The organism is Halomonas sp. BL6 (assembly GCF_006228115.1).
Lineage (GTDB): Bacteria > Pseudomonadota > Gammaproteobacteria > Pseudomonadales > Halomonadaceae > Vreelandella > Vreelandella piezotolerans.
Genome location: NZ_VDGL01000008.1, coordinates 57,229 through 171,848, shown reverse-complemented (window position 1 = coordinate 171,848; position 114,620 = coordinate 57,229). Strand labels below are relative to the sequence as shown.

The 114,620-nt window shown below is 60.5% G+C and carries 111 protein-coding genes (2 of these 111 only partly in view); 49 read left to right on the top strand and 62 right to left on the bottom strand.

What is annotated here, in order from left to right; translation table 11 throughout:
* Positions 1–440 carry the 5' portion of a GntR family transcriptional regulator gene (locus FHJ80_RS16275; protein WP_139528378.1) on the bottom strand. Its footprint begins 364 nt before the window's first position, so only the first 440 of its 804 coding nucleotides appear in the window; its start codon is at positions 438–440; its stop codon lies beyond the left edge, outside the window.
* A gap of 147 nt (positions 441–587) precedes the next feature.
* Here FHJ80_RS16275 and FHJ80_RS16270 point away from each other — a divergent pair, with 147 nt between their 5' ends.
* From FHJ80_RS16270 to FHJ80_RS16245, 6 genes are all read left to right on the top strand, one after another.
* On the top strand, positions 588–1,007 hold the full coding sequence (locus FHJ80_RS16270; RefSeq protein ID WP_139528377.1) for a nuclear transport factor 2 family protein: 420 nt from the start codon (positions 588–590) through the stop codon (positions 1,005–1,007).
* Entirely contained in the window at positions 1,004–1,921 is a 918-nt protein-coding gene (locus FHJ80_RS16265) for an oxaloacetate decarboxylase (RefSeq protein WP_139528376.1), read from the top strand. Before FHJ80_RS16270 ends, FHJ80_RS16265 begins: the two co-directional genes overlap by 4 nt.
* A gap of 68 nt (positions 1,922–1,989) precedes the next feature.
* Complete coding sequence (locus FHJ80_RS16260; protein ID WP_139528375.1) at positions 1,990–2,655, top strand: isochorismatase family protein; 666 nt, start codon at positions 1,990–1,992, stop codon at positions 2,653–2,655.
* Between the two features lie 15 nt (positions 2,656–2,670).
* On the top strand, positions 2,671–3,624 hold the full coding sequence (locus tag FHJ80_RS16255; protein ID WP_139528374.1) for a polysaccharide deacetylase family protein: 954 nt from the start codon (positions 2,671–2,673) through the stop codon (positions 3,622–3,624).
* 4 nt (positions 3,625–3,628) lie between these two features.
* Entirely contained in the window at positions 3,629–4,561 is a 933-nt protein-coding gene (locus FHJ80_RS16250; RefSeq protein ID WP_139528373.1) for a polysaccharide deacetylase family protein, read from the top strand.
* A complete protein-coding gene (locus FHJ80_RS16245; protein WP_139528372.1) occupies positions 4,561–5,982 on the top strand; it encodes an FAD-dependent oxidoreductase in 1,422 nt (473 codons plus the stop codon). Before FHJ80_RS16250 ends, FHJ80_RS16245 begins: the two co-directional genes overlap by 1 nt.
* Positions 5,983–6,022: 40 nt before the next feature.
* On the opposite strand, the gene FHJ80_RS16240 is transcribed toward FHJ80_RS16245, so the two are convergent.
* From FHJ80_RS16240 to FHJ80_RS16230, 3 genes are read right to left on the bottom strand one after another with little or no spacing between them, the layout of a single operon-like run.
* Positions 6,023–6,241 carry a DUF1653 domain-containing protein gene (locus tag FHJ80_RS16240; protein ID WP_139528371.1) on the bottom strand — a complete coding sequence of 73 codons (219 nt, stop codon included), beginning with the start codon at positions 6,239–6,241 and terminating at the stop codon, positions 6,023–6,025.
* Positions 6,238–7,086 (bottom strand): tRNA cyclic N6-threonylcarbamoyladenosine(37) synthase TcdA, encoded by an 849-nt coding sequence (gene tcdA / locus FHJ80_RS16235; RefSeq protein WP_139528370.1) that lies wholly within the window; start codon positions 7,084–7,086, stop codon positions 6,238–6,240. The genes FHJ80_RS16240 and tcdA overlap by 4 nt, the downstream gene beginning before the upstream one ends.
* Positions 7,087–7,094: 8 nt before the next feature.
* Complete coding sequence (locus tag FHJ80_RS16230; RefSeq protein ID WP_139528369.1) at positions 7,095–7,868, bottom strand: pseudouridine synthase; 774 nt, start codon at positions 7,866–7,868, stop codon at positions 7,095–7,097.
* 267 nt (positions 7,869–8,135) lie between these two features.
* Between FHJ80_RS16230 and sodC the strand changes: the two genes are divergently transcribed.
* From sodC to FHJ80_RS16200, 6 genes are all read left to right on the top strand, one after another.
* Positions 8,136–8,669, top strand: a complete 534-nt coding sequence (sodC, locus tag FHJ80_RS16225; RefSeq protein ID WP_139528368.1) for a superoxide dismutase family protein — start codon at positions 8,136–8,138, stop codon at positions 8,667–8,669.
* A 200-nt stretch (positions 8,670–8,869) separates the two neighbouring features.
* Entirely contained in the window at positions 8,870–10,339 is a 1,470-nt protein-coding gene (locus FHJ80_RS16220) for a carbon starvation protein A (RefSeq protein WP_139528367.1), read from the top strand.
* Positions 10,340–10,530: 191 nt separating this feature from the next.
* Positions 10,531–11,373 carry an ABC transporter ATP-binding protein gene (locus tag FHJ80_RS16215; protein WP_139528366.1) on the top strand — a complete coding sequence of 281 codons (843 nt, stop codon included), beginning with the start codon at positions 10,531–10,533 and terminating at the stop codon, positions 11,371–11,373.
* Positions 11,374–12,225: an ABC transporter ATP-binding protein gene (locus FHJ80_RS16210; RefSeq protein WP_139528365.1), complete on the top strand. Its 852-nt coding sequence runs from the start codon at positions 11,374–11,376 to the stop codon at positions 12,223–12,225.
* 94 nt (positions 12,226–12,319) lie between these two features.
* Positions 12,320–13,828, top strand: coding sequence for an ABC transporter substrate-binding protein (locus FHJ80_RS16205; protein ID WP_139528364.1), 1,509 nt, complete (start codon positions 12,320–12,322; stop codon positions 13,826–13,828).
* Positions 13,829–13,840: 12 nt separating this feature from the next.
* Positions 13,841–15,604 carry an ABC transporter permease subunit gene (locus tag FHJ80_RS16200; RefSeq protein ID WP_139528363.1) on the top strand — a complete coding sequence of 588 codons (1,764 nt, stop codon included), beginning with the start codon at positions 13,841–13,843 and terminating at the stop codon, positions 15,602–15,604.
* Positions 15,605–15,681: 77 nt separating this feature from the next.
* Here the strand turns inward: FHJ80_RS16200 and bfr are convergent, their stop codons facing one another.
* The 5 genes from bfr to lptF form a co-directional block, all read right to left on the bottom strand.
* Positions 15,682–16,167, bottom strand: coding sequence for a bacterioferritin (bfr, locus tag FHJ80_RS16195; protein ID WP_139528362.1), 486 nt, complete (start codon positions 16,165–16,167; stop codon positions 15,682–15,684).
* A gap of 183 nt (positions 16,168–16,350) precedes the next feature.
* Positions 16,351–16,557, bottom strand: a complete 207-nt coding sequence (locus FHJ80_RS16190; protein ID WP_139528361.1) for a (2Fe-2S)-binding protein — start codon at positions 16,555–16,557, stop codon at positions 16,351–16,353.
* Between the two features lie 157 nt (positions 16,558–16,714).
* Complete coding sequence (locus FHJ80_RS16185; protein WP_230834473.1) at positions 16,715–17,188, bottom strand: RDD family protein; 474 nt, start codon at positions 17,186–17,188, stop codon at positions 16,715–16,717.
* Positions 17,189–17,222: 34 nt separating this feature from the next.
* Positions 17,223–18,287: an LPS export ABC transporter permease LptG gene (gene lptG, locus FHJ80_RS16180; RefSeq protein WP_139528412.1), complete on the bottom strand. Its 1,065-nt coding sequence runs from the start codon at positions 18,285–18,287 to the stop codon at positions 17,223–17,225.
* A 5-nt stretch (positions 18,288–18,292) separates the two neighbouring features.
* The gene (lptF, locus tag FHJ80_RS16175; RefSeq protein ID WP_139528359.1) at positions 18,293–19,372 is read right to left on the bottom strand and encodes an LPS export ABC transporter permease LptF; all 1,080 of its coding nucleotides are present in this window, start codon (positions 19,370–19,372) and stop codon (positions 18,293–18,295) included.
* Between the two features lie 134 nt (positions 19,373–19,506).
* On the opposite strand from lptF, the gene FHJ80_RS16170 reads away from it, so the two are divergent.
* From FHJ80_RS16170 to FHJ80_RS16095, 16 genes are all read left to right on the top strand, one after another.
* Positions 19,507–21,027 (top strand): leucyl aminopeptidase, encoded by a 1,521-nt coding sequence (locus FHJ80_RS16170; protein WP_139528358.1) that lies wholly within the window; start codon positions 19,507–19,509, stop codon positions 21,025–21,027.
* Between the two features lie 154 nt (positions 21,028–21,181).
* Entirely contained in the window at positions 21,182–22,303 is a 1,122-nt protein-coding gene (locus FHJ80_RS16165) for a branched-chain amino acid aminotransferase (RefSeq protein WP_139528357.1), read from the top strand.
* 83 nt (positions 22,304–22,386) lie between these two features.
* Positions 22,387–22,818: a DNA polymerase III subunit chi gene (locus FHJ80_RS16160; protein WP_139528356.1), complete on the top strand. Its 432-nt coding sequence runs from the start codon at positions 22,387–22,389 to the stop codon at positions 22,816–22,818.
* Between the two features lie 55 nt (positions 22,819–22,873).
* Positions 22,874–24,052 carry an MFS transporter gene (locus FHJ80_RS16155; protein WP_139528355.1) on the top strand — a complete coding sequence of 393 codons (1,179 nt, stop codon included), beginning with the start codon at positions 22,874–22,876 and terminating at the stop codon, positions 24,050–24,052.
* A 74-nt stretch (positions 24,053–24,126) separates the two neighbouring features.
* Positions 24,127–24,906 (top strand): SapC family protein, encoded by a 780-nt coding sequence (locus FHJ80_RS16150; protein WP_139528354.1) that lies wholly within the window; start codon positions 24,127–24,129, stop codon positions 24,904–24,906.
* A gap of 34 nt (positions 24,907–24,940) precedes the next feature.
* The gene (locus FHJ80_RS16145; RefSeq protein WP_139528353.1) at positions 24,941–26,368 is read left to right on the top strand and encodes a TolC family protein; all 1,428 of its coding nucleotides are present in this window, start codon (positions 24,941–24,943) and stop codon (positions 26,366–26,368) included.
* Positions 26,355–28,493, top strand: a complete 2,139-nt coding sequence (locus tag FHJ80_RS16140) for a type I secretion system permease/ATPase (RefSeq protein WP_139528352.1) — start codon at positions 26,355–26,357, stop codon at positions 28,491–28,493. The genes FHJ80_RS16145 and FHJ80_RS16140 overlap by 14 nt, the downstream gene beginning before the upstream one ends.
* Positions 28,490–29,806 carry an HlyD family type I secretion periplasmic adaptor subunit gene (locus FHJ80_RS16135; RefSeq protein WP_139528351.1) on the top strand — a complete coding sequence of 439 codons (1,317 nt, stop codon included), beginning with the start codon at positions 28,490–28,492 and terminating at the stop codon, positions 29,804–29,806. The genes FHJ80_RS16140 and FHJ80_RS16135 overlap by 4 nt, the downstream gene beginning before the upstream one ends.
* 106 nt (positions 29,807–29,912) lie before the next feature.
* Complete coding sequence (locus FHJ80_RS16130) at positions 29,913–32,759, top strand: valine--tRNA ligase (protein ID WP_139528350.1); 2,847 nt, start codon at positions 29,913–29,915, stop codon at positions 32,757–32,759.
* A 201-nt stretch (positions 32,760–32,960) separates the two neighbouring features.
* Positions 32,961–34,010, top strand: a complete 1,050-nt coding sequence (locus FHJ80_RS16125) for an aminoglycoside phosphotransferase family protein (RefSeq protein ID WP_139528349.1) — start codon at positions 32,961–32,963, stop codon at positions 34,008–34,010.
* A 24-nt stretch (positions 34,011–34,034) separates the two neighbouring features.
* Complete coding sequence (locus FHJ80_RS16120) at positions 34,035–35,252, top strand: ABC transporter substrate-binding protein (RefSeq protein ID WP_139528348.1); 1,218 nt, start codon at positions 34,035–34,037, stop codon at positions 35,250–35,252.
* 36 nt (positions 35,253–35,288) lie between these two features.
* Entirely contained in the window at positions 35,289–36,977 is a 1,689-nt protein-coding gene (locus tag FHJ80_RS16115; RefSeq protein ID WP_139528347.1) for an ABC transporter permease, read from the top strand.
* Positions 36,978–37,001: 24 nt separating this feature from the next.
* Positions 37,002–37,637: an ATP-binding cassette domain-containing protein gene (locus FHJ80_RS16110; protein ID WP_139528346.1), complete on the top strand. Its 636-nt coding sequence runs from the start codon at positions 37,002–37,004 to the stop codon at positions 37,635–37,637.
* Positions 37,624–38,343: a TIGR04283 family arsenosugar biosynthesis glycosyltransferase gene (locus tag FHJ80_RS16105; protein ID WP_255303978.1), complete on the top strand. Its 720-nt coding sequence runs from the start codon at positions 37,624–37,626 to the stop codon at positions 38,341–38,343. The genes FHJ80_RS16110 and FHJ80_RS16105 overlap by 14 nt, the downstream gene beginning before the upstream one ends.
* Positions 38,333–38,956 carry a TIGR04282 family arsenosugar biosynthesis glycosyltransferase gene (locus FHJ80_RS16100; RefSeq protein ID WP_139528344.1) on the top strand — a complete coding sequence of 208 codons (624 nt, stop codon included), beginning with the start codon at positions 38,333–38,335 and terminating at the stop codon, positions 38,954–38,956. The genes FHJ80_RS16105 and FHJ80_RS16100 overlap by 11 nt, the downstream gene beginning before the upstream one ends.
* Positions 38,957–39,010: 54 nt before the next feature.
* The gene (locus FHJ80_RS16095; RefSeq protein WP_139528343.1) at positions 39,011–41,146 is read left to right on the top strand and encodes an FAD-dependent oxidoreductase; all 2,136 of its coding nucleotides are present in this window, start codon (positions 39,011–39,013) and stop codon (positions 41,144–41,146) included.
* A gap of 37 nt (positions 41,147–41,183) precedes the next feature.
* On the opposite strand, the gene FHJ80_RS16090 is transcribed toward FHJ80_RS16095, so the two are convergent.
* Entirely contained in the window at positions 41,184–41,585 is a 402-nt protein-coding gene (locus FHJ80_RS16090; RefSeq protein ID WP_239285333.1) for a helix-turn-helix transcriptional regulator, read from the bottom strand.
* Positions 41,586–41,745: 160 nt separating this feature from the next.
* Between FHJ80_RS16090 and FHJ80_RS16085 the strand changes: the two genes are divergently transcribed.
* Positions 41,746–43,128: a diguanylate cyclase gene (locus FHJ80_RS16085; RefSeq protein ID WP_139528341.1), complete on the top strand. Its 1,383-nt coding sequence runs from the start codon at positions 41,746–41,748 to the stop codon at positions 43,126–43,128.
* A gap of 41 nt (positions 43,129–43,169) precedes the next feature.
* Entirely contained in the window at positions 43,170–44,369 is a 1,200-nt protein-coding gene (locus FHJ80_RS16080) for an FAD-dependent oxidoreductase (protein WP_139528340.1), read from the top strand.
* 12 nt (positions 44,370–44,381) lie between these two features.
* Here the strand turns inward: FHJ80_RS16080 and FHJ80_RS16075 are convergent, their stop codons facing one another.
* Positions 44,382–44,801, bottom strand: a complete 420-nt coding sequence (locus tag FHJ80_RS16075; protein WP_255303983.1) for an META domain-containing protein — start codon at positions 44,799–44,801, stop codon at positions 44,382–44,384.
* A 67-nt stretch (positions 44,802–44,868) separates the two neighbouring features.
* Positions 44,869–45,309: a lactoylglutathione lyase gene (gloA, locus tag FHJ80_RS16070; protein WP_139528339.1), complete on the bottom strand. Its 441-nt coding sequence runs from the start codon at positions 45,307–45,309 to the stop codon at positions 44,869–44,871.
* A gap of 213 nt (positions 45,310–45,522) precedes the next feature.
* Here gloA and FHJ80_RS16065 point away from each other — a divergent pair, with 213 nt between their 5' ends.
* Positions 45,523–46,593, top strand: a complete 1,071-nt coding sequence (locus FHJ80_RS16065) for a metal-dependent hydrolase (protein WP_139528338.1) — start codon at positions 45,523–45,525, stop codon at positions 46,591–46,593.
* A gap of 23 nt (positions 46,594–46,616) precedes the next feature.
* Here FHJ80_RS16065 and FHJ80_RS16060 read toward each other — a convergent pair whose 3' ends face one another.
* From FHJ80_RS16060 to rho, 9 genes are all read right to left on the bottom strand, one after another.
* Positions 46,617–47,345 carry an MliC family protein gene (locus tag FHJ80_RS16060; RefSeq protein WP_139528337.1) on the bottom strand — a complete coding sequence of 243 codons (729 nt, stop codon included), beginning with the start codon at positions 47,343–47,345 and terminating at the stop codon, positions 46,617–46,619.
* A 48-nt stretch (positions 47,346–47,393) separates the two neighbouring features.
* Complete coding sequence (locus tag FHJ80_RS16055) at positions 47,394–47,903, bottom strand: DUF3087 family protein (RefSeq protein ID WP_139528336.1); 510 nt, start codon at positions 47,901–47,903, stop codon at positions 47,394–47,396.
* 61 nt (positions 47,904–47,964) lie between these two features.
* Entirely contained in the window at positions 47,965–49,029 is a 1,065-nt protein-coding gene (locus tag FHJ80_RS16050; protein ID WP_139528335.1) for a 3-deoxy-7-phosphoheptulonate synthase, read from the bottom strand.
* A 3-nt stretch (positions 49,030–49,032) separates the two neighbouring features.
* A complete protein-coding gene (locus tag FHJ80_RS16045; RefSeq protein ID WP_139528334.1) occupies positions 49,033–49,212 on the bottom strand; it encodes a hypothetical protein in 180 nt (59 codons plus the stop codon).
* 129 nt (positions 49,213–49,341) lie between these two features.
* Positions 49,342–49,482 (bottom strand): hypothetical protein, encoded by a 141-nt coding sequence (locus tag FHJ80_RS17340; protein WP_176558259.1) that lies wholly within the window; start codon positions 49,480–49,482, stop codon positions 49,342–49,344.
* Positions 49,483–49,584: 102 nt separating this feature from the next.
* Complete coding sequence (locus FHJ80_RS17495; RefSeq protein ID WP_255303977.1) at positions 49,585–49,713, bottom strand: hypothetical protein; 129 nt, start codon at positions 49,711–49,713, stop codon at positions 49,585–49,587.
* A gap of 65 nt (positions 49,714–49,778) precedes the next feature.
* A complete protein-coding gene (locus FHJ80_RS16040) occupies positions 49,779–50,543 on the bottom strand; it encodes an NAD(P)H-flavin reductase (protein WP_139528333.1) in 765 nt (254 codons plus the stop codon).
* Between the two features lie 42 nt (positions 50,544–50,585).
* Positions 50,586–52,079 carry a 4-hydroxy-3-polyprenylbenzoate decarboxylase gene (gene ubiD / locus FHJ80_RS16035; RefSeq protein WP_139528332.1) on the bottom strand — a complete coding sequence of 498 codons (1,494 nt, stop codon included), beginning with the start codon at positions 52,077–52,079 and terminating at the stop codon, positions 50,586–50,588.
* A gap of 50 nt (positions 52,080–52,129) precedes the next feature.
* Positions 52,130–53,389 (bottom strand): transcription termination factor Rho, encoded by a 1,260-nt coding sequence (rho, locus tag FHJ80_RS16030; RefSeq protein ID WP_139528331.1) that lies wholly within the window; start codon positions 53,387–53,389, stop codon positions 52,130–52,132.
* A 477-nt stretch (positions 53,390–53,866) separates the two neighbouring features.
* On the opposite strand from rho, the gene ppx reads away from it, so the two are divergent.
* On the top strand, positions 53,867–55,417 hold the full coding sequence (gene ppx, locus FHJ80_RS16025; RefSeq protein ID WP_139528330.1) for an exopolyphosphatase: 1,551 nt from the start codon (positions 53,867–53,869) through the stop codon (positions 55,415–55,417).
* On the opposite strand, the gene tilS is transcribed toward ppx, so the two are convergent.
* From tilS to rpsB, 18 genes are all read right to left on the bottom strand, one after another.
* Positions 55,414–56,703, bottom strand: a complete 1,290-nt coding sequence (gene tilS / locus FHJ80_RS16020; RefSeq protein WP_139528329.1) for a tRNA lysidine(34) synthetase TilS — start codon at positions 56,701–56,703, stop codon at positions 55,414–55,416. The two genes, ppx and tilS, sit on opposite strands and share 4 nt — an antisense overlap.
* Complete coding sequence (accA, locus tag FHJ80_RS16015) at positions 56,684–57,640, bottom strand: acetyl-CoA carboxylase carboxyl transferase subunit alpha (RefSeq protein ID WP_139528328.1); 957 nt, start codon at positions 57,638–57,640, stop codon at positions 56,684–56,686. The genes tilS and accA overlap by 20 nt, the downstream gene beginning before the upstream one ends.
* A gap of 146 nt (positions 57,641–57,786) precedes the next feature.
* Positions 57,787–61,290 (bottom strand): DNA polymerase III subunit alpha, encoded by a 3,504-nt coding sequence (gene dnaE / locus FHJ80_RS16010; RefSeq protein WP_139528327.1) that lies wholly within the window; start codon positions 61,288–61,290, stop codon positions 57,787–57,789.
* Between the two features lie 42 nt (positions 61,291–61,332).
* Complete coding sequence (rnhB, locus tag FHJ80_RS16005) at positions 61,333–61,950, bottom strand: ribonuclease HII (protein WP_139528326.1); 618 nt, start codon at positions 61,948–61,950, stop codon at positions 61,333–61,335.
* A complete protein-coding gene (gene lpxB, locus FHJ80_RS16000) occupies positions 61,940–63,115 on the bottom strand; it encodes a lipid-A-disaccharide synthase (protein ID WP_139528325.1) in 1,176 nt (391 codons plus the stop codon). Before lpxB ends, rnhB begins: the two co-directional genes overlap by 11 nt.
* Before the next feature lie 26 nt (positions 63,116–63,141).
* Positions 63,142–63,909 (bottom strand): acyl-ACP--UDP-N-acetylglucosamine O-acyltransferase, encoded by a 768-nt coding sequence (gene lpxA, locus FHJ80_RS15995; RefSeq protein WP_139528324.1) that lies wholly within the window; start codon positions 63,907–63,909, stop codon positions 63,142–63,144.
* Positions 63,906–64,349 (bottom strand): 3-hydroxyacyl-ACP dehydratase FabZ, encoded by a 444-nt coding sequence (gene fabZ, locus FHJ80_RS15990; protein ID WP_044629712.1) that lies wholly within the window; start codon positions 64,347–64,349, stop codon positions 63,906–63,908. Before fabZ ends, lpxA begins: the two co-directional genes overlap by 4 nt.
* 135 nt (positions 64,350–64,484) lie before the next feature.
* Complete coding sequence (gene lpxD, locus FHJ80_RS15985) at positions 64,485–65,522, bottom strand: UDP-3-O-(3-hydroxymyristoyl)glucosamine N-acyltransferase (RefSeq protein WP_139528323.1); 1,038 nt, start codon at positions 65,520–65,522, stop codon at positions 64,485–64,487.
* Positions 65,523–65,573: 51 nt separating this feature from the next.
* Positions 65,574–66,074 (bottom strand): OmpH family outer membrane protein, encoded by a 501-nt coding sequence (locus FHJ80_RS15980; protein ID WP_139528410.1) that lies wholly within the window; start codon positions 66,072–66,074, stop codon positions 65,574–65,576.
* A gap of 19 nt (positions 66,075–66,093) precedes the next feature.
* Complete coding sequence (bamA, locus tag FHJ80_RS15975; RefSeq protein WP_369692960.1) at positions 66,094–68,445, bottom strand: outer membrane protein assembly factor BamA; 2,352 nt, start codon at positions 68,443–68,445, stop codon at positions 66,094–66,096.
* Between the two features lie 100 nt (positions 68,446–68,545).
* Positions 68,546–69,904: an RIP metalloprotease RseP gene (gene rseP, locus FHJ80_RS15970; protein WP_139528322.1), complete on the bottom strand. Its 1,359-nt coding sequence runs from the start codon at positions 69,902–69,904 to the stop codon at positions 68,546–68,548.
* Positions 69,905–69,947: 43 nt separating this feature from the next.
* Positions 69,948–71,144, bottom strand: a complete 1,197-nt coding sequence (ispC, locus tag FHJ80_RS15965) for a 1-deoxy-D-xylulose-5-phosphate reductoisomerase (RefSeq protein ID WP_139528321.1) — start codon at positions 71,142–71,144, stop codon at positions 69,948–69,950.
* On the bottom strand, positions 71,141–71,962 hold the full coding sequence (locus tag FHJ80_RS15960; protein WP_139528320.1) for a phosphatidate cytidylyltransferase: 822 nt from the start codon (positions 71,960–71,962) through the stop codon (positions 71,141–71,143). The genes ispC and FHJ80_RS15960 overlap by 4 nt, the downstream gene beginning before the upstream one ends.
* Positions 71,955–72,740, bottom strand: coding sequence for a polyprenyl diphosphate synthase (uppS, locus tag FHJ80_RS15955; RefSeq protein WP_139528319.1), 786 nt, complete (start codon positions 72,738–72,740; stop codon positions 71,955–71,957). Before uppS ends, FHJ80_RS15960 begins: the two co-directional genes overlap by 8 nt.
* 87 nt (positions 72,741–72,827) lie before the next feature.
* A complete protein-coding gene (gene frr / locus FHJ80_RS15950) occupies positions 72,828–73,385 on the bottom strand; it encodes a ribosome recycling factor (RefSeq protein ID WP_139528318.1) in 558 nt (185 codons plus the stop codon).
* 4 nt (positions 73,386–73,389) lie between these two features.
* On the bottom strand, positions 73,390–74,160 hold the full coding sequence (pyrH, locus tag FHJ80_RS15945; RefSeq protein WP_139528317.1) for a UMP kinase: 771 nt from the start codon (positions 74,158–74,160) through the stop codon (positions 73,390–73,392).
* Positions 74,161–74,282: 122 nt separating this feature from the next.
* Positions 74,283–75,152 (bottom strand): translation elongation factor Ts, encoded by an 870-nt coding sequence (tsf, locus tag FHJ80_RS15940; protein WP_139528316.1) that lies wholly within the window; start codon positions 75,150–75,152, stop codon positions 74,283–74,285.
* 212 nt (positions 75,153–75,364) lie between these two features.
* The gene (rpsB, locus tag FHJ80_RS15935) at positions 75,365–76,117 is read right to left on the bottom strand and encodes a 30S ribosomal protein S2 (protein WP_139528315.1); all 753 of its coding nucleotides are present in this window, start codon (positions 76,115–76,117) and stop codon (positions 75,365–75,367) included.
* Between the two features lie 322 nt (positions 76,118–76,439).
* Here rpsB and map point away from each other — a divergent pair, with 322 nt between their 5' ends.
* The 7 genes from map (at position 76,440) to FHJ80_RS15900 (ending at position 84,216) form a co-directional block, all read left to right on the top strand.
* Positions 76,440–77,231 (top strand): type I methionyl aminopeptidase, encoded by a 792-nt coding sequence (map, locus tag FHJ80_RS15930; RefSeq protein WP_139528314.1) that lies wholly within the window; start codon positions 76,440–76,442, stop codon positions 77,229–77,231.
* The gene (locus FHJ80_RS15925; RefSeq protein WP_139528313.1) at positions 77,231–79,906 is read left to right on the top strand and encodes a [protein-PII] uridylyltransferase; all 2,676 of its coding nucleotides are present in this window, start codon (positions 77,231–77,233) and stop codon (positions 79,904–79,906) included. The genes map and FHJ80_RS15925 overlap by 1 nt, the downstream gene beginning before the upstream one ends.
* Before the next feature lie 122 nt (positions 79,907–80,028).
* A complete protein-coding gene (dapC, locus tag FHJ80_RS15920; RefSeq protein ID WP_139528312.1) occupies positions 80,029–81,225 on the top strand; it encodes a succinyldiaminopimelate transaminase in 1,197 nt (398 codons plus the stop codon).
* Positions 81,226–81,258: 33 nt separating this feature from the next.
* Positions 81,259–81,603: a Spx/MgsR family RNA polymerase-binding regulatory protein gene (locus FHJ80_RS15915; protein WP_139528311.1), complete on the top strand. Its 345-nt coding sequence runs from the start codon at positions 81,259–81,261 to the stop codon at positions 81,601–81,603.
* Between the two features lie 42 nt (positions 81,604–81,645).
* The gene (dapD, locus tag FHJ80_RS15910) at positions 81,646–82,671 is read left to right on the top strand and encodes a 2,3,4,5-tetrahydropyridine-2,6-dicarboxylate N-succinyltransferase (protein ID WP_139528310.1); all 1,026 of its coding nucleotides are present in this window, start codon (positions 81,646–81,648) and stop codon (positions 82,669–82,671) included.
* Positions 82,658–83,830, top strand: coding sequence for a succinyl-diaminopimelate desuccinylase (gene dapE / locus FHJ80_RS15905; RefSeq protein WP_139528309.1), 1,173 nt, complete (start codon positions 82,658–82,660; stop codon positions 83,828–83,830). The genes dapD and dapE overlap by 14 nt, the downstream gene beginning before the upstream one ends.
* A complete protein-coding gene (locus FHJ80_RS15900) occupies positions 83,827–84,216 on the top strand; it encodes a hypothetical protein (RefSeq protein WP_139528308.1) in 390 nt (129 codons plus the stop codon). The genes dapE and FHJ80_RS15900 overlap by 4 nt, the downstream gene beginning before the upstream one ends.
* Positions 84,217–84,277: 61 nt before the next feature.
* Here the strand turns inward: FHJ80_RS15900 and FHJ80_RS17525 are convergent, their stop codons facing one another.
* Entirely contained in the window at positions 84,278–84,808 is a 531-nt protein-coding gene (locus tag FHJ80_RS17525) for a cold-shock protein (RefSeq protein ID WP_139528307.1), read from the bottom strand.
* Between the two features lie 110 nt (positions 84,809–84,918).
* On the opposite strand from FHJ80_RS17525, the gene FHJ80_RS15890 reads away from it, so the two are divergent.
* Positions 84,919–85,167, top strand: coding sequence for a SlyX family protein (locus FHJ80_RS15890; protein ID WP_139528306.1), 249 nt, complete (start codon positions 84,919–84,921; stop codon positions 85,165–85,167).
* A gap of 22 nt (positions 85,168–85,189) precedes the next feature.
* Here the strand turns inward: FHJ80_RS15890 and ald are convergent, their stop codons facing one another.
* The 7 genes from ald to radC form a co-directional block, all read right to left on the bottom strand.
* A complete protein-coding gene (gene ald / locus FHJ80_RS15885; protein ID WP_139528305.1) occupies positions 85,190–86,308 on the bottom strand; it encodes an alanine dehydrogenase in 1,119 nt (372 codons plus the stop codon).
* A 179-nt stretch (positions 86,309–86,487) separates the two neighbouring features.
* Positions 86,488–86,925 (bottom strand): thioesterase family protein, encoded by a 438-nt coding sequence (locus FHJ80_RS15880; protein ID WP_139528304.1) that lies wholly within the window; start codon positions 86,923–86,925, stop codon positions 86,488–86,490.
* Positions 86,926–86,973: 48 nt separating this feature from the next.
* Positions 86,974–88,164, bottom strand: coding sequence for a class I SAM-dependent rRNA methyltransferase (locus FHJ80_RS15875; RefSeq protein WP_139528303.1), 1,191 nt, complete (start codon positions 88,162–88,164; stop codon positions 86,974–86,976).
* Positions 88,165–88,243: 79 nt separating this feature from the next.
* Positions 88,244–89,071, bottom strand: coding sequence for a bifunctional DNA-formamidopyrimidine glycosylase/DNA-(apurinic or apyrimidinic site) lyase (gene mutM, locus FHJ80_RS15870; protein WP_139528302.1), 828 nt, complete (start codon positions 89,069–89,071; stop codon positions 88,244–88,246).
* Between the two features lie 136 nt (positions 89,072–89,207).
* Entirely contained in the window at positions 89,208–89,363 is a 156-nt protein-coding gene (gene rpmG, locus FHJ80_RS15865) for a 50S ribosomal protein L33 (protein WP_009098622.1), read from the bottom strand.
* Positions 89,364–89,400: 37 nt separating this feature from the next.
* Positions 89,401–89,637, bottom strand: a complete 237-nt coding sequence (rpmB, locus tag FHJ80_RS15860; RefSeq protein ID WP_038481085.1) for a 50S ribosomal protein L28 — start codon at positions 89,635–89,637, stop codon at positions 89,401–89,403.
* 263 nt (positions 89,638–89,900) lie between these two features.
* Entirely contained in the window at positions 89,901–90,575 is a 675-nt protein-coding gene (gene radC, locus FHJ80_RS15855) for a DNA repair protein RadC (protein ID WP_139528301.1), read from the bottom strand.
* 218 nt (positions 90,576–90,793) lie between these two features.
* Between radC and coaBC the strand changes: the two genes are divergently transcribed.
* From coaBC to slmA, 5 genes are all read left to right on the top strand, one after another.
* Entirely contained in the window at positions 90,794–92,050 is a 1,257-nt protein-coding gene (gene coaBC, locus FHJ80_RS15850) for a bifunctional phosphopantothenoylcysteine decarboxylase/phosphopantothenate--cysteine ligase CoaBC (RefSeq protein WP_139528300.1), read from the top strand.
* Between the two features lie 2 nt (positions 92,051–92,052).
* Positions 92,053–92,514 (top strand): dUTP diphosphatase, encoded by a 462-nt coding sequence (dut, locus tag FHJ80_RS15845; protein ID WP_139528299.1) that lies wholly within the window; start codon positions 92,053–92,055, stop codon positions 92,512–92,514.
* A 41-nt stretch (positions 92,515–92,555) separates the two neighbouring features.
* Positions 92,556–93,944, top strand: coding sequence for a phosphomannomutase/phosphoglucomutase (locus FHJ80_RS15840; protein ID WP_139528298.1), 1,389 nt, complete (start codon positions 92,556–92,558; stop codon positions 93,942–93,944).
* A 97-nt stretch (positions 93,945–94,041) separates the two neighbouring features.
* Complete coding sequence (gene argB / locus FHJ80_RS15835) at positions 94,042–94,941, top strand: acetylglutamate kinase (RefSeq protein ID WP_139528297.1); 900 nt, start codon at positions 94,042–94,044, stop codon at positions 94,939–94,941.
* Between the two features lie 21 nt (positions 94,942–94,962).
* Complete coding sequence (gene slmA / locus FHJ80_RS15830; RefSeq protein ID WP_139528296.1) at positions 94,963–95,571, top strand: nucleoid occlusion factor SlmA; 609 nt, start codon at positions 94,963–94,965, stop codon at positions 95,569–95,571.
* A 93-nt stretch (positions 95,572–95,664) separates the two neighbouring features.
* Here the strand turns inward: slmA and rpoH are convergent, their stop codons facing one another.
* From rpoH to ftsY, 4 genes are all read right to left on the bottom strand, one after another.
* On the bottom strand, positions 95,665–96,534 hold the full coding sequence (rpoH, locus tag FHJ80_RS15825) for an RNA polymerase sigma factor RpoH (protein WP_139528295.1): 870 nt from the start codon (positions 96,532–96,534) through the stop codon (positions 95,665–95,667).
* Positions 96,535–96,776: 242 nt separating this feature from the next.
* Positions 96,777–97,823 (bottom strand): permease-like cell division protein FtsX, encoded by a 1,047-nt coding sequence (gene ftsX / locus FHJ80_RS15820; protein ID WP_139528294.1) that lies wholly within the window; start codon positions 97,821–97,823, stop codon positions 96,777–96,779.
* Positions 97,820–98,488, bottom strand: a complete 669-nt coding sequence (ftsE, locus tag FHJ80_RS15815) for a cell division ATP-binding protein FtsE (RefSeq protein ID WP_139528293.1) — start codon at positions 98,486–98,488, stop codon at positions 97,820–97,822. The genes ftsX and ftsE overlap by 4 nt, the downstream gene beginning before the upstream one ends.
* Positions 98,485–99,849, bottom strand: coding sequence for a signal recognition particle-docking protein FtsY (gene ftsY, locus FHJ80_RS15810; RefSeq protein ID WP_139528292.1), 1,365 nt, complete (start codon positions 99,847–99,849; stop codon positions 98,485–98,487). The genes ftsE and ftsY overlap by 4 nt, the downstream gene beginning before the upstream one ends.
* A gap of 89 nt (positions 99,850–99,938) precedes the next feature.
* Between ftsY and rsmD the strand changes: the two genes are divergently transcribed.
* Complete coding sequence (gene rsmD / locus FHJ80_RS15805; RefSeq protein WP_139528291.1) at positions 99,939–100,559, top strand: 16S rRNA (guanine(966)-N(2))-methyltransferase RsmD; 621 nt, start codon at positions 99,939–99,941, stop codon at positions 100,557–100,559.
* 115 nt (positions 100,560–100,674) lie between these two features.
* Positions 100,675–100,869: a cell division protein ZapB gene (gene zapB / locus FHJ80_RS15800; RefSeq protein WP_139528290.1), complete on the top strand. Its 195-nt coding sequence runs from the start codon at positions 100,675–100,677 to the stop codon at positions 100,867–100,869.
* Here the strand turns inward: zapB and rimI are convergent.
* The 8 genes from rimI to FHJ80_RS15760 form a co-directional block, all read right to left on the bottom strand.
* Entirely contained in the window at positions 100,866–101,312 is a 447-nt protein-coding gene (rimI, locus tag FHJ80_RS15795; protein WP_255303975.1) for a ribosomal protein S18-alanine N-acetyltransferase, read from the bottom strand. The two genes, zapB and rimI, sit on opposite strands and share 4 nt — an antisense overlap.
* The gene (locus FHJ80_RS15790) at positions 101,309–102,115 is read right to left on the bottom strand and encodes a hypothetical protein (protein ID WP_139528288.1); all 807 of its coding nucleotides are present in this window, start codon (positions 102,113–102,115) and stop codon (positions 101,309–101,311) included. Before FHJ80_RS15790 ends, rimI begins: the two co-directional genes overlap by 4 nt.
* Positions 102,112–102,420 (bottom strand): BolA family transcriptional regulator, encoded by a 309-nt coding sequence (locus tag FHJ80_RS15785; RefSeq protein ID WP_139528287.1) that lies wholly within the window; start codon positions 102,418–102,420, stop codon positions 102,112–102,114. Before FHJ80_RS15785 ends, FHJ80_RS15790 begins: the two co-directional genes overlap by 4 nt.
* A 40-nt stretch (positions 102,421–102,460) precedes the next feature.
* A complete protein-coding gene (locus FHJ80_RS15780; protein ID WP_139528286.1) occupies positions 102,461–103,864 on the bottom strand; it encodes an MFS transporter in 1,404 nt (467 codons plus the stop codon).
* An 89-nt stretch (positions 103,865–103,953) separates the two neighbouring features.
* Entirely contained in the window at positions 103,954–104,340 is a 387-nt protein-coding gene (locus tag FHJ80_RS15775; RefSeq protein WP_137093711.1) for a hypothetical protein, read from the bottom strand.
* Positions 104,341–104,429: 89 nt separating this feature from the next.
* The gene (lysS, locus tag FHJ80_RS15770; RefSeq protein WP_139528285.1) at positions 104,430–105,941 is read right to left on the bottom strand and encodes a lysine--tRNA ligase; all 1,512 of its coding nucleotides are present in this window, start codon (positions 105,939–105,941) and stop codon (positions 104,430–104,432) included.
* A 35-nt stretch (positions 105,942–105,976) separates the two neighbouring features.
* Positions 105,977–107,075, bottom strand: a protein-coding gene (gene prfB, locus FHJ80_RS15765; RefSeq protein ID WP_139528284.1) for a peptide chain release factor 2 whose coding sequence is annotated in 2 segments (ribosomal slippage) — positions 105,977–106,999 and positions 107,001–107,075 — 1,098 coding nt in all. Because the reading frame shifts where the segments join, the coding sequence is not laid out codon by codon here.
* 272 nt (positions 107,076–107,347) lie between these two features.
* A complete protein-coding gene (locus FHJ80_RS15760) occupies positions 107,348–108,700 on the bottom strand; it encodes an OmpP1/FadL family transporter (protein ID WP_139528283.1) in 1,353 nt (450 codons plus the stop codon).
* A 262-nt stretch (positions 108,701–108,962) separates the two neighbouring features.
* On the opposite strand from FHJ80_RS15760, the gene FHJ80_RS15755 reads away from it, so the two are divergent.
* Both FHJ80_RS15755 and FHJ80_RS15750 read left to right on the top strand, forming a co-directional pair.
* Positions 108,963–109,409 (top strand): MerR family transcriptional regulator, encoded by a 447-nt coding sequence (locus tag FHJ80_RS15755; protein WP_139528282.1) that lies wholly within the window; start codon positions 108,963–108,965, stop codon positions 109,407–109,409.
* Positions 109,382–111,895 (top strand): copper-translocating P-type ATPase, encoded by a 2,514-nt coding sequence (locus tag FHJ80_RS15750; RefSeq protein WP_139528281.1) that lies wholly within the window; start codon positions 109,382–109,384, stop codon positions 111,893–111,895. The genes FHJ80_RS15755 and FHJ80_RS15750 overlap by 28 nt, the downstream gene beginning before the upstream one ends.
* Before the next feature lie 88 nt (positions 111,896–111,983).
* Here FHJ80_RS15750 and FHJ80_RS15745 read toward each other — a convergent pair whose 3' ends face one another.
* From FHJ80_RS15745 to thrC, 3 genes are all read right to left on the bottom strand, one after another.
* A complete protein-coding gene (locus FHJ80_RS15745) occupies positions 111,984–112,601 on the bottom strand; it encodes a YitT family protein (RefSeq protein WP_044629615.1) in 618 nt (205 codons plus the stop codon).
* 71 nt (positions 112,602–112,672) lie between these two features.
* The gene (locus FHJ80_RS15740; RefSeq protein ID WP_139528280.1) at positions 112,673–114,469 is read right to left on the bottom strand and encodes a DHH family phosphoesterase; all 1,797 of its coding nucleotides are present in this window, start codon (positions 114,467–114,469) and stop codon (positions 112,673–112,675) included.
* A 6-nt stretch (positions 114,470–114,475) separates the two neighbouring features.
* Positions 114,476–114,620: the final stretch of a threonine synthase gene (gene thrC / locus FHJ80_RS15735; protein WP_139528279.1), read on the bottom strand. The gene runs 1,244 nt beyond the window's last position; only the last 145 of its 1,389 coding nucleotides appear in the window; the start codon falls outside the window, past its right edge — the gene reads right to left on this strand; the stop codon is at positions 114,476–114,478.

Below are 114,620 nucleotides of genomic sequence, written 5' to 3'. Positions count from 1 at the left end.
GAAAACGGTTTATCGTCGATCATCCGTACCCGCACCGAACGCTGCACCTTGCCGCTCTTGGCCATGCCCAGCCGCTCGCGAATCATCTCCGGGGGCGGAATGTAAGCAAACTCCAGCAGGCGTACCTGAGACGCTTGGCTCATTTTGACCATGTTGGGCATCAGATTGGAGACGCTGGCCGTCATCACCGTGGCATCCAGCGGCTGCTCCAGCACCACGGTTCCCACCCCTGCCTTGCGGGTGACCAACCCAGCGGACTGCAGCGCCTCCATGGCTCGCCGAACGGTCACGCGGGAAACGCCGTGCTGTTCGGCCAGCTTGTTTTCGCCCGGCAGCTTGCTGTCGACGGGCAGCCTGCCGCTGAGAATGGCATCTTTCAGCAGCAGGTAGATCCGGTGCGATTTGGTCCCACCCACCGCCGAGGACTGTGCATCACTCATTCACGCCCCTCCAGGGTATGCATCAAAAAATATTCACATCAGGCTTGACGCGAGAACAACAATAGACATAAAAATGTATTAAATATAATACATATAAAACACCGTATCAGCATACCGCATTGGCCACATCAACAAGAGTAATGCGCCGTGAAGAATACGCAATGCCTCGATGTTCATCCCCATGACGTGCAGCAGGTGCTGACGTTTCTGGACGCCATGGAAGCACGCGATCTTGCGCTTGCCCAGCGCTGTCTGGCCGAGCATGTCGTCATGCAGTTTCCGGGGGCGCCCGCCATGCATCAGCTCGACGACGTGGTGGCGTGGGCCCGACAGCGCTACCGCCGCGTCAGTAAAACCTTTCATGCCGTGAACCACTGTTTGACGCCTCGCCAAAGCATCGTCGTTTGCCACGGCGAGCTGGCCGTCGAGTGGTTGGATGGCAGCACCAGCGACAGCGTGCGCTTCATTGACCGCTTCGAATTAACCGATGGACTGATTACCCGCCAGGATGTCTGGAACGACCTGGCGCTGGCGCAACCCGCCCCCCACATGACGAGACCGCTATGACACGCCAACACAATGTTTCCCACCAGGCTTCCTCCCCCTTGGCGCACCAGCCAGCCCAACTGAAACAGCACTTGAACGACAGCAGGATCGTCGTGGCCCCCGGCGTCTTCGATGCCCTCGGCGCATCGCTTGCCGAGCAAGCAGGCTTCGACACCGTCTACCTGTCCGGTGCCAGCCTGGCCTACACCCAATTGGGCCGCCCGGACATTGGCCTGCTCAGCATTACCGAAATTTGCACCGCCATGTCGCACATTCGCGAGCGCACGCAGCTTTCGGTGGTGGTGGACTGCGACACCGGCTTCGGCAACGCCATGAACGTGATGCGCAGCGTGCGCTTGCTGGAGCGCGCAGGCGCCAATGCCATTCAGCTGGAAGACCAGACCTATCCTAAACGCTGCGGCCACCTGCGTGGCAAAACGCTAGTCTCCAAAGGTGAAATGGTCGGCAAATTGCATGCCGCATTGGACGCTCGGGAAAGCGACAGTACGCTGATCATCGGCCGTACCGATGCACTGGGTGTCGAAGGCACCGACAGCGCCATCGAGCGCGCCCAGGCCTACTATGAAGCGGGCGTCGACATGCTGTTCATCGAAGGCATTCGTAGCGACGAAGACATCGGCAAGATCATGGCACAGTTCAAAGGCAAGGTGCCCATCATGGCCAACATGGTCGAAGGCGGCGATACACCGCTGAAAAATGCCAAGGCCCTGGAAGCGCTGGGCTTTTCGCTGGTGATCTTCCCCGGCGCACTGGTGCGGGCGATTACCCATATGGCCAGCCGCTTCTTTGCCACGCTGAAAGAGGATGGCACCACCGATGCTTTCCGTGACCAGATGCTCGATTTCAAACAGCTCAACGACTACCTGGGCACCCAGGCAATGCTGGAGCTGGGCGAACAGTACGATAATCGCTAGCGCTCGTTCAGCGGCACGTGGCGACCCGTGACCCGTGCCGCCAACCAATAACGATTCAGGAGACGATGATGCAGACCACCGATAAAACGGCAAAAGAGATCTTTCACGAGGTCATGGCCAACCCCCAGCGGGTGCCCTTCGGCTTTGGCAAGAAAGCGGTACTGGTCAATGTGGACCCGCAAAAGGCCTACACCCGCACCGACCTCTTCAAGACCGCCTACGAAACCGACCCCAAACAGCTGGAGTATACGAACCAGTTGGCGCGTGGCTTTCGGGAGAAGAGCTGGCCGGTGGTCTGGACCCATGTTGCCTTCCTGGACTCCGCCGAAGATGCGGGCGTGTGGGGCACCCGTACCGACACCCCGGACTCGCTGCAAAACATCAAGTACGGCTCCGAGCGCGCCGAGTTCGACGAGCGCTGCGAGATCGACCGCAGCCGCGACGTGATCTACACCAAGCGCATGCCTTCAGCCTTTTTCGAAACGCCGCTGCAATCGCTGTTGGTATGGCACCAGGTCGATACGGTGATCATCACCGGTGGCTCCACCTCCGGCTGCATCCGCGCCACCGCCGTGGAGAGTCTGTCCCGCGGCTATCGCACCATCGTGCCCATGGAGTGCGTCGCCGACAAGCACGAGAGCTACCACTACGCCAACCTGACCGACCTGCACCTCAAGTACGCCGATGTCATGCCCGTGGCTGACGTGCTGGCGTGGCTCGAGGGCGATGCATAAGGCGAGGAGCCCACGATGAAAGAGTCTCTTGGCGTTTACGACTACTGGGCCTACGACCAGCGCCCGAAAATCACTTGGCCCGGCGGCGCGAAGGTAGCCTTCTGGGTGGCCCCCAATATCGAGTATTACGAGATCGACCCGCCGCAGAACCCGAGCCGCAAGCCGTGGCCGCACCCCCACCCGTCGGTGCCCGGCTACAGCATTCGCGATTACGGCAACCGGGTGGGCCATCAGCGTCAAATGGCCCTGCTGGAGAAGTACGGCATTCGCGGCTCGGTGTCGCTATCGACGGCCCTCTGCGAGCATCACCCGGAAATCATCCAGATGTGCAAAGAGCGCGACTGGGAGTTCTTCAGCCACGGCATTTATAACACCCGCTACACCTACGGCCTTAGCGAAGACCAAGAGCGGGCGATGATCCGCGATAGCATGGAGACCATCCATCGCCATACCGGACAGGCCTGCGCGGGCTATCTGGCCCCTGCGCTCTCCCACTCGGAACGCACGCTGGACCTGTTTGCCGAAGTGGGCGAGGAGCTATTCGGCGAGCAAGGCGGTGTTTACACCTGCGACCTGTTCCACGATGACCAACCCACGCCGGTGAGCGTGCGTTCAGGCAAGCGGTTCATCTCGATGCCCTACTCGCTGGAGATGAACGACACCATCGTCTACGCGGTGAACAAAGTGGAGCCGCGCCAGTACGCCACCATGCTCAAGCGCCACTTTGATCGTCTGTATTTAGAAGGCGCGGAGTCCGGCACGGTGATGTGTATTCCCACGCACAACTACCAGGTGAGCTGCCCCCACCGCATCAAGGCGTTCGAAGAGGCATTGGAGTACATCACCGGCCACCCGGATGTGTGGGTCGCCACCGGCCGCGAGATTGCCGATTACTACCTGGCCCACCATTACGATGCCGCCCTCGACAGTATCGCGGCCCAGGCCGCCACCGCAGGCAAACAGGGATAACGCTATGGCGCTCAATGACGACTATCTCGACTACCCTTACCGCCGCCACGGCTACGACCATGAGCGCTATGCGTGGTCGATGCTGAGTGAACGTCCACCGGTGACCTGGCCCGAGGGCAAAACGCTGGCGGTATGGATCAATGTCTCGCTGCAGTTCTACCCGCTCAACCAGCGCGGCGTACCGTTCAAGGTACCCAACGGCATGACCATGCCCTATCCGGACCTGCGCCACTTCTCGCTGCGGGATTACGGCAACCGCGTGGGTATCTATCGTGTTCTCAAAGCGCTGGCCGCGCACGATATCACACCGACCTTTGCGATCAACGCCCAGTTGGCGGAGCAGACCCCCTATCTGGTGCAGCGCTTGAAAGAGCACGGCGGCGAGTTCATTGCCCACGGCTGGAACATGGACCACCTGCACTACGGCGGCCAGCCCCTCGAAGAAGAGGCCGAGCTGGTCAAGCGCTCCGTCGATACCCTGCGACGCGTAACCGACCAACCCGTTCGCGGCTGGCTCAGCCCCGCCAAGCACCAGAGCTTCAACACCCTGGACCTGCTGGCAGAAAATGGCATTGAGTACTGCGCCGACTGGGTGAATGACGACCTGCCTTATGCGTGCGACACCAGCACCGGCAAATTGACCATGATGCCGCTGGCCACCGAGATTGAAGATCAGTTCGTGATGAGCCAGAACCTGCACTCGGAAGATTCGTGGGTGACACAGGTAAAAGACGCGTTTGATTTCCTGCTGGAAGAGTCCCGCGAACAGGGCGGGCGGCTGTTTGCGCTGAACCTACACCCCTGGCTGGTGGGCCAGCCTCACCGTATTGCCTGCCTGGAAGAGGTGCTGGCACACATCAGCGGGCATGCCGACGTATGGCAAGCCCCGGCGGGCGAGATTCTGGACGCCTTCCACCAAGCGGCGGAGCAAGCATAATGGCGATACTTCCTTATTCACCCGGTGGTTTCGATGCCCACCTGCCGCTGCTGATCATCGGTGCGGGTGCCTGCGGGCTGGTGGCCGCCCTGGCAGCACAGGAAGCGGGTATCGAGCTTGCGGTGCTGGAGCGCGATGCTCTGCCCCGTGGCAGCACAGCGATGTCGTCGGGGTTTATTCCTGCCGCCAATACGCGCTTTCAGCATGAGCTAGGCGTCACGGACTCTGCCGAGGCCATGGCAGAGGATATTCAAAAGAAGAACGGCTTCGAGGCGGACCCGGCCATCGTCGACCTGCTGGCCAACCAATCCGGCCCCACCATCGAGTGGCTGGCCGACCGGCATGATGTGCCTTTCGAGCTGGTGGAAGGCTTTCTCTACCCCGGCCACCGCCACCTGCGCATGCACGCCACGCCCCGGCGCACCGGGGAAGAGTTGATGGGCGCGCTGCTTAACGCTGCTGAGGAGGCGGGTATCGATATTCTGACCCAGGCTCAGGTCGTGGATTTGCATGTGGATAGCACCCAGCGCGTACGCGGCGTCACGCTCCAGCGCCCAGACGGCAGCCGCGAAAGCATTGGCTGCGATGCGCTGATTCTGGCTTGCAACGGCTACGGCGGTAACCCTGAGCTGGTCGAGCGCTATCTACCGACGCTGAAACACGCACTGTATTACGGCCACGAAGGAAACCAGGGCGATGCCCTACTGTGGGGTCAGGCAATGGGCGCCAGCACCAAAGATTTAGGCGCCTGCCAAGGCCATGGCTCCCTCGCCACGCCGCACCAAACGCTGATTAGCTGGGCGCTGATGATGCAAGGGGGCATTCAGGTCAACATCAAGGGCGAGCGCTTCTCCAACGAACACGGCGGCTACTCCGAGCAGGCCGCCAAGGTGCTGGCGCAGCCGGAGCAAGTGGCCTGGAACCTGTATGACGCGCGCATTCATGAGTCTGCCCAGGCGTTCGAAGATTACCGCAACGCCGAGGAGAGCGGCGCGGTACGCAGCTTCTCGACCCTGGAAGAGATGGCCACTGGCCTGAAACTTCCTCTTGGCGCACTGCAAGCCACCTTCACTCAGATGCAACAGCACGCCGAGCAGCAAACCACGGATGCATTTGGCCGACGCTTCGAGCCCGCCAACCTGCTAAAAGCCCCCTACTACGCCATCCGCGTCACCGGAGCGCTGTTCCATACCCAAGGCGGCCTGGAAGTGAACCGCAAGGCCCGCGTGCTCGATACCCAAGGCCAAGCACTGCCCAACCTGTTTGCCGCAGGCGGCGCGGCGAGAGGGGTTTCAGGCTCCAACGACAGCGGCTACCTGTCCGGCAACGGGCTATTGAGCGCCGTGGTGCTGGGCGCGGTAGCAGGCAAAAGTGCCGCCGAGCTGCTGCACTTGAAACTCAGTTCGGCCGCGCTTCCTTGACCTACACCTGCACACCACTCGCGGGCCGGGTGGTGTGTCCTTAAAACGCCTTCTCCAACGCAAAGCGCGGCAGAGTCTTCCCCTCTTTGGTCACGCTTTCGGTAAACATCTCAAGCGGGCGCACCCAGAGGCCGTAGTCGCCGTAGAGCGCGCGGTAGACCACCAGCGGCTCTTCGCTTTCGCTGTGCTGGGCGGTGCCCATCACTTCGTACAGGCTGCCTTTGTAGTGGCGGTAGATACCGGGAACGGGAGTGGTCATTCGTTTTCCTCTTGGATGGCTTGTGCGGCGGCGGGCTGATTCGCTTTTTTGGCAAGGCGCTCCAGCACTTTGGAGGCGGCCACGAAGCCAAAGGTGCCGGTGAGAAACGTCGCCGCGCCAAAGCCGGAGGCGCAGTCCAGCCGTGTGGCATCGCCGCTGCCGGGCTTTTGCAGGCACACTTCGCCGTCGGCACTGGGGTAGACCAGCTGCTCGTCGGAATAGACGCACTCCACCGAGAAGCGCCGCTTAGGGTTGCGAGAGAAGCCGTAATCCCGGCGCAGCCGCGAGCGCACTTTGGAGAGCAGCGGGTCATGCTCGGTGCGGGTCAAATCCGCCACTTGAATGCACGTGGGATCGGTCTGCCCGCCCGCCGCGCCGGTCACGGTAATCGGGATCTTACGCCGCTTGCACCAGGCGATTAGCGCCGCTTTGGCAATCACACTATCAATGGCATCCACCACATGGTCGGCATCCTCAGGAATGCGCTCGGCCAGGTTGGTGGGCGTGACGAAGGCGGTATCCGCGATGATCTCGATCTCGGGGGCAATCAGGCGGCAGCGCTCGGCTAGCACGTCTACTTTGGGGTGGCCAATCGTACCATCCAGCGCGTGGAGCTGGCGGTTGACATTGGAGACACACACGTCGTCCAGATCAATCAGCGTAAGCTTGCCGATGCCCGAGCGAGCGAGCGCCTCGACCGTCCAGCTGCCCACACCTCCGACCCCGACCACCACCACGTGGGCACGGCGAAATGCCTGCGCCGCACGCTGGCCGTAAAGGCGCCGAATACCGCCAAAACGGAAGTCATAATCGCTAGAGGAAGTCGTGGATTCATTCAATGACATGGGCTGGCTCACAGGGCTTGCAGGGCAGAAGGCGTGGCGATGGGCGGCGTTCGCACGCTATCTAGAGGTAGATGCCCCTGCCAGCCAAACTGCTCGAACAGATTTTTCATCGTCTCATCCACGGCGCAGCTGAGCTGAATACGCTTACCCAACAGCGGATGATCGAACGCTAAATAGGTGGCGGCGAGCAGCAGCCGAGGGGCAGCCAGCTGCTCGGCAAAAAAGCGATTGTGGACACTTTTACCGTGCTTGGCGTCGCCAATGATCGGGTAGCCACGGCGAGATAAGTGGCGGCGTATTTGGTGTCGCCGACCGGTCAGCGGCCGTGCTTCTACTAACGAGTAGCGCGCCACCGGGTAGCGGTCTACCTGCACCGGCAGCTCGACGCTATCCAAGCGGCGAATATCGGTCATCGCGGGCATGGCAGGCATCTCCGCCTTGGGGCGCGTGCCGTCCTCCTCCCTGAGCGGGTAGTCCAGCCGCTCCTGCTCAGGTGCTTTACCGCGTACTACCGCGAGGTAGCGCTTCTCCACCTGGCGTTCGCTAAAGCCCTCGCTGAGCAGGACGGCGGCCTCGGAGGAGAGGCCAAACACCATGACGCCGGAGGTCGGCCGATCCAGCCGATGTACTGGGTAAACCCGCTTGGCCAGCTGGTCGCGCAGGCGCTGGAGCAGAAACTCGGTTTCTCCACGCGCCAGAGCTGAGCGGTGCACTAATAGGCCGGACGGCTTATGCACCGCTACAAGATGCTCATCCTGATAGAGGATGGTGAGTGGCTGCATGGGTCTCCTCGCAACGTAGGCCGAGAACACGGCAATAGGGGTATGTCGTCGCTAGCTATTGTCGCGACTTAGGGCGCTTATGTCATCCGCTGGGGCGAACGTAACGCTGCGCTAGCGCGCCCATGCTCTCCTTGTCGTGTGGCTGAGCCCTTAGGTCACGAGCGCAACCGAGGGCTCGCATCGTTCTGGCAGGGGAGGCAGCAGGCAGCTACCTTGAAAGAGTGCCCTGGAGCAGGGCTTCCATGGACAAGGAAAGGAGCAACCAAGATGCGCTATCTACTACCCCTCACCGGTATCGCGGCGAGTATGCTATTGGCCACGGCGGCTCACGCCAACGAGTCGTTGGATGTCGAGATGCATAAGGTCAGCGCCGACGGAGTGGAGGAGTCCATCGGCACGGTGGCCATCGAGCATACCGAGCACGGCGTTCTGCTGACGCCTTCGCTGACCGATTTGGAACCGGGCGTTCATGGCTTTCACGTTCACCAAAATGCCAGCTGTGAACCCGCTGAAAACGACAGCGGCGAAATGACCGCCGCGCTATCGGCCGGTGGCCACTATGATCCTGAAGAGACGGGCACCCACCAAGGCCCCTACGGTGACGGCCACTTGGGCGACCTGCCCGTGCTGACGGTAAATGACGACGGTGAAGCCAACCTGCCGGTGCTGGCCCCGCGCTTGAGCATGGAAGACATGCCTGGGCGCAGCCTGATGATTCACGCCGGGGGCGACACCTACGCAGATGAGCCTCATCTCGGCGGCGGCGGCGCACGCATGGCTTGCGGCGTGATCTCTTCTTAACGCTCGATCAAGGCCACGTTTGGCACTGGGCAGCCTTGTGGCTGCCCATTTTGTTTTGTGTATCAGCGACTAACGTCGCAGACCACTAAAGTCGTAAAGCACTTATCGACACGTCTCTGTACATTCACCCCGGCTAAATAAGCGTGGCTTGCTGCCTAGCCGTTCGCTTGACACCCTCCCTGACCAGTTGAGTGCTTTTTATGATTACGTTCATTCTCTCGATAGTGCTATTAGTCGTGGGTTACTTTACCTACGGCAAGTTCGTCGAGCGCGTGTTTGTCGCCGATCGTAAGCGTCAAACACCGGCGTTCAGTATGCGCGACGACATCGACTATGTACCGATGAATACCACGCGCAACTCGCTCATTCAGCTGCTGAACATTGCCGGGGTAGGCCCCATTTTCGGCCCTATCCTGGGGGCGCTCTATGGCCCGGTGGCGTTTGTATGGATCGTGATTGGCTGCATTTTCGCAGGTGCGGTTCACGACTACCTGACCGGCATGATCTCCATTCGCAACCACGGTGCTCACCTTCCCCAACTGGCGGGTAAGTTCCTGGGCAAAACGATGAAGCACGTGGTCAACGGCTTTGCGATCTTGTTACTGCTGTTGGTGGGCACCGTGTTCGTCACGTCGCCTGCGGCGCTGTTGGCCAACATGACATCGCTATCGCTGACACTGATCATCCTGGCGATTTTTGCTTACTACCTGATCGCAACGCTACTGCCCATCGATAAAGTCATTGGGCGTATTTATCCCTACTTCGGAGCACTTTTGCTGTTTAGCGCCGCAGGCATCGGCATTGGCTTGGTCGTCACGGGCGCGCCGATCCCTGAGCTGTCATTCCAGAACATGCACCCGGATAGCGCACCGATCTTCCCACTGCTGTTCTTGACCATTTCCTGCGGCGCGCTGTCGGGCTTCCACGCCACCCAAACGCCGATCATTTCGCGCACCACTGAAAATGAAACCAACGGGCGTAAGATTTTTTACGGCATGATGATTGCCGAAGGCGTGATTGCCATGATTTGGGCGGCGGCCGCCATGAGTCTTTTCCAGGGCGAGCAGTCGTTGTCTGACGTGTTGGCGGCAGGCGGCCCAGCCGCTGTGGTCAGCGAAGTCTCGACCACCATGCTAGGCGCCGTGGGCGGCACGCTGGCCGTATTGGGTGTCATCGTGCTGCCCATCACGTCGGGTGATACGGCGTTTCGCAGCGCGCGCATGATCATTGCCGATTATTTGAAGGTAGAGCAGAAGCCCATCGTCAAGCGCATCGTGATTGCGCTGCCGCTGTTCGTGGCGTCCTACGCGTTGACACATATGGACTTCACGCTGCTATGGCGCTACTTCTCCTGGGCCAACCAAACCACCGCCGTGATCGCGCTCTGGACGGGCACCATGTACCTTGTGCTCTCGCGTAAGCCGTACCTGATCACGTCCATCCCGGCAGTCTTCATGACCATGGCAACCTTCACTTACCTGGCCTATGCACCGATTGGCTTTAATCTGCCGCTGCAAACCAGCTATATCGTCGCCGCCCTTGGCACGCTGGTCTGTATCGCGCTGTTTATGAAACGGGTACGCCGCCTGAGCCGCGCCACCTTTGCCGTGGATGAACCGGCTGCCCGCTTCGACACACCCGATACCTTGGCCTCCAACGCCACGAAATAATCGATGACCACCGGGCGGCCATGGCCGCCCATCACGTTAAGCGCTGATATGTCAGCGCTTTTTTTATACCTGTTTTATACCTGCGGGTCGTATCGCGCGGACAGGGGGAGACTGAACGTATTGCTGACCTAACAATAAACGTTATATCATAACGATTATTGTTTGTTTTCGTTTCGTCAGAGAGGCGGCCCATGCGCAGCGACCCGGTACTCTCCGTCCGCCATTTACGAATCACACTCGGCCAACACACTCTCGTGGATGATCTCTCCTTCGAGGTCATGCCCGGCGAACGTGTCTGCCTGCTGGGAGCATCCGGCTCGGGTAAATCGCTCACGGCCAAGGCCGTGCTGGGTCTATTGCCGCCACACACTCGAGTAACGGGCAGGATTCTTCTTCACGGTCGAGACATCATCGACCTGCCCGCCGCCCAGCGACGGAACGAGAGTCGCATTTCGATGGTGTTTCAAGACTCACTTTCGGCGCTGAATCCCCTGGTTTCCATAGGCGCCCAACTGCGTGAGCCCTTTATTCAACACCATAAGCTGTCGCGACGGGCGGCTACTCAAGCAGCCGCCGCGCTGCTAGCGTCACTCCACTTGCCTGATCCGGAAGGGCTGATGAAGCGCAGCCCGGCCGAGCTTTCCGGTGGCCAGCGACAGCGGGTAGGTATCGCGCTGGCCATGGCCTGTAAAACATCGCTCCTGGTCGCCGACGAACCCACCACCGCGCTGGACGTGGTCACCCAAGCCCAGGTACTGGACGCGCTGCACGCACAGACCGAACGGTCAGGAAGCGCGATGTTGTTTATCACTCACGATCTCCACGCGGCCACCCAACTCTGCCAGAGGGCGATCGTCATTGAACATGGCCGCGTCATCGAAAGCGGTGAACTTGGAACGCTCATGACCATGCCCCAACACCCTTTTACCCAATCGTTGGTAGCGGCCGCCCACGGCATCGAGCCCTCCGCCGTTTCGTCCCAAAGAGCCACTCCGGACCCTACGATGCCCCCTTATTTGTTGAAGAGCGCCTAGATGGCACGCTTGCCCTCTCCTCAAACAGCGTTTCTGACGGCGCAGGGACTCAACAAGCGCGTGGCGCTCTCCCGCCCCCTGCCCTGGCGCAAAGGCGTCTACAAGAAGGTCATGAACGATATCGACCTGACGCTTCATGATGGCGAACGGATCGGTTTGGTGGGCGTCTCGGGTTCTGGCAAGTCCACGCTGCTGCGCGCACTGCTGGCCATGGAAGCCCCCGACAGCGGCTCGATCACCTGCCTAGAGCGCAACGTGCGCCCAGGGTCCACGGCGCAGCTACGCTGGTATCGTCGCACCGTACAGTACATCCCCCAAGACCCAGCCTCGTCCCTGGACCCGCGCATGCGCGTTCGCGACCTGGTTAGCGAGCCGCTGATTCGGCTGCACGTGGCGTGTGACCCCAACGAGCGGGCCCGTGAAGCACTGGAGCACGTTGGCCTGGGCGCGCCGTTTTTGGATCGCAAGCCGAACGAACTCTCCGGCGGCCAAGCACAGCGCGTCGCCATTGCCCGGGCCGTGGCCACTCGTCCGCGCTTCCTATTGGCGGATGAGCCGTTGAGCGGCCTCGATTTACCAGTGCGCGCTCAAGTGATCAGCGTACTGAAAACCCTCTGCGACGAGTGTGGCACTGGCTTGCTCATGGTCTCCCACGACTTATCGGTCGTGACGCAGCTATGCGCGCGCACGTTAGTCATGAACGATGGCGAAATCGTCGAAGACCGCCCCACCTCGTCTCTGTGGCGCGCGCCCACTCACCCGGCAACGCGTGCGCTGATCGACGCACTCTCACAACGACCGTCGTGTGCGCTGCCAGGCTGCAATGCCGCCACGGTCGATGCCCCGATGTAATTGCTTTGCCATGCAATGAACACGCTGCTCATTGGCCAGCCAGTCTCGACATCCCACTTTTTTACTTACTCTACGATGACCAGGAGTCATAACGATGTTCGCTCGCCCTTTGCCCCAGACGCTGCTCGCCGCCCTCGCTGCACCGCTGCTACTGGCCGGCTGTTTTGATGCGTCACCCGAGTCTACCGAGGCCGACGACGCGCGCATCAGCGTGGCCATGTTGCAACCGCCTCGCTCGGGCTTGACGCCTCTTTCCGACGATGCCTTCAAGCTGTCTCGCTGGAGCACGGCAGAAACCCTCATTCGCCTGGATGCCAACAGCGACCCGCAGCCCTTTCTGGCCACCGAATGGACGCAGCTCGATGAGCGTACCTGGCGATTTGTGATTCGCGACGGCGTGACGTTTCATGACGGCACTCCGCTTACTGCAGAAGATGTCGCGCGCTCCCTGACCGCCGCCACCCAGGCCGCGCCGAAGCCGCGTATTCTTGATGGGGTGAACTTGAGCATCGAGGTGGAGGGCGATAATGCCATTATCGTGCGCACGGAAACGGTTGACCCGCTAATACCCAATCGCCTCTCCAGCCCACAGCTAGCGATTCTTGCCGCCAGTGCCTACGGTGACGATGGACGGGTCAACCCGATCGATGCCGGTACCGGTCCCTTCGTGTTGAAAGAGATCAATGGCACCACCAGCGCCCGGCTCGATCGTTTCGATGATTACTGGGGCACACCGGCCAGCGTGGCGGGGATCGACGCCGACTACGTGCCTGATGGCACTGCGCGGGCAGCGGCCCTTCGCACCGGTTCAGCCGACATCGTGGAAGCGATTCCAGTGTCTCAAGTAGCACTACTCGACCCCACGCTGGTTCACGAAGTGCCCATGCCACGTACCAATACGCTCTATCTGAATACCGAATCAGGCCCAATGAGCGACCCTGGCGTAAGAGCCACCGTGCGTGACGCCATCGACCGCTCGTCGATTGTGAGTACTGTCTACGAGGGGCGCGCCGATATTGCCGAGGGACTTTTGGGCCCTGCGCTGGCCTGGGCCAGCGACTACCGTGCGTCGGTCGAGAACCGCACGCCCCCCGTGGCGGTCGACGGCATTGAAATCACCCTGGCCACCTTCACCGATCGCGCCGAACTTCCCGAGGTGGCCGTTCTGCTCGAACAACAGCTGACCCAGGCAGGGTTCAACGTCACCCAAGAGGTGCGCGAGTATGCTCATATCGAAGCGGATGCCCTTGCCGGTGCGTTTGATGCCTTTATTCTGTCACGTGCCACCGTGCTCGACTCCGGCGACCCCGTCGCCTATATGTTTAGCGACTTTTCCTGCGCCGGCTCCTTCAATATCGCCCAGTTATGCGACCCGGCCGTCGACGAAGCGCTGGAGAAAGCCGCACAATTGCCCACCGGCGATGCGCGTCGCCGGGCGATCATCGACGCAGAAGACGCCATTTTGCGCACCGACGCGGCGATCCCCATGCTGCACGAGCGCGTGATCCAGGGTGAGTCGGCGAGGGTCGTCAACGCCGTGCGCGACCCCCGCGAGCGTCGCCTAATCACTGAAAAGACGTCCATTGACGCTCCCGATGCCTAGGAACGCCCGCGCATGTCCACTGCACTACCGCTGCGCCTATGGCGCAGCCTGCACATAGCTCCCTTCATTCCACTGCTGTCACGGCTAATCACCCTGGCGTGCGTCGTGGTGCTGGTCGGGCTACTGCCCTGGCTATCCGGCCGTGACCCCGCGCTGAGTATCCTGCGTGCCCGCTCAGCGGAGCAAGAAGCAACTCCCGAGGCATTGGCAGCGATTCGGGCGCAGCTGGGACTGGATCTAGGCCCGCTCGATACATTGCAGAGTTGGCTCATGGGCCTGCTGCACGGGGATGCGGGGAATTCATGGATTTCCGGCGCTCCGGTGCTGCCGGGAATGCTCGACAGCGCCCGTGTCTCGCTCATGCTCATGGGGTTTGCCATGGGCGTAGCCATCGTCACTGCCGCGCTGATCTGCCTTCCCGTAGCGCGATGCGGTTTGCGAGGCCACCCAAGACGCTCCTCGGGTGCCGTAGGCGCTGCCCTGACGGCCATGCCCGAATTCCTGCTGGCCTCGATATTGCTGGTAGTATTTGCCGCTTGGCTCAACTGGCTGCCGCCCTACGGATGGCGGGGCCTTAGCTATGCCGTGCTACCCGCGCTGGCGCTGGGCCTCCCCGCGGGCGGCTTGTTGGGGCGTCTGTTTAGCGACGGCCTGTCGGCAACGTTTACCGAGCGATGGGTGGCCACCTGGAGTGTGGCTGGCTTTTCACGCCGCCGGATCATGTTGGCCGTGCTACGGCGCACGCTACCCAGCCTAATGCCCCAGATCGGCATGGTGATGGTCGGTTTGACAGGGGGCGCCATTGCCGTTGAACAAGTGTTCTCCATTCCAGGCCTGGGGCGCGCAACCCTAGGAGCCGCCTCGTCCCAGGACATGCCTGCACTGCAAACCGGTATCCTCATCCTGCTGATCATTGCCATTGGCCTAGGCAGCCTCGCCAATATCGGCCGCGCCCTGCTGCTGGGCCGGGCATTTCGCCTCGGGGCCCTGCCGGTTGCCCACCACGAGTCCCACACCCAACGGTGGGCATGGGTAGTGCCCGCGTGCGCCCTTGTCGTGCTGGTAGCATTGGTCGTGGCAGGCATTGGCCGCGACCCGTTCAGCTCGGCGTTCATGCGTCTGCAGCCGCCCAGCATCGCCCTGCCGTTGGGCGCTGATGGCACTGGTCGCGATATTCTGGCCCGGGTCGCCCACGGTGCCCTCTCGACCATGGTCATGGCCACGCTAGTGATGTTCTTCTCGCTGGTATTAGGGCTTTTGATTGGACTCGCGCCGAGGCTCGCAACCGGTCCGATCGAAATCACCAAGGCAACGCCGCCGGCCATTGCTGGCCTCATCGTGGCGGGCGCCCTGGGACCCAGCGCAGCGGGTGCCATGCTGGCCGTTACGGCCGTCGCGTGGGCGCCTTTGGCAGCGCATACCGCCGCACTAGTGACAGAAACCAAAGCCCAGCCCCACGTGCGAATTACGCCACTGCTGGGCGTAGGGCAAGTTCGTTTGGTGACCCGCTATATCTTGCCAGCAGTCGTCGGGCCGGTCTGCCGACACGCCATGCTGCGCTTGCCCGGCATCGCTCTGGCCCTGGCCGCACTGGGATTTCTCGGACTGGGCCCCCGTCCACCTTCGCCGGAGTGGGGGCTGATTTTGGCAGAGGGGATGCCCTACATCGAGCGGGCCCCTTGGGCGGTGTTAACCCCCGCTCTGGCACTGATGCTGCTGGCGGTGTTGGCGGTATCGCTGTCCAGTCTCGTGGGCATCGGCCAGCGTCATCGCTGAGACAAACCACCAAAAACGGGCAGCCCTTGGGGCTGCCCGTTTTTATGCTGATACTGACGCGAGGCTGAATCGCTGGATTACTCTTCGTCAGTGGCCAATGCCATGTGCTTTTGCAGGTAGTTTTGGATACCGACCTGATCGATGAGTTGCAGCTGGGTTTCGATGTGATCGATGTGACCTTCTTCGTCGGCCAGCAGATCGCGAAGCAAATCGCGGGTCACGTAGTCCTTGACGCTCTCACAGTAGGTGATGGCCTCAATGTAGTCGTTGCGGCCGTCGTGCTCGATCTTCAAATCGCACTCGAGCATCTCTTTGACGTTTTCACCGATATGCAGCTTGCCGAGATCTTGAAGGTTCGGGATACCTTCCAAAAATAGAATGCGCTCGATCAGTTTATCGGCGTGCTGCATCTCTTCGATGGATTCATCGTACTCCCATTTAGCAAGTACTTTGAGGCCCCAGTCTTTGTACATTTTGGCGTGCAAAAAGTACTGGTTGATCGCCACGAGCTCGTTGCCAAGCGCGATATTGAGATGCTGAATTACTTTCGGATCGCCTTTCATGCCGTCACCTTTTTAGCGTATTGATCAATAACGTACTGTTTTGCAGCGTACTCTTACATTAATCAAGGAGTATAGGCCATAAAAAGGCTGACTCCCAACGCTGTCGAGAGTATCAGTCGTGACGACAAAAATTCAAGCAAATCAGCTACTTGCTAACGATAAGCCTAACAAGAGTGATTCGCGTCATACGGCGTAAGCGAGACTCATATCAGACTCGGCGCGTACGGCCTGAACGGCCTCGCGGGTGAGGGATTTGGCGAAGCAGGCACATTTGCCACACTGGGTGCCGCAGCCAGTGGCTTCGCGCACTTCTCGCCAGCTGCGCGCTCCATCGCTAATCTGCTGGCGAATCTGATGATCGGTTACTCCCTTGCACACACACACGTACATGGCGACACCTCATAAAAATCATGAGGTGAATGTAAATGATTCGCATACATCTTTTCAAGTAGAAAACGTTGTTCTTTAGTATCGACTCGCCTTAAGGCCATTGAGACATACGATAACCCGTTGACGGGTGAGCTATTTTCAATAAAAACGCCCAACATTATTTTTTCGGAAGCACCACGGTTTCGGTCTTTGATGCAATGTCTGGCCAGCTTCTACGCTGCCCATCGAACAGCACCCACCAATAGCCGATACCGAAGGCCGCCAAGGACAGCCAGGCCGTCGCGCAGCGAATCAGGCTCTGCTTTAACGTGATCGCATGGCCATCCAGCGTTTGCACTCGCAGTCGCCACGCCTGCATACCTAGCGTCATCCCTCCACGACGCCAGGAGTAGACGAAGAACAGCGTCACGAAAAACAGCAGCATGAGCCGCAGGCTCCAGATGTCGAAGGCCGTGGTACCGATCTCTTCTGCCGTTTGACCCAGCACGAAGCGGAAAAAGGCCAAGTGAGCCACGGTGACGGCGATCCAGATGGCCGTCACCAAAAAACCGTCGTACAGCATGGCGCCCAATCGGCGACCTATGCCGGCGGGCCAAACGTCATCCAACTGGGTAAAACGTCGCGTCGTCACTGCTCTATTCTCCTGATGTGCGTCTGCGCGGCCTTTAGCCATTTCGGCGTAAGAAATAGATCCCCACCACGGCACAGGCAAGAGTCGGCACCAGCACCGCCCAGACAGGGGAAAAGCCAAAGATGGTCGACGCCGGGGCGAGCAAATCCTGCACGTACTTGAACACCAGACCGGTCACTACGCCATAAAACACCCGCGTACCCGCTGCCACCGAGCGCAGTGGCCCAAACACGAACGAGGCGGCAATCAGCACGAGCGACCCCATGGTGAGCGGCATCAATACCTTTTGCCAGAAATAGAGCAGCGGCTGGTCTGCCTGAAGGTTCTGGCTTTGGAGGAAATTGGCGTAGGCCCATAGCTCGCTGGGCGCCTGGCTTTCGATGTCACGTAGCAGCCGCTCCAACTGGGTCGGGGTGAGCGCCGTTTCCCATGCCGCACTCGGTTGATACGCCGACTCCGTGCGGTTATCGAAAATACGTGTCATGGTCACGCCTTCCAGCTGCCATGCCCCCTCCTCCCAGTGGGCACGATTGGCATGGGTCGCTTCGATGAGACGGCGCTCGTCGAAGCGGTAGCGGGTTAAGTCCAGCACCACGTTATCCGCTCGAATGGCCCCAAAGCGGTAGACGCTATCGCCTTCGAACTGCCAGCCACTGCGGGTAGTCAGCATGGCGCCCTCGCCTTGGCGCTGCTCCAATCGCCACGCTTCGGCATACTGCTCGGTTTTGGGGCTAACGAACTCCGCTACCAGCAGCACCACGATGACCACTAGCAGCACGGGCTTCATCACGCCCCAAACGATGCGCGCCAGCGAGCGGCCAGCAGCGCGCATGACCGTCAGTTCGTTGCTGGAGGCCATGCTGCCCAAGCCAATGAGCGCGCCAATCAGCACGGCGACCGGCGCGTACTGATAAAAGCGCCATGGGAGTCGCATCCCCAAGTAGAGCAACACGTCCAGCGCGCTGTAGTCGCCCTGGGTGTCCCCTAAGTCACCGATATAGGCAATGGTGATATCCAGCCCCAGCAGCACGAACTGCACCACCACGATGGCAGCCAGGACGTTGCGGGCGATATAACGATCCATTCGATCCATGGCGATCAGCATTAGCGCATTCCCTTTCGTTGAGAGTGCCACAGCAGCAACACACCGAGCCCCAAGAACAGCGCATGCACCGGCCACACACCCAGCGCCACGGCCAGAGAACCACTCCCAATCGCATCGACAGCGGCAAGCAGTAAACTCAAATAGGCAACGTATAGAAACACAGCGGGCAACAGTTTGGCGAAGCGCCCTTGCCGTGGGTTTACCCGTGACAGCGGCTGGGCCAACAGCGCTAAGATGAAGACCATGAGCGGCAACCCTGCCCGCCACTGAAATTGTGCCTGAGCGCGGGGATCGGGATCTTGCCACAGCTCGGCGGTCGTGGCGTACTCCAACGAATCCAGCTCCTGGCGATCTCGGCTAAGTCCCAAACGCAACGTGTAGCGCTCGAAGGTCAAACGCTCGGCATCCTGGCGTCCGGGCGTTACGCCGTAGCGTTCGCCGTCTTCCAAAATGAGAAAACGGCTGCCGGTATCGACGTTCGTTTCCTGGTAGCCCGATCCCGCGCGCGTGATGTAGCTATGCGTTTTTTCTGCCCCCGCCATGGGCTGCTCGTGCACCAGCACTTCCTGCATTTGAGTGCCGTCGCTGCTGAAATCGGTAATGTAAGCCGTGCGCCCTCCGCCAAAATCCTGGAAGCGTCCTGGCGCGAGCACCGATACGTCCAAACGGCTGCGCTGCTCTTCCAGGGTCGCCTCGGTTTGCAGTGCCCCCGCAGGCGTCAACCATAGGCTGCAAAGACCGACCAGCACGGCCACTACCGTAGCGGGTAGTAGCGTCACGCGAAACAGTCGCGTCGGACTCATGCCACACGCCACCATCACGGTAATTTCGCTGTTCATATAGAGCTGCCCATAGGCCAACAGAATGCCGAGAAAAAACGACAGCGGCAGGATCAGCTCCATGAAGCCGGGCAAGTGAAACAGCATCAGGCTGCCGAGTATCGTGACCGGGAAATCCCCCTCGGCAGCATCCGAAAAATAGCGGATAAAGCGGCTACCCATGATAACCAGCAGCAGGATGCCCGCCACGGCAGACATGGTCAGTAACACTTCACGAGTTAAGTACCGGAATAGAATCAACGCGCTCTCCGACTAGTGGTGCAGGTGGCCATGCAATGCGCCCATGGCTTGGGTACACTAATCAAACTGGTAGCAAACACTAAATAACGGGGCATTATCCCGAATCACTCGTTGCTTGTCTTGTTGGAGACGTCATGGAATTTTCCGTTCAGACCGCAAACCCCGCCAAAGCCGAAACGGCTTGCCTCGTTCTCCCTGTCTATAAAGGTAGCGACTTACTGCCTGCCGTGGCCAAATTAGACGACGCCAGCGAGCGCTTGATCGGCCAACTGTTGGAGCGCGGCGACTTCGACGCCGCACTGGGCAACGTGCAGCTCGTGCCGTTTGCACCGGGGCTAGGGGCGGAGCGTATTCTGCTAGTGGGTTTGGGCGAGCGCGATAAATGCCAGGAAGCCGCTTTTATTAAAGCCCTCGACACCGCCATGGCAGCGCTGATCAAACTGCCCGTGGACGAAGCCAGCGTCACCTTTACCGACGTACTGATCGATGATCGAGACGCCGTTTGGAAAGCGCGCAAGACCCTCGAGGCCGCCGAGCGTGCTATTTACCGCTTCGATCAGTTCAAGTCGTCGCCAGCCAAAGCGCCGAGCCTTGCCAAACTGACGCTGATCGTCAGCGATGCCAATGATGCGCCGCTCGCCAAACAGGGGGCCGCACTCGGCATTGCCATTGGCCAAGGCATCAACGTCACCCGTACGCTGGGCAATCTGCCGGGCAATGTATGTACGCCGCGCTACCTCGCCGAGCAGGCCCAAGCGCTGGGACGCGATTCCCAAGGCGCGCTGGCCGTCGACATCCTAGACGAAGAGGCACTTGAAGCCCTTGGCGCCCACTCGCTGCTATCCGTTGGCCGCGGCAGCGCCGAGCCGTCGCGCCTCATCGTGATGAAGTACCAGGGCGCCGACGACCCCGATGAAGCTCCCCATGTATTGATCGGTAAAGGCATCACGTTCGATACCGGCGGTATTTCGCTGAAGCCCGGCGAGGGCATGGATGAGATGAAATTCGATATGGGCGGCGCGGCCAGCGTGTTTGGCACGGTCAACGCCATATTGGCGATCAAGCCCAAGCTCAACGCCGTGTTCATCGTCGCCGCTGCCGAAAACATGCCCGACGGCGCCGCTACCAAGCCGGGCGATATCATCAAGACCCTCAAGGGCCTGACGGTCGAAGTGCTCAATACCGATGCCGAGGGGCGTCTGGTACTGTGCGATGCCCTCACCTACGCCGAGCGATTCACCCCCGCCAGCGTGGTGGATATCGCCACCTTGACGGGCGCGGCCATCATCGCCCTGGGCCACCACGCCACGGGCCTGCTCTCCAACGACGACGATCTCGCCCTCGACCTGTTAGAGGCCGGTGAAACCGCCTGGGACCGGGCATGGCATCTGCCACTGTGGGATGAGTACCAGGAGCAGTTGGACTCCAACTTCGCCGATTTGGCCAACATCGGTGGCCGACCGGCCGGCACCATCACGGCCGCGTGTTTCCTATCGCGCTTTGCCGACCACTTCCCCTGGGCGCACCTGGATATCGCAGGTACGGCGTGGCACTCCGGCAAGCAGAAAGGCGCCACCGGCCGCCCAGTGGGCCTGCTCACCCAGTACCTTTTGGACCGTGAAGCCGACGCCCAAGTCGAAAATGGCGAGGCCTAATCCCAGAAACCGGCCAACAATGGTTGCCTTTCGTTGACGCAACCGTTAAACCTGAACGCATGAGCGTGTGCCCTGGAAAGGCTGGCACACGCTGTCCAAACGATACGCTTAATAGATGCCCTTCGGGGCTTGGCTCTAGCGGAGAGAACACGCCGTGCCCACAGCTTCAGATGCCCAATTAGAAACACGCTTTGAGATCCTGCCGTCCAACCAGCCGATGGCCGATGAGATCCGCGACAACGTTCTGCAAAATCCAGGTTTCGGTAAACATTTCACTGACCATATGGCCCACGTGCGCTGGACCGTCGATGCCGATTGGCACGGCCACCAAGTGCGCCCCTACGGCCCGCTGACCCTTGATCCCGCCGCTTCCGTGCTGCACTACGGCCAGGAAATTTTCGAGGGCATCAAGGCGTACCGCCATGCGGATGGCTCTATCTGGACCTTCCGCCCAGAGAAAAACGCCGAGCGTTTCCGCCGTAGCGCCCGCCGCTTAGCGCTGCCCGAGCTGTCCGATGACGATTTCATCGGCTCACTGAAAGCGCTGCTGGCGCAAGACCACGCCTGGGTGCCCACGCCCGCCAGCGACGCCGACGAGTGCAGCCTCTACCTACGCCCGTTCATGATCGCCTCCGAGGCTTTCCTTGGCGTACGCCCAGCTCATGAAGTCGACTACTACGTGATCGCCTCCCCGGCGGCCGCCTATTTCAAAGGCGGCATCGAGCCGGTCTCTATCTGGCTCTCCTCCCACTATAAACGTGCGGCCCCCGGCGGCACTGGTTTTGCCAAGTGTGGGGGCAACTACGCCGCCTCGCTGGCCGCCCAAAAAGAGGCCGCTGCCAACGGCTGCAGCCAGGTTGCCTTCCTCGACGCTGCAGAAAACAAGTGGATCGAAGAGCTGGGCGGCATGAACCTGTTCTTCGTTTACAAAGACGGCCGCATCGTCACGCCGCGCTTGACCGATACCATTCTGGAAGGCGTGACGCGTAATTCCGTCCTGACCCTGGCCAAAGACGCGGGACTGACACCGGAAGAGCGCGCGATCAGCATCGACGAGTGGCGCGAAGGTGCCGCCTCCGGCGAGATTACCGAAGTCTTCGCCTGTGGCACGGCAGCGGTCATCACGCCGGTGGGCGAACTGGTCACGGAGAACGAGCGCATTCGCTTGCAGGGCGATGGCAACAACGAAGTGGCCAAACGCATCCGCAAGACGTTACTCGACCTTCAATACGGCCGCAGTAATGACAAGTACGGCTGGCTGACCCGCCTGGTATAACCCCCCCTAGCGTTACAAACCTAGCCGCCACTCGCACCGTGGCGGCTAGGTTGCCAGGCGCGTTGACACCGCTGGAGCCACCGATGGCACGCATCGATTTTTATATTCTGCCCGATACCACCCTAGAAGCCCGCCTGCAGTTCGCCTGTAAGCTCGCCGAGACCATCCACCGCAAGGGCTATCGGCTGCACCTGCACTGCGAAGACAAAGCGCTGGCCGAACAGGCCGACGACGCGCTGTGGCAGTTTCGTGAGGACGCCTACCTTCCCCACGCACTGGAAGACAGCGAGTGGGCTGACAGCGTGCCCATTACCCTTGGCTGGCAAACCCTGCCCAGCCCGCAGGCAGACACCGCCCTGCTGAATCTTCATCCTGACATTCCCGATGGGGTCGAGCGTTACGCCCGCGTCGCGGAAATCATCAACCAGCACCAGCAGGTACTGGTCGCCAAGCGTGCCTGCTGGCAACGCTACAAGGCGCTGGGGCATGAGGTCGTGCCGCATAAATTGGGATAAGTGTCCAACGACTTGAAAGCCCTCCATAACAACAACTCAATGGATGAGACTGCCGATGCTTTCCCATACCTTGTTAGCCCGCACGCCGCTAGCGGTCATCGTCATTGCCCAACTGTTCGGCACCTCGCTCTGGTTTAGCGTGAACGGCGTGGGTTTAGCACTGCAGGACGCCGTGGGCCTTAGCGAGAGCGACCTGGGGCTGCTCACCATCGCCGTGCAGGCGGGGTTCATCACCGGTACCCTGCTGATTGCCACCACGGGCTTGGCCGACCGAGTGCGCGCCAGCCACCTGTTTGCGATGTCTGCCGTACTCGGCGCGCTGATCAACGCGGCGTTCATCAGCGTGGCGGATAACGTCACGTTAGCGGCAGGGGCTCGCTTTTTGGTCGGGCTGTGTCTTGCGGGCATTTATCCGCTGGGCATGAAGCTGGTGGTGAGCTGGACGCCCACCCACGCAGGCTCGGCGCTTGGCTGGTTGGTCGGCATGCTAACGCTGGGCATCGCCTCGCCGCACCTGCTGCGCGGGCTCACTCTACACTTGCCTTGGCAGTGGCCGCTGCTGTTGGCCTCTGCCCTTGCCCTGCTGGCGGCACTGATGATTTTCCAGCTAGGCGTGGGGCCTCACCTGCCAGCCAAGGCAAGCGGAGGGCGGCCCTGGGCGGGGCTCGCTGCGTTCAAGCAGAAAGATTTTCGCGCCGCCGCGCTGGGCTATTTTGGCCACTGCTGGGAGCTTTACGCCCTCTGGGCGCTGGTGCCCTTTTTAGTCACCAGGGAGATGGAGCGTTTGGGCGCGGCCCCTGGCTTGCAGCCGTGGCTAAGCTTCGCGGTCATCGCCTTGGGGCTTCCCGGCTGCGTAATGGCAGGCCGGTGGAGCCGACGCATCGGTAGCGCACGGGTCGCGTTTATCGCACTGGCGGTCTCTGGCACGCTGTGCCTTGCCTATCCGCTGCTAGGCGGCCTGTCGCCCTGGCTGCTGTTGGCCCTGCTTGCCCTCTGGGGCGTGAGCGTGATCGCCGACTCGGCGCAGTTCTCCGCCCTGGCGTCTGCCAGCGCACCGCCAGAGCGACTGGGCGCCGCGCTGGCCATGATGAATGCGATTGGCTTTGGCCTGACGATTCCCTCCATTGCGCTGGTCACGGCACTATGGGCCAACCAGGGGCCTTGGGTGATTTGGTGGCTGCTGCCTGGGCCGATCATTGGCCTCATCACGATGCGTAGACTGATCACCCGCTGACGGTAGAAGCGACGTTTGGTAAGGTGCCTTACCGTTTATTACCCCTCAACGCCCGATCACAGAAGGTTGTCGCCATGAATCACGCTGCCCAGTGGGTGCCGCTCAACCCAGAGCACCACGGCGGTTTAATGTGGCAGCGTTTTACCGCCTACCACTTTGCGCAAACCACTACCCAAGTCGCATTGGCAGACGCTGAGCTGCGCCATGCGGCGGCTAACTTTCCCATCGCGCTGGCGGACACTGGCGCAGGTTGGCAGGCTATTGCGCTGCTGGGACTGGAAGATGGCCAGAACCTTCTGGTGGATGACCAAGGCCGCTTTCGGGCCGCCTACGTGCCTGCCGCGCTGCGCAGCCACCCGTTTGGGCTGCACCCTGACTATCCCGGTAGACTGTGCATCGACCAGCACTCGCCCTATGTCGTCGAGCGCCTGGATGCCGAGCCTTTTTTCAACCAGCACGGGGAGCTTGCCCGCTTTCCTGCCCAAGTGCTGGCATTTCTACAGCAGCGTGAGCAAGGCTGTCAGCGGCTTTCCACGCGTATTACCGCGCTATCCAAGTCGGCACTGCTGACGCCCTGGCAGCCCCACGGCTATCAAGGCAGCACACCGCTGTATCAAATCGACGAGAGCGCTTGGCAGGCCCTTTCTGCCAAACAAATAGGGCTTTTCTGGCAATTGGGCGCCGTTCCTTTGGTGTACGCTCTGTTGCAATCGCAACAGCAGCTTGGCCGTTTGCAGCTCTATCGGCAACGCAAGGCGACGGCAGAACCGTCGACGCACTCCTCAGACCCCCTTGCCCAATGGCAAGAAGCGCTGAGCAGCGAAGCCGAATATAACTGGCCGAGCGCTACCTAAACGCGCTAAGTACCGATGCTCTTCAGGAACGATAATGAATGTGAACGTAACCAGGTCGCTCATACTCGGCCTACTGCTGGTCAGCCCACCACTGATGGCGCAACCCGTGCTGGAGGAGCCACTGGCCGAGACGGCCGCCTTGCCCGCTTCCTCTCTGGATGGCCCGGCGTTTTCGCCCGAGCTCCAAGAGCTCCTCGATCGCTTTCGATGGCAAGCCAGTGAGGCGACAGGCAGTTCTATGGCGCTGATCGCGTTACGTGAAAAAATTCAGCAAGCCATCGAGCAGCAGCCCGGCATTCTGGCTCAGCGCTCTCGAGAGCGGGAATCCGTGCTGCGCATTGACGAAGTGCGCGCGGTGCGCCGCCCGCAGGTGAACGCAGGCCTCGAGTACCGCAACGACCTCCAGCGTACTGAATCACTGCCCGATCGCGGCTCGCGCGTCGATGCCGTGGTCACGCTGAGCCAGCTACTGCTGGATTTCGGCGCGAGTCGCGAACGCGTTCGCGCCGCCGATCTCAGCGCAGAAGCGGCGTTTTGGCAGTCCCAGTCTAGCGTTGAAGAGGAAGTCCTCTACGCGGTGAACGCTTACCTGGATGTGGCCCGCTTGACCGCCCAGCGCCAGCTGGCCGAGCATAATCTTGAGCAGCATCAGCGTATTTTTGAAGACGTGAGCCTACGCCGTGAGGCGGGCGCAGGCTCACGCGCCGACGTTCTGCGCGCGCAGAGCCGCTTGAGCGACGCCGAATCACGCTTGGTCACACTGGAGGGCGAGCTGGCCCGAGCGATCAACGTGTATCAGGAAGCGTTTTTCTCCACGCCGGATGTATTGGCGTTGCCCCAGGGTGCCGCGCTATTGAGCGATGCCAACGCAGACCGCCTGTTGGACAGAGCGCTGGCGCAAAACGCCGCGCTGCGCAGCCAAACGCTCACCAGTGAAGCCAGCGATGCCGAGGCCCAGGCCACCCGTAATGCCCGCCTGCCCAGCCTAAGCGTGGCGGTCGAGGGCCGTCAGTTCGATGTGAACGATTTCAACGAATCCGATAACGACGTCGCGCTGCTTTTCAACGTCGACTACACCCCCTACAGCGGCGGAGCCACCTCCTCGCGGGTTGCTCAAGCGGTCGAACGCCAGCAGCAGAGCCAGTACGAGCAGCAAGCGCTGCGCCGTGAGTTAGAGCGCGAAGTCCGCTCGGCCTACACCGATACCCGCACCCGACGTGCGGAGCTGGAAGCGCAAACCGACACGCTCGCCGCCGAAGAGGAGGCCCTACTGGCCTATCGCGACCAGTTTGCCGTTGGCCGCAGCAGCATCAATGACTTGCTCGACGCCCAGCGCGACCTATTTCAAACCGCGCTGGAGCTGATCAACCGCCGGGTGCGCTGGGAGCAGGCCGCTTTCCAGCAGCTCGCGGTCACTGGTGAACTGCTGGATGTGATGGAGATTCACCTTGAACGCCGCTAACCCTTATCAGGACGATCTAGAGCAGTGCTTGACCTTCGTGGCCGCCCATCTAGCGCTGCCCGTTTCCGAAGCCGCCGTGCGTGCTCACCGAGTAGGCAACGAATCCCCACTGACACCCGATGGCTTCATTGATGCCGCCGAACGCCATGGTATGGTCGCCGCACTGGGCGAGCATCCTCTCGCCACGCTGGGTAACTCCTTGCTGCCTGCAGTGGCGCTGCTGAAAAATGGCCGCGCGGTGGTCCTCATCGAGCGTATCGATGACGATCGCTTCGCGCTGTTTGATCCGGCCCTAGGTAAACAGCCCGTCGAAACCCATGTAAGCGCCCTGGAAGAGGCGTATATCGGCCACCTGATTGCCGTACGCGCCCGCTACCGTCCGGTCAGTTTGAATAGCGAACCGGCCATTCAAGGCGGCCACTGGTTCTGGAGTGCGCTCTCCTCGAATCGCTGGGTGTATACCCAAGTGGTGATTGCCGCCGCGCTCACCAACTTTTTAGGCCTGGCCACGTCGCTGTTCATCATGGTGGTGTATGACCGCGTACTACCCAATGAAGCGGTTGAATCGCTGGTGGCGCTCACCATCGGTGTGAGTATCGCCCTGCTGTTCGATTTTGCGGTAAAAACCCTGCGCCAGCTGTTTATCGAACGGGCTGGCCAGGAGGCGGACTTGCGTATGGGTCGACGTATCTTTGATCACGTGCTCAACCTGCAAATGAGCGCCAAGCGCGGCTCCACCGGCGGCTTTGCCAATACCCTCAGAGAGTTCGAGACACTGCGCGATTTCTTCGCCTCGGCGTCGCTGGTCGCCATCGTCGATTTACCGTTCATCCTGCTATTCATTGGCGTGATTTATCTGATCGGCGGGCCGCTGGCCCTCATCCCGATGATCGCCGTTCCCCTCGTATTGCTGATCGGCATCGCCGTTCAGCCGTTTCTCAAACGTCTTTCTGGTCAAGCCTTTGAAGAGAGCCGCTCCAAGCAGGGCGTGTTGATCGAGGCCGTTGCTGGCTTGGAGACCATCAAGGCCAGCGGCGCAGCACCGATGATTCGCAAACGTTGGGAAGAGAGCGTGCACCAGCAGTCGACCGTAGGGCGTCAAGGTCGCGCGATTCAGCAGTTCGCCCTCAACGCCACCGCCTTTGCCCAGCAGGCCGCCCAAGTGAGCATCGTGGTGTACGGGGTCTTTCTGGTGGGCGCTGGCACGATCTCCATGGGGGCCATGATTGCCTGCGTCATTCTCACTGGGCGCGCGCTGGCGCCGCTGGCACAGCTGGCGCAAACCATGACCCGCATCAACCAAGCGCGTACCTCCTACCGCGCGCTCGACCAGCTGATGAACATGCCCTCCGAGCGCCCGGCAGGCCGCCACTACCTCAGCCGTCCCACGCTGGAAGGCAAGCTGCGCCTGCAGGACGTCAGCTTCCGCTACCCCGAGCAAACCACCGCTGCGCTGGCGAATATCAACCTGACCATCGAGCCCGGCGAGAAAGTCGCCCTGCTTGGCCGCGTCGGCTCCGGCAAGAGTACGCTGGCACGTCTGCTGCTGGGCATTTACCCACCGGAACAGGGTGCCGTGCTGGTCGACGATACCGACCTTCGCCAAATCGACCCTGCGGATTTACGCCACAACATTGGCAGCGTTCTACAAGAAGCCTGGCTCTTCTCCGGCACCGTGCGGCAAAACATTGCCATTGGAGCCCACCACCCCACCGATGAGCAGATTCTCAACGCCGCGAAACTTGCCGGAGCCCATGACTTCATTGCCCGCCACCCGAAAGGCTACGACATGCCGATTGGCGAGCGCGGCGAGGGACTTTCCGGCGGTCAGCGCCAGCTGATCTGTCTGGCCAGAGCCCTGCTGGGCGCGCCGCCCATTCTACTGATGGATGAGCCCACCAGCGCCATGGACATCCAAACCGAAAAAGAGGTCATTGCGCGCTTGAAAGCCGCGAGCACAGCACAAACGCTGGTGGTGGTCACCCACCGTACCAGCCTGTTGGAGCTGGTGGATCGCGTGGTCATTCTCGACCAGGGACAGATCGTGGCCGATGGCCCCAAAGCTCAGGTCATGCGCCCTGTGGAAGCCGCCCCCCACCGTTCGCGCGAAGGAACCACTCAGTGAATCGTCCTACTTCTCAACTGGATTTCGAGCACTTCGTACGTCACGGACGTGCCAAGCGCCCCATCGGCAGTAGCCTGCTACTGCTCACGATCATCGCCTTTCTGCTGATTGGTTTCATTTGGGCGTATCTCACGGAAGTCGATGAAGTCACCCGCGGCCAGGGCAAAGTCGTGCCCTCACGCAGCTTGCAAGTGGTCGAAAGTCTGGAGGGCGGCGTGGTCACGGAGATCAACGTGCGCCGGGGCGATACGGTCGCCCAAGGCGATACGCTCATGGTGCTCAGCGGTGGTACGCTCGAGGGTGACTACGAGGAAAGCCTCCAGCGCCTACGTTCGCTCCAGCTGCGTATCCAGCGCTTAGAGGCCGAAATCAACCAGACGCCGCTGGCGCTGGATGACGCTCTGAGCCAAGCCGCCCCCAGCGTGGCCGCCAGTGAAACGCGGCTTTTCCATGGCCGCCAACTAGAGCTAAACGCAGAGCTACAGGTGCTGGAGCAGCAGGGCTACCAGCGACGCCAAGAGACAGCGGAGCTGGAAGCCGCCCTTAGCACGGCACGCTCAGGCGTCCAGCTAGCCGAACAGGAGCTGGCGATCATCCAACCGCTGGCCCAGCGCGGCATCGAACCGGAAACCTCGCTACTGCGGGTACGCCAATCACTCAACGAACTGCGGGGTGAAGTGGCCCGCCAGCAGAGCGCGGTGGCGCGCGCCGAGGCGTCCATTGCGGAAATCGAAGATCGTAAAGTGGCGGCACGCAACGCCTTCGAGGCCGATGCGTTAGCCCAGCTGGCCGAAGCGACCTCCCACGTCGCCGAGCTGCAAAAAACCCTGCCGGGGCGTGCGGACCAAGTCGCCCGCACCACGATTCGCTCGCCGGTAGACGGCGTGGTCAATCAAGTCCATATCAGTACGGTGGGCGGCGTGGCAGGCTCTGGCGAGCCGCTGGTGGAAGTAGTGCCCGCCGACGATGCGCTGGTGGTAGAAGCCCATATTCGTCCGTCCGATATCGCCTTTCTCTACCCCGGCCAGCCGGTCAAAGTAAAATTGACCGCCTACGATTTTGCCCGCTACGGCGGCTTGGACGGCGAGTTGGTCACCATCGCCGCCGACGCGTTAGAAATGCCGGAAAGCGGCGAGCTGATGTACCCCGTGGAAGTGCGTACCGACGGTTATCTCTACGACGCCGATAACCAGCCGTTGGATATCATGCCCGGCATGGTGGCAGAGATCGACATTCTCAGCGGCAAGCGCAGCGTGTTGGATTACCTGATGGAGCCGGTGGTAAAAGTTCGCGACCGCGCCCTGCGAGACTGATCACCGCATCGAGCGCCCATACGAGCAAAGCGCAACGCCCCTGACGAGCGCAGGGCGTTCGCGCTATACTTGCCACCATTTTTTGCAAGCCGTGAGCCGACTCTCCATGGAAAAGACCTACCAACCCGAACAGATCGAAACCCGCTGGTACGAACGCTGGGAAGCCGATAACCGCTTCGCCCCATCTGGCCGCGGCAAGCCCTTTTCGATCATGATTCCGCCGCCCAACGTCACCGGCAGCCTACATATGGGCCACGCGTTCCAGGACACCATCATGGATACCCTGACGCGCTGGAAGCGGATGCAGGGCAACAACACCCTGTGGCAGGTAGGCACCGACCACGCCGGGATAGCCACCCAGATGCTGGTCGAGCGCAAGGTCGCCGCCGAAGAGGGCAAGACCCGTCATGACCTCGGCCGCGAGGCGTTCATCGAAAAAGTGTGGGAGTGGAAGGAAGAGTCCGGCGGCCACATTACCCGACAGCTGCGCCGCATGGGCGCCAGCGTCGACTGGAGCCGTGAGCGCTTCACCATGGACGACGGCTTCTATAAAGCGGTTCAAGAAGTCTTCGTGCGCCTGCATGAAGAGAAGCTGATCTATCGCGGCAAGCGCTTGGTGAACTGGGACCCGACCCTGCACACCGCCATTTCCGACCTGGAAGTGGAAAACAAAGAGCAGCAGGGCAGCTTCTGGCACTTCCGCTACCCGCTGGCCGACGGCGTCAAGACCGACGACGGCAAGGATTACGTGGTGGTCGCCACCACCCGCCCGGAAACCCTGCTGGGCGATACCGGCGTGGCCGTCAACCCGGAGGATGCGCGCTATGCTTCCCTGGTCGGCAAGTTCATCGAGCTGCCGCTGGTAGGCCGCCGTATCCCCATCGTGGCGGACGAGCACGCCGATATGGAGAAAGGCTCCGGCTGCGTGAAGATCACTCCGGCCCACGACTTCAACGACTACGAAGTCGGCAAGCGCCAGAACCATCTGCTGATCAACGTATTCACCAAAGATGCAACGATCCTCGAGCAGGCGGAAATCTTCGACCTGAAAGGTCAGCCGCAGCCCGATGAAGACGCCACCCTGCCGGCCAAATACGCGGGCTTGGATCGTTTCGAAGCGCGCAAGCAGATCGTCGCCGACATGGAGGCCCTCGGCCTGCTGGTACAGGTAGAGAGCGTCAACAACACCCTGCCCTACGGCGACCGCTCCGGCGATGTCATCGAGCCGCTGCTGACCGACCAGTGGTTCGTGGCCGTGGAGAGCCTCGCCAAACCCGCCATCGAAGCGGTGGAGAAAGGCGACATTCAGTTCGTGCCGAAGAACTACGAGAACATGTACTTCGCCTGGATGCGCGACCTACAGGACTGGTGTATTTCTCGCCAGCTTTGGTGGGGCCACCGCATTCCGGCTTGGTACGACGCCGACGGCAACGTGTATGTGGCTCGCAGTGAAGAGGAAGCCCGCGAGAAGCATGGCCTGGGCGCTGACGTGGCGCTGACCCAGGACGAAGACGTGCTGGACACCTGGTTCAGCTCGGGCCTATGGACGTTTGGCACCCTGGGCTGGCCGGAAAAAACCCCGGAGCTGGAAACCTTCCACCCCTCCAGCGTGCTGGTGACGGGTTTCGACATCATCTTCTTCTGGGTCGCCCGGATGATCATGATGACGCTGAAATTTACCGGTGAAGTTCCCTTCAAGACCGTCTACGTCCACGGCCTGGTGCGCGATGGCCAGGGCCAGAAGATGTCCAAATCCAAGGGCAACGTGCTGGACCCCATCGACCTGATCGATGGCATAACGCTGGATGACCTGCTGGAAAAACGCACCGGCAACATGATGCAGCCCCAAAAGGCCAAGGCGATTGCCAAAGCCACCAAAGAAGAGTTCAAAGACGGTATCGAAGCGCACGGCACCGATGCACTGCGCTTTACCTTCTTATCGCAAGCCACTACCGGTCGCGATATCAAGTTCGATATGAACCGCCTGGATGGCTATCGCAACTTCTGTAACAAGCTCTGGAACGCCTCACGCTACGTGCTAATGAACGCCGAAGGCGAGGACTGTGGCGCCTTGGGAGAGGAAGTGGAGCTCTCGCTGGCGGACCGCTGGATCATCTCCCAGCTACAGAAAACCGAAGCGCAGGTCACCAAAGCCATGGACGAGTACCGCTTCGACCACGCGTCCCAGGCGCTTTACGAGTTCGTCTGGAACGAGTACTGCGACTGGTACCTGGAGCTTTCCAAGCCGGTCCTCTGGGACGAGGCGGCCAGCGATAGAGCCAAACGCGGCACCCGCCGCACCCTGGTGCGGGTACTGGAAACCATTCTGCGCCTGGCCCACCCGATGATGCCCTACATTTCGGAAGAGATCTGGCAGCGGGTGGCTCCCCTGACGGGCACCTACATGGGCGACGGCGCCTCCATCATGCACCAGGCGTGGCCGGAAGCCGACGATAGCAAGATCGACGAGCAGGCCACCCGCGACATCGAATGGCTGAAAGGCGTGATCATCGCCGTGCGCAACATCCGCGCTGAGATGAACATCGCCCCTGGTAAGCCGCTGGACGTGCTGCTGACCAAAGGCAAGCCCGAGGACGCCGAGCGCCTGGAGCAGAACCGCCGCTTCCTGGCCAAGCTGGCGAAACTGGAAAGCGTGACGTGGCTGGCCAACCCAGAAGACGCCCCTCTTTCGGCCACCCAGCTGGTCGGCGATATGGAAGTGTTGGTACCGATGGCAGACCTGATCGATAAAGACGCGGAGCTTGCCCGCCTCGCCAAAGAGATCGAGAAGCAGGATAAGCTCATCGGCGGTATCGAGAAGAAACTGGGCAACGAAGGTTTCATTGCCAAAGCCCCCGACGCCGTGATCGAGAAAGAGCGCGGCAAACTGGCAGAGTACCAGTCCGCCAAAAAGTTGTTGGAAGAGCAGCAAGCGAAGATTGCCGCGATGTAATCCCCCGCTCATGACAGTCTCACAACGGCACCTACTGGGTGCCGTTGTCGTATCTACATCGCCTTTTTCACGCGACGACCTGCATGGCCATCGTTTTTTATGACGAACCGTGTAAGGTTAAACGTCATGCTGTCACTGACTGACAGTCGCACGCGTCGACCATTCATGACATGACCTCTCGTCAATCACACGGAACGCTTTATGCCGACACTCTCTGAGGCGCGCCTGAAGGCATTGGGCAGTACGCTGCAGCAAGCAAAGATCGACTACCTTTCGCTGACGCCCATGGCGGATACGGGCCTAGCCCACGACCACGTGTGGATCCACCGAGACGCCGATGACTGGGTGGCTCGGCTGCCCAAACAGAGCCAGATGAATCTGCCGCCAGAAGAGAACTTGGCCTATCAAGCCGCCTGCTATGAACGGGCCAGCCAAGGCGGACATACGCCTGGGTTGCAGGGCGTACTACCGCCCAGCGAGTCGCTACCACGCGGCGCGCTGCTGGTCGAGGCAATTCGCGGGCGCTTGGCCGAACTTCCCCAGGACCTGCCTGCCATTGCCGACACCCTCGCCAGCCTGCACCGCCAGCCGCTGCCTCGCCACCGCCCGCCGTTACTGGCCCCTACAGCCCCTTGGCAAGCCATGGTGGAAGAAGTGTCTCTGCAGGCAAAATGGCTCGACGACGCCCAGCTTCCCAGCAGCATTCATCTGCGTATTCAACAGGAGCTGGATTTACTGCCCAGCACGCTGGATGACGCCGCCGCTACGCTGATCAGCTTCGATACCCACCCCGGCAATTTTTTGGTCACGGACGAGGGGCGCGCCATACTCGTCGATCTCGAAAAATGCCGCTACGGACTGCCGGGCATCGATTTAGCCCATACCTCACTCTACACCTCGACCACCTGGGACCTTAACAGCCAGGCGGTGCTCAGCTTGGACGAGGTCATTGCGTTCTATCGCCGCTGGCAGACGGCCATGGCCGCCACGCCTGATATCGTGCTTCCCAGCGTGAATACGCTAATTGCCTGTCGGCGCGCGACGTGGCTATGGTCGCTGACGTGGTGTGCCAAGTGGCGCGCTCAGCACCTGCAACGCCAGGATAGCGAGCGCCGGGGAGAGGATTGGTCGGCGGAGCTCACCGATGCCGCCGTGATCGACCACGTGCGCGACCGCGTGGAACACTACCTCTCACTGCCCACTATCGACCATGTTCACAGTGAACTTCAGTGCCTACAAACCGCTCTATAACCAACTGATTTGATGAGGTGTGCGATGAAACCACGCTCTGCTCTGGCCACCGCCGTGGCGTTTGCTCTGATAAGCCTAGCCGCGCCTGCGGTTGCCACGCCCGACCCGCAAGAGTGGGAGAGCGTACTGGACGCCGCCGACGGCCAAACCGTGTACTGGAATGCCTGGGGCGGCGATGCGCGCACCAATCGCTATATTGCCTGGGTCGCAGAGCAGATGCAGGAGAGCTACGGCGTTCGCGTAGAGCACGTGAAGCTCGACGATACCAGCAGCGCCGTGGCGCGGGTGCTGGGTGAGCAGCAGGCGGGCAACGACAGCGATGGCAGCATCGACTTGATTTGGATCAACGGCGAAAACTTCGCCGCCATGCGTGAGCAAGACTTGCTGTTTGGGCCTTTTGCAGAATCGCTGCCGAACTTCGCTCTTACCTATCCTGACGAGAATCCCGAAGTCGTCACCGACTTCACTCTACCCACCGAGGGTTATGAGTCCCCCTGGGGCAAGGCGCAAATCACCTTCTACTACGACAGCGCCCAAACCGATACGCCGCCCCAAAGCATCGAGGAATTACTCACCTGGGCCAGAGCGAATCCTGGACAGTTCAGCTATCCGCGTATCCCCGACTTTACCGGCAGTACGTTCCTAAAACAGGCGCTGATCGAGCTCACCGACCAAGCTGACGCGCTCTATGCCCCTGTCGACGAGACCACGTTCGAAGAGATCACCGCGCCGCTGTGGGCCTACTTGGACGAATTGCACCCACATCTGTGGCGCAGTGGACGCAGCTTTCCCGATTCCGGCCCCAACCTTCGCACGCTGATGAGCGACGGTGAGCTTAGCCTGGCTTTCTCGTTCTACCCCACCGACGCTGCCGTAGCGGTGATGGAGTATGAACTGCCGCAAAGCGTGCGCAGCTACGTACTCGAAGGCGGCACCCTGGGCAACGTGCACTTCGTAGCCATTCCCTACAACTCGCCGCATAAAGCGGGCGCGATGGCGCTAGCCAACTTCTTACTCTCCCCGGAAGCGCAGGCCCAGAAGCAGTCGCTCAGCATGTGGGGCGACCGCAGCGTGCTGGCCATTCAGCAGCTCGAGCCAAGCGACCAGGCACTCTTCGAGCAGGGTGACCACCATCCCTCGGCGCTGCCGGTCGATGCGCTATCCAACACCCTCGCAGAACCCCATCCCAGCTGGATGAACGCCCTACAGGATGCTTGGCTCGAGCGTTACGGTGTCAACTAAGCGCACTCCTCCTCGTCGCGTGCGACTCACTGAACCATGCTACGGCTAGCGCCGATCGTGATCATTGCCCTGCTGGTGATGCCCGTCACCGCGGGGCTTGGCATGGTACTACTGCCCGCCTTTGGCTACTTGCCGGTACTGGGGAGCGATCAGGCCAACCTCTTTGCTTGGCAAATGCTGTTCGCACAGCCGGGGCTTGGCCGCTCGGTGGCGGTGAGTTTTGCCAGCGGCCTGGCCAGTACGGCGTTAGCGCTGCTCATCGTCGTGCTGTTTTTAGCTGCCAGCCAAGGCACTTGGCTGGACCGCAGCCTGCGCCGGTTAGTGTCACCTTTGCTGGCGATTCCCCACGCGGCGGTGGCGTTTGGCTTTGCTTTTCTAATTGCGCCTTCTGGGCTGATGGCACGACTGATCTCCCCGTGGCTCTCCGGCTGGGAGGCGCCCCCCGATGCGCTGATCGTCAACGATCCGTGGGGACTTGCGCTCACGCTTGGCCTCGTCTTGAAGGAAGCGCCCTTTCTGCTGCTAATGAGCCTCGCGGCACTGCCTCAGCTCCAGGCCGAGCAGCGCCTGCGGCTGGCACGATCGTTGGGCTACTCGCCCACGGTTGCCTGGCTCAAAGGGGTGCTGCCGTCGCTCTATCCACTCATCCGCCTGCCGGTGTATGCAGTGATTGCTTATGCGACTTCCGTGGTGGACATGGCGCTGATATTGGGTCCACGCTTGCCGCCCACCTTGAGCGTCTCGATTCTTGGTTGGTTTAGCGACCCCGACCTCACCCGTCGCTTCATGGCGTCGGCGGCGGCAGTACTGCAGCTGGGCGTAACGCTGGCCGCGCTGCTGAGCTGGTGGCTGTTGGAGCAGCTGGCCCGCAGGCTGGGCCAGCGCTGGTTGATCAATGGCGAGCGCACGCGGGGAGACGCCGCCGTTCGTGTGTTCGGACGCGTAGGGCTTGCTCTGGCAAGCGCCGCCGCGCTGGCCTCGCTGGCGGGGCTTGGGCTCTTCTCGGTGGCCGGGTTTTGGCGTTTTCCTGAGCTGCTGCCGCAGTCGCTTACCGTCGACCACTGGCAGCGCAGTGTCAGCATGCTGGCTGGCCCACTGACCCATACCGCACTCATTGCCCTACTTTCGACCGGCGTGGCGGCCGTGCTGGTCGTCGCCACGCTCGAAAACGAGCAGCGCCAGCAGCGTCACCCTACTCGCTCGCTCTGGCTGCTCTATTTACCGCTTTTAGTCCCGCAAATCGCATTTTTATACGGTTTGGTGGTGGCCGCCGAGCGCCTGGGCATTCGCCCCCAACTGGCGCTGGTGGTAGCGGGCCACCTGCTGTTCGTATTGCCTTATGTGTATCTTTCGCTGGCGGAAGCCTATCGCCGCTTGGATCCGCGCTGGCTCTACATGGCCCAATCATTAGGCGTTTCTCGCCGCCGGACGTTTTGGCGCGTGCGGCTACCGCTCCTGCTTGCCCCACTGCTCACCGCCGCAGCGGTGGGCTTGGCGGTGAGTATTGGTCAATATTTACCCACCCAACTATTAGGCGCAGGCAGAGTCCCAACGGTGACCACCGAAGCCGTGGCGCTGGCCTCCGGGGGAAACCGCCGCTTAATCGGCGTATGGGCGCTGGTGCAAGCGGGCCTGCCGCTCGTCGGCTTTATGGTCGCCGTCGCCTTGCCAAGGTGGCTAGGCGCTCCAAGACACACGCCTCTTAACGTTAAACGCCAAGGTTAAGACGCCCTGTGGATAAGGAACCTCATGAATAACGCTGCCAACGCCCTGACCCTCGAGCAAGTAAGCATTCACTTAGCTGAACGCCTGCTGTTGACAGTCGATGCAACGGTGGCCCCCGGCGACGTGCTCACCGTGATGGGTCCCTCGGGTTCTGGTAAATCGACGCTGCTAGCGTTTATCGCCGGTTTTTTACCCAACACGTTCACCGCCCAGGGGCGGGTTCGCCTTGGGGGTACCAACATACTACGCCTGCCCGCCGAGCAGCGCGGCGTGGGGTTACTGTTTCAAGACCCGTTGCTGTTTCCCCATTTGAGCGTCGGCGGAAACCTGCGCTTTGGCCTGCCCCGTAGAAGCCCGCAGAAAGGTGCTCAGATTGCCAAGGCGCTCGACCAGGTAGGGCTTGCAGGGTTTGAAGCCCGCGATCCGGCCACGCTTTCCGGCGGGCAGCAGGCTAGGGTGGCATTGATGCGGCTGCTGCTCTCCCAACCCCGCGCCGTATTACTGGACGAACCCTTCTCCAAGCTGGATACGACCCTACGCCAAGAGATGCGCGCGCTGGTCTTCAGTCAACTGCGGGAAGCGGGCCTACCCGCTCTACTCGTCACCCATGACGACGCCGATGCCACCGCCGCAGGAGGACCGATCATTGCCCTTGGCTGATCCGCACCCTACGCCTTTGTCACTGAGTATCATCATTCCCATGCTCAATGAAGCAGCCGGTATTCAGGCAACGCTCACGCGGCTACAGCTGCTGCGCGCCTCAGGCGTTGAACTCATCGTCGTGGATGGCGGCAGCACCGATGCCAGCGTGGCCTTGGCCGCGCCACTTGCCGATACGGTCCTGAAGAGTGAACCTGGGCGCGCACGTCAGATGAACCTGGGGGCGCAACACGCCCGCGGCCTGGCATTGCTCTTTCTGCATGCCGATACTCGACTACCGCCCGACAAAGAGCAGCGTGCGGTGACGAATCTACAGCAGGCGCTTGCCCAACACGCCTGGGGGCGGTTCGATATTCAGCTCGCGGGCAAAAGCCGCTGGCTGCCAGTGGTCGCGAGCTTGATGAACCTACGCTCGCGACTCAGTGGTATCGCCACCGGTGACCAGGGCATCTTTGTGCGCCGGGACACGTTTTTCGCACTGGGCGGCTTTCCCGATCAGCCGCTGATGGAGGACATCGAACTCAGCAAACGGCTGAAGGCCCATTCATCCCCCGCCTGCCTGCGCCAGAAGGTGATAAGCTCGGGCAGGCGCTGGGACGAGTTCGGCGCTTGGCCCACCATTCGCCTGATGTGGCGGCTACGCTACCGCTACTGGCGCGGTGTCAGCGCCACGCAATTGGCTAAGGAGTACCGCGATGCACGTTAAGCCCGCCGCGCCCCACCTGCACCTGCTGGCCAAAGCACCGCTGCCGGGGCAGGCCAAAACGCGTCTGATCCCCTGCTTGGGCGCACAGGGCGCCGCCGACGCCCACGCTGCCATGGTGCGTCACTGTGTAGCCACCGGCTGCGAAGCGCTGGGGGCGGAGAACGTCACGCTGTGGACCTCGTTAGATCACCGTCACCCGCTTTTTTTAGAGCTTCAGGCCCAACACGGTATTGCCCTGGCCGCCCAGCAGCAGGGCGACGTGGGCAGGCGCGTTCGCCATGCGCTGAACAGTACCGACGGCCCTGCGATGGTAATGGGCACCGACTGCCCCAGCATTACCCATGCCATGCTAAAGCGCTGCCGAGCCGCCTTGAGCACCTTTGCCATCGTGATTCTTCCGGCCGAGGATGGCGGTTACGGACTGATTGGCAGCCACCAGGACTATCCCGGCCTGTTTGCAGACATTCCCTGGGGCACCGAACGGGTATTGAGCGTGACCCAAGCGCGCCTAGCAACGCTGGGACTGGAAGCGGCCTATCCGGATACCATGTGGGACATCGACCGCCCCGAAGATTGGCAGCGCTGGCAGCGGCAGCGCCACGCCAACGTGTAAGGAACCCCTCCATTTGAGCACTGAGTCAGCCCCCCTTTTTCCAAGGAGCCTGCCATGAACCGTCAGCGCCTGCTGATTATTGCCCTACTGCTACTGGCCGTGATTGGCTTCTACGCTAGCGGCGCCCATTCGTTTTTCACGCTGGACACCCTGCAAACCTACCGCAGCGATTTTCAGGCAGCTTTTCAGCAATCGCCTTTGCAGGTGGCGGGTATGTTCTTTGCGGTGTATGTGGTCATGACGGCCCTGTCACTCCCCGGTGCTACCCTGCTCACCCTGCTGGGGGGCGCACTGTTTGGATTGGGCTGGGGGCTGCTCATCATCTCGTTTGCCAGCGCCATCGGCGCGACGCTCGCCTTTCTGCTTTCCCGTTTTCTGTTTCGGCAGCCCATCGAAAAACGCTTTCCCCGCCAGTTCGACACGGTGAACCGGGGCGTCGAGAAGGATGGCGCGTTTTATCTGTTCACCCTGCGTTTGGTGCCCATTTTTCCGTTTTTCATGATCAACCTCGTCATGGGGCTGACGCGGATTAAAACCACCACGTTTTACTGGGTGAGCCAGCTGGGCATGCTGCCCGGCACGGCGGTGTACGTGAATGCGGGCGGCCAGCTCGGCGAGCTGGAAAGCCTGAGCGGCATTATTTCGCCTGGGCTCATTGCCTCGTTTGCGCTGCTGGCGGTGTTCCCTTGGGTGGCCCGGCGCATTGCGGTGTTGGTGCAAAAGCGCAACGCCTATAAAGGCTTCACGCGCCCTAGCCGCTTCGATTACGACATCGTGGTGATTGGCGGCGGCTCGGCGGGGTTAGTCACTAGCTATATCGCCAGCGCCGTGAAGGCCAAGGTGGCCCTGGTCGAAAAATACAAGATGGGCGGCGACTGTCTCAATACGGGCTGCGTCCCCTCGAAAGCATTGATCCGGGCGGCTCGCGCGGCCAATGACATTCGCACGGCGCACCGCTTTGGCGTGAGCGCCAGCGAGCCCCGCGTGGATTTCTCCAAGGTGATGGGGCATGTACATCAGGCCATCCGCGATATCGAGCCCCACGATAGCGTCGAGCGCTACACCCAGCTTGGCGTGGAGGTGTATCAAGCGCACGCCACCCTGGTATCACCGTGGGAAATTCGCGTGGGTGAACAAACCCTCACCGCTCGCCATATCGTGCTGGCCACCGGGGCGCGCCCCCGCGTGCCGCCCCTACCCGGTATCGAGCACGCGCCGCTGCTCACTTCTGAAAACCTCTGGTCGCTCACCGAACTGCCCAAACGGTTGGTAGTGCTTGGCGGCGGGGCGATTGGCTGCGAACTCAGCCAAAGTTTTGCCCGTCTGGGCAGCCAGGTCACCTTGGTCGAGGGCGCGCCACAGTTACTGGGCCGAGAGGATAACGAGGTCAGCGAGCACGTGGAGCGCACCCTCACCCAAGAGGGCGTAACGGTGATGACCAGCGCGAAAGCGCTGGAGGTGAACCAAACGGACGGTGAGCATCAGTTGGTGATCGAGCACGAGGGTGAGCGCAATACTCTGGCGTTCGATTACCTTTTGGTGAGCGCAGGCCGTCAGGCCAACGTGGAGGGGTTAGGGCTGGAAGCGCTAGGAATTACCACCACGGATATCGGCACGCTGGCGCTCAACGAGCGGCTGCAGACGCGCCTGCCCAACATCTGGGCCTGTGGCGACTTGGCCGGCCCCTACCAGCTCACCCACGCCGCAGCCCACCAAGCGTGGCACGCCGCCGTGAACGCCCTGTTTGGCGAGCTGAAAAGCTTCGCAGTGGACTACCGCTTCATGCCCGCCGTGACCTACGTGCAACCGGAAGTGGCCAGGGTGGGGCTCAACGAAAAAGAGGCCACCGCCAAGGGGGTGGCCTTTGAAGTGACCCGCTACGCCATGAGTGACAGCGACCGCGCCATTGCCGAAGGGGCGCCCGAGGGCTTTATCAAAGTGCTCACCGTGCCCGGCAAAGACAAAATTTTGGGAGCAACGGTCGTGGCGGAAAACGCCGGTGAGTGGCTGGGCGAGTTCACCATCGCCATGAAGCACGGGCTGGGGCTGAATAAGCTGCTCGGCACCATTCACCCTTACCCCACCCTGGGCGAAGCGACCAAAGCCACCGCTGGGGTATGGAAAAACGCTCACAAGCCGGAGCGGGTACTGGATCTGTTGAAGCGCTATTTCGACTGGCGCCGGGGCTAAGAAGACCGAGTGCGATGAAAGCCTTTCGCCCATGCAGTCATTCGCGCTCGGCACCTGCCGGCGAATCACCATAGGCTTTGGCAAACGTTTCTACCACGTCATGGACGATTTGACGCTGAGGGGGCGGCAGCGTCTTGTACATGGCCAGCAAATGACGCTCTTCTCTCGTGAGCGGGGTTTGCCACGGCCCTGACGGCTCATTGACCGCATTCTCTTCGGTGCCGCCATAGCGCAGATAATGGGGCGTGACCGATAACCAACGCGCCAGTACCTGTAGCTTTTCCTGACTTGGAATCGAGTCTCCCCGCAACCAGCGCCTGACGGCCTGGAAGGTGATCGGTTTTCCCCAGTAGCGCAAATTGAATTCACGCTCCAGCACAGAGGGCCGCGTGTCGTACCCTGCCGTTTGCATGGAGGATTTCAGGCGCTCGGCAAACATGATTTTTTCATTCATGCCGCCAATGTGAATCGATTATTCAATAATGGTTGAATAATGATTTACCTTTTGGTTGAATCGTTAATTCAATTTCGATGTGACGTGACGCTCGGCCTTTGGCCAACATGGACGTGTTATCTCATGTATTGAGGAGTCATTCAGGATGAGCGAGCAACCTCTTTGTCATGAGCGCGACGAGCTTTACGACTCCCTGCTAACGATTAGCCAAGCACCGACGCCAACAGCGCTCTTCGAACGGATCGCTTACACGCTTCATAAAGCCACCCGTCAAACCCCCATCCTCGTTTACCATCGTACCAAGGCCCTGAAGCTACGTTTGGTCTATGGTTTTCCACCCACGTGTCCGCTAGAGGCCTATCCCCACCTAACGTCCATTTGCTCGCTCGATGCTCTGGCAGCCTCCAGGTTGCAGTATTATGAATTAAAAGGAGAAGCGGGAACATGGGGCTATGTCGCCCACCCCGCCTCGCGTCACGCGGCTTCTTCAAAATGGTGCAGTTTGATCGTCATGATGGCGGCGCAGCGGCTGCGCCTACTAAAAGTAGAGCAGCTGACTAAGCAACGGGCCAAGTTGACATGTTACCGCCAACAACTCGCCGCCGACATCAGACGCTTTGCTGGTATCGAACAAATCCTCCTGCACCATGGGGAGCGCCTACGTCAACTCTTCGATGCCCAGGGCATTGCCTTGATGAGGCACCGTCAGCTTCACTGCTTGGGCGACTGCCCTCCTGAACGGCATCTTCTCGATGCGCTCGACACACTACCCAATGAGGCCTTGAGTAGCGGCACACTCGAGCTCGGTGGCCTGTGTCAGGGTGGCTTGGTGGCCCGCTTGGACATCGCGTGCTCCGCTCCATGTTGGCTACTGCTGTTTCGTCACACATCCCCTCTCAAACAGCCCTGCTCTCTCTCCGGCCCGGTGACTGATTGGCTGCCGATAGAGGCCTCCATGGTGAGGGAGCTGGCCGACGACATCGCCGTGGCGATTACCGCCATGGAGGTTGCCTACCTCAATCAGCAGTTGACGAAGACCAATCAGCGGCTGCAAGCGCTCGCCCGCCTGGACCCCTTGACCCAGTGCTGGAACCGCCACTACACCAACATGGTCCTGAACCGCCTCATCAGCTCGGACGTTACCCTCTCTGTCGTCCTGTTCGATGTCGACGACTTCAAGAAAATCAATGACACCTATGGCCACTCGGTGGGGGACGACGTATTAGGGCGTCTCAGCCGCGTTGTGCAGGACACACTACGCGAAGGGGATCATCTTGGCCGCTGGGGAGGCGAAGAATTTTTGATCATCCTTCAAGAGACGGATATCACGACCAGCTTACCTCTTGCACAGCGGCTGTGTAGCATCGTCTCGACGACGTTTTTCAAACTACCGTTCCCCGTCACGATCAGCATAGGTCTTACAGCCAAACAGTCAGGCGATACCGTGCGTCAATTAGTGGAGCGCGCCGACCACGGCATGTACCTGGCCAAGAAAAGCGGCAAAAATCGGGTGGTCATAGGCGAATAACGCTCAGCAGCGGCGCCTCATCGCTCGTTCAAGGAGGCAACATGCAGAAATTACTGCTCATCGGTGCAGGCCACGCCCACGCCTTCGTGCTGGAGGCGTTTGCCTTACAGCCGGATAAAACGGTGTCGATCACCGTGGTGAGCGATAGCCGATTTGCCGCCTACTCGGGCAGCGTGCCTGCATGGTTAGCCGGGGAGTGCACGCTAAGGGAGACGCAGATGGATATTGCGGCACTCTGTAAGCGCGCAGGCGCTCACTTCGTCGCGTCTCCCGCCGTGGCGCTCAGTACGAGCGAGCGCCAGATAACACTGGCAGATGGGAGCGTAGTGGCGTTTGACGTGGCCTCCTTCAACGTCGGCTCGACGCTAACGTTACCGCAAGTCATTGCTCCTAAAGGTAATGAAAATCGCGAGGCGAGTGCCGAGAAAAGTATCGAGAAGAGTGTCGAGAAAAATGCGCTGCCGACGCTGCTGGCCATGCGTCCGCTCAGCTCCTTGCACCATCGCTGGCAAGCATTACGCGAAGAGGTGGCTAAGCTGCCAGCCGGAGCACGCCAAAACGTCGTGAGCGTTGGCGGTGGCGCAGCAGGTTGCGAGACGCTGATGAGTGTCCTCGCGCGGCTTCGACAACAGCGCCCGGACATTCACTGGCAAGGCACACTGATCAGCGCCGCTGAGACGCTGCTGCCGGGGGCGGGTTGGCTGCCCCGCTGGTTAACGGCGCGGGCGCTCAAAAGCGCGGGCGTGCGCGTCCTCACAGGCGTGCGGGGGCGCGCCTTGGTACCTGGCGGTGTGCAAACCGACACTGGTGAGCACATCGAGACGGATATCGTACTCTGGGCGACCGGCGCCGTGGGCCAAACGTGGCTGCAACGAACGGCGCTGCCGCTGGATGAGAAAGGCTTTATTTCTGTGGACGAGGCGCTTCAAGTGACTGGCCAGCGCGGCATTTTTGCCGCTGGCGACTGCGCTGCGCTGCGCTCTTCCCCGCTGCCTAAGGCAGGCGTTTATGCGGTGCGCATGGGGCCCGTCTTGGCAGAGAATCTGCGGGCTGCCTGCCACGGCAAACAGCTCACCCCGTGGCAACCTCCGCGTCGCGTGCTAGCACTGATTGGCACCGGCGACAGCCACGCGATTGCCAGCCGTGGGTCCATAGGCTTTTCGGGCCGCTGGGTATGGCAATGGAAACAGCGGATCGATGCGCGCTTTCTTGCCCGCTTCAACCCGCCTTTTACTGACTAAGCCGATAGCGGCTTAGTTAGCTTCTCGCCAACCGCCGAGGACACGGCTATCTGGTCCGAAGAACACCAACCGGTCATGGTCGATCAAATACCGATAGGCATTATCTAGCATATCAGTCACCCGCTTGGCGTCCTCCATGTTCGGACACGCCATTCGGGTAGAGGCCAGCTCGCTAAACGCGATGCGTTGGCTTTCACCTAAACTCACCTTACCGGTGAACTGGTTGCAGCCATCAGAGCCGTTAACCTTCCCGTCGCGTCCAATGCGAAAGAACGGTGTCTCGGGCATGGAGAGCCGCTCATCGGTCCCTACCAGCAGTAAGTTCCAGCGCTGCTCCACTACCGGCCCAGAGAGCGTGCCGCCCTGCGGTACATCCGTTCGCTCTTGCTGCGGTGTGCTGCCACAAGCGCTCAGCAGCAGCGCAAGCCCCATTCCCATGATGATATGGCGGGTTTGTCCTTTCACCTTGTTCGTACTCCTTATGCGTTTTACCAGAGACTTACCAGCTACCCGTGTTTTCCATGGAGGCCCAAGGCTCCTGGGGAGACAATGCATCGCCTTTTTGTAACAGCTCGACAGAGATGCCGTCGGGCGACTTCACGAACGCCATGTGGCCGTCGCGGGGCGGACGGTTGATGGTCACGCCGTTATCCTGAAGTTTCTGGCAAAGGCCATAAATATCGTCGACTCGGTAGGCCAAATGGCCGAAATTACGGCCACCCGTGTACTCTTCCGGGTCCCAGTTGTAGGTCAACTCGAGCTCGGGGGCAGTAAGGCGCTCGGAGCGGGCTTCGTCGTCGGGTGCGGCGAGAAACACCAGTGTAAAGCGACCTTTTTCGTTCTCTTTACGGCGCACTTCTTTGAGGCCCAGCAACTCACAATAAAAGTGAAGCGAGGCGTCCAAGTCACTGACACGTACCATGGTATGTAAAAACTGCATGTCATTTCCTCTTCATCGAAAAAGGGTAATTATATCCTGTAAAACCGTAGCGCACGTTGTCGCGCGGGTCATGTGGCACCCTCAAAACATAGACAAGAGTGCCACATTAAAATAGAAGATGGATGTGCTGTACAATAATGTCATGGTGGTGCATCTCGTGCTTCATGCCAAGTAACTATGACGATTCGCTATCGGCTCGTCGAGGAGAGGTCTGTGGATTCGATTACGCAAGCAGCGCTTGGGGCAGCCGTCGGAGGGGTGGTATTGGGTAAGCGCCTGGGCAGAAAGGCCATCGTCATAGGTGCGCTACTGGGTACTCTACCCGATTTGGACGTGGCGCTGGATTATGGCGACGCCATTGCCAACGTCACCGAGCACCGTGGCTTCAGCCATTCCCTGTTCGTATTGACGGGCCTTGCCACGCTGCTAGCCGTGCTCTGCGCTAGCTTCGCGCCACCGCAGGACATCTCGTTTGGCCGCTGGTGGAGTTTTTTTACGCTGATATTGGTGACGCACCCGCTGCTCGATTCGCTCACCACCTATGGCACACAACTGCTATGGCCGCTGGACGCGCCACCGGTCGCGTGGCCTATCGTCTTCATCATCGACCCTTTTTACACGCTGCCGCTGCTGATAGCGCTCACCATTGCCAGCGTCTCCGGCAAGGTACACAGCGCTTGCCGAGCGGGGCTAGCCATCTCCTGCGTTTATCTCATAGCAGCGGCTGGCGCCAAGTGGAGCGTGGAGCAACGTCTTGCACCGACACTGGCCGACGCAGATTTACAGACGGCTCCCGTACTGATTCAACCGACGCCGTTCAACATCGCGCTATGGCGGGCGACGGTCATCGACGATGATCGTTATTACGAGAGTTTGATCAGCGTGTTCGATCGTGAACGGGCCCCAGCCTTGGAGCCGTTGCGTCGTAACGTCGAGCTGGAGCCAAGTGCTCTGGAGGGGCCGCTAGGCCAGCGGCTTACATGGTTCACTGGGCCGTTCTTACGTTTCGAGACACGTCACATCGATGGGCAAGAGACGCTTATCGCCACTGACATTCGGCTAGGCTTTCCCGGTTTTCACCCTTTCAACTTTACCCTAGCAACCCGAGAAGGCGATCGCTGGGTACCCGTTGCGATCAGTGAAGAAGTACGCAGCCCCAGAGGACTGCACTTGGCGACACTGGCACGTCTTGCCGCCCGGGCAGGCGGCGATGTATCGGCCCTGTGCGCCAGCGACTACGTAGAGCCACAGTGGCGCGCAGAGCCGTTCCTCTATCGCTGCTAGTGGCCGTACAAGGCCATGACAGGCTACGGCGCAATGCCTTGTGCACATCCTTTATATTGTTCGCCATCCATTGTGAACGTCACGCGAGCAGGATAGGGTTCGCCACTCATGTCGTCGAAACAGGCACCTGATTCAATACGTACGCGGAAAAACTGCTCGGCGTTGGCATTCTCGATCACCACCCGGCCCGCGTCGTTATCCATCACGCTGACCATATAGGGCATGGTCGCCGTGTCGCTGCCGTAATTAGTGGTCCAGGTCATGATGGGCGCATCGTTCGCCAGTTCGATCGTCCAGCCGGGCTCGTTACCGCGGGCTAACAACATCACACCCGGGTGGCTGCCACGCGTGGCAATTTCCCGCTGAACCCCTTGATGGCATTGTAGCTGCCCTCGCGGCGTTTCGATTTGCGCCCGATCGCCGCGATTCCAGAAGCTGATATCGCCATCCTGATAACGGGCACCGCTGGCCACTACGGCTTGAGGCAATCGCCACGCACCGTGTAACGACCACAGCCGTAACTCGTTCCCATTGACGGCCGTGACCAAGTCTTGATTGGCTGGTTGGCAGTTCCAGGCCTGAAAACGCTCGGCGCTGCCGGGAAACAGCACCGAAGGCAGCAGCGGCGCGCTGCTCTGCACGGTGGTTTTCACTGGCTGCTCATCGACTGGCGCACTGGTGGCGCAGCCGCCCAGCAGTATCGCGGTCGCTACCGCGGTGGCGAGTCGTAGTGATGCCGTATTAGCCTTCATCGAACGTGCTCCCTATCGAATCCCTCATTTCATGGCTTATTACACCACTTACTTCTTAAAAGCGCTCAGGTCGTGCGGGTCGAACGTAGCTACCTCTTTGGGTAGCCCTAGTTCGTCACGCTTTACTTTGACCTGCATTTTTTCTGCGAGCCGTTCGGCATCGTCATCGGTGGTGCGGCCGTTCAGTTCTGCCAGTTGAGCCATGCCTTGGTGGTAGAAGGTCAGAATATCCAGCGCTAAACGATTATCCTGTTCCACCGCACGGCGCAGCGGCTGCAGATAGCTACTAATGCGCGACAAGTGGTGCTTGAGCTGCCAAACGTAGCGCATTTCGGCCATCCACGGGCGCTCTCTGAGCGCAGCGAACATGGCGCTGGTGGCGAGCAGGCCCAGCAGAACGCCCAGCGCGTTCAGCCAGATGCTGCTTCCAAAGGTAGCGGTGAGCAGCATGGAAAACAGCAGGCCAAAAATGATCAGTTGCCCGGCCATTGCCACGCTGATGATACGGGCTTTGCGACGGTACGTAGCAGGGTCGTGCTGTTCAAGGGTAAAGGCCATGGCCAACCTCGTGATCGAAAGGAGTCCTTATGATACGGGGCTGGCCGGGTCAGTCAACGCGCTAGGTCAGTCGTTCCGCGGCGGTTTTCAGCAAGCGCTCGGTGGTCTCCCAGCTGACGCAGGCATCAGTGACCGAGACGCCGTAGCGTAGCGCACTGGGCGTCAACGCTTGTTTGCCTTCGTACAAATGACTCTCTAGCATCAATGCCACCAAATTTGCGTCGCCCGCTTGACGCTGAGCCAATACGTCCAGCATGACTTCACTTTGGCGGCGGTGATCCTTACGGGCGTTGGCGTGGCTACAGTCCACCATCAAGCGCGGATTCTGGCCCGCCTCGCATAGCGTATTCACGGCGCGGCGCACATGGTGCGCTTGGTAATTAGGTTCACCGTGACCACCGCGTAATACCACATGGGTGTGTGGGTTGCCTGCGGTCTCCTGCATGATCGGGCGGCCCTGACTATCCATGGCAAAACGCTGATGGGAGTGGGCCGCCGCCTGCATGGCATCGATGGCCACCTGCACGTCACCGCTGGTGGCATTCTTGAAGCCTACGGCAGCGCTGAGATCGCTAGCCAATTCACGGTGTAGCTGGGACTCCGTGGTGCGCGCCCCAATCGCCACCCAGCTCAGCAGGTCATCCAGGTAGGGGGCCAGCATCGGCTGCAATAGCTCGGTGGCTACCGGCAGGCCGCGGGAGGCGACGGCGTGCATCAATTCACGAGACAGTGTTATACCGCGCGGCATATCACCGCTGCCATCCAGGTCGGGATCGTAGGCCAGCCCTTTCCAACCGACCGTAGTGCGCGGCTTCTCAACGTACACCCGCATCACCGGCAGAATCCGTTCGCTCACCTCGTCGCTGAGTGCGGCCAAACGATCCGCGTACTCCAGGGCAGCGTCCGGGTCGTGGATGGAGCAGGGTCCTACCACGACGAGCAGGCGATCATCATGCCCGTTGAGAATACGCTGCACCGCTTGGCGCTGCTGATCGATCTGGGAACGGAGCGTGCTGTTCACACTCACACGCTGACGCAGCTCAGCGGGTAGCGGCAGAGCCGTTGCAGACATGAGCGAGGAAGCCGGGGCAGTCGTGGGGCAGGCAGTATGGATAGGGGCATTCATCAGTTAACTCTCCGAATTCGTAGGGCATAGCGCGTGACATCGCATCACCAACTTGCCACCCAAATGGGCACGGTCGGAGGTGGCAGCTAGCACCGACCGCGCGACGCTAAATCGCCAGCCATAGCCATAGCCGATATAACGGATGGCGTTCAGACTAGCGATAAAGTGTGCGCGGTAAGACATGGTGCAGCTCCTGAATGAATGACGTATGAATTGTGGTTGCGTAAAACGAAAGAAGCCTCGGTGGAGTTACCCACCGAGGCTTCTTTGCATGCGGCAGGCAACCGGAGCGGTGTGCCTGCTGGCGCGACGCTAAGCGTCAGCCAGGGGCACACCGTGGCTAAACCAATACGCTGCATAGTAACCGAATTGAGTGACACCGACGCTCGCCCAAGCGCACGCCACCGTTTCCGGTTTGGCGGTGACGCTTGATGACAGCGTGCCGTGTAGCATGGGGCTTCCTCAATCGATTAATGACGAACTGTCTTTATCCTGCCTGCGCAGGCGCCAAATGGCAACCGAGAATTTGCGTGCGGGTTGCCCATGAGCAAGTGATTAGCTACCGAACGCTTGGATCCAACCAATCGTAGCGGGCAGTGCACTCATACCGACCAAGACCACGATGCCCAGTATGATCGGCAGAATGCCAGAATCGTCTTTGAAATTGTCGTCGTGATGGGCCATGACAGCCTCCTCAATAGCGGATCGAGTTGACGGCTTAAGCCGTACACTAAAAGTGATCAATCATTTTAGTGAGGCCGAGGAGCGTAGGCAAACACATCCGAAAACATTTGCGCACTGCTCACCCCAAAACGTTCCAGCACGTCCACGCAAGCGTACACCATGCCGGGCGAGCCCGAGAGGTAGACATCGCAGTCGCTTGGCTGGATGGGGGCCTTGGCAAGCTCACTCTCCAACACCAAGTCGACGCGACCTTGGTGATGGACGATGCGTTCTCCAGAAGCGAGCGGCTCGGTGAGCGGAAACTCGGTAACGGCATGGAACGCTATGTGGTCATGCTGCTGTGCCCATGCGCAGGCGAGGTCTTCGGCATACAGGTCACGGTGCTCACGGTTTGCCCACCATAGCGAAATGGGTCGTGTGGGCTGGTCACGCAGGGCAGCCTCGACGATGGCCTTCATCTGGGCGAACCCCGTCCCTGCGGCAATCAGCAGTAGCGGACGCTCACTCTGGGTATCCAACACGCACTCTCCGCTCGGCAAACGAACGGTGAGCTGATTCGCCACCTGTAGCAGCTGGCGTAGACGTTGGGAGTTATCTCGCTCGGGCCAGTGCTGAATCTGTAACTCCAGCGTGCCGTCGCCTCTGTCGCAGCTCGCAATCGAGAAGGGCACCCACGTGGCCTCGTCCAGCATTAGCTCGAGGTACTGACCGGGCGCATGCTGCATTGCCTCAGCGCGACCGGCAAGCGTCACTTGGAACACGTCGGGATTGAGGTCCTCGACGGCGGTGACTTGGCAGGTTAGCGTTTTGCACGTTAACGTAGCGCTCATGAAAGCCTCTTTGTGGAAAGTCGTTCGGCCCCACACATCCGCTTAACCATGACGCGGTGTGGGTAGCGGAATATCAATGCCCAGTTCGCCCCAGCGCTCGTCGACACGGGTTTTCACCGCTTCGTCCATGACGATGGGCGTCCCCCACTCGCGGTCGGTTTCGCCGGGCCATTTATTGGTCGCGTCCAGTCCCATTTTGGAGCCAAGCCCAGACACTGGCGACGCAAAGTCGAGGTAGTCGATGGGGGTATTTTCGACCATGACGGTGTCTCGAGCAGGGTCCATACGCGTGGTGATCGCCCACATCACGTCTTCCCAATTGCGTGCATCCACATCGTCATCCAGCACGATGACGAACTTGGTGTACATGAACTGGCGCAAGAAGCTCCATACGCCCATCATCACGCGCTTGGCGTGACCGGGGTACTGCTTCTTCATGGTGACGACCGCCATGCGGTAAGAGCACCCTTCCGGAGGCAAGTAGAAGTCGACGATCTCAGGAAACTGCTTGCATAGGATGGGCACGAACACTTCGTTGAGCGCCACACCTAAAATGGCGGGCTCATCGGGGGGGCGGCCAGTGTACGTGGAGTGATAGATGGCGTCGCGACGCATGGTCATGCGTGTCACAGTGAAAACGGGAAAGTGATCCACCTCGTTGTAGTACCCAGTGTGGTCACCAAACGGCCCTTCTGGCGCCATGTCATCCGGATAGATGAACCCTTCCAGGATAATTTCGCTGGAGGCGGGCACGTCGAGGTCCGCATGGCCACATTTCACTAACTCGGTGCGCGAGCCGCGCAGCAGGCCTGCAAAGGCATATTCGGAGAGCGTGTCCGGCACGGGCGTCACCGCACCGAGAATGGTCGCCGGGTCGGCGCCTAACGCCACCGCGACGGGGAACGGTTCGCCGGGATGGGCTTTTTGGAACTCGAGAAAATCCAGCGCGCCGCCGCGATGGGAGAGCCAGCGCATGATCAGGCGATTCTTGCCGATCTTTTGCTGGCGATAGATGCCCAGGTTTTGGCGCTTTTTATGGGGGCCTTTGGTGATCACCAGCGGCCACGTGACCAGCGGTGCCGCATCGCCCGGCCAGCAGTGCTGAATCGGCAAGCGCCCCAAGTCCACGTCATCGCCTTCGTAAACGACTTCCTGAACCGGCGCACGCTTGACGCTCTTGGGCCCCATGCTGAGCACTTGCTTGAAGATCGGCAATTTGTCCCAAGCGTCTTTTAACCCTTTGGGCGGGTCTGGCTCCTTCAAAAATGCCAAGAGCTTGCCCACTTCGCGCAGCGCCTCGACCGAATCCTGCCCCATGCCCAGCGCGACCCGTTTTGGGGTGCCGAACAGGTTTCCCAACAGCGGCATGTCGTGACCCTTCACATTTTCGAACAATAGTGCAGGACCACCGGCACGCAGCGTGCGGTCGCAGATTTCGGTGATTTCCAAGTAGGGATCTACTTCGGCCGTGATGCGCTTAAGTTCACCCTGCGCCTCCAGCGTTGCGATAAAGTCACGCAGATCGTTGTACTTCAATGCCCTCTCCTCAACCCGGCTGTCTGGCGGAACCGCCACCCTGGAGCGCCTTAACGGCGCTTCATGGCTTCGAAGAATTCGAGATTGGTCTTGGTGTCTTTCAGACGATCGATCAAGAACTCGGTGGCCGCGGTATCTTCCATCGGGTTGAGCAGTTTTCGTAGGATCCACATACGCTGCATTTCATCTTCAGAGGCCAATAGATCCTCACGGCGAGTGCCGCTGCGGCGAATGTTGATCGCCGGGAAGACACGCTTCTCCGCCAGTTTGCGGTCAAGGTGCGCTTCCATGTTACCGGTGCCCTTGAACTCTTCGAAGATGACTTCGTCCATTTTCGAGCCGGTATCGACCAGCGCAGTGGCGATGATCGTCAGGCTGCCGCCCTCTTCGATATTACGCGCCGCCCCAAAGAAGCGTTTCGGCTTCTCGAGTGCATGGGCATCCACACCACCGGTGAGCACCTTGCCAGAGCTGGGTACGACGGTGTTGTAAGCACGCGCCAAGCGAGTGATGGAGTCGAGCAGGATCACCACGTCTTTCTTGTGCTCAACCAAGCGCTTGGCTTTTTCGATGACCATTTCGGCTACCTGTACGTGGCGGGCAGGCGGCTCATCGAAGGTGGAGGCGACCACTTCACCGCGCACGGTGCGGGACATCTCGGTGACTTCCTCCGGGCGCTCGTCGATCAGTAGCACGATCAGATGACACTCGGGGTTATTGCGCGTGATCGAGGTCGCGATGTTCTGCAGCATCAGCGTCTTACCCGCTTTCGGGGGAGACACCAGCAGGCCGCGCTGACCTTTACCGATGGGCGCGGTCAGATCGATGATCCGGGCGGTCAGATCTTCGGTCGACCCGTTGCCGATCTCCATACGCAGACGGTCGTTCGGAAACAGCGGCGTCAAGTTCTCGAAGAGAATCTTGTGCTTGGCATTTTCCGGACGATCAAAGTTGATCTGGCTGACTTTGAGCAGCGCAAAATAGCGCTCGCCCTCTTTGGGCGGACGAATTTTGCCGGAAATGGAGTCGCCCTTACGCAGATTGAAACGACGAATCTGTGAAGGCGATACGTAGATATCGTCCGGTCCGGCGAGGTACGAACTGTCGGCGCTACGCAGGAAGCCGAAGCCATCCTGAAGAATTTCCAGCACACCGTCGCCATAGATATCCTCGCCGCTTTTGGCATGCTTCTTGAGGATGGCGAAAATGATGTCCTGTTTGCGCGAACGGGCCAGGTTGTCGATGCCCATTTCACGGGCGATATCGAGCAGCTCGGGAACGGTTTTTTGCTTGAGTTCAGTGAGATTCATCGGTGTGTTAGAAAATTGCTCATGAAAGCTAGGCGCTAAGCGCCAGGAATAAGACAGGAGGCTTGGCCGATATCATAGGGTCAATATCATAGGGCTAAGCGCCGAGTGATGCGTTCAGACCCCATTTAGGCACACGCTCGCGTGGTAAAAGCCGGGCAGTCGCCATAACGATACCTAATACGTAAAAGCGGCATCACTGACTGCTTAGCATGAGGGTGCAAATAAACTAGCTAATCTGATTGGCACGGAGAATGCGTTTCAGCGGGTTGTCTGACGACTTGGACATCTGGCTGATGCCATCTGGGTACGTACTGCTCGGGGTGCCCGAGTCAGTGCGCTTGTTTAGACGAACAAGCCAACTCGGATCAAGCCAGTAGCTCGATGGTAGTCAAGCCCCGCGACAAACGCAAGCCTTTGGCAATTGACAATAGTCAGAGGTCGCAGCAACCTTGGCATAGCCAATTTGAAGGATAGCTCATGCCCAAGGACATTTCGCTCCCCATCGCCGCCGCCCCTGCCGAGTTCGAGAGCGGCGAGCCGCAGCGCCTAGCCGCCATTGACCTGGGCTCCAATAGCTTTCACCTGCTGGTGGCTAATTACCAAAATGAACGATTGCAAGTCGTGGCACGCCTGGGCGAGAAGGTCCAACTGGCGGCAGGACTCGACGAAAACGGTTATCTCAGCGAAGCCGCCATGCAGCGCGCGCTCGACTGTCTGGGCCGATTTGCGCCGTTTTTGACCGATATTGAGGGGTCTCACCTGCGCATCGTGGGGACCAACGCTCTGCGAGACGCCCATAATAGCCAAACGTTCATCGAACGAGCGGAGGCGCAGCTCGGCCACGCCATCGAAATCATCGCCGGGCGTGAAGAAGCCCGTCTGATCTATCTGGGCGCCGCCCACGCGCTGGCCGAAAGCGGCCGACGCTTGATTGTCGATATTGGCGGTGGCTCTACCGAATTCATTATTGGCGAAGCCTTCGAGCCCAAAGCGCTGGAGAGTCTGCGCATGGGGTGCGTTACCTTTACCAGCCGTTTTTTCGCCGATGGCGATCTGACGGAAAAACGTATGCGTCGCGCCGAGCTGGCGGCCCTCTCGGAGCTGGCCAATATACAGCGTCCCTACCAGCGCCTGGGGTGGGACGACCCCGTTGGCTCCAGCGGCACGATCAAGGCCGCCGCTAGCGTCCTGTTCGCCTATGGCGACACGCCACAAGAAGGCGTAATCACACGCAGCGGGCTCAAGAAGCTGCGCGAGCGGCTGCTCAAATGCAAACAGCTCGACAAAGTGGAGTTGGAGGGATTGAAGCCTGATCGTGCGCGCGTTTTCCCTGCAGGCATTGCCATCTTGAGCGCTATCTTCGAGGCGTTCGACCTCGAACAGATGCGCTTTGCAGATGGCGCGCTGCGTGAAGGAGTCCTGTACGACATGGCGGGACGCAATAGCGCCGAAGACACCCGCTCCAACACGTTGGAGATGCTCAAACGGGTCTACGACGTCGATACGCGCCAGGCGGACAACGTCGCCGACACGGCCAATCGTCTGTTCGAAGCGATTAAAAAGCCGTGGGGGTTGACCGCCGAGCAGGGCCACTATCTGACGTGGGCTAGCCATGTGCATGAAATCGGTCTGGCCATCTCCCATAGCCAGTTTCATCGCCACGGCGCTTATCTATTGGAGCACTCCGACCTAGCCGGATTTTCACGCCCCGAGCAGCGGTTGCTGGCGTTTTTGGTGCGTGCCCATCGGCGTAAATTCCCCATTAAAGAGTGGCAAGCGCTGCCGGCGTCCCAGCAGGCCAGCGCAGTCAAACTGGCGCGCCTGCTGCGTCTCGCGGTCTTGATCAACCACTCGCGCCCGGAAGGCGCGCCGATCCCGCCCGAGATCACGGTGGATCATCAAGGTGAAACGATGACCATCACGCTGCCCCCCAGCGATGAACCAACGCTGCTCAGCACTGATTTAGAGCAGGAGCAGGCGTTCATGACCAACGCAGGTTTGACGCTTCATTTGAACATACCGACCTAAGGCTCGTGCTCGAACGTGACCCCCTCCGCCTGCCAAAGTACCTTGGCAGGCGGTTGGAGCACACCTAGACAGCGCTCTCCTGCCATGACGATCACCAAACGCCTGCGCTCCCAGGGTGGTAGCGCCCGCTCTTGCAGCCAGCGTTTGAGATCACGCCGACCGCGCCCAGGCAGGTCGAGCATCTCGCCGCCCTGTCGCCAGCGCAGCACAACGGGGGCGGTGCGGTCGCCATCGACGCTTAAGCGCAGCTGCAGCGGCCCCAGTGGCGTTGAAACCCCCGGCGCGCCGTTCCACGGCGTTTGCCAATTTGGCAGCGCAACCAATGGCGCCATCAGATACAGCCTGCGCCGCCATACCCGCGCCTGGGCACCGGACCACTCGACGAGCACCTGGGCATCCTGGGCAGCGCTGAGCTGGCCGAGCAGGCTGGTCAAGCGTGCCTGGGGAGGCGTCGGCAGCCCGCATTGCTGGCAGAGTGTGCGCACCAGCAGGCGCTGGCGGGGTAGTGGCAGCGCCATCAGTGCCGACGCGTCGAGACAGCCCGGCGCTAACGTGAGTCCGGCCAGCTCATCGGCAGCGTAGCTGGCGAGCAGCGTATCGGCCTCACCAGCCAAGCCTGCACTTTGGGCCAAGGAGCGCACCGCCCCTGGCCAGCGCTGGGTCAGCGTTGGCAGGATCTCATGGCGCAAGCGGTTGCGATCGAATGCTATATCGCGATTGCTGGGGTCTTCACACCAATCAAGCGACAGCGCGTGGGCCGTATCGGCCAGGGTTTGACGCGTGACGCCAAGCCACGGGCGCAGCAGCGTGATGCCCTGCCACTCCCGTCGAAATGGCATGCCTGCCAGCCCACGAATGCCGCTACCCCGCAACGCTGCCAGTAGCAGCGTTTCTGCCTGATCGTCCTGGTGCTGCGCAAGCCATAGGGTGTCACCCGCAGGCACATGCAGCGCAAAGGCCGCGTAGCGGGCACGCCGGGCAGCGGCTTCCATCCCGTCCCCCTCCTCATCGACGGTCACACGCTCGATGGTGAGTGGGACGCCCAGGCGCTGGCACAGCCGCTGACAGTGGCTTTCGAAGTCATTGGAGGCGGCTTGAAGACCGTGATTGACGTGCAGCGCGCGCAGTCTATTGCCGCTGCCGCCACACACCTCGGCAGCCAGCGCCAGCAGCAACGAGGAGTCCAAGCCGCCGGAGAGGGCAACCCAAACGCAACGCCCTGGCGGGGTCTCCGCCAGGGCGTCTTCGAGCAGGCCTAACAGCCGTTTAGGCGGCTGGGGCGCCATAGCTCATCAGCCGCGCATAGCGGCGCTCTAGCAGGGCGTCGCTATCCAGCGCCTGCAGGCGTTCGAGGCTGGCCGACAGCGCTTCTTTAACCCGCGCTGCGGTATCGATCGGGTGACGATGAGCGCCGCCCAGCGGCTCTTTGATCAACGAGTCCACGAAGCCCAGCTCCTTCAAACGCTCGGCCGTAATGCCCATGGCCTGAGCCGCGTCGGAGGCTTTCTCGGCGCTCTTCCACAAAATGGAGGCGCAGCCTTCCGGAGAAATCACCGAGTAGGTCGAGTACTGCAGCATGTGCAACTCGTCGCACACACCGATCGCCAGCGCTCCACCGGAGCCACCCTCGCCTACCACGGTGGAGACGATCGGCGTCTTCAAACGTGACATGACCGCCAAGTTATAAGCAATCGCTTCCGACTGGCCGCGCTCTTCGGCGTCGATACCCGGGTAGGCCCCTGGGGTGTCGATGAACGTCAGGATCGGCATCTTGAAACGCTCGGCCATCTCCATCAGACGGCAGGCCTTGCGATAGCCTTCCGGACGCGGCATGCCGAAATTACGGCGCACTTTCTCTTTCACGTCGCGACCTTTCTGATGCCCAATCACCATGACCGGGGCGTCGTTCAAACGGGCGACTCCGCCGACCAAAGCGGCATCGTCGGCAAAGTTACGGTCGCCGTGCAGCTCGTCGAAATCGGTGAAGATGTGCGCTAGGTAGTCCAGCGTGTAAGGACGCTGGGGGTGCCGCGAGAGCTGCGACACCTGCCACGGTGTCAGATCTTTGAAGATGGATTCCGTTAACTTGCGACTCTTCTCCTCCAGCCGTGAAATCTCATCGGAGAGATTCACTTGGCTGTCAGAACTCACCAAACGCAGCTCCTCAATTTTTGCCTGGAGTTCGGCAACGGGCTGTTCAAAATCGAGATAGTTAGGATTCATCGGCTCTGCCTGTAAGCTGCCTATAAAAAAATAAGCCTTGTCGAAACGAGCATATTGGGCGCCATTATCGCACCCTGACCCTGCCACGCAAGGCAATGCCCGCTCAATTCCGTACGAGCGCCCTGGGGCGCTCGTACGCTAGGTGATTAACGGTAGCGTAACTGGACGCCTACCTGCCCTTGCACATCACGCAGCGCAAGCAGCAGATCATCGCTCGGCGCAACCTTCCACTCCTCGGCCAGCTCCAGCCAAGCGGTCGCGTCTGGATGGCGGTACTGCAACCGCACGGGGAGTCCGGTGTCATCCCGAAAAGGGGTCAAGCTATCTCGCAGGCTCTCGACCAATCGGCCATTGATCTGTCCGGCATCCAGCGCCAGCTCGACGGCTTGGCCGTAGCGCACGCGGGCCGTGACCATCGGCGTCACGTCTTTGCCGCGCAGCCGTAGGCCACCGGAAAAGTCGTCGCTAGAGACTTCGCCCTCCACGATGATCACTTGATCCGACTCGATTTGGCCGCGTAGCTGCTCGAAAAGTTCGCCAAACAGCGACGCTTCGATACGTCCGGTGCGGTCGTCCAGGGTGATGAATGCCATGGTATCGCCACGTTTGGACTTCATGGTGCGCATGGCGACCACCAAACCCGCTACCCGCTGCGGTTCCCGAGAGGGTTTCAAATCGCTGATACGCGTCGACACGAAGCGCTTGAGTTCGCGTTCGTACTCGTCGATGGGGTGCCCGGTCAGATAGAGCCCCAGGGTGTCTTTTTCACCAGAGAGCCGCTCACGGTCCGTCCATTCGCGCACATGACGATACTCGGCGTAAACATCGCTGGCCTCTTCTTCGGCGACGAAGGCATCGCCAAACATGTCCATCATACCCAGGTTCTGGTTGGCGTGATTTTGCGCTGCCGCCTTCAGCGCGTCTTCCATCGCCGCGAACAGCACCGCCCGGTTAGGCCCCAGGTTATCCAACGCGCCAGAGCGTATCAGCGCTTCCAGGGTACGCTTGTTCATCCGTTTCGGATCGATGCGGCGGCAGAAGTCGAACAGATCCTTGAACGGTCCGTCCGCGTTTCGCGCTTCCACAATCGCGCCAATCGGGCCTTCCCCGACGCCACGTATCGCGCCCAAGCCGTACACCACCCGCCCGTCGGTATCCACGGTGAACTTGTAGCCACCGACGTTGACATCCGGTGGCGTCACCGTCAGCTTCAAGTGACGACACTCTTCGATCAGCGGCACCACTTTGTCCAGGTTGTCCATCTCGGTGGACATCACCGCCGCCATGAAGGGCCCTGGGTAGTGAGCTTTGAGCCATGCGGTTTGATAAGACACCAGCGCGTAGGCCGCCGAGTGCGACTTGTTGAAACCGTAACCGGCAAACTTCTCCACCAAGTCGAAGATATTGCCCGCCAAGTCTTTGTCGATGCCGTTGGCGGCACACCCTTCCATGAAACCTGCCCGCTGCTTGGCCATCTCTTCGGGCTTTTTCTTACCCATGGCACGGCGCAGCATGTCGGCCTGCCCAAGGGTGTACCCTGCCATGACCTGGGCGATCTGCATGACCTGCTCTTGGTAGAGAATGATGCCGTAGGTAGGCGTCAACACCGGTTTCAACAGGTCGTGCTGATAATCCGGGTGTGGATAAGAGACTTCCGCCCGGCCATGTTTCCGGTTGATGAAGTCATCCACCATGCCCGACTGCAATGGACCGGGGCGGAACAGGGCCACCAGGGCGATCATATCGTCCAGGGAGTCGGGCAGCAGGCGCTTGATTAGCTCCTTCATACCGCGGGATTCCAACTGGAAGACCGCCGTGGTTTCTGCCCGCTTGAGCATCTCGAAGGTTTTGCCGTCGTCCAGGGGAATGGCGTCGATATTGAGCGGTCCCTGGCCGTTAGCGTCACGCACCTTGTCCACCATCTCAAGCGCCCAATCGATGATGGTGAGGGTACGCAAGCCCAGGAAGTCGAATTTGACCAGGCCGGCGTCTTCGATATCGTTCTTATCGAACTGCACCACCAAGCCCGCGCCGTCTTCATCGCATAGCAGGGGCGAAAAGTCGGTGAGTTTGGTGGGAGCGATCACCACCCCCCCTGCGTGTTTACCGGTACCCCGCGTGGTGCCCTCGAGTTTCAGGGCCATTTCCCAGATCTCTTCGGCCTCTTCGTCATTCTCGATGAACTCTTTGAGCGCGGGCTCCTGCTCGATGGCCTTGGCCAGCGTCATGCCCACTTCGAACGGGATCAGCTTGGAGAGCTTGTCACCCAGCGAGTAGGGCTTGCCCTGGGCACGGGCCACGTCGCGCACCACGGCTTTGGCCGCCATGGTGCCGAAGGTGACGATCTGGGACACCGCGTTACGACCGTAGCGGTCGGCCACGTACTCGATGACCCGGTCGCGCTTCTCCATGCAGAAGTCGACGTCGAAGTCGGGCATGGACACACGCTCAGGGTTAAGAAAGCGCTCGAACAGCAGATCGTAGCCGATGGGGTCGAGGTCGGTGATCTTCTGCGCGTAGGCCACTAGTGAACCCGCACCGGAGCCACGCCCTGGCCCCACCGGTACGTTGTTGTCCTTGGCCCACTGGATAAAGTCCATCACGATCAGGAAGTAGCCGGGGAAGCCCATCTGAATGATGACGTTGAGCTCGAACTCCAGCCGGTCGCGATAGCGCTGGTCGATCTCGCGAAACGCGTCGCTGTCTCTGGGGTACTGCTCGGCGGGAAACAGAAAATCGAGCCGCTCCGTTAGGCCATCGTGGGAGACCTTGCGAAAGAACTCATCCTGGGTCATGCCTTCGGGAATGCCGAACTCGGGCAGGAAGATCTCTCCCAGACGCACATCGACGCTGCAGCGCTCGGCGATCATCACGCTGTTTTCCAGCGCCTCGGGGATATCGGCAAACAGCGCCGCCATCTCGTCGGGGCTTTTGAGGTACTGCTCTTCGGTATAGCGGCGTTCGCGGCGCGGGTCGTCCAGGGCTTTACCCTCACCAATGGCGACGCGGGTTTCGTGGGCCCAGAAATCCTCACGCTCCAGAAAGCGCACGTCGTTGGTGGCGACGACCGGCGTACCGGTCTCGATCGCCAACTGAACGCTAGCGTGTACGCAGGCCTCTTCCAGAGGGCGGCCGGTGCGGATGAGCTCCAGGTAGAAGCGGTCGGGAAACGCCTGCTGCCACTCTTCCAGCAGCTGGCGCGCTTCCCGCTCGTGCTCGGAGAGCAGATGGCGGCCAATCTCGCCTTCACGCCCGCCCGACAGGGCAATCAGACCTTCGCTCTGCGCCAATACCCACTGTTTATCGAGGATCGCCCGTCCCTGGCGCTGACCGTCGGTCCAGCCTTTGGAGATCAGTTCGGTCAGGTTACGGTAGCCCACGTCGTTCATCGCCAACAGCGTGATGCGATAGGGGTGCGCCTCATCATGGGGATTCGAGAGCCAGAGATCGCTACCGATGATCGGCTTCAGCCCGGCGCCCTGGGCGGCTTTGTAGAATTTGACCAAACCAAACAGGTTGGCTTCATCGGTGAGCGCCAGCGCCGGCATCCCGCGCTCAGCGGTCGTGCTGACCAGTGACTTGAGTTTGACCAAGCCATCGACCAGAGAGTATTCACTGTGCAAACGAAGATGAACGAACGGAACCGTCATGGGACTCTCAGCATTGAACGCTAAATGAAATGAAGTGTGCGACTACAGCAGCGCTAACTGGCGCTGTACGGGCGCGAAGCTCTTCCGGTGCTCGGCCAGTGCACCGTGGGCTTCCAGCGCCGCCAAGTGTTCCTTGGTGGGGTACCCTTTGTGGCGGGCAAACCCGTATTCAGGATAGCGCAGATCCAGCTCGGCCATTTGCGCATCCCGCGCCACCTTGGCCAGAATCGAGGCGGCGGCAATCGCGGGATGACGAGCGTCACCCTTCACCACGGCCTGCCCCGGCAGCGCATGCCCCGGCAGTCGATTGCCATCCACCAGCAGGTACTCGGCCTGGGGAAGCAGGGCATCCACCGCGCGGCGCATGGCCAGATGCGTTGCGTGGTAAATATTGAGCGTGTCGATCTCCTCTGCGCTCGCCTCTGCCACGGCAAACGCGAGGGCATGCGCACGGATGTGTCGATCCAGCGTCTCGCGCCTGCGGGCGGAGAGCTTCTTGGAGTCGGTGAGCCCGTCGATCGGCGCCTTCGGATCCAGAATCACGGCAGCGGCGACGACGCTCCCCACCAGCGGCCCACGGCCGACCTCATCGACCCCCGCCAGGAAATCCCCCGCATACTCCACCACCAGCGGTGGAAAGTCGGCTGGTTTAGTCGGCATCCGATTTAGCCTCCAGCGGCTCGCCTGCAACCAAAGCGGTAATCGCCTGCGCGGCGCGCTCGCTGGCCGTGCGTTGCAACGTGGCATGCATCGAGGCAAAGCGCGCCTCTAGTGCGTGACGCGTCTCGGCATCGCTCAGTCGCTGGTCTAACTGCTCGGCAATCGCCTCCGGCGTCGCCGCGTGCTGAATCAGCTCTGGTACCACGCTCTCCTGAGCGATCAAATTCGGCAGCGAGATCCACTGGGTTTTCACCAGTCGTTTGGCGAGCCAATGGGTCGCGGGTGCCATTTTATACGCCACCAGCATGGCGCGATGGCACAGCATGGCCTCTAGCGCCGCCGTACCGGAGGTCAGCAGTACCGCATCGCTGGCGACCATCGCCTCGCGGGCTTGGCCCTCCAGCAGTGTGATCCGCTGGGCCAACGCGGGGTAGCCTGCCAACAGCGCGCCAAGCTCGGTATAGCGCTGAGCGGTGGCCGCAGGGATCACCACCTGCAACTCCGTGTGGCGCTGGCACAGCAGCGTCACCGCCTCCAAGAAGGTGGCACCCATGAAACGAACTTCGTTTCGCCGAGAGCCGGGCAGCAGCGCTAATACCGATGCGCCCGGGTCCAAGCCCAGCGCACGGCGGGCCGCCTCGCGATCATTTTCCAGCGGCAGTTCGTCGGCCAACGGATGACCAACGAAGGCCACGGGAACGTGGTGGCGATGGTAGAAATCCGCCTCGAAGGGCAGCAGCGTGAGCATGGCATCCACCGCGTTGGCGATTTTCTTCACACGCCCCTGACGCCACGCCCATACCGAGGGGCTCACGTAATGGGCCGTCGTGATACCCGCGGCACGAAGTTGCTTCTCCAGGCCGATATTGAAGTCGGGGGCGTCGATGCCGATCATGATGTCCGGCTGCCAAGCCAGCGCCTCTTCACGCAGGGTACGGCGCACACGGATGAGTTCGGGCAGGTGCTTGAGTACCTCGACCAAGCCCATCACCGAAAGGGTTTCGAGAGGAAAGCGGCTCTTCAAGCCTTGGGCCTCCATACGAGGGCCGCCCATGCCGCGAAACTCCACCTGGGGATGGCGGGCGCGCAGCGCCTGCATCAGTCCCGCGCCGAGGATATCGCCGGAGAGTTCGCCTGCCACAAGGTATACGCGCTGCAGTGTCATAGTGACGGGAGAGCCGGTTAGATGCGTTAGCGAACGATACCGCGGGTCGAGCGCTCAATGGAGTCTGCAAACTGCGTGACTTCCGGCAGATCGAAGCGGCTGCGCATTTCGCTGACTGCTTGTTCGACGGTCAAGCCTTGACGATACACCAGCTTGTAAGCGGAGGTCAGCGCAGCGATCGCTTCACGGCTAAACCCGCGGCGCTTCAAGCCGACCAAGTTCAAGCCACGCGCCTCTGCGGGATTACCATTGATCATGACGTAGGCAGGCGTGTCTTTGGTAATGATCGAGCCGCCACCCGCCATGGCGTGCTCCCCAAAGTGGCAGAACTGATGCACGGCGGACAAGCCGCCCAAAATGGCGTGATCACCCAGCGTCACGTGACCCGCCAAGGTCACTTGGTTGGCCAAGATGCAGTCGTTACCAATGACACAGTCATGGCCGACATGTACGTATGCCATAAACAGATTGCGCGAGCCGATAGTGGTTTCGCTGCGGTCTTGCACGGTGCCGCGATGCAGCGTGACCCCCTCTCGGATCACGTTATCGTCACCCATCACGAGACGCGTTGGTTCACCCGCGTACTTCTTGTCCTGGCAATCTTCGCCTACCGAGGCGAACTGAAAGATACGCGTACGCTCCCCTAGCACCGTGGGGCCTTTCACCACCACATGGGGGCCGATGACCGAGCCTGCGCCAATCGTAACGTCTGGCCCAATCACGCTAAACGGGCCAACCTCGACGTCATCGGCAAGCCGTGCCGCTGGGTCGACCAAAGCAGTAGGATGTATCAAGCCACCTTCCTCTCGGCACAAATGATTTCCGCTTCGCAGGCCAGCTCGCCGTCGACCGTGGCACGGCAGGCAAACTTCCAAATGCCCCGTTTGCCGCGAATGACGTTGGCTTCGAGCGTTAGCTGGTCACCTGGCATGACAGGACGCTTGAAGCGTACGTTGTCGCTGCCTACGAGGTAATAGACATAGCCGTCGGCCGGCAGCTTGTTGACCGTTTTGAACCCAAGGATACCGCATACCTGTGCTAGCGCTTCAACGACCAGTACGCCGGGCATGATGGGATGGTGAGGAAAATGGCCGTTGAAGAACGGCTCATTGATGCTCACGTTTTTGTACGCAACGATGGTTTCGCCCACGGTTAACTGCGTGACTCGATCCACCAGCAAGAACGGGTAGCGGTGGGGCAAGTATTCGCGAATTTCGTTGATATCCATAACCATCGTAACGACCTCTAAAATGACGAAAGGCCTGAGCAGTGTCAGGCACGTACCAGCAATCCTACTGGTAAAAAGGCAGTGGATTATAACCTGCTGCTATGAAGCCTCAAGCCACTCCCTCAGGAAATCCTTCTTTCTTCACGATTCACGCTGGCTTTTTTCTACCCGCGCCAAACGCTTGGCGATATCGTCGAGCTGCTTGAAGCGCACTGCATTTTTGCGCCATTGGGTGTTGCTCATGGCACCGGTACCCGACGAGTACACCCCCGGTTCGTGAATCGAGTTGGTGACCAAACTCATGCCTGTGACCTGCACCCCATCGCAGATGGTCAGGTGGCCCGAGAGCCCCACGCCGCCGCCCAACATGCAGTGCTTACCCACTTTGGTAGAGCCTGCAATGCCGACGCAGCCAGCTAGCGCGCTATGGTCACCAATGGTGACGTTATGGGCAATCTGCACTTGGCTGTCGATTTTGACATCGTTGCCAATTACGGTATCGCCCAACGCGCCTCGGTCGATACTGGAACAGCTTCCGACCTCCACATCATCGCCGAGCACCACGCCGCCCAGCTGAGCAATTTTGTGCCAGCCAGCCCCATCGTGGGCAAAACCGAAGCCGTCGCCGCCAATCACGCAGCCGCTTTGTAGAATGACGCGCTTGCCCATCACGACGCCGTGACACACGGTCACATTGGCGTGCAGCCGCGTGTCATCGCCAATCACGCAGTCCGCGCCAATCACGCTACCTGCCCCAACGACCACGCGATCGCCCAGCACGACGCCAGGCTCGATCACTGCATTCGCTTGCACGCAGACACCGTCTCCCAGCATGACGCCATCGGAGACCACAGCCGTGGGGTGAATGCCCGGCACGTCACGCGCAGGCAGCGGATCGAAGAGCTGGGAGAGCTTGGCGTAACCCAAGTAGGGGTTTTCCATCTCCAAGCGCGGCACCGGGCAGTTCTTGCCATGCTCTGGGTGCAGCAGCACGGCCGCCGCCTGGGTGGTGGCCAAGTCTTTCAAGTAGGCGCGATTGGCAAGAAACGCGACCTGATCCGACGCTGCTTCCTTGAGCGTTGCCAAACCGCGGATGGGCTGATGGTCGTCGCCTTCGAAATCAACGCCGAGGTGACGTGCGATGTCCGCAAGGGTGAGAGTGTAAGAAGCGTGCGTCATGGGAGCCCAAGGAAGCAGTGGTGCGGCCAAGCCGCACCGAGGGTCATTAAATTAGTTCAGCGAATCGAAAATCTGGGTGACTTCGTTGGTCACGTTGGGTAGATCCGTCGAGGAGTGCAGCACACCTTGCGGCTCTACGAGGACGTCAATATTATGACGTTCGAGCACTTGCTCGACGGCCTGCTCCAGTTTGGCTTCGGCCCCTTGCAAGAATTGCTGCTCGGAGGCCTGTTGCGCTTGCAGCACTTCACGGCGCAGCTGCTCGAAGCGACCGCCCTTCTGCTGCAGCTCGGCAATCAGCGACTCGCGCTCCGATTGAGACATGGTCTCCCCCTCCTGCTGCAGACGCGTCTGCAACTGCTGTAACTCGCCGCCCAGCGCCTCGGCTTCACGCTGCTGGCTACCGATTTGCCCCTCGAGCTGACTCAGCGAAGATTGAGCCGACTGTGTATTCATCAGCGCCGCACGCCAGTCCAGTACCGCAACTTCAGCGGCATACGCCGGTAGGGTCATCGCCCCTAATAGACACACAGCAGCAGTCAGTTTACGCACCATGGTGTTACTCCTTCAATTAGAACGTTTGACCCAGCGAGAACTGGAAGAACTGCGTATCATCACCACTTTCGTCGTTCAGCGGCTCGGCCACGCTAAAGGTCAGCGGGCCTACCGGCGTCAGCCACGAGAGGCCAACGCCCACGCTGTAGCGCAGATCGCCAAGGTCAACGCCCGAGCTGCACTGCTGGCGTCCTGCATCCGCTTCCAGCACGTCGTAGCACGAGCTCAGGAAGGTGTTACCTGCATCCAAGAACAGCGAGGGCTGTACCGAGCGCTGGTTCTCGACGAACGGCATCGGGAAAAGCACTTCGGCGGAGCCTTCTACCAGTACGTTACCGCCCAAGGTGCGGTCACGGCCACCCTCACGGGCGGGCGTGGTGCGCTCGCCCAAGGTGTTGGAGGTAAAACCACGCACCGAGCCCAGGCCGCCTGCATAGAAGTTTTCGTAGAACGGGTAGGGATCGTTGCTGCCCAGCGTATCGGCGTAGCCCAAATTACCGCTGAACTTCAGCGCCCAGGTTTCGTCATCGTTAAACGGGAAGAGCTGCTGCGCGCGGGCCTGGAGTTTGTAGTACTCCGCATCGCTACCCGGCACGCCGGTTTCCAACGAGACGCGCTGGTAATTACCGGCGGTCGGCATGATGCCCCGATTCAGGTTGTTGCGTGTCCAGCTCGCGGTCAACTTCAGGCTTTGCGCATTTTCGCCTTCATCTTCCACATAGCGGCGGATTTCCGAGGCAGTGTCGAAGTAGGTTTTCACCGTGACGTCTTCGACGCTGGCACCGAAGTTCAGGCGAGACAGCTCGCTGATGGGGTAGCCGAAGTTGATACCGGCACCGTAGGCATCGGTCGAGAACGTCGAGATATCGGAGTCGGCGTAGTCGGTTTCGCGGTAGAACACGTTGTACCCGCGCGAGATGCCGTCCAGCGTCCAGTAAGGATCGGTGAAGGCGAAGTTGACGCTGGTGAAGGTGTCACTGCGTTGGGCGCCGACGTTGACACGGTTACCGGTGCCAAGGAAGTTGTTTTGAGCCAGGCCGACCCCGTAGATCACGCCCGCGCTCTGCGAGAAGCCGACGCTTGCAGAGACCGAACCGGAGGGCTGCTCTTCCACGTTATAAGTCACGTCCAGCAGATCGGGCTCACCCGGTACCGGCTGCGTGTCGACTTCCACTTGGCTAAAGAAGCCCAAACGCTCCAGACGCTGACGCGACTGCGTGATCGACTCCGTCGATGCCGGTGCGCCTTCGAGCTGGATCATCTCGCGGCGCAATACTTCGTCCTGGGTCGTGGTATTACCGTAGAACTCGATTCGACGCACGTAAGCGCGCTGACCTGGATTCACAGCAATCACGAGATCGACCGTTTCACCGTCATCGGCCACTTCAGGAATGCCCTGCACCTCGGCAAAGGCGAAGCCTTCAGCGCCCAGACGCTGGCGCAGCGCTTCCGTCGAGGCGTTGACATCGCCACGGGAGAAGATATCGCCGCTGTTGATTTCGAGCAGGTTGCGGGCTTCGTTTTCGCTGATCTGCAAATCACCGGCAAAGCGGATATCGCCTACGCGGTACTGGCTGCCCTCGTCGACATTGAGCGTAATGAAGATGTCGGACTTCTCGGGGCCAATCGATACCTGGGTCGAGGTCACATCGAAATTGACATAGCCACGATCCAAATAGAACGAACGCAGACGCTCGATATCGCCAGAGAGCGCTTCGCGGGAGTACTCGTCTTTGGAGAACCAGCCAAAGATACGCCCTGGGCGGTCGTTCAGCTCGAAGACGTCGCGCAGCGTCTCATCGTCGAAATCCTGGTTACCGACGATATTGATCTGGCGGATCTTGGCCACTTCGCCTTCGTTGATATCGATGTTGACCTGAACGCGGCCTTCGTCGATCTCCTCGACGTTAACGTCGATGCTAGCGCTGTAACGCCCCTGGGATTGATAGACGCCCTCGAGCTCACGCTCGATCTCTTCGAGCGTCGAGAGCTGTAGGACCTGCCCTTCCGACAAACCCGACTGGCGTAGCCCGTTGCGCAGGTCTTCATCAGAAATTTGGTCGTTACCTTCGATGTTCAAGCGCGCGATGGTAGGGCGCTCGACCACTTGGATCACCAGCACATCGCCTTCCCGGGCCAACGAGACGTCTTCGAACAAACCGGTGGCGAACAGGTCACGGGCGGCCGCGGCGAGCTGCTGCTCGTCGACACGGTCGTTGGCGCTCACCGGGAACGCATTAAAGACCGAGGCGGCGGAAACCCGCTGCAGTCCTTCCACACGAATGTCTGAAACGTCAAAGGATTGTGCTTGGGCGCCGCTGGCGCCTACCAGCAAGAGTGCCGCCATTCCAAGGGTCTTGATTTTCATGCAGTCAGTTCGCTCGCGTTGGTCTGCCCGTCGGTTAAGACAGGCACCATATACATTTGTGCAGGCAGATGACAAGGCATCCAGCGCGCTACACGCGTTATTACCACAGGCGCATCAAATCGAAATAGAGCGCCATTAGCATCAGGGTACCGACCATGGCGAGCCCGATGCGCAGCCCTATCGCTTGTGTTTGCTCAGATACCGGCCGCCCACGTAACACCTCGACGAAATAGTAAAGCAGATGACCGCCATCGAGCACGGGGATGGGCAGCAAATTCAGCACCCCTAGGCTAATCGACAGATAGGCGAGGAAGCCTACGAAGGCTTCGAGCCCCGCGCGTGCCGAGTCGCCGGAGATTTGTGCAATGGTGATCGGCCCGGAGAGGTTAGAGGGGGAGATAAGCCCCACCAGCATCTTTCGGATCGCATCTACCGTCAGTAGAACCATTTCACCGGTGCGCGACAGCGCTTGGCCGACGGCTTCGATCGGCCCATAGCGAATTTCGCGTTGCAGCGACTCAGGCCAGCTAAACGGCTCTGCACCGGCTCCAATGTACCCAACCTCGTCACCACTCTCCAGCGTATTACGTCCTGGCGTGAGCGAGAGCGTGCCCTGTTCGCCTCCACGCTGGTACGCAACGTTTAAGGTCTCACCCGCGCTGTCGCGAATCACAGCGACGAACTGCATCCAATCATCGATGGGCTCGCCATCGAGCGACACGATACGATCCCCCGGTTGAAGCCCTGCGACATCGGCCGCCTGCCCAGAAACGACCTGACCAAGCACTGCCGGTATGTCAGGGCGCCAGGGTGAAAAGCCCAGTGTTTGCAACGGTTGAGGCGGATCCTGGCGCACCATGTAGTTACTGATTGGCAGTTGATAGCGGCGTGTGGCACTCGCCCCCTCTGGCGTTGCCTCGATGGTGAGCTCGCCGCTATAGCCGATCATGGACACCAGCTTCAGATTGATCTCTTCCCAAGAGCGCGTTGGCTCGCCCTGGATAGCGGTGATTTCACTGCCCTGCGCCAAGCCCGCCTGCGCAGCCGGCGAGTTCGGAGTAACGTCGCCGACGAGCGGTGCCACCGTGGTCGTTCCCGCCACGAACAGTGCCCAGTAGGCGACGATGGCGAGCAAAAAGTTGGCGATGGGACCCGCAGCGACGATGGCAATGCGCTGCCATACGGTTTTGCGATTGAAGGCTTGGTCCAACTGGTCGTCTGGCACCGGCGCTTCGCGCTCGTCGAGCATTTTGACGTACCCGCCCAGCGGAATGGCCGCCACCGCAAACTCAGTGCCGTGACGATCCACCGTCGACCATAGCGGTTTACCAAACCCTACTGAAAAGCGCAGCACTTTGACGCCGCAGCGACGCGCGACCCAAAAATGCCCGAATTCATGAAAGGTCACGAGCAGTCCCAGCACCACAATGACGGCTAAGATATTCTGTATCAGGCCCACTTTTCGCTCCTTTGCACGACGCGCTGCTCAGCATTAGCTGAGGCTAAGCGATTGACTGACGTAGGGTAAGTGCCGCCTGTTCGCGCGCCCAGCGATCCGCCGCCAGCACGCACTCCAAAGAATCGGCCTCGCCGCGGTAGGGCAGCGCCATGACATCGGCGACGAGCTCCGGAATCGCGCCAAACGCAATGCTTCCCGCTAAAAATGCCTCGACGGCCACTTCATTGGCTGCATTCAAGATGGCCGGGGCGGCACCACCGGCCTGCATCGCCTCACGGGCGAGACGCAGACAAGGAAAGCGCGCTTCGTCGGGAGCCTCGAAATCGAGTCGCGCCACCTGGAACAGGTCAAGTGCTTCTACACCGGCGTCGATCCGCTCGGGCCAAGCCAAACCATAAGCGATGGGCGTGCGCATATCGGGATTGCCCAACTGCGCGATTACCGAACCATCGTCATAGGCCGCCATGGAGTGAATGACGCTCTGGGGATGAACGACCACTTGAATCTGCTCGGGCGAGGCATCAAAGAGCCAGCACGCCTCGATCAACTCGAGACCTTTGTTCATCAGCGTGGCGCTATCCACCGAGATTTTTCGCCCCATGGACCAGTTAGGATGGGCGCAAGCTTGCTCGGGCGTGGCACGTGCGATCTGCTCGGCCGACCAGTTACGAAAGGGCCCGCCGGAAGCCGTCAACAGTAGCTGACGCACGCCGTGCTTGGCCAATCCACCGCGATGCTCGCAGGGTAGACACTGATAGATGGCATTATGTTCAGAATCGATCGGCAGTAGCGTGGCCCCTGAACGCGACACGGCGTCCATGAACAGTGCCCCACTCATCACCAGGGCTTCTTTATTGGCGAGCAGTACGCGCTTACCCGCCTCGGCCGCCGCCAGCGCGGGCAACAGTCCCGCCGCTCCAACGATTGCCGCCATGACGATATCGACCTCAGGGGCACGGGCGACATCACACAATGCTTCCTGCCCCGCCAGCGCCAGGGTATCAGAGCCTGCTTGGCGAAGCGCCTGCTGCAGCCAATCGGCATCGGCGGCGTCATCCAGCACGGCAAAGCGGGGGCTATGGGTATGACACTGTTCCAGCAGTGTCTCTTTCGAGGTATGCGCTGTCAGTGCATGGACCCGGTAGCGATCAGGATGGCGCGCGATGACGTCCAGCGTACTTTTCCCAATGGAGCCAGTGGCACCCAGTACGGTGACCGATTGAATCGAGGCATGACTCATAGCGCGCTCACCTGAAGGGATAGCACCTGCAGATAGAACAGCGCGAAGATGGGAATGGCCGCCGTGAGGCTATCGATACGATCCAACACACCGCCGTGGCCCGGCAGTAGCTGGCTGGAGTCTTTGATATTGCGGTAGCGCTTCAACATACTTTCGAACAGATCACCCAACACGGAGGTGAGCGTGACCACCGCGGTAATCGCTACCAGTGCGACGCCACCCAGTACACCCAATGGCTGCCAGGCGGCAAATAGCAACGCCAGCAGCGTCGTAGCGGCCAACCCGCCGTAGACACCCTCCCAGGATTTACCTGGGCTCACCCGCGGTGCCAGCTTGCGTTTGCCCCAACGGCGTCCGGCAAAATAGGCACCAATATCGGCCGTCCAAACCAACAGTAACACGAACAGCAGCCACACCGCCCCGCTCTCGCGCAGTACGTTGAAGCCTACCCAGCACGGTAGCAGCACCCACACACCCATTAGCAGGCGACGCGACGTGGTATGCCACTGCTGACTACTTTGCGGGTAATGCGTCACCCAGTAAAGATTGAGCAGCCAACCGGCGGCCGCAAGCCATAGCGGCCACACCGCATACACCGCACCGCCCAGCCACAGCAGCGCCAACAGTATCGCCATCCCCGCGACCAGCGCCATCCGCGTGCGCGACGCGCCTACGCCTGCCAGGTTGGTCCACTCCCAGGTACCCAATAGCACGATCAACGCCGTAAACAGCGCAAAGGTACCTCCCTGTAAGCCAAACAGACCGATTAGCGTCACGGGCGCCAACCAGGCTGCGGTGATCATCCGCTGTTTAAGCACCTTGCGCCTCTATTTGTTCGTCAGTCATTCCAAAACGGCGACGTCGTAAGCAAAAATCGTCGAGCGCTTTGTCGAAGGCCGCCCCATCGAAATCTGGCCAAAGCAAGGGCGAAAAATGCAGTTCGGCATAGGCCAACTGCCATAGCATGAAGTTCGAGAGCCGCTGCTCGCCGCTGGTGCGAATGCACAGATCCACCGGTGGTACGGCGTCGGTGTTCATGGCCGCATCCAAGCGTGCTTCGTCGATGTCGTCGGCCGACAGCTCTCCGGCCGCCACCTGCTCGGCGAGCTCGCGGGCGGCTCGGGCGATGTCCCACTGGCCGCCGTAGTTGGCAGCGATCACTAGGTGCATGCCCGTATTACCGGCCGTCAGCGCTTCGGCACGCTGGATATGCTTTTGAATTGCATGGGAAAAACCGCGCTGCTCACCAATAATCGAGAGGCGGATATTGCGCTCGTTGAGCTTTTTGACCTCACGTTTGAGCGCCATCAAAAACAGCTCCATGAGCGCGTTCACCTCGGCGGCTGGGCGCTTCCAGTTCTCACTGGAGAAGGCGAACAAGCTCAGCGTTTGCACGCCTCGCTCGGCCGCACGCTCGATCACCGCACGTACGGCTTCGACACCCGCACGGTGGCCGCGCACTCCCGACAGCCCCCGTGCCCGCGCCCAGCGGTTGTTACCATCCATAATGATAGCAACATGGGACGGCAGTGCTTCCTCGGATCGAGAAAGCGTCGTGCCGCCCGGCTGCTCTTGGGGAAGCTGCGGAGACGTCATGGGTTCTCGCACCAAAGATCAGTCATAAGTAAGCCAAGCGATGGCCCACGGACGGCCAAGCCGCCCGTGGCAAAGTGAACGCAGGCGTTATACCTGCATGAGATCCTGTTCTTTTGCGGTCAGCGCCTTGTCGATCTCAGCGATATATTTATCGGTCAGCTTCTGGATCTCGTCTTCGCCCTGACGCTGATCGTCTTCGGTGATCTCTTTATCCTTGAGCAAGGATTTGAAGTCACCGTTGGCATCGCGGCGAACGTTGCGCACGGCCACACGGGCAGTTTCCGCTTCGCTACGTGCTTGCTTGATGTAGCCTTTACGGGTCTCTTCGGTCAGCATCGGCATCGGCACACGAATCACGTTACCGGCGCTGGACGGGTTCAGACCCAGATCAGAGGTCATGATCGCTTTTTCGATTTTCGGCACCATGCCCTGCTCCCAGGGCGCCACGGTCAAGGTACGCGCATCTTCGACGTTCACCGATGCCACCTGATTCAGCGGTACTTGGCCCCCGTAATACTCGACGGTCACGGCATCCAGGATGCTGGGGTGAGCACGGCCCGTGCGGATCTTGTTGAAGTTGCTGTGCAGCGCCTCAACGCTCTTCTTCATGCGAGACTCTGCATCTTTCTTGATGTCGTTGATCACGTTGTTACCCTCTGTCTATCAGCGTGCCTTCCTTGCCCCCAACCACGAGGTTGAGCAGGGCACCAGGCTTGTTCATATCAAATACCCGCACCGGCATATTATGGTCACGTACCAGGCAGATTGCGGTCAAATCCATTACCCCCAGCTTCTGATCCAGAGCATCGTCATAGGAGAGCTGGTCGTATTTTACGGCGTCGGGGTGCTTCACCGGATCCTTATTGTACACGCCGTCTACTTTGGTGGCCTTGATGACGACGTCTACGTCCACTTCGATGCCGCGCAAACAGGCCGCGGAGTCCGTAGTAAAGAAGGGGTTTCCGGTGCCCGCGGAGAACAGCACCACGTCACCCGAGGTCAAATAACGGATGGCCGTGCGGCGGTCGTAATGCTCCACCACACCGCTCATGGGAATCGCTGACATCACGCGGGAGCGTATATTGGAGCGCTCCAGCGCATCGCGCATCGCGAGCGCATTCATGACCGTTGCCAGCATTCCCATGTGATCACCCGTGACCCGATCCATGCCGGCTTCGTTGAGCGCCGCGCCACGGAACAGGTTACCCCCCCCAATGACGATACCGACTTGGACGCCAATCCCCACCAACTGGCCAATTTCCAGCGCCATGCGATCCAACACCTTCGGATCGATACCAAAATCGTGCTCACCCATCAGCGCTTCGCCCGACAGCTTCAGCAAAATACGCTTGTACTTCGACTTCGACTTATCGATTTTGGTAGCAGCAGTGGGGGTAGACTCTTGAACATCACGTGACATGGCATCTCTCCTGGGGCAGACCTGGGCACAGGTGGGCGAGGCAGCGCCTGTATTTCACAGGGGCCGGATACACGAAGGCGTGCGCTCGCGCGCACGCCATCTTCTGACTGGAACCTCTGACCTTAGCGACGGCCAGCCTGTTCCATGACTTCTTTCGCGAAGTCGACTTCTTCTTTTTCGATGCCTTCGCCCACTTCGAAGCGAGTGAAGCTGACCACTTCGCCACCGGCGGCTTTGACGAATTCAGCCACGGACTGGTTTGGGTCTTTGACGAACGGCTGCTCGGTCAGGCTGTTCTCAGCCAGGTACTTCTTCAGGCGGCCTTGAACCATCTTCTCAGCGATCTGCTCAGGCTTACCGGCCATGTCCGGCTGGGCCAGGATGATCGCTTTCTCTTTGTCCAGCTGCTCTTGCGGCATCTCTTCGGGATGCGCAACGGCCGGGTTGATCGCCGCGACGTGCATGGCAACGTCTTTGGCCGCTTCGCTGGTGCCGCCTTTCAGGACGGTCAAGACACCAATGCGGCCGCCGTGCACGTATTCGCCTACCAAACCACCGTCAACGGCATTGACGACCACGGCACGACGCACGCCGATGTTTTCGCCGATTTTCTGAACCAACTGCTCACGAGCGGACTCGAGATCACCCGCCATCACGGCGGCAACGTCTTCGCTCTTCGCTGCAAAGAACGCATCGGCGATCTTGTTGGCGAAGCCGATGAAGTTATCGTCACGAGCAACGAAGTCGGTTTCAGAGTTGATTTCGACCATGACGCCGTAGCTGCCATCGTCTGCTACGCGAGTCACCACCGCACCTTCTGCAGCGGTACGACCCGCTTTCTTCGCGGCTTTAAGACCAGAGCTTTTACGCAGGTTTTCGATCGCGACTTCGATGTCACCGTCGGCTTCGGTGAGTGCTTTTTTACACTCCATCATGCCAAGACCGGTACGTTCGCGCAGTTCCTTAACCTGAGAGGCGCTGATAGCTGCCATGAGATTTCACCTCGGAAATGGTTCTAACTGAGAGTTAAACGCGCTACAGAGTATAAGCACGATAGATGACCGTTGCGTATCACTGTGCAGAGCGCTTGCCGGCATTGATCCGGCATGATCGGCCCGCCTGGGCGAACCCAAAGCGGGAAAAAGGGGGCATAAGGCCCCCTCTGATACGATGCGGCTCACCTGCCCGCCGCACCACTGCAGCCTTACTCGGCAGCAGCGTTTGTGTCGGCAGAAGCGGCTTCTTCTTCAGTCACTTCGACGAACTCGTCCGGACGACCTTCTTTCGCGCGACCACACGCGTCGGCAATAGCCTTCACGTAGATCTGGATAGCGCGGATGGAGTCATCGTTGCCTGGGATCACGTAATCAACGCCATCCGGGTTGGAGTTGGTATCGACCACGCCAATGACCGGGATGCCCAGCTTGTTGGCTTCGTTGATCGCAATGCGCTCGTGATCAACGTCGATCACGAACAGCGCGTCCGGCAGGCCGCCCATGTTCTTGATACCGCCGATAGAACGCTCGAGCTTCTCTTGCTCACGCGTGGCCATCAAGACTTCTTTCTTGGTCAGCTTCTCGAAGGTACCGTCTTCGCGCATGGTTTCCAGATCACGCAGACGTTTGATGGACTGACGAATGGTCTTGAAGTTGGTCAGCATGCCGCCCAACCAGCGATGGTTGACGAACGGCTGGCCAACGCGATTCGCTTCTTCTTTGATGATCTTGCTGGCGCTGCGCTTGGTACCAACGAACAAAATCTTGTTGTTGGACGCCGCCATCTTCTCGACCACGTCGATCGCTTCGTTCAGCGCCGGCAGAGTGTGCTCGAGGTTGATGATGTGAATCTTGTTGCGCGCGCCGAAGATGAATTTACCCATCTTCGGGTTCCAGTACTTGGTCTGGTGACCGAAGTGAGCACCTGCTTTCAGCAGGTCACGCATATTGACGTGAGACATGGTAAAACTCCTGAAACTCGGGTTAGGCCTCCACGCACCCCATGGATCCGACCAGTAGCGCCGACGAACGTCGCTAGAGGCACCCGGGACCATGTGCCGGTGCATGTGTGTTTTCAAGGCTTGCTGTCGTGCAACTCAGCGGTGCTGGGTTGCGATCTCGTTACTCTTTCCACGCGCCGCCGCCCTGGAAAGAAGCGAGGGATGGCGATTGCAGGAAAGCGCGCGGCTTTATACCATAGATCATTGCCAAGATGAAGTCGCAGGCGCGTTTAGACGCTGAATTTGCCACTCATCACTCACCCAGAAGCCACATCGAGAATTCATGAACGTTCCTATCAAGACGCCTTCTGAAATCGAGAAAATGCGCGAAGCCGGTCGCCAGGCAGCCAGCGTTATCGAAATGATCACTCCCCACGTCACAGCGGGTATCAGTACCGGTGAGATCGACCGCTTGTGCCATGCGTACATCGTCAACGAACTGGGCTCGACGCCAGCACCGCTGAACTATCACGGTTTCCCTAAAGCGACCTGCACCTCGATCAATCACGTGGTATGCCACGGCATTCCCGATGATGGCAAAAAGCTCAAAAACGGCGACATCATGAACCTGGACATCACGGTGCGCACGCCAGACGGCTACCACGGCGACTCCAGTGTCATGTTCGTGATTGGCGACACCATTCAGGGTGAACGACTGTGCCGCATCACCCAGGAGTGCCTATATAAAAGCATCGAGCTAGTGAAGCCCGGCGTACGCCTTTCCGAGCTGGCCCGGGTGATCCAGCAGCATGCCGAAGCCCACGGCTACTCCGTGGTGCGCGACTTCTGCGGCCACGGCATTGGCGCGGACTTTCACGAAGATCCGCAGTTCTTGCACTACGACGGCTATGCACCGGATGCCGACATTCGCCTGGAGGCGGGCATGTGCTTCACCATCGAGCCGATGATCAACGTAGGTGGCTACAAAACCAAGGTCCTGCGGGATGGTTGGACCGCCGTCACGAAAGACCGCAGCCTGTCGGCGCAGTGGGAGCACACCCTGCTTGTCACCGACACCGGCGTTGACGTGCTGACCGCACGCAGCGACGAAGACTTTAGCTTTTTGAACGCCTGATGCTTCTTCACCACTACCGGTTCGAGCCGGACACGTCGCTTTTCGATCTCGACCTGTTTCGCACCGAGCTTGCCGGATCACGCTCGCCCATTGCGCCGTTCAAAGCGGCCTTACGGGACATTCAGGCGCGGCTGGACGAGCAGTTTCGCGCTGGGGCCGATATTCGCGATCTGGTACGCGGCCGTGCATGGTATCTCGACCAGCTGCTTGCCATCGCCTGGGCGCAGCATGCCTGGCCCGACGACGGGGTCGCGCTGATAGCGGTGGGTGGTTACGGGCGTGGAGAACTACACCCCCACTCGGACATCGACCTGCTCCTATTGCTCGAACACGACGACGACTCCCCCTACCGTGAGCCGCTGAGCGCCTTCATCACCTTTTTGTGGGATATCGGCCTCGAGATTGGCCATAGCGTGCGCTCACTCAACGACTGCGAGCGCGAAGCCGAAGCGGACGTCACGGTGATCACCAACCTGCTGGAGTCACGCCTCATCGCCGGGCCGGAAAGCTTGCGCGAAAAGATGCGCGAGCGCTTGAGCGCAACGAACCTGTGGCCTGCCGACCGATTTTTCGAGGCCAAGTGGCAGGAACAGATCGCCCGCCACTACCGCTACAACAATTCCGAGTATCACCTGGAGCCCAACCTCAAAAGCTCCCCCGGTGGCCTGCGCGATATCCAAATGATTGGCTGGGTGGCCAAGCGCCATTTCGGCACCGAGCAGTACACCGACATCGTCGCCAACGGCTTCATGAACGACGCCGAGCTGCGCATTCTCAGCCAGGGTCAAGCATTTCTCTGGCAGGTGCGCTACGCTCTGCACATGCTCACGGGCCGGGCCGAAGATCGGCTGCTGTTCGATCATCAGCGCACCATTGCCGAGATGTTCGGCTTCAAGGACACTCCCGAACGACTCGCCGTCGAGCAGTTCATGAAGCGCTACTACCGCCATGTAACGGCCCTCGCCGGACTCAACGACATGCTCTTGCAGCATTTCGACGAAGTCATTCTGCGCGGTAAAGAGTCGTTGGAAACCGTCAAGCTCAACGAGCGCTTCGAAACCAAAGGCGGCTACATCCAAGTGCGCTCGCGCAACCTCTTCCGCGAGCGACCGGCGGCCATGCTGGAACTCTTCCTGCTAATGGCCAAACACCCGGAGATCGAGGGGGTACGCGCCGATACCATTCGGCTGATTCGTGACCACCGTCATCAAATCGACGATCACTACCGGGAAGAACCGCGTCACCAGCGGCTCTTCATGGCCCTTATGCGGGCACCGGGAAACGTTCCTCGCCAACTGCGGCGAATGAACCGCTACGGCATTCTCGGCAAGTACCTGCCGGAGTTTGGCCGCGCCGTAGGGCTGATGCAGCACGATCTGTTCCATATCTACACGGTCGATGCCCACACCCTGCGCCTGCTGAAATTCCTGCACGGCTTCCGCAAGCCCGAGGCCAAAGGCGACTTCCCCGTGGCAGCGACGCTCATCCACCAGTTGCCCAAGCTCGACTTGCTGTGGATAGCAGGCTTGTTCCACGACATTGGCAAAGGCCGTGGCGGCGATCACTCCGAAATCGGTGCGCGAGACGTCGAGCAGTTTTGTCATCGCCACCATATCTCCCAGCACGACACCAACTTGGTGAGCTGGCTGGTGGAGCACCACCTACTGATGTCGATGACCGCGCAAAAGCGCGACATCAGCGACCCGGACGTCATCCGCGACTTTGCGCTGATCGTGCGCGACGAGACCCGCCTGGACTACCTTTACGTGCTCACCGTCGCCGACATTAACGCGACCAACCCAACGCTGTGGAACGGCTGGCGGGCATCGCTTTTGCGCCAACTTCACGCGGAAACCAAACGCGCCCTGCGGCGCGGCCTGAAAAATCCGCCAGATCGCGACGACTGGGTACGCGAAACGCGCACCGAAGCGCGCTCGCTACTGCAAACGGTGGGTGTCGATAGCGCTCACATCGACCGGCTTTGGGAATCGCTGGGGGAGGACTACTTCCTGCAGTACGCACCCAGCGAGATCGTCTGGCAGACCCAAGGCATTCTCAACCATCAGCCCTCACCGCTGCCGCTGGTGCTGATCAGTGCGCCCACCGCCGACATGGCCGAGGGCGGTACCAAGGTCTTCATCCACACTCGCTCGGCGGATGATCTGTTTGCCGCCACCGCTGCGGCCATGGAGCAGCTCGGCCTCTCGATTCACGATGCGCGCATCGCCACGTCGCACAATGACTGGACGCTCAACACCTTTATCGTACTGGATAGCCATGGCCAGCCGATTCGTGACGCAGAGCGTATCGAAGAGATGCGCAGCCACCTGGTTGAAGAGCTGGACGACCCGGATGACTATCCCGAGATCGTCACCCGCCACACCCCGCGACAGCTCAAGCACTTCAAAGTGCCTACCGAAGTGGTGATCGAACAGGACCCCGCCAACGAGCGCACCCTGCTGGAGCTGACCGCCCCCGACCGCCCCGGCCTTCTTGCTCGGGTAGGGCGCATCTTCATGGAGCAGGATATCGCCCTCTCGGCCGCCAAGATCGCTACGTTGGGCGAACGAGTAGAAGACGTGTTCTTCATTACCACCAAGGCAGGCGAGCCGCTCACCGACCCCGACCGCCAGCAGCAGCTTCGTGAACGTCTGATTGAAGTGCTAGGCGTCTAAACCAGAAAGATGCCATGCCCTGGTGGTTAGGTTTGAGCCTGCCCCAGGGCTTGCCTATAATGGGCGGTTCGATAAATGGTTTTGCTCACAGCTCCCGCCTTCACGCTCTCAACGGACGCGCCATGAACCCAGATCTCAACGCCCTTCATCCCTATCCGTTTGAAAAGCTGGCCGCCCTCAAAGCGACACTCACGCCCCCGGCGGGGCTGACGCACATTCCGCTGACGATCGGCGAACCCCAGCACGCGCCTTACCAGGGCGCGCTGGATGCCCTCGTGGCCCACCAGCTCGAGATGGCCCGCTACCCAGCCACCAACGGCCTGCCCGCCCTGCGCGAGACCATTGCCGCCTGGGCCACCCAGCGCTTTGCCCTCGCCGGGCTAGACGCCGAACGCCAAGTTCTGCCCGTGAACGGCACCCGCGAGGCCATCTTTGCCTTCGTGCAGGCAGCGCTGGACCGCACTCGTCCTGCCCAGGCCGCCGTGCCCAATCCGTTCTACCAGATTTACGAAGGGGCGACGCTGCTAGCAGGCGGCCAGCCGCTCTACCTGGACTGCACGGCCGAGAACGGCTTTCGTCCCGATTTTTCTGCGGTCAGTGCCGACACTTGGCGCGACGTGCAGATCGTGTTTATTTGCTCGCCGGGCAACCCGACCGGTGCGGTCACACCGCTGGCCGAGTTCAAAGAGTTGATTGCCCTGGCCGACGAGCACGACTTCATCATCGCCTCCGACGAGTGCTACTCCGAGCTTTATCTGGACGAGAGCACGCCGCCACCGGGGCTGCTGCAAGCCTGCGCCGAGCTTGGCCGCGACGACTACCGCCGCTGCGTGGTGTTTCACTCGCTCTCCAAACGCTCCAACCTGCCGGGGCTGCGCTCGGGCTTCGTGGCAGGCGATGCAGACCTGCTCGCCCCGTTCAAGCGCTACCGCACCTATCACGGCTGCGCCATGTCGCTACCGCTGCAGCACGCGTCCATCGCTGCTTGGCAGGACGAAGCCCACGTACGGGCCAACCGCGACGCCTACCGTAAGAAATTCAGTGCGGTCACGGAGGTGCTCGCCCCGGTGATGGATTTCCCCACGCCCGAGGCGAGCTTCTACCTCTGGCCTGCGGTTCCGGGCGGTGACGATATCGCCTTTAGTCAACGACTATTCAGCGAGCAGCACGTGAGCGTACTTCCCGGCAGCTTGATGGGCCGCCCAGGACAACACAGCCATAATCCCGGTGCTGGGCGGCTACGCTTAGCCTTAGTGGCGGAGCTCGAACCGACGCTGGAAGCGGCCACGCGTCTTCGCCAACTGCTCGAACGCGGCTAGCCCGCGCCGACCAAGACGACGAAAGGAGGCTGTATGCTGACGCTCTATATGATTCACAACTGCGACACCTGCCGCAAAGCACGCAAAGCGCTGGACGACAAAGCGCTGATGTATAAAACCCACGACCTGCGTAAAGATGGCCTGTCGGCGGCACTGCTCGAACACATCTTGAATCGCGCGCCGCTGGTCGAGGTGATCAACAAGCGGAGTAAGACCTGGCGCGAGCTCTCCGATGAAGAGAAGGATTTTGATGCCAACTCGGCGCGCCAGCTGTTGCTTCAGCACCCCACGCTGCTCAAGCGGCCGCTTTTGGAACTCGACGACGGTACCATCATGATCGGCTATCAAGACGGCGACTACGATTCGCTAAGTGGCTAATCCTGACCGACACCTCTCACCAACCTCTAAGGAATACGCGTTATGCTGAGCTTCGCGCTTGGAATCGGCACCCAAAACACCCAGGGCGACTGGCTGGAAATCTACTACCCGGCTCCACTACTCCACCCAGACGAGCGCCTGGTCGCAGCGGCCAAGGAAGCCCTGGACGCACCAACAGGCAATGCCCCGGTCAGTTTCCTGCCAGAAGATTGCACCCGCTTGGCCAAAGCGCTGGAAGCGGCAGGCCACTCCGACCAAGCCGCACTGGCAGAGTCACTGGCGGCGAGCCAGCGTCCGCTGGTGGCGATGTTCTTAGAGAGCGATCAGCCGCCGCAAACCGCACCTGAGGTGTACTTGAAGCTGCACCTGCTGTCCCACCGCCTGGTGAAGCCCCACGGCCTGGACCTGACCGGTATGTTCGGCTTGCTGCGTAACATCGCCTGGACCAACGAAGGCGCCATCGACATCGAAGAGCTGCCCGCCCGCCGCCTCAAGGCACGCCTGGCTGGCCGTGCGCTGTCCGTCGACTGTGTCGATAAATTCCCCAAAATGACCGATTACGTGGTGCCTAGCGGCATCCGCATCGGCGACACCGCCCGCGTGCGCCTGGGCGCTTACCTGGGCGAGGGCACCACGGTCATGCACGAAGGGTTCGTCAACTTCAACGCGGGCACCGAAGGCCCCGGCATGATCGAAGGTCGTATCTCTGCCGGCGTCATGGTCGGCAAAGGCTCCGATCTGGGCGGCGGCTGCTCCACCATGGGCACGCTCTCGGGCGGTGGCAACATCATCATCAAGGTGGGCGAGGGCTGCCTCATCGGCGCCAATGCCGGTATCGGTATTCCGCTGGGCGACCGCTGTACCGTAGAAGCGGGTCTGTACATCACCGCAGGCTCCAAAGTGACGCTGTTGGATGACCAGGGCCAAGACGTCAACACCGTCGCCGCCCGCGAGCTGGCAGGCCAAGACGACCTGCTGCTGCGTCGCAACTCACAAAATGGCCGCATCGAGTGCTTGACCAATAAAAGCGCCATCGCGCTGAACGAGGCGCTACATGCCCATAACTGAGCCTGACTCACTGTCGCCGACGCTCACGCTGGCGTTCGACCTGCTGAGCCGGGCATCGGTGACACCCGACGATGAAGGCTGCCAAGACCTGATGATCGAGCGCTTAACGGCGCTCGGTTTCCATATCGAGCAGCTCCCCTTTGGTGATGTAAAGAATTTTTGGGCCGTGCGCGGCCACCACGGGCCGGTGATCGCGTTTGCCGGACATACCGATGTGGTGCCCAGCGGCCCCCATACCAACTGGGAATTCCCCCCTTTCGAGCCGTGTATCGACGACCAGGGCATGCTCTGCGGGCGCGGCGCGGCGGACATGAAAGGCAGCCTGGCGGCGATGCTGACGGCAGTGGAGCGCTTTGTGGCGCGCTACCCCGATCACGAGGGGCGCATCGCGTTTCTGATCACCTCCGACGAGGAGGGGCCGGCCATCGACGGTACCCGCGCGGTGGTCGAACACCTTCGCGAGCGCAATGAACGCTTGGACTACTGCATCGTCGGCGAGCCCTCTTCTACCGCTCGCCTGGGCGACGTGATCAAAAACGGGCGACGTGGCTCTTTGGGCGGCGTGCTGCATGTAAAAGGCGTGCAGGGCCATGTGGCCTACCCTCACTTGGCACGCAACCCTATCCACCAAGCGATGCCCGCCCTGGATGCGCTCGTCAACGAGCATTGGGACGCGGGCAATGACTTCTTCCCTGCGACCAGTTTTCAGATCTCCAACGTGCGTGCCGGAACGGGCGCCACCAACGTGATTCCAGGTGACGTGGAAGTCGTGTTCAACTTCCGTTACTCCACCGACGTCACCCACGACGAATTACGCTCACGCACCGAAGCGATCTTGGATGCGCATGGCCTCGAGTATCATCTGGATTGGACGTTGAACGGCGAGCCCTTCCTGACCGCAGAAGGCGAGCTCGTGGATGCTACGATTCGCGGCGTAGAAGCCGTCACCGGCGAACGCCCGCAACTCTCCACCAGCGGCGGCACCTCGGATGGTCGCTTCATTGCCACCTTGGGCGCCCAAGTCGTCGAGCTTGGCCCACTCAACGATACTATCCACAAGGTGAACGAACGGGTGCGCGCCAGCGACTTGGACGAGCTGAGCCGTATTTACGAAGCGACGCTTCAGGCGCTGCTGACCACCGACGAGGTACGCGTATGATGGAGCGGTTTCCAGACATAGAAGTGTATCTGGCGCAGGCCACGCTGGATGACGTCAACGCCTGGCTGGCTGAGGTGCTCAGTGCGCCGCCGCTTAGTCCAGCGGGCAAAGGCAAATGGAAAACCCGCGGCCAACACCAAGGCGATAGCGTCCCGGTACTCCTGGTGGATAACGCCGCCGATGGCTTTGCCAGCCTCTGGTTCGACAGCAGCCAGACGCCGTGGCACACCGACCAGGAGTGCGCTCAGCATGCCGCTGAGGCACTGCAGGTAGAAGTTCGCTGCTCGCTAGGCGGCTGGCATCCCGGCGATGACCCTGACCGTTTTTGGCAAGTTTTGCCCAGCGGCCAAGAGCGTGCCATCGAATGGCCCGATTCGGGCCGCTAAACGCAAAAACCCCCGCCAATGCGGGGGTTTTCTCTACCAGCAAGGGACGCTGTGAGAACGCTTACTCGATAATACTCACATCATCGGCCTGCAGGCCACGATCGTTTTTGATCACGTGATAGCGAACGATTTGGCCTTCGGCCAGCATCCGTGGGCCGCGGCCACGGATGGCACGAAAGTGAACGAATACGTCCTCTCCGTTATCGCGGGTAATGAAGCCGTAACCTTTATTGGTATTGAACCACTTGACCTCTCCCTCTTCACGGCCATCGTTGGGATCGATGATGTCTTCTTCATCATCGTCCGCTACCGGCGACGTCGCTTGAGGCTGACGCGGTGCTGGTTTCACTCGGGCAACGTCCGCTTTGACCACCATGGGCGGCGCCAGGGCAGCGGCGGCTAACGTGCCAATGAACAACATGACAAAGCAGCCAAGGGCGACGGCGGCATACACACTAAACGCCGCGCCAGCTAGCCACTGTTCAGCCATCGGTGCATTGGTTAAATGAACAATCCCCGCCAACAAAAGCGGCGTGGGGGCGGCCAGTAAGATACTGATAAAGAAACAGCGAAAAACAACTTTTGGGTTCATAGATGATGAAAGCTCTCTTGTTGTATGGGTAACAGACGAAGGACAATACTCGAACTACCAGGCCCATTCCTAACAGTACCGAGCATACTACACAAGGTGACGATGTTATCATGACAAACGATTTATCGCCTGCCGAGCTCACTCAACGTCTTGAATCGTTGGAGAGTCGGCTGGCTTATCAAGAGCATTGGCTGGATACGCTCGACCAAGCGGTCGCCCAGCAAGAACGACGCTTGGAAAAACTCGAGCAACTCAGCGCCTTGATGCGCGAACGGCTACGTGAACAGCATCAGGCGCTCCAAGCAGGCGATAGCCAAGGCAGCTTTCGCCCTGAAGATGACGTTCCGCCCCACTATTGAGCATTAGACACGCTTAAGCCCTTTATCGCCCCACCACACTGCTGGGGTCGACGCTCGCCAAGCCAAAGGCCTCGGCGACCGCACGGTAAGTGATCTGGCCATTATGGACGTTCAGACCAGGCAAGAAGTGCGCATCGTCGGCGAGCGCCTTTTGCCACCCTTTGTCGGCGAGTGCCAGCACGAACGGCAGCGTGGCGTTGGTCAGCCCTAGCGTAGAAGTCCGCGCCACGGCACCGGGCATGTTGGCCACGCAGTAGTGGACGATGCCATCGACGATATAAGTGGGCTCGGCGTGGGTGGTGGGCTTGCTGGTTTCGAAGCAGCCGCCCTGATCGATCGCCACGTCGACCAGCACGCTCCCCGGCTTCATGTCTGCCAGCATGGCGCGCGTGATCAGCTTGGGTGCTGCAGCCCCAGGAATGAGCACGGCACCCACGATCATGTCCGACTCCCTGGCCGCGTGATCCAACGCATCGGCCGTGGAGTAAACGGTCTTGATGCGCCCTTGATAGCGATCATCCAGCACCTCCAGGCGGGCAATGGATTTGTCCAGGATCGTGACGTCCGCGCCCAGGCCGAGTGCCATGCGGGCGGCGTTTTCGCCGACGACACCGCCGCCGATCACCGTCACCTTGCCCGGCGACACACCGGGGACCCCCGGCAGCAGCACACCGGAGCCGCCCTGCGCTTTCTCCAGGCTGTGCGCCCCCGCCTGTACGGCCATTCGACCCGCCACGGTACTCATGGGGGCAAGTAGCGGCAGACCGCCTTTGGCATCGGTAATGGTTTCGTAGGCAATACAAGTGGCACCACTTTCCATTAGCCCTTGGGTGAGCGACTGTTCAGCGGCCAAGTGCAAGTAGGTAAACAGCGTATGCTCAGGGGTGAGACGCGCGACTTCCTCTGGCTGCGGCTCTTTGACTTTCAAGATCAGCTCGGCGTGTTGCCACAGCGCCTCCACGCCCTGTTCGATGGTGGCTCCCGCGCTTTGATAAGCACTATCGGGAAAGCCTGCGCCTTCGCCCGCCCCGCTTTCCACGAAGACATGATGGCCACGCCCGGTTAGCTCGCGTACCCCTGTGGGCGTGAGTGCAACACGGTACTCGTGATTTTTGATCTCTTTTGGAACGGCAATTTTCATGACTGAACTCTCCACAATCCGGATGAACGACATGTCGCTCACTGCATTACAGCACAGCCGGTGAGAACCACCACCCCTATGAATCAAAACGAAAAAAACGCCGGCTAAGGCGTTTTTTGACAGAAAGATCTAGCGCTTGAGCGCAGCGCACGAAAAAATCGACGCCACTCAGTAGCGCATCACCCTTCCTCTACTACCGCACTACCATAGAGACGCTGATACTCCTCGGGCAGGCGCTTTGGACGACCGCTGGAGAGCGCCACGCAGGCAAAGCGAGTACGGGCATTGAGCAGCGTTTTGCCATCGTCGATACGCTTGAGCTGGAAGCGACGCGTCAGACTAAAACGCCCGTCGCACGCGACGATCCAGGTCGCGAGCTGCAGCGCATCCCCTAAAAAGGCTGGCGCGAGGTAGTCCAGCTCGTGACGATGGACCACCATCGCCCTATCCAGCGTTCGGTAACGCTCGAGAGAGAGCCCCAATGCCTCGGAGTGGGCCCAGCTAATTTGCTCGACCCAACGCAAGTACTCGCTGTTGTTGACGTGCTGGTAGGCATCGATCGCCTCTGGCAGCACCTCCAGGTCAATGACAAACGGGTCTGGCAGTGCCCACTCCATGTGACTCGCTCCCTGTCTACCTACCTCATGACGACGATTTGCGGATGATTAATCGCGGAATACGCGAACACCCAGCGCCTTCAAATAGGCCGTTTCTGGAATGGCCGGGTGTACCGGATGATCCGGCCCTTGGTGGCCCTGGAAGATGACCTGTCCGTGACGATCCTGATGGCGCACCGCGCCGCGGACTACGTCGACCAACCGCTCGGACGCCAAGTGCATGGAGCACGACGCCGACAGCAGCAGGCCGTCGCGGCCCAACAGACGCATCGCTTCACGATTGAGACGCGAGTAGGCGCGCTCACCGTTAGGGATGTCCTTGCGCTTTTTGATGAACGCCGGCGGATCAAGAATCACCACGTCGAACTGCTCGCCATCGGCCTTCAGCGCCGCCAGGGCTTCGAAGGCGTCGCCTTCGCCGATGGCCACCTGCTCTTGGACACCGTTCAGCTCGGCGTTGCGCGCCACTTGCTCCAGCGCCGCGCCAGAGGCGTCCACGCAGAGCACTTCGGAGGCGCCGCTGGCGGCTGCCTGGACGCCCCAGCCACCGACGTAGCTGAAGACGTCCAGCACGCGTTTGCCAGCCACTTGGCCGTTGAGCCAGGCGCGGTTGACACGATGGTCATAGAACCAGCCGGTTTTCTGGCCATTCAGCACCGGGACGGCAAAGGTCACGCCATTCTCGACCAGCAGCACTTCATCGGGTAGCGTGCCTTTGACCACCTCCACGTGGGCTTCCAGGCCCTCCTGGCGGCGGCCACCGGTGTCGTTGCGAAACACGATCGTGCTTGGTTTGACGACTTTCTCCAGCGCATCGACGATCTCCTCCGCCAATGCCTGCATACCCGCCGTGTTGAGCTGCACCACCAGCACGTCGCCAAAGCGGTCGATGACTAGCCCCGGCAGCAGGTCGCCTTCCCCATGAATCAGACGATAGAAGGGCTGATCGAAGAGACGCTGACGCAGCGCCAGCGCCTGATTGAAGCGATGCACGAACAGCGAGCGGTCCAGGCGCATTTCCGGGTCTCGAGACATGATACGCGCACAGATCAACGAGTGCGGATTCACGTAGGCCACGCCCAACGTTTTTCCGTTGGAGGCCTCTACAAGCGCGGACTCACCCGCCGCGAAGTTCTTTAACGGCGTCTCTTTGATATCGACTTCGTTGGAGTAGATCCACAGATGGCCAGCCTTCAAGCGGCGATCGGCGTTCTTGTTCAGGCGCAGGCGTTGAGTCACAACAATCTCCAAAAAAGCAGGCGGGCAGCGCTCTAGCGCTGCTCAAATAAGCAAAATGGGTCGCCGCGCGAGGCGACGCTTAACGCTGGCAGCCGGGGCAGAACACGCTGGCCCGCTGGCCCAGAGTGATACGTCTCAGCTCGCTGCCGCAGCGTAAACAGGGTTGCCCGTGACGTCCGTAAACGTTGAGCCGCTGGGCAAAGTAGCCGGGCTCACCCTGGCCGCTGACAAAATCGCGCAGCGTCGTGCCGCCTTGGGTAATGGCTGCCGTCAATACCTCTTTGACGGCAGCCGCCAGCGCATCGTAGCGGGCTCGGGAAATACGCCCCGCCGCACGGCGCGGGTCGATGCCCGCCATGAACAGCGCTTCGGCGGCGTAGATATTGCCCGCGCCCACCACCACGCGGTTATCCATCAGAAAAGGCTTGACCGCTACGCGCTTGTCGCGGGACAAGCGGTAGAGCCACTGGCCGTCGAAGGCCTCGCTGAGCGGCTCGGGGCCCAAGTGAGCAAGGCGGGTATCGCGACTGCCGTCGCCCTGCTGCCAATCGACGAAACCGAACCGCCGCGGATCATGATAGCGCAGCACGTAACCGCTAGCCGTCACGACGTCCACATGATCGTGTTTTTTGGGCACGTCGCCCAGGCGCGCCACACGCAGGCTGCCCGACATGCCCAGGTGCCACAGCAGCGTGGCGCTGCCTTTGGGTGTGGCCAGCGGCATCTGCAAATACTTGGCACGGCGTGAAAGCTCGCCGACGCGCGCGCCGATCAGCCGATCGGCCAGATCGTCAGGCACTGGCACCCGCAGGCGCGGCTGGCGCACCCGCACTTCGGTAATCTCTTGCCCTTCGATATAGGGGGCAATGCCACGTCGCGTGGTTTCTACTTCAGGCAATTCGGGCATGATGAAAGCCTATGATGACAGCGCCATGACAGATGACCCGTCAGCGCCCTAACGACAGACATGCAAAAACCCGGCTTTGGGCCGGGTTTTTCAACAGGCGCTCGCCTGCGGTGAAAGCCGATCATCGTAACCGCGATTACTTGATCTTGGCTTCCTTGTAGATAACGTGCTTACGGACCACCGGGTCGTATTTCTTGAATTCGAACTTATCCGGGGTGTTCCGCTTGTTCTTATCAGTGGTGTAGAAGTGGCCAGTACCGGCACTAGACACCAGCTTGATCTTATCGCGCATGGTTTAACTCTCCCAAAAGTGCGTAGCAAAAGCTCGCTTAGATTGCGTCGCCGCGTTTGCGGATATCGGCCAGAACCGTCTCGATACCTTTCTTGTCGATGATGCGCATGCCTTTAGAGGAAACGCGCAGCTTGACGAAGCGGTTTTCGGATTCAACCCAAAAACGATGGGTGTGCAGGTTCGGCAAGAAACGACGACGTGTCTTACGCTGGGAGTGAGAAACGTTGTTACCAGTTACCGGACGCTTGCCGGTAACCTGACATACTTTGGACATGAGAGCCTCCAACCGCTTGGCGAGTTGTTCAAAACTGTCGGGCAAACCGGAGCAGGGAGGGAGTCGACGCAGTTAACCGCCTAGCTGTACCCAAATCCGTTATTCAACCCAAGTTCAAAGGTGGCACTTTATACCAGAGCACCTGGCTACCAGCAAGCGAAACCGCCCAAAAAGGCCAAAAAAGCGCGTTTCTGGACAATTTACTTAGAAAAGGGGCATCGGCCCTACGACCCGCCGCGCGTTTTCTCCTGCTGAGTTGATGACTATAGCCAGCCACGCTCGGCAAACGACACCACGTCTCCGTCTCCCACCACGAAATGATCGAGAACCCGCACGTCAAAGAGTGCAAGGGCATCTTTCAAGCGCTCGGTGATTCGACGATCGGCATCGCTGGGCTCCGCTACACCCGAGGGATGATTGTGGGCCAGGATGACAGCACCAGCGTGTAGTTCCAACGCACGCTTGGCAACTTCGCGGGGATAAACGGATGCGCTGTCTAGGGTACCGCGAAATAGGGATTCATAGCGAATAATTCGGTGCTGAGTGTCCAAAAAAAGGACCGCAAACTCCTCGTGCCCCAAGTGACGGAGTTGAGAACTCAAATAGTGACGCACCAGCGCTGGCGACGTCAGCGCGTTACCCCGGGCCAGCTGACTGGCCAAATGACGCCGCGAAAGCTCCAGGGTGGCCTGTAGCTGAGCAAACTTGGCATCCCCCAATCCCCGAGCGGCACAGAACTGGGCTTGGTCGGCTTCCAGCAACTGCCTTAAACCACCAAAGCTGGTCAGCAAGTCCCGCGCTAAATCCACCGCAGAGCGTCCCTGTACGCCAACACGCAGAAAAATGGCGAGAAGCTCAGCATCCGAGAGAGCCTGCGCGCCCATCGTCAGCAGTTTTTCCCGCGGCCGCTCCCCCTCGGGCCAATGATTGATTCCCATCCACGCCTCCTTGCCCATGCGCTGCCGTTATCGGCCTAGTTAAAGAGAGAGCGCCGCCTTCAAACGCCAACTCAATGGCGCCGCCTCACTATACCTAGCCCCTACATTTGCCGAGCATGCCAAAATAATCGGTCAAATGGTATGGTAAGCGCCTTGTTGATCGTCACACTGGACTGCCGACCATGGCCTCATTTTCGCATTCCCCTTTGTCATCACGTATGTCATCACGTACGTCGTCACTTGCGGGTAAGCGCCTGCTGCTCGGCGTTAGCGCGGGCATTGCGGCGTATAAAAGCGCGCTGATCGTACGACTGCTCAAGCAGGCGGGCTGCGAGGTTCGCGTGGTGATGACGGAGGGAGCCCAGGCCTTCATTACGCCGCTGACACTTCAGGCGCTCTCGGGGGAGCCGGTGCGTACGTCGCTGCTAGATCCAGAAGCGGAAGCCGGCATGGGCCATATCGAGCTGGCCCGCTGGGCCGACGCCATCGTGATCGCGCCCGCCACGGCCGATCTGATCGCACGATTGGTGCACGGCATGGCGGATGACTTATTGACCACGCTCTGTTTGGCGTCCGAGGCGCCGCGCCTCATCGCGCCAGCGATGAATCAAGCCATGTGGCGCCACCCCGCCACTCAGCGCAACGTGTCACAGCTGGCCAGCGACGGCTGGCAGCTGATAGGCCCTGCCGCGGGCGATCAAGCCTGCGGCGATGTCGGCACAGGGCGCATGAGCGAGCCTGATGAGATTCTGGAGGCCGTGAGCCGCCATTTTGCACCGCCCATTACCCCCTCGGCCAGCGTCCCCCATGTCGTGATTACCGCTGGCCCCACGCGGGAGGCACTAGACCCTGTCCGCTACCTGTCGAATCACAGCTCGGGGAAGATGGGCTATGCCCTGGCGGCCGAGGCAGCCGCGCAAGGCGCACGAGTGACGCTGATCAGCGGGCCGGTGAACCTACCCACGCCGACAGGCGTCGAGCGGCTCAACGTCGACACGGCCCTGCAGATGCACGAGGCAGCGCTCGATCTCGCGCCAACCGCCGCGCTGTTCATTGGCTGCGCAGCGGTAGCCGACTACCGCGCCGCCAACGCGGCCGAGCACAAGCTGAAAAAAACCGACGACCAGGACACCCTAACGCTCACGCTGGTGAAAAATCCCGACATCATTGCCGATGTTGCGGCGCTACCGGACGGCCAGCGCCCCTTTGTCGTGGGCTTTGCCGCCGAGACCCAAGACATCGAGCGTTACGCCCAGGATAAGCTCGCCCGCAAAGGACTCGATATGATCGTCGCTAATGATGTTTCCCAACAGGGGCTGGGATTTGGCAGCGACGACAACGCGGCGCTGCTGCTATGGCGAACATCCGACGGTAGTGACCGACTCGTCGCACCGCCACAGCCTAAAACGCAGCTGGCCGCGCTGATCGTTCGGCACGCCCTCACCCACCTCTCTTTGACCTCTTCTGGAGCCTAACCATGAGCAGTTCCCGCCCTCGCCTACAGTGCAACGTCCTGGACGAGCGCCTCCACGACTATCTCCCCACCTATGCCACGACAGGCTCTGCGGGCATGGACTTGCGGGCGTTGCTGGATGAGCCGTTGACGCTCGCCCCCGGCGAATGCCAGCTCGTGCGAACCGGGCTTGCCATCTATATTGAAGACTCGGGCTTAGCGGGCATGATTTTGCCACGCTCGGGCCTGGGCCATAAACACGGCATCGTACTGGGCAACCTGGTGGGTTTGATCGACTCCGACTATCAGGGAGAGCTGATGATCTCGGTTTGGAACCGAGGCCAACACAGCTTCACCGTGACGCCGTTCGAGCGGCTGGCCCAGTACGTCTTGGTGCCCGTGGTGCAGGCCGACCTCGACATCGTCGAGCGCTTCAACGACTCCTCCCGCGGCGGCGGCGGTTTCGGCAGCACCGGTCGCCAATAGCTCGCCTTACGACGCCCCCTTTGCCTTTTCAAGGATCGATGATGACCGTACCCGCTTCGATATTTCGCGCCTATGACATTCGCGGCGTCGTCGATGACACGCTCGACGATGCCACCACCGAGCTGATTGGCCGCGCCGTCGGCTCCGAAGCGGCCGCTCGCGGCGAACACACGGTGATTGTGGCGCGGGACGGCCGCACGTCTGGGCCACGCCTGCAGGCGGCGCTCATTCGCGGCCTGCAGGCCGCGGGAAGAGACGTGATCGATATCGGCATGGTGCCCACGCCGGTTCTCTATTTTGCCACTCACACGCTGGCAGAGAGCTGCTCGGGTGTGATGCTCACCGGTAGCCATAACCCGCCGGACTACAATGGCTTCAAGATCGTCCTGGCGGGCGACACCTTATCGGGCGACGCAATTACTGCGCTCTTTGAGCGCATTCAAGCAGGTAACTTCACCCAAGGCGACGGTCGCGTGCGCCACCACGATCTGCGCGCCACCTATCTGGAACGCATCTTGAGTGATGTGAAGGTAACGCGCCCGCTTAGCGCCGTGGTGGATTGCGGCAACGGGGTGGCTGGCGAGCTAGGCCCGCAGTTGCTCGAGCGATTGGGAGTAACGACCACGCCGCTCTATGCCGAGATCGATGGGCGCTTTCCTAATCATCACCCCGACCCCGGCAAGCCTGAAAACCTCCAAGACCTGATTCACCACGTTCAACACAGCGGAGCCGACATCGGCCTGGCCTTCGACGGCGACGGTGACCGCCTGGGCGTCGTGACGCCTCGTGGACGCATGATTTACCCCGACCACCTGATGATGCACTTTGCCACCGATATGCTGTCGCGCAACCCTGGCGCCAAGGTGGTCTTCGATATCAAGTGCACCGGCAACTTGGCCAGGGTGGTTAGCGAGGCTGGGGGTGAACCCGAGATGTGGCGCACCGGGCACTCGCTCATCAAAGCGCGCATGAAAGAGACGGGGGCACTGCTCGGTGGTGAGATGAGTGGCCACCTTTTTTTCAAAGAGCGCTGGTACGGTTTTGACGACGGTCTCTACTCAGCCGCCCGGCTGCTGGAGATTCTTGCCCAATTCCCAGGGGATGCGGATACCTTCTTCGATCAATTTCCTCAGGATGTGAGCACGCCCGAAATCAACATCAGCGTGGCCGATGACAAAAAATTTACCATTATCGAGACGCTTGCCAGAGAGGGCGACTTCGGCGAAGGTATCAAAACCACGCTGGATGGCATTCGCGTCGATTACCCCGACGGCTGGGGTTTATGCCGCGCCTCGAACACGACGCCCGCCCTGGTGCTGCGTTTCGAGGGAAAGGATAGCGCTGCACTTGCTCGCATCCGTGGGCGTTTTGCCGAAGCGCTCCACGGCATCGCACCGACACTGACCATACCGGCCACCACAACGACATGATCGCGCCTTTAGAACGCGCGACGTGTTAAACACGCTGTGATTGCCAGCCGCGCACAGCCATGCAACAGACATTAAAAAAGAGCCAAGGGACATCGTCATGAGTTCAGCTAGTCGCGACCCTCAGGTCGTCGTGGAGGTGCTGTCAGAAGCGCTTCCCTACATTCAGCAATTCTCCGGCAAAACCGTCGTCGTCAAATACGGTGGCAACGCCATGACCGAAGATACGCTGATCGACTCATTTGCTCGTAACATCGTGCTGATGAAGGAGGTCGGCATCAACCCCGTGGTGGTGCACGGCGGTGGGCCGCAAATTGGCAGTCTGCTGGAGAAGCTCAATATCGAATCCCGCTTCGTCAACGGCATGCGGGTCACCGACTCGCAGACCATGGACGTGGTCGAGATGGTGCTGGGCGGCTTGGTCAACAAGAGCATCGTCAACCTGATCAATCAAAGCGGCGGCAAAGCGATTGGCCTGACGGGGAAAGATGGTGCCCAAATTCGCGCCCGCCAGCTCAAAGTAGAGCATCAAAGTCCGGAAATGACCGCGCCGGAGATCATCGACATTGGCCACGTGGGCGAGGTGGAGTCGATCTCTACCGATCTCATCGAGATGTTGGCCGCGCGTGATTTCATACCGGTCATCGCACCTATCGGGGTAGATGGCAAAGGCAACAGCTACAACATCAACGCCGATTTGGTAGCAGGCAAGCTAGCCGAAGCGCTGAACGCCGAAAAACTCATGCTGCTAACCAACGTGGCGGGTTTGATGAATAGCGAAGGTAAGGTATTGACCGGGCTCACGACCGTTCAGGTAGACGGCTTGATTGCCGACGGCACCATCTACGGCGGGATGCTCCCCAAGATCCGCTGTGCACTGGACGCGGTGAAAGGTGGTGTCAACAGCGCCCACATCATCGATGGTCGCGTGCCCCATGCCGTACTGCTGGAAATCTTTACCAACGCCGGGGTAGGCACCCTGATCACTGACGCAGGCTAATCGCGACGGAGGGCACGAGTCATGAGTGACGATAGCAAACCTCGCCGCCGCGAGCAGATACTGCAGGCGCTGGCCATTATGTTGGAAGAAGATAGCGGTAAACGCATCACCACGGCCGCCCTAGCGCGGCAAGTGGGCGTTTCCGAGGCAGCGCTGTATCGCCATTTTCCCAGCAAGGCGCGTATGTTCGAAGGCTTGATCGACTTCATCGAAGAGAGCATTTTCGCCAGGATCACCCGCATTCTCGACGATATTCCTGATGCCACGACCCGCTGCGGGACGATTCTCTCGCTCTTGCTCGGGTTTGCCGAGAAGAACCCTGGGCTTGCCAGGGTACTGGGCGGCGATGTTCTCACTGGAGAGACCGCTCGGCTGCGCCAGCGGGTACACCAGCTCTTCGAGCGCTTGGAAACGCAGCTCAAGCAGGTGCTCCGTGAGGCCGAGCTGCGTGAAGGGCAGCGCACCAGCATCACCGCCTCGGCAGCGGCCAACCTGCTCATCGCCCAGGCCGAAGGGCGTATTTCGCAATACGTCCGCAGCGACTTCAAGCGGCTGCCTACCGAGTATTGGGAGGATCAGTGGACGCTACTCTCGGGCCAGCTATTTAGAAACGCTTCCCAACCCGCATAATGAGGCGCGTGCTCTCAGCACATGCACAAAGCAAATGAAAACGCCCCGCCGTAACGATACCGGCGGGGCGTTTTCCTGCGTGAGGCGTGAGTGTTACGCAGCGATGGCCGCGTCGCCCATTTTCTGACGTAGCTTCTTCATGGCGTTCTTTTCGAGCTGGCGAATGCGCTCAGCGCTAACGCCATACACGTCGGCCAAATCGTGCAACGTGGCTTTGTCATCGGTGAGCCAGCGGCGCTGCAAAATGTCCCGCGAGCGCTCGTCCAACGCTTTGAGTGCCAGTTGAAGACGACGCGTGGCGTCTTCCTCGAAGTCGCTGTCTTCGAGCTGTGTCGCCGGGTCAGCGGAAGCGTCATCGAGGAAGTACGCTGGCGCTTGATACGTACTCTCTTCGTCATCACTGGGCGATGCGTCGTACCCTGCGTCGAATGCCGAGAGGCGCCCTTCCATATCGCGCACGACTTCCGGTTTCACGTCGAGATCTTTGGCAATTGCGTCGACCTCGTCGTTGTTCAGCCATGCCAAACGCTTTTTCGCACTGCGCAGATTGAAGAACAGCTTACGCTGCGCCTTGGTGGTGGCGATTTTGACGATACGCCAGTTACGCAGCACGAACTCATGAATTTCGGCTTTGATCCAGTGCACGGCAAACGACACCAAGCGTACCCCTTGATTGGGATCGAAGCGCTTGACGGCTTTCATCAAACCGACGTTGCCTTCCTGAATCAAGTCCGCTTGCGGCAGACCGTAACCGGAGTAGCTGCGAGCAATGTGCACCACGAAACGAAGGTGCGATAGCACCAATCGACGTGCTGCCTCTAGATCGCCCTCATCGTAAAGACGGAACGCCAGCTCGCGCTCCTCTTCGACGCTCAGCACCGCGATGCCATTCACCGCTTGAATGTAGCCACCCAGGTCATTGCCTGGTGAAAGCTGTCCCACCGGTAGAAGACTAGTGCTCATGTGCAGATGGTCTCCCTTAAAACCTATCGTGGTTGACGTGCTGGCGTCGCGTGAATGTGCGCAGCCAAACGTCTTGCGTTAACCTTAAGACCTTAGTCGAACCCAGAGGTTCAAACGATCGACGCACAGTTGGCATCGATCACGCCACGGGGGTAGAAATTCCCGTGACTGCCCGCATGGACAATATCGCGGAGTCTATGTACTGCCTATAACGTGAAGATGACAACGCGACAGACGCATGCTCAGCGCGGGCGTATGCTGGAAAGATGGCGCGTGACGGCAAGCCAAGCGCCCAGCCAGCCAAGTAGTGTACTGCAAGATAGCAGAATTGTAGAGCCTGTCACGTCCAACTGCGGCAAGGTGAAGCTAGCGCCATAACTTGCCGCGAGCGCCGCCACCGGCAGCGATAGCCAGTGATTGCCCAAGGCCAACAGACCCAGCGCCAAAAGCCCGCCTCCAGCGCCATACCAGGCTCCACTGTACAAGAACGGGCGACGCACGAAGGCGTGCGTTGCGCCGATCAGCATGACCACTTCGATTTCACGGCGTCGGCTCTCCACCGACAAGCGAATGGTATTACCGACGACCAGCAGTACACCGAAACCAAACAGCACCCCCAGCGCCAGCGCCACGCGGCGTCCCAACGCCGCCAGATGGCGCAGCCGCTCGACCCAGGCCAAATCGACGCGTACTTCATCGATGCCAGTTACCCCCTCGAGCCGCTCGGCCAGTTCAGCCATCGCAGCGGGCTCTACATCTTGAGGGGAAATGACGATACTCGCGGGGAGCGGATTATCGTCAAGCCCTGCCAGGGTATCGTCGATGCCCAACGACTGCTGGAAATCCGCCATGCCCTGCTCTGGGCTGATCATGCGCGTCTGCGCCACGCCGCCGTCAGCACTCACCGCCTCTTCGATCCGAGCCGCCTGCGCTGCATCAATCCCCATATCGAGATAAACGGTGAGCGACGCGCTTTCATCCAGCTCGGCATCCAGCAGCTTGGCGCTGTCCAACGTCAGCCATAGAGCGGCGGGAAGCACCAAGGCAATGGCAATGGCCAGCATGGTCAGCAGGTTGCCCAACGGGTAGCGCACCAGTCGAAAAAGGCTATCCAGCGCCATGGCCCGGTGGTGACGCCCCCAGGCCCGCAGACGGCTGCCCATACGTGTTTGCTGCGAGCGAGCCCCACCGCGGGGCGTTTTTTCCGGTACAGGGGCATGGGGCTTTGCGGGCGCGCGGGCAGCACGGGGGGCGGCGCCGCTTTGGCGAGGAGTGGCCGAGCGCTTCATACGGCCCCCTCATCGGCCACTAGACGGCCATCCCGCAGACGCAGAATCCGATGACGCAAGCGCGCAATCAGGGCCAAGTCGTGGCTCGCGATCATCACGGTGGTGCCAATACGATTGAAGTCTTCGAATAGCGCCATGATATCGGCTGAGAGCTGGGGGTCCAGATTCCCGGTGGGTTCATCGGCCAGCAGCAGCGCGGGTTTGTTGACCACAGCACGGGCGATGCCCACACGCTGCTGCTCACCACCCGATAGCTCGATAGGAAGGGCTTTTTCACGGTGCAACAGGCCAACCTTGTCCAGCGCAGCGCGCACGCGCCGGGCTGCCTCACGGGGCTCTACACCTTGAATGTCCAGCGGCAGCGACACGTTGTGGAACACGCTACGATCGAACAGCAGCTGATGGTCTTGAAAGACCACACCTATCTGACGTCGATAGAACGGCACTTGACTGACGTGGAGCTGGGCAATGTCGTGCCCAGCCACCACCACCCGGCCACGGCTGGGTTTTTCCAACCGCATGATCAAGCGCAGCAGCGAACTTTTTCCCGCCCCCGAGTGGCCGGTGAGAAAGACCATTTCGCCTCGTGCGACGCGAAAGTTCAAGTGTGCCAACGCCTCGAAGCGCCCTCCATAGCGCTTCCCCACATGCTCAAAGGCTATCATGCGTGGCCATCGTCTCCTTGGCGGTCGAAGAGCGCGTTGACGAAGTCATCGGCGTTGAAGGGGCGCAGATCATCCAGGCCTTCGCCCACCCCAATAAAGCGGATCGGCGTTTCGAGCTGCTTGGCCAACGCAAAGATGATGCCGCCTTTGGCGGTGCCATCCAGCTTGGTCAGGGTAATCCCACTAATCGGCACCGCTTCGTTGAAGGTCGACGCTTGGGAAATGGCGTTCTGTCCCGTGCCCGCATCCAATACGAGCATGACCTCGTGGGGCGCCGTGTCATCGAGCTTCTGCATCACTCGATGCACTTTTTTCAGCTCTTCCATTAGATGACTCTTGTTGTGCAGTCGTCCAGCGGTATCGGCAATCAACACGTCTACACCGCGGGATTTGGCGGCCGCCACCGCATCGTAAATCACCGAGGCGCTATCGGCACCGGTATGCTGGGCAATGACCGGCACATGGTTACGCTCGCCCCACACCTTCAACTGCTCGACCGCGGCCGCACGGAAAGTATCCCCAGCGGCCAGCATGACGCTCTTACCTTCGCGCTGAAAGCGCTGGGTGAGCTTGCCGATGGTGGTGGTTTTGCCGACACCATTGACCCCGACCACCAAAATCACGAAGGGGCCGTCGCGCTCTTTCTCGAAGCTGAGTGGCGTCGACACGGGGGCCAGCAGTGCGGCCAGCTCTTCTTGCAGGCCACGGTAGAGCGCCTCGGGGTTGTTGAGCTCTTTGCGGGAGACGCGCGCTTCCAAGCGTTCGATGATCTCGCTCGTCGCGTCGATGCCCACATCGGCCATGAGCAGCTGGGTTTCCAAGTCCTCCAGCAGCTCGTCATCGATCTGCTTTTTGCCGAGGAAAAGATCGGCCAGGCCGTCGGTCAGGTTGGCGCGAGTTTTCCCTAGACCAGACTTGATGCGCGCAAACCAGCCTCTCTTTTCGCCTTTTTCTGCCACCGGCTTTTCCTGAAGGGCTGCCTTCGCGGCGGGCTCTGGCTCTGGCTCTGGCTCTGGCTCTGGCTCTGGCACAGTATCCATGAGCGACGCAGGCGTCACCTCTTCATCGACGCCGGTGGGCTGAACGTCTTCTTTATCGACCGGTTCGGGCGACTGCTCCTGGGCGAGCACCTCGGCAGCGTCACCTACGGATGCCGGTGCATGTGAGGGCGATTCGTCTGCCAGCGACTCAGAGGGCGCAGGGGGTTCCGCAGGCGCTTTGGCAGGTGCCGATCTCTCCTCCGCAGCAATCTCTTGCTCAGTCGAGCCCTCGGGCTCCTCCGACAGCGCAGGCTGCTCCTGGGCATCCTGAGGCTCCTGCTGGGAGTCGTCCTTTTTCTTACGTTTGAAAAAACCGAACATAGGGGTCATCCGACGAAATAGGTGAACATTGCGATTATCCTACCACCGCAGACCAAGACTTTGGATAAGTAGCCCGCTACAATCGCGTCATGAAACGACAACGCTCTTCGCGCGCCTCCTCGCGCCCATCGACATCTTCTCGTGGCCAAGCCAAACCGCCGGGAAAACTGCGCATCATCGGCGGTGATTTCCGGCGCCGCCAACTGCCGGTGCTCGACCATCCTGGCCTGCGCCCAACCCCAGATCGCGTACGTGAAACGCTGTTCAATTGGCTCGGCCAAGCGCTTTACGGCAAGCAGGTGCTGGATCTATTCGCGGGCACCGGTGCACTAGGCATCGAGTCGCTCTCGCGGGGGGCCGCCGAGGTCACCTTCGTCGAGCGTGACGCCCAGGTGGCGTCGCATATTCGCGAGAACCTCACCATCTTGAAAACCGCGCTGGGCAAGGTCATCACCGCCAATGCCCTATCGTTTGTCGCGTCGCCAGGACAGCCGATGGACGTGGTATTTCTCGACCCGCCCTTTCATCAAGATTTGGCCGCGGATTGCTGCAGCGCGCTAGAGACGAACGGTTGGCTCGCTAACGAGGCGATGATCTACCTGGAGACCGAGTACGGCCTGACGCCCGAAGTACCCACCCATTGGCAGCTTCACCGAGAAACCCGGGCGGGTGAAAGCATGGCTAGGCTCTATCGACGCTTGCTCACCTAAAGCGCTTGCCGACAAGTAACAGCGGCGTTACGCTCGCCCCATCGAGTGACGCACCACGCCCGATTTTATGACATAACGACAGGCAGCCGCCTGTCGTTCGTTACTGGAGGTAGGCATGAGCCTTGAGCTGTTCAATCAGTTGGAACAAAAAGTCACCGACACCGTCGAGGCGTTGGAGATGATGAAGCTAGAAAACGAAGAGTTACGCAACGAAAACGCGCAGCTAAAGCAAGAGCGTGAAGAGTGGGAGCGCCGCTTGCAGAGTGTCCTCAGCAAGTTCGATGGCATGGACGACAGCAGCGCCTCCTAAGCCAGCGCTCGCGACATCAGCAGCGCATCTTCCCGCCCGGTCGCGCCGTTGGCGGCCGGGTAGTAGTTCTTCCGACGACCATCCTCCTGAAACCCTGCCTGCCGATAGAGCGCAATGGCTCGCTGGTTGCCGACGCGCACTTCCAGCAGTAATCGTTCTGCTTGCCAGCGCGTGGCCAAGGTAATGACCTCACCCAACAAGCGTCGTGCCCTGCCTTGCCCCTGACACTCAGGCCGCACGCCAATGGCCTGGAGCTCGGCATCGAACGGGAGTTGCGCGATCACGGCATAGCCTGCGAGCACGTCGCCCTGCCAATCGCCCAAGACCCACGTTTGGTCATCGGCTAACGCCTCCGCCAACTGCTGGCCACTGGCGCCGCTTTGGGCGAGGGCTTCCAGTTTCAGAAGCGGAGCTCGATGGTCCGGACGCAAACGCTCGATCACGCATCGCCCCACTGCTTGCCTAAAGCCACCAAACGCGGCCATAGCGCACGTTTGGCATTCGCGTCTTGGGTCAGCGCAGCCAGCGAGGGCCCTTGCCAAACCGGTAGCGCGAGCGTTTCGCTATGCCCACCATCGAGCGCGATGACGCGCTCCAAATCGGGCGTTGCGCTCTCAGCGCCCCACCAAAGCACCTGCTCTAATTGCCAACCTTGCCGACTTACCGCACCGGCAATAAACGCTGCCACGCCCTCTTGCGCTTCTTCAAGGGGCTCTTCAGGCTCGAAGGCAGTGGCCATGGGCGGCCAGGTGAAGTGAGTCACCGTGGGCAGCTCGCCATGTCCGATGCCCGCAGCACGCAGCATGTTGGCCAGCAGCTGCTGCTCGACCGCCGAGATCTCGCCTTCACAGAGACTGAGCCAGCGCCCGTCGATGCAAGCGCAGGAGAGGCTGAACGTCAGTGGCTCGGCGCGTTCGACCTGTGTTGTCGGTGCAAGCTCTGTGCTCGCCTCTGGCTGAGATACCTGCTCTGTGGGCGTTGGCTGGCCCAGCAGCGCTTTGACGGCCGAGGGTGACGCAGCGACTGTGGGGGCAAGATCGGAGTCACGACCGGGCTGGCGAGAGGGCTGGCGCGCGGGGGCGTCGTCGAGCAGCGCCTGCAAGCGCTCGCGCGGTGCCGCTTTGGCCGGTGCGTCTTGCCACTCACAGACGTCAGTGGGCAGGGCGTTGGGTAACTGATAACGGGACGCCCAGGACGTAATGCCCATGGCATCCAGATAGTGCCGACGAGTGACTTCTTGGGTCACTGGCCGCCGCCACGACAGTTGGGAGAGTTGGGACGCTCGCTGCCGCGCGCCTGCCACTCGCGGGGCGTATAAAGGTGTAGCGCCAGCGCGTGGACCGGGCCCGAGAGTTCGTCAGCCAACAGGGCATATATTTGCTGATGACGCTTCACCGGCATCATACCGTCGAAGCTGTCGCTTACCAAGGTCACTTTGAAGTGCGTTTCCGAGTTGGCCGGCACGTTGTGCATGTGGCTCTCGTTCTCGACTCGGAGCACGTCTGGGGTTAGCGCCGCCAACTTTTGCTCGATTTGTGTCTGTATCGCCATGGGACTCTCCTTCCGTCAGCAACGGCCCTATTGTACGCCGTTACTCGCCAACAGACGATGCCCTCCGCTCGACGAGCGCCCGCTGGGCCAACGACACACGGGAAAGACTTGCCAGCAATGCCAACAGCGTCGTCCCTGCCCCCAACCAGAGGGTTAACTGAACGGGCGATCCAAGCGCCAGCGCCGCGCCGACCAGCGCAACCCCGAGTGACTGCCCCACCGTGCGCGTGGTGCTCATCACGCCGGACACGTTGGCGCTACGCTCAGGCGGCAGGCTGCCCATCATTTCCCGGTTATTGGGCGGCTGAAAAAGCCCGAAGCCAATCCCGCAAAGGGCCGTTCGCCACAAGCTTCCCGCGACCCCCGTACTCTCGTCCACCAGCGCCAACGCCACCAACCCGACGATCAGCAGCAGCAGCCCCGTACTCGACAGCAGGCTGGGGTTGAAGCGATCTGCCAAACGCCCTGCGACCGGCCCCACCAGCATGATCGCCAGCGGCCAGGGCGTGAACAGCCACGCAGTCTCCAAGGGCGAAAACCCCATCTGCTCCTGATAAAAGAACGACAGCGCCACAAAGGTGAGTCCCTGGCCGATAAACGCTAGCCCCGACGCGGACACCGCCAGCGTGAAACGCTTTTCGGCAAACACGCTTAGCGGCAGTAACGGGTAAGGCGCCCGCCGCTGGCGACGCACAAATAGCGCGCAGCCCACTACCGCCAGCAGCCCCCATCCGCCGCTTTGCCACACCGGTGCGGCGTGGCCCACGGCATCCATGGCGATAAAAAAGCTCGCCAGCATCAGCATCGAGTAAAGCGCCCCCAGCGTATCGAAGCCACCTTGGCGCGGGGTCTCTTTCGGCAGCGCTCGGCGGGCCAGCCAGAGCGAGCAGAGCCCTAGCGGCACGTTGAGCGCGAACAGCCACGGCCAGTCCGCGAACGAGAGAATGACGCCACTGAGGGTAGGGCCTGCGGCATAACCGCCCGCCACGACCAGCGCACTGAGCCCCAGCGCGCTGCCGAGCAGACGGGACGGAAAAATGGCGCGGTAGAGCGACGGCCCAATGGAGAGCGTGGCCGCTGCGCCCAAGCCTTGCAGCGCACGAAACACGAGTAGCGTTTCGAGGTTACGCGACAGCGCGGCACCGAGTGCCGCCATTACGAAGGTAGCCAAACCCAACAGGTAGAGCCGTCGACGGGTTATCAGCTCGCTGACACCGGCAAACACCAACAAAAAGGCCGCGCAAACGACCTGAAACAGGTTAGTGATCCACACCGCCCGGGATGCCGACACGCCTAAATCAGCGGCGATGGTGGGCAAGGCCAAATTGATCATGGTGGTATCGACCACCGCCATGAGCGTGCCGGTCACGAGCGCCAGCACGGCCAATAGGCGCTCGGGCCCAGGCAGGCCGTCGTCGCCGGGGCGAGTTTCAAACAGTCGCATGGTGATGAGTTCCTGAACAACACCCTCTGAAACGGCAAAACCGGCCGAAGCCGGTTTTACAGTGCGCTTAGCATAAGAATACTAGCACGCTAATCTTGCTCATGGTCGAGCAGCAGCGAGTCATCGACATCGGAGATTTCCAACGCCGTTTCGTCATCCAGGTCGATGGCGAGGTAGCTATGCTCCACGCGCAGGAAGTCCTGAAACAGCGACCAGTCGAGTTTTTCTGGCCACTGACGCTCATCCTCTTCCCAAGCACGCAGCTCGGTTTCTAGGATTTCTACGTGACGTTCACGAACGAATGTCTCCAGCGCCTCTGGGGTATCCATCTCAGGGATCAGGTAGACCGTACTTTCACGTTCGACGTCGTCCAGGGTCAGGTCGTCGTCTCCCATGGTGGGTTCGAGCGCATTGATCCAGTCCACGAAGGTCTGGGTCGGCCTGACGCTCAGGGCAGAGCGATTAAGCAGTTTCATGGGATTCTCCTCGCCGTCGAAACGTTGACCATTATGGGCGCTAAATCGCGCCCTTACCAACTTTTCGTCCGCTAGCGCCACGTTTGACGTCAATCAACTTCGGGACGCATTGCCGGGAATAGCAGCACGTCACGAATGGAGGGGCTGTCGGTGAACAGCATCACCAACCGGTCGATACCGATCCCCTCGCCCGCTGTCGGCGGCATGCCGTACTCCAAGGCGCGCACGTAGTCAGCGTCGTAGTACATGGCTTCCAGGTCACCGGCGTCTTTTTCGGCCGCCTGCTCGCGGAAGCGCTCCGCCTGGTCTTCGGCGTCGTTCAGCTCCGAGAAACCGTTGGCGATCTCGCGGCCACCGACGAAGAACTCGAAGCGATCGGTGACGAAGGGGTCGGCATCGTTACGCCGCGCCAGCGGGCTGACCTCTGCCGGGTACTCGGTGATGAACGTCGGCTGATCGAGCTGGTGCTCGGCCACCTCTTCGAAAATCTCGGTTTGGACTTTACCCAGCCCCCAACTCTCTTTCACCTTGATGCCGAGCCTTTCCGCCGTTGCACGGGCGGCGTCCAGGGTATCCAGGTCGGCGTCGGTGATGCCGTCACCGTGATCCAGAATCGCCTGGCGCAGGGTGAGGCGCTTGAAGGGCTGGCCGAAATCGTAGCTGGCCCCTTGGTAGGTGATCGTGGTGGTGCCGAGCACCTCCTGGGCGGCGGTGCGCAGCATGGCTTCGGTCATGTCCAGCAGGTCGCGATAATCCGCGTAGGCCCAGTAGAACTCCACCATGGTGAACTCGGGGTTGTGGCGCGTGGACAAGCCCTCGTTACGGAAGTTGCGGTTGATCTCGAACACTCTCTCGAAACCACCCACCACCAGACGCTTCAGGTAGAGCTCTGGGGCAATACGCAGGTACATGTCGATGTCCAGCGCATTATGGTGGGTGATGAACGGGCGCGCCGCCGCGCCGCCGGGGATCGGCTGCAGCATCGGCGTTTCCACTTCCATGAAACCACGGGCTTCGAAGAAGCGGCGCATGGAGCTGATCACCGCCGCGCGGGTCTCGAACACCTTCCGCGACTGCGGGTTCATGATCAGGTCCACGTAGCGCTGGCGATAGCGTGCTTCTTGGTCGGTCAGGCCGTGAAACTTGTCCGGTAGCGGACGCAGGCTCTTGGTCAGCAGCTGCGCCTCGACCATCATCACGTACAGGTCGCCCTTGCCGGATTTGTGCACCGGGCCGCGGGCAGCCACGATGTCGCCGATATCCCAGCCCTTGATGTCTTCCAGGACGTCTTCCGGCAGCCCCTTTTTATCCACGTAAAGCTGGATCTGGCCCGCCACATCCTGAATCACGATGAAAGGACCGCGTTTGCGCATCACGCGACCGGCCACCGACGCCTGATGATCCAGCGCTTCCAGCTCGGCTTTGTCTTTCTCACCCAGCAGGTTGTGCAGCTCGACGGTGAGGCTGTCGCGGCGGAAATCGTTCGGGAAAGCGCTCTTGCCCTGCTCGGCCGCTCGCTCACGGCGAGCCGCCAGCTTGGCACGGCGCTCGGCGATCAGGTGATTTTCGTTATCGAGAGAAGACGCGTCTTGGTTAGCCATCGGGCACCCTATTTCTGTTCAAACGCTAAAAAAGATTACAAACCCTGCTTCAGGCTGGCGACGATGAACTGATCCAAGTCCCCGTCGAGCACCTTGTCACAGTTGCTGGACTGAACGCCGGTACGCAGATCTTTAATGCGCTGATCATCCAGTACGTAAGAGCGAATTTGGCTGCCCCAACCGATATCGGCTTTGGAGTCTTCCGCCTCCTGCTTGGCCGCATTGCGCTTTTGCATTTCGTGTTCCCACAGCTTCGCCTTCAACTGCTTCATGGCGAAATCGCGGTTGGCGTGCTGGCTACGCTGGCTCTGACACGCCACCACGATACCGGTCGGCTCGTGGGTAATCCGCACTGCCGAGTCGGTGGTATTGACGTGCTGACCACCCGCACCGCTGGAACGATAGGTATCGACACGCAGATCCGATGGATTGATCTCGACCTCGAAGCTGTCGTCGATTTCCGGCGACAGAAATACCGAGGCAAACGAGGTGTGACGGCGGCCGCCGGAGTCGAACGGACTCTTGCGCACCAAACGGTGAACGCCGGTTTCGGTACGCAGCCAGCCAAAGGCGTGGTCACCTTGAATATGCAGCGATGCCGATTTGATGCCAGCGACTTCGCCCGCCGAGATTTCGATGATCTCGGTTTTAAACCCGTGGCTCTCGGCCCAGCGCAAGTACATGCGCAGCAGAATGTTGGCCCAATCCTGGGCTTCGGTGCCCCCGGAGCCCGATTGAATATCCAGGTAGGCGTTGTTCTCGTCCATTTCTCCCGAGAACATGCGGCGAAACTCGAGCTTCTCCAGAGCGCCCTGTAAGCCGTCGAGCTCTTTGCGTACTTCCTCGACGGTGCCCTCGTCCTCTTCCATCTCGGCGAGCTCCAGTAGGTCGCGGCTATCCGCTAGCCCCTGGTCCAGCTCGTCGATAGTCGCCACGATGGCCTCGAGGGTGGCGCGCTCTTTACCCAATTTCTGGGCATAGTCGGGGTCGTTCCAGACGTTGGGATCTTCGAGTTCGCGGGAGACTTCCTCTAGCCGATCTTTACGCTCGGCATAGTCAAAGATACCCCCTAAGAACGTCTGTCCGCTCAGACAGGTCCTTGATCTGGTGATGAATCGGGTTGGTTTCCAACATGGATCGTTTTGGCCTTGGTCGGTGACTGGGTTTGTAAATGGACGACGTCTCCTGCACGCTGGATGGTAGCGTAAAAGAGACAGGCGCCGCTGTGGCAGCTCACGGTTAGGTGGTCGACACCTGCGCAAGCTACCCCAGCGGCGTTATTCTGGGACGCATTGTAACGAAACCCAGCGCTCACCGCACCCACCCAGCCCGTTGCGCATCACGTAAAAAACCCGGCCGAAGCCGGGTCAGTAGGTCGAAGACCGATCAGTAAGCGCGAGCGTCGATCAGAACCGATAGGTCAACTGGGCACCGAAACCATGGGCTTCGTTTTTGTAGTCGGCTGAGTAAGTCGCGCCGCCGACGGGAATACCACCGGTTTGGGCACTGGCAAGCAGGTCTTGGCGATCTTGCTCAACAAAGGTGCTGCGCTCGGTGAGGTAGGAGTAGGCAAAGTCCAGCGTCAAGTCAGGGGTCGGGCTCCAGCCTGCGCCAAGCGAGAAGATGCGCCGGTCATCGGACGGAATACGTACGCTGCGGTCTTGGTCATTGGTAGGCGTGAAGTCTAACGTCACACCTGCACGCAGGGCTAAGGTCGGCGTTAACTGATACTCACCGCCAGTGGCAAAGGCCCAGGCATTCGAGTAGTTTTGCTGCTCGTTGGTAATTTCATTGCCCTGGCTGCCTACAATCGAGATTTCTTCAAACTGGCTCCAGCGCACCCAGGAAGCCCCGAACATCAACTTCAGGCGATCCGTCATTTGCTGCGTCAACGATAAGTTGACCGTTTCAGGCGTGGTCAAGTCCAGGCTCGCCGTATCGGCACGCACGACGTTACCCAGCGGGTCTGTGGCTTGGAAGGTGCCCTCCAGCTCATAATCCACTGCCGAGCGATAGGTCAAGCCCAACGTGGTCTCGGGTACCGGCTGATAAATAACACCCAGGTTATATCCCCAACCGTCATCGTCACCCTCTACCCGAGAGTCGATGTCGCCTGCTGCATTAAAGGCTGCGCTGGTGGGCAACTGGCGACGCAGCTCACCCTCTACTTGGTTATACGTAATACCGATACCGGCCGACCACTGATCGTTAAAACGGTATGAAACGGTCGGCTGGGCGCTCACGACACGTAGTTCGGTATAGTCGCCAAAATAGCGGCCTTGGAACGTATCTTCGTACTCGGTTTTAGAACCAAACGGCGCATAGACACCAAAGCCGAACGCCAGCTGTTCGTTGACAGGATGAGCATAAAACGCGAAGGGAACCAGCGTGCCGGGCACCATATCGCCATCGTTAGTACCTGGGATGCCACCCACAGGTATCTGCACACCATTCGGTGCGCCACCCTGAGCAACCCCAGCATCCAACGTACGGCTAGCACTCACATTACTAATATCCGTATCGACGCTCAGAAAAGTACCGCCCGCCGTAATCTGGGCGCGGTCGAGGAACGACATACCCGCCGGGTTACCGTACACGATCGTGGCATCGTGAACGTTGGAGCTGCGTCCTGCATGGCCGTAACCCTGGCCGCTGACGCTCTGCTCGTTGATTTGATATCCGCCTGCGTTGGCTTGGCTAGCAAAAGCTACTGCTGCTACCGCGGCCACTAGGGTTAGTTTTTTGAAGTTATTATGCATTGTGGGCCTCTCTCCCGATGATCCGGCGGATTCTGCCATCCACCCGCGTTGTTCTTACACCTCAGTTTTCGCCCAATGTCGGGTTTGGTTCAAGGGCAAACGAGCGTTTTATTTTGTTTTTTGCTTATACATTAGTCGCACGACTGTTTTAAATCAGTGTTTTAGTCCTTTCGGCTGAGTGACCAGCAACGCTTGACCTATGGGTTACCCAAAGGTTTTACACTCACAATACGTTAACCACACACAGGGGTTGGGTATGCCAATGAGCGATTTAAAAGTGGGGGAGCTCGCCAAGCGTGCTCACGTGACGCCTGAGACGGTACGCCACTATACGCGCGAAGGCCTGCTCTCCCCCCGTCGGCATCCTGAAAACGGCTACCAGCTCTTTTCTAATAACGACCTGGAGCGTCTGCACTTTATTCAGCGAGCGCGAAAATTGGGGTTTAGCGTCGCGGAAATCCGCGACATTTTGGCCCATGCCGACCAAGGCGACTCCCCCTGCCCGCTAGTGCGCGATCTGCTCGCTCACCGGCTGCCGCAAATACGCGCACGCATTGCCGAACTCGAAGCACTCGCCCAGCGAATGGAACAGGCACTGGAAAGTTGGCAGGACATGCCCGATGGCACCCCGGATGGCCACAGCCTGTGCCGTTTGATCGAAAGTTTTCCCGAGGAGGCCCCATGCAGCACGACACCGAGCAAACCATGATGCTGATTCGCACCGTGCCGGGCATGAACTGCCAGGGCTGCGTCAAGCGCATGCGCGAGGCCATTCAAGCGCATGACCCAGCGGCCCAAGTGGAGGGCTTTCCGGCAGAAAAGCGTCTGGAAGTGGCCAGTTCCCTCGACGATCAAGCGCTGGATAGCGCGCTTAACGGAGCGGGCTATCCACCCAGCAATGACACAAGTGACGTATCTCACCAAGACGCGCCGTCGTCCACCGACTCACAGAGCACTCCCGTGGCTGCGCCCCAACAGCGCCTGCTAATTAGCGGCATGACCTGCGCGGGCTGTGTCAAAAGCGTCGAAAAAGCGATTGCCAACACGCCCGGCGTCAGCGGCGCCTCGGTGAATTTCGGCACCCACACCGCACACGTCACCGGCAGCGCTACTCAGGAAGCGCTAATGGCCGCCGTTGCCGAGGCGGGCTATCGCGCCGAACCGATTGTGGATATGCGTGACGCCGAGCGCACGCGCGAGGCGCAAGAGGCCGTTACCTACCGCCAGCGCCTAAAGGGCAGCGTGCTGTCACTCTCCCTCGCGATTCCGCTGATGCTGAGCATGTTCGTCTATCATCCCCACCCCATGGGCGTTGGCCGCCTGTACTGGCTGATGATTGGCCTGCTGACGCTCGCCATTTTGGCCTTTCCTGGGCGGCACTTTTTCACCAACGCCTGGAAACAGCTCAAGCATCATCAGGCCAACATGGACACCCTAGTGGCGATGGGCACCGGCACCGCCTGGCTCTACTCGATGATGGTGGTGCTCTTCGCCCCCTGGCTGCCGGAGGTGGCTCAGGGCATCTATTTTGAAGCGTCGGCCATGGTGGTGGGGTTGATTCTCCTGGGTAACGCCATGGAGTTACGTGCCCGCGGTCGCACGAGCAATGCCCTTAAACGGCTGCTCGACCTGCAGGAAAAAACCGCCCGGGTGATACGCAACGGCGTTGAACAAGAGATTGCGGTTGACGACGTCGCGCTGGATGACCCTATTCGCGTGCGCCCCGGTGAGCGGCTGCCGGTGGATGGCGTGGTACTCGACGGCCAGAGCTATATCGATGAGTCGATGCTGACCGGCGAACCCGTGCCGGTGCACAAAACGGCGGATGACGAGGTCAGTGCGGGCACGGTGAATGGCAACGGCAGCTTGGTCTACCGCGCCACGCGCATCGGCCGCGATACCCGTCTGGGACGCATTACCGAACAGGTTGCCAGCGCCCAAAACTCTCGCCCGCCAATTGGTGAGCTGGCCGATAAAATCTCAGGCGTGTTCGTGCCCGCCGTGATGATCATGGCCGTGTTGACGGCCCTTGCCTGGTACAACCTGGGGCCTGCCCCGGTGGTCATTCATATGCTGGTCACTGCCACGACCGTGCTGATCATTGCCTGCCCCTGCGCGCTGGGCTTGGCCACCCCGATCTCCACCATGATTGGCGTGGGCAAAGCCGCCGAGCATGGCGTACTGGTGCGCAGCGGCGAGGCGCTGCAAACCGCGAGCCGCCTGACCACCCTGGTGGTCGATAAAACGGGTACCCTGACCGAGGGCAAACCGCGCGTCACCGAGGCAACGGTGCTGCATAACGACAGCCCCCAAGTGCTGGCCTGGGTGGCCGCCCTAGAGAGCCGCTCGGAGCACCCGCTGGCCAAAGCGCTGACAGCCTACGCCGAAGAGTATGACGCCCGCCCCGATACGCTGGCTAGCTTTGATAGCGTGACCGGCGGCGGTGTGAAAGGCACCAGCCAAGCCAATGACACGCTGCTGCTGGGCAATGCGCGTTTATTGGAAGCGTCTGGCGTCGACCTTTCCCCGGCAGACGAGAGCATTCGCCAGCTAGAAGCCAAGGCGCGCTCGCTGGTCTATTTAGCCGTGAATGGTAAGCTCGCTGCCCTCTTTGGGGTTAGCGACCCGCTGCGCAACGATGCCGCGGCCGCCGTGAAGCGCTTGCAGGATGATGGGTTAACCGTGGTGATGCTGACGGGCGATAACGAGCATACCGCCGCTGCGGTGGCCCGCGAGATCGGCATTAGCGAGTTCAAGGCTGGGATGACGCCCGATGACAAGCACGCCGAGATTGAGCGCCGCCAAGCGGTGGGCGAAGTCGTTGGCATGGTGGGCGACGGCATCAACGATGCCCCCGCACTGGCCCGGGCCAACGTGGGGTTTGCCATTGGCCAGGGCACCGATATCGCCATGGAGAGCGCCGGTATGACGCTGATGCGCGGCTCGCTGCACGGCGTGGCCACGGCGATCGAGCTGAGCCGTGCCACGCTGACCAACATCAAGCAGAACCTGATCGGCGCGTTTGGCTATAACGTGCTGTGCATCCCGATTGCCGCAGGCGCACTCTACCCCATCACTGGTATGTTGCTCTCTCCCATTATCGCAGGCGCGGCCATGTCACTCTCTTCGATCACCGTGGTCAGCAACGCCAACCGCCTGCGGTTATGGAAGCCCAGCCAACAGGAGGCCGTATGAGTTTACTGATCAACCTTGCGGGTATTGCCATCATTGGCTTGATCGTCTGGTGGTTTTGGCTTAACTAGCTGACTTTACGTCATCACGGCTAGCTCACCCCGATATAACGCCCTGGCTTGTGGTTCAGGGCGATGATCAGGTTGAGCATCAGCGCTCCCAGCACCGAGTAGCCCACACGGTCTAGCGGTAGCTGGGTGAGCGCCACCAGCAGGATCACGCCATCGATGCCGAGCTGCACATAGCCCGCCCGCAGGCCGTGTTTGTCCTGCAGGTAGAGGGCGAGAATGTTGATACCGCCAAGGCTGGTACGGTGGCGAAACAACATCAGCATGCCAATGCCCATCAGCGCCCCGCCCATCAGCGCCGCGTAGAGCGACGGCACGTTGGCAAATTCGACCCACCCCTGGGTGAGCTCGGAGAACAGCGAGACCAAGCCAATGGCGACAAAGGTGCGCAGCGTAAAGCTCCACCCCATGCGTTTGATCGCCAGATAGTAAAACGGCAGGTTGATGGCAAAAAACCAGACGCCAAAACCCCACCCGGTCAGGTAATTGAGCAGTAGCGCCATCCCTGCGGTGCTACCGGTGAGCAACACCGCGTGGGTATAGAACGTCACCCCGAGTGCGACGAACAGCGTCCCCAACAACATCGCCATGATGTCTTCGTAGGGCTTGTGGGGGTCCTTGGGAAGATCTTCCATGCGCATGAGAGCGTCCTTTTTTGGGATTATTGGAGCGGCCGCTCGAGCGGCCAAGGACGCGAGGATAGCGGAGAGCGTTAAACGGGGCTAGCGTGCTCCACCATCAGCTGCAGCGACTCGCGTCCCCGCCAGCGGTTACGATTGAGCTTGTACGCGCAGTGCAGCGTGTCGCCCACGCCAAACGAGGGCAGCTCCCCCGGCGTGAGAGCGCGAAACCAGATCGCTTTGCGGGTCACCGCTCCCATGGAGAGCTCCATCATTAGGTGTGAACCCTCCGCCCCAACGGGGCGTAACGCCTCGACGATAAAGCGCCCTTCGAACAGCGGCGGATCGAACTCCCGCCCGTAGGGGCCCAAGGTCTCGATCTCTTCCAGCGTGGCCAACGAGAGCTGGGCAGTCGAGAGCTCGCCATCGGTCCACAGACGCGGGTAGAGCGGTGTATCGCCCAACTGCTCGCTCACCGCCTGCAAAAACGCCGTTTTGAAGGTATCGAGCTGCTCCCGCGGCACGCCGACGCCTGCGGCACCACTGTGCCCGCCGAAGCGCGGCAGCGCCTCGGGCGCAAGCTCGAAGGTGCGCTGCAGGGCATCCCTTAGGTGCAGCCCCTCGATGGAGCGCCCGGAGCCGGTGAGCATATTAGGTGCCGCTGCCCGCGTCAGCACCACGGCTGGACGCCCGTAGGCCTGGACCAGCCGCGAGGCGACGATGCCCTGCACGCCGGGGTGGCCATCTTCCAGCAGCACCACGACGGCAGGCTCGTTGGCCTCCAAAGCAGGTGCGGCGAGCGCCCGCGCCTCCTCGGCCATATCCGCTTCGATGGCCTTGCGCGACTGGTTATCCTGATCGAGCACCTCGAGCTGCCGGTTCGCGACGCCGTCACTCTCGGCCAGCATGAAGTGAAGTGCCGCGTAGGGGTCGTCCAATCGTGAGCGAGCGTTGATTCTCGGCCCCATCTGAAACGCCAGTGTTTCGGCATTGAAGGGCACGCTGTCGGCCCCTAAGCGCGCGGCCATGGCTCGCCAGCAGGCGGCGTCCATGCGGTTGATTAGCTTCAGGCCATGGCTGACCACCGCCCGATTGGCGGGGCTTCCGCCTAGCGAGACGCAGTCCGCCACGGTGCCTAACGCCACGTAGGAGAGCCACGGCGAGAGCTTCGGCGTGGCCTCGGGCAGCGCGCCCCACTCCACCAGTACACTGCGGGCGAGTGACATCAGAAGCCACGCCACCATGCAGCCTGCAATGGTTTTATCCGGGTAAGCGCAGTCGCCGCGGGTCGGGTTCACGCAGGCGTAGGCCGAGGGCGGCGGGCCCTCCAGGGGCAGCGCGTGGTGGTCGCTGACCACCACATCGATACCCGCTGCTTTCAAGCGCGCAATGCGCGGCTCGTCAGAACTGCCGCAGTCGGCGGTAATCACCAGCGTCGGCAGCGGTTTTAAGCTCAGCGTTCGATCCACCAGCGGCAGGCTGATGCCGTAGCCATCGTGAATACGGTGGCCAATCAAACTGTGCAGCTTGTGCTCGGGCACGCCAAACAGCTCGACCAGCGTGCGCCGAATGACCACGTGGGAGGTGATGCCATCCACATCGTAGTCGGTCAGAATACCGATAGACTCGCCCTCGGCGACCGCTTGAGCAACGCGCTCCGCCGCACGACGGCCATCGGCGAGTTTTTCAGGATGGACGAGATAGCGCAGGCTCGGTGACACCAGCGGCGCCAACTCACCGGTATAGCCTGGCAGCCGGGAGGCCAACAGCCGCGCCTGCAGCTCGCTCAGTCCTTCTGACTGGGCACGTAAATAGACAGCCTCGTCCAGGGGACGAGGCTCTAAGCGGGGATGGTGACTCTGCTGAGAAAGGGGTGACACCTGGGTCATATCACCTCAGCGGCGGTTGTCAGCAACGAACTGCTGGACCGCGCTCAATTCGGCGGGCAACACCGTGTAGCGCTCTTCGCGCTCCAGCAGGTCGTCCATGTGGGTCGGCAGCGGTACGCCCTGGAAGCCCGCTTTCACCACGGCTTCGGCG

What these genes read in the sequence shown, in the direction of transcription:
- fabZ (WP_044629712.1), bottom strand. Translation starts at nt 64,349, where the DNA reads ATGGTTATGGATATCAACGAAATTCGCGAATACTTGCCCCACCGCTAC.
- rpmB (WP_038481085.1), bottom strand. Translation starts at nt 89,637, where the DNA reads ATGTCCAAAGTATGTCAGGTTACCGGCAAGCGTCCGGTAACTGGTAAC.
- FHJ80_RS16080 (WP_139528340.1), top strand. Translation starts at nt 43,170, where the DNA reads ATGCAGAAATTACTGCTCATCGGTGCAGGCCACGCCCACGCCTTCGTG.
- FHJ80_RS16050 (WP_139528335.1), bottom strand. Translation starts at nt 49,029, where the DNA reads ATGAATGCCCCTATCCATACTGCCTGCCCCACGACTGCCCCGGCTTCC.
- lpxB (WP_139528325.1), bottom strand. Translation starts at nt 63,115, where the DNA reads ATGACACTGCAGCGCGTATACCTTGTGGCAGGCGAACTCTCCGGCGAT.
- tilS (WP_139528329.1), bottom strand. Translation starts at nt 56,703, where the DNA reads ATGGCGCCCCAGCCGCCTAAACGGCTGTTAGGCCTGCTCGAAGACGCC.
- dapC (WP_139528312.1), top strand. Translation starts at nt 80,029, where the DNA reads ATGAACCCAGATCTCAACGCCCTTCATCCCTATCCGTTTGAAAAGCTG.
- FHJ80_RS16250 (WP_139528373.1), top strand. Translation starts at nt 3,629, where the DNA reads ATGGCGCTCAATGACGACTATCTCGACTACCCTTACCGCCGCCACGGC.
- dapE (WP_139528309.1), top strand. Translation starts at nt 82,658, where the DNA reads ATGCCCATAACTGAGCCTGACTCACTGTCGCCGACGCTCACGCTGGCG.
- lysS (WP_139528285.1), bottom strand. Translation starts at nt 105,941, where the DNA reads ATGGCTAACCAAGACGCGTCTTCTCTCGATAACGAAAATCACCTGATC.
- accA (WP_139528328.1), bottom strand. Translation starts at nt 57,640, where the DNA reads ATGAATCCTAACTATCTCGATTTTGAACAGCCCGTTGCCGAACTCCAG.
- mutM (WP_139528302.1), bottom strand. Translation starts at nt 89,071, where the DNA reads ATGCCCGAATTGCCTGAAGTAGAAACCACGCGACGTGGCATTGCCCCC.
- FHJ80_RS16120 (WP_139528348.1), top strand. Translation starts at nt 34,035, where the DNA reads ATGAAACCACGCTCTGCTCTGGCCACCGCCGTGGCGTTTGCTCTGATA.
- FHJ80_RS16125 (WP_139528349.1), top strand. Translation starts at nt 32,961, where the DNA reads ATGCCGACACTCTCTGAGGCGCGCCTGAAGGCATTGGGCAGTACGCTG.
- sodC (WP_139528368.1), top strand. Translation starts at nt 8,136, where the DNA reads ATGCGCTATCTACTACCCCTCACCGGTATCGCGGCGAGTATGCTATTG.
- ftsY (WP_139528292.1), bottom strand. Translation starts at nt 99,849, where the DNA reads ATGTTCGGTTTTTTCAAACGTAAGAAAAAGGACGACTCCCAGCAGGAG.
- rho (WP_139528331.1), bottom strand. Translation starts at nt 53,389, where the DNA reads ATGAATCTCACTGAACTCAAGCAAAAAACCGTTCCCGAGCTGCTCGAT.
- FHJ80_RS16075 (WP_255303983.1), bottom strand. Translation starts at nt 44,801, where the DNA reads ATGGGGCTTGCGCTGCTGCTGAGCGCTTGTGGCAGCACACCGCAGCAA.
- FHJ80_RS15755 (WP_139528282.1), top strand. Translation starts at nt 108,963, where the DNA reads ATGAGCGATTTAAAAGTGGGGGAGCTCGCCAAGCGTGCTCACGTGACG.
- FHJ80_RS15745 (WP_044629615.1), bottom strand. Translation starts at nt 112,601, where the DNA reads ATGCGCATGGAAGATCTTCCCAAGGACCCCCACAAGCCCTACGAAGAC.
- ald (WP_139528305.1), bottom strand. Translation starts at nt 86,308, where the DNA reads ATGAAAATTGCCGTTCCAAAAGAGATCAAAAATCACGAGTACCGTGTT.
- FHJ80_RS16265 (WP_139528376.1), top strand. Translation starts at nt 1,004, where the DNA reads ATGACACGCCAACACAATGTTTCCCACCAGGCTTCCTCCCCCTTGGCG.
- FHJ80_RS16040 (WP_139528333.1), bottom strand. Translation starts at nt 50,543, where the DNA reads ATGAGCGCTACGTTAACGTGCAAAACGCTAACCTGCCAAGTCACCGCC.
- FHJ80_RS16150 (WP_139528354.1), top strand. Translation starts at nt 24,127, where the DNA reads ATGAATCACGCTGCCCAGTGGGTGCCGCTCAACCCAGAGCACCACGGC.
- FHJ80_RS17525 (WP_139528307.1), bottom strand. Translation starts at nt 84,808, where the DNA reads ATGAACCCAAAAGTTGTTTTTCGCTGTTTCTTTATCAGTATCTTACTG.
- FHJ80_RS16110 (WP_139528346.1), top strand. Translation starts at nt 37,002, where the DNA reads ATGAATAACGCTGCCAACGCCCTGACCCTCGAGCAAGTAAGCATTCAC.
- FHJ80_RS15925 (WP_139528313.1), top strand. Translation starts at nt 77,231, where the DNA reads ATGCTTCTTCACCACTACCGGTTCGAGCCGGACACGTCGCTTTTCGAT.
- ftsX (WP_139528294.1), bottom strand. Translation starts at nt 97,823, where the DNA reads ATGAAGCGCTCGGCCACTCCTCGCCAAAGCGGCGCCGCCCCCCGTGCT.
- tcdA (WP_139528370.1), bottom strand. Translation starts at nt 7,086, where the DNA reads ATGTCATTGAATGAATCCACGACTTCCTCTAGCGATTATGACTTCCGT.
- slmA (WP_139528296.1), top strand. Translation starts at nt 94,963, where the DNA reads ATGAGTGACGATAGCAAACCTCGCCGCCGCGAGCAGATACTGCAGGCG.
- FHJ80_RS16115 (WP_139528347.1), top strand. Translation starts at nt 35,289, where the DNA reads ATGCTACGGCTAGCGCCGATCGTGATCATTGCCCTGCTGGTGATGCCC.
- radC (WP_139528301.1), bottom strand. Translation starts at nt 90,575, where the DNA reads ATGGGAATCAATCATTGGCCCGAGGGGGAGCGGCCGCGGGAAAAACTG.
- ppx (WP_139528330.1), top strand. Translation starts at nt 53,867, where the DNA reads ATGCCCAAGGACATTTCGCTCCCCATCGCCGCCGCCCCTGCCGAGTTC.
- dnaE (WP_139528327.1), bottom strand. Translation starts at nt 61,290, where the DNA reads ATGACGGTTCCGTTCGTTCATCTTCGTTTGCACAGTGAATACTCTCTG.
- FHJ80_RS16215 (WP_139528366.1), top strand. Translation starts at nt 10,531, where the DNA reads ATGCGCAGCGACCCGGTACTCTCCGTCCGCCATTTACGAATCACACTC.
- rnhB (WP_139528326.1), bottom strand. Translation starts at nt 61,950, where the DNA reads ATGCCGACTAAACCAGCCGACTTTCCACCGCTGGTGGTGGAGTATGCG.
- rpoH (WP_139528295.1), bottom strand. Translation starts at nt 96,534, where the DNA reads ATGAGCACTAGTCTTCTACCGGTGGGACAGCTTTCACCAGGCAATGAC.
- FHJ80_RS16245 (WP_139528372.1), top strand. Translation starts at nt 4,561, where the DNA reads ATGGCGATACTTCCTTATTCACCCGGTGGTTTCGATGCCCACCTGCCG.
- FHJ80_RS16190 (WP_139528361.1), bottom strand. Translation starts at nt 16,557, where the DNA reads ATGTACGTGTGTGTGTGCAAGGGAGTAACCGATCATCAGATTCGCCAG.
- FHJ80_RS15785 (WP_139528287.1), bottom strand. Translation starts at nt 102,420, where the DNA reads ATGGCGATACAGACACAAATCGAGCAAAAGTTGGCGGCGCTAACCCCA.
- FHJ80_RS16205 (WP_139528364.1), top strand. Translation starts at nt 12,320, where the DNA reads ATGTTCGCTCGCCCTTTGCCCCAGACGCTGCTCGCCGCCCTCGCTGCA.
- zapB (WP_139528290.1), top strand. Translation starts at nt 100,675, where the DNA reads ATGAGCCTTGAGCTGTTCAATCAGTTGGAACAAAAAGTCACCGACACC.
- FHJ80_RS16130 (WP_139528350.1), top strand. Translation starts at nt 29,913, where the DNA reads ATGGAAAAGACCTACCAACCCGAACAGATCGAAACCCGCTGGTACGAA.
- ftsE (WP_139528293.1), bottom strand. Translation starts at nt 98,488, where the DNA reads ATGATAGCCTTTGAGCATGTGGGGAAGCGCTATGGAGGGCGCTTCGAG.
- FHJ80_RS16055 (WP_139528336.1), bottom strand. Translation starts at nt 47,903, where the DNA reads ATGGCCTTTACCCTTGAACAGCACGACCCTGCTACGTACCGTCGCAAA.
- FHJ80_RS16100 (WP_139528344.1), top strand. Translation starts at nt 38,333, where the DNA reads ATGCACGTTAAGCCCGCCGCGCCCCACCTGCACCTGCTGGCCAAAGCA.
- dapD (WP_139528310.1), top strand. Translation starts at nt 81,646, where the DNA reads ATGCTGAGCTTCGCGCTTGGAATCGGCACCCAAAACACCCAGGGCGAC.
- FHJ80_RS16260 (WP_139528375.1), top strand. Translation starts at nt 1,990, where the DNA reads ATGCAGACCACCGATAAAACGGCAAAAGAGATCTTTCACGAGGTCATG.
- FHJ80_RS16095 (WP_139528343.1), top strand. Translation starts at nt 39,011, where the DNA reads ATGAACCGTCAGCGCCTGCTGATTATTGCCCTACTGCTACTGGCCGTG.
- rpmG (WP_009098622.1), bottom strand. Translation starts at nt 89,363, where the DNA reads ATGCGCGATAAGATCAAGCTGGTGTCTAGTGCCGGTACTGGCCACTTC.
- FHJ80_RS17340 (WP_176558259.1), bottom strand. Translation starts at nt 49,482, where the DNA reads ATGCTACACGGCACGCTGTCATCAAGCGTCACCGCCAAACCGGAAACG.
- FHJ80_RS16170 (WP_139528358.1), top strand. Translation starts at nt 19,507, where the DNA reads ATGGAATTTTCCGTTCAGACCGCAAACCCCGCCAAAGCCGAAACGGCT.
- FHJ80_RS16160 (WP_139528356.1), top strand. Translation starts at nt 22,387, where the DNA reads ATGGCACGCATCGATTTTTATATTCTGCCCGATACCACCCTAGAAGCC.
- FHJ80_RS17495 (WP_255303977.1), bottom strand. Translation starts at nt 49,713, where the DNA reads ATGGCCCATCACGACGACAATTTCAAAGACGATTCTGGCATTCTGCCG.
- FHJ80_RS15840 (WP_139528298.1), top strand. Translation starts at nt 92,556, where the DNA reads ATGACCGTACCCGCTTCGATATTTCGCGCCTATGACATTCGCGGCGTC.
- rsmD (WP_139528291.1), top strand. Translation starts at nt 99,939, where the DNA reads ATGAAACGACAACGCTCTTCGCGCGCCTCCTCGCGCCCATCGACATCT.
- argB (WP_139528297.1), top strand. Translation starts at nt 94,042, where the DNA reads ATGAGTTCAGCTAGTCGCGACCCTCAGGTCGTCGTGGAGGTGCTGTCA.
- FHJ80_RS15915 (WP_139528311.1), top strand. Translation starts at nt 81,259, where the DNA reads ATGCTGACGCTCTATATGATTCACAACTGCGACACCTGCCGCAAAGCA.
- FHJ80_RS15775 (WP_137093711.1), bottom strand. Translation starts at nt 104,340, where the DNA reads ATGAAACTGCTTAATCGCTCTGCCCTGAGCGTCAGGCCGACCCAGACC.
- bfr (WP_139528362.1), bottom strand. Translation starts at nt 16,167, where the DNA reads ATGAAAGGCGATCCGAAAGTAATTCAGCATCTCAATATCGCGCTTGGC.
- FHJ80_RS15780 (WP_139528286.1), bottom strand. Translation starts at nt 103,864, where the DNA reads ATGCGACTGTTTGAAACTCGCCCCGGCGACGACGGCCTGCCTGGGCCC.
- FHJ80_RS16155 (WP_139528355.1), top strand. Translation starts at nt 22,874, where the DNA reads ATGCTTTCCCATACCTTGTTAGCCCGCACGCCGCTAGCGGTCATCGTC.
- FHJ80_RS16045 (WP_139528334.1), bottom strand. Translation starts at nt 49,212, where the DNA reads ATGTCTTACCGCGCACACTTTATCGCTAGTCTGAACGCCATCCGTTAT.
- rpsB (WP_139528315.1), bottom strand. Translation starts at nt 76,117, where the DNA reads ATGTCTCACGTCAATATGCGTGACCTGCTGAAAGCAGGTGCTCACTTC.
- bamA (WP_369692960.1), bottom strand. Translation starts at nt 68,445, where the DNA reads ATGAAAATCAAGACCCTTGGAATGGCGGCACTCTTGCTGGTAGGCGCC.
- coaBC (WP_139528300.1), top strand. Translation starts at nt 90,794, where the DNA reads ATGTCATCACGTACGTCGTCACTTGCGGGTAAGCGCCTGCTGCTCGGC.
- FHJ80_RS16060 (WP_139528337.1), bottom strand. Translation starts at nt 47,345, where the DNA reads ATGAAGGCTAATACGGCATCACTACGACTCGCCACCGCGGTAGCGACC.
- FHJ80_RS16220 (WP_139528367.1), top strand. Translation starts at nt 8,870, where the DNA reads ATGATTACGTTCATTCTCTCGATAGTGCTATTAGTCGTGGGTTACTTT.
- FHJ80_RS15900 (WP_139528308.1), top strand. Translation starts at nt 83,827, where the DNA reads ATGATGGAGCGGTTTCCAGACATAGAAGTGTATCTGGCGCAGGCCACG.
- uppS (WP_139528319.1), bottom strand. Translation starts at nt 72,740, where the DNA reads ATGACGTCTCCGCAGCTTCCCCAAGAGCAGCCGGGCGGCACGACGCTT.
- FHJ80_RS15740 (WP_139528280.1), bottom strand. Translation starts at nt 114,469, where the DNA reads ATGACCCAGGTGTCACCCCTTTCTCAGCAGAGTCACCATCCCCGCTTA.
- FHJ80_RS16210 (WP_139528365.1), top strand. Translation starts at nt 11,374, where the DNA reads ATGGCACGCTTGCCCTCTCCTCAAACAGCGTTTCTGACGGCGCAGGGA.
- lpxD (WP_139528323.1), bottom strand. Translation starts at nt 65,522, where the DNA reads ATGACGCACGCTTCTTACACTCTCACCCTTGCGGACATCGCACGTCAC.
- map (WP_139528314.1), top strand. Translation starts at nt 76,440, where the DNA reads ATGAACGTTCCTATCAAGACGCCTTCTGAAATCGAGAAAATGCGCGAA.
- FHJ80_RS16240 (WP_139528371.1), bottom strand. Translation starts at nt 6,241, where the DNA reads ATGACCACTCCCGTTCCCGGTATCTACCGCCACTACAAAGGCAGCCTG.
- FHJ80_RS16255 (WP_139528374.1), top strand. Translation starts at nt 2,671, where the DNA reads ATGAAAGAGTCTCTTGGCGTTTACGACTACTGGGCCTACGACCAGCGC.
- FHJ80_RS16200 (WP_139528363.1), top strand. Translation starts at nt 13,841, where the DNA reads ATGTCCACTGCACTACCGCTGCGCCTATGGCGCAGCCTGCACATAGCT.
- FHJ80_RS15880 (WP_139528304.1), bottom strand. Translation starts at nt 86,925, where the DNA reads ATGGAGTGGGCACTGCCAGACCCGTTTGTCATTGACCTGGAGGTGCTG.
- FHJ80_RS15760 (WP_139528283.1), bottom strand. Translation starts at nt 108,700, where the DNA reads ATGCATAATAACTTCAAAAAACTAACCCTAGTGGCCGCGGTAGCAGCA.
- FHJ80_RS16145 (WP_139528353.1), top strand. Translation starts at nt 24,941, where the DNA reads ATGAATGTGAACGTAACCAGGTCGCTCATACTCGGCCTACTGCTGGTC.
- pyrH (WP_139528317.1), bottom strand. Translation starts at nt 74,160, where the DNA reads ATGTCACGTGATGTTCAAGAGTCTACCCCCACTGCTGCTACCAAAATC.
- FHJ80_RS16230 (WP_139528369.1), bottom strand. Translation starts at nt 7,868, where the DNA reads ATGCAGCCACTCACCATCCTCTATCAGGATGAGCATCTTGTAGCGGTG.
- FHJ80_RS16085 (WP_139528341.1), top strand. Translation starts at nt 41,746, where the DNA reads ATGAGCGAGCAACCTCTTTGTCATGAGCGCGACGAGCTTTACGACTCC.
- gloA (WP_139528339.1), bottom strand. Translation starts at nt 45,309, where the DNA reads ATGCAGTTTTTACATACCATGGTACGTGTCAGTGACTTGGACGCCTCG.
- tsf (WP_139528316.1), bottom strand. Translation starts at nt 75,152, where the DNA reads ATGGCAGCTATCAGCGCCTCTCAGGTTAAGGAACTGCGCGAACGTACC.
- dut (WP_139528299.1), top strand. Translation starts at nt 92,053, where the DNA reads ATGAGCAGTTCCCGCCCTCGCCTACAGTGCAACGTCCTGGACGAGCGC.
- FHJ80_RS15750 (WP_139528281.1), top strand. Translation starts at nt 109,382, where the DNA reads ATGCAGCACGACACCGAGCAAACCATGATGCTGATTCGCACCGTGCCG.
- FHJ80_RS15890 (WP_139528306.1), top strand. Translation starts at nt 84,919, where the DNA reads ATGACAAACGATTTATCGCCTGCCGAGCTCACTCAACGTCTTGAATCG.
- ispC (WP_139528321.1), bottom strand. Translation starts at nt 71,144, where the DNA reads ATGAGTCATGCCTCGATTCAATCGGTCACCGTACTGGGTGCCACTGGC.
- FHJ80_RS16090 (WP_239285333.1), bottom strand. Translation starts at nt 41,585, where the DNA reads ATGTTTGCCGAGCGCCTGAAATCCTCCATGCAAACGGCAGGGTACGAC.